This is a genomic window from Clostridium sp. AF12-41, assembly GCF_003461685.1.
GTDB classification, from domain to species: Bacteria; Bacillota; Clostridia; order Lachnospirales; family Lachnospiraceae; genus Otoolea; species Otoolea fessa.
Genome location: NZ_QTXO01000008.1, coordinates 1 through 96,027 on the forward strand (window position 1 = coordinate 1; position 96,027 = coordinate 96,027).

82 protein-coding genes, 3 tRNA genes, 4 pseudogenes and 1 riboswitch are annotated in these 96,027 nt (G+C 47.2%); of the genes and pseudogenes, 68 read left to right on the plus strand and 21 right to left on the minus strand.

Features of this window, described 5'->3' with window-relative positions:
- Positions 1-228 precede the first annotated feature (228 nt).
- Positions 229-316, minus strand: a tRNA-Ser gene (locus DWV73_RS11365).
- Between the two features lie 258 nt (positions 317-574).
- Between DWV73_RS11365 and DWV73_RS11370 the strand changes: the two genes are divergently transcribed.
- Both DWV73_RS11370 and DWV73_RS11375 read left to right on the plus strand, forming a co-directional pair.
- Complete coding sequence (locus DWV73_RS11370; RefSeq protein ID WP_117796764.1) at positions 575-1,507, plus strand: 2-dehydropantoate 2-reductase; 933 nt, start codon at positions 575-577, stop codon at positions 1,505-1,507.
- A complete protein-coding gene (locus DWV73_RS11375) occupies positions 1,489-2,412 on the plus strand; it encodes an AEC family transporter (protein WP_117796765.1) in 924 nt (307 codons plus the stop codon). Before DWV73_RS11370 ends, DWV73_RS11375 begins: the two co-directional genes overlap by 19 nt.
- Before the next feature lie 151 nt (positions 2,413-2,563).
- On the opposite strand, the gene DWV73_RS11380 is transcribed toward DWV73_RS11375, so the two are convergent.
- From DWV73_RS11380 to DWV73_RS11395, 4 genes are all read right to left on the minus strand, one after another.
- Positions 2,564-3,148, minus strand: coding sequence for a Fe-S-containing hydro-lyase (locus DWV73_RS11380; protein ID WP_333491446.1), 585 nt, complete (start codon positions 3,146-3,148; stop codon positions 2,564-2,566).
- 132 nt (positions 3,149-3,280) lie between these two features.
- Entirely contained in the window at positions 3,281-4,123 is an 843-nt protein-coding gene (locus DWV73_RS11385) for a fumarate hydratase (protein WP_117796766.1), read from the minus strand.
- 339 nt (positions 4,124-4,462) lie between these two features.
- Positions 4,463-6,280 carry an aminopeptidase P family N-terminal domain-containing protein gene (locus DWV73_RS11390; protein WP_242995807.1) on the minus strand — a complete coding sequence of 606 codons (1,818 nt, stop codon included), beginning with the start codon at positions 6,278-6,280 and terminating at the stop codon, positions 4,463-4,465.
- A 127-nt stretch (positions 6,281-6,407) separates the two neighbouring features.
- Positions 6,408-7,979, minus strand: a complete 1,572-nt coding sequence (locus tag DWV73_RS11395; RefSeq protein WP_107000965.1) for an AbgT family transporter — start codon at positions 7,977-7,979, stop codon at positions 6,408-6,410.
- 184 nt (positions 7,980-8,163) lie between these two features.
- Here DWV73_RS11395 and DWV73_RS11400 point away from each other — a divergent pair, with 184 nt between their 5' ends.
- Entirely contained in the window at positions 8,164-9,177 is a 1,014-nt protein-coding gene (locus DWV73_RS11400; RefSeq protein ID WP_117796768.1) for a LacI family DNA-binding transcriptional regulator, read from the plus strand.
- A 295-nt stretch (positions 9,178-9,472) separates the two neighbouring features.
- Here the strand turns inward: DWV73_RS11400 and gyrA are convergent, their stop codons facing one another.
- The 6 genes from gyrA to dnaA all read right to left on the minus strand — a co-directional run bounded on the left by gyrA (position 9,473) and on the right by dnaA (position 18,143).
- Positions 9,473-11,998, minus strand: a complete 2,526-nt coding sequence (gyrA, locus tag DWV73_RS11405; RefSeq protein WP_117796769.1) for a DNA gyrase subunit A — start codon at positions 11,996-11,998, stop codon at positions 9,473-9,475.
- A gap of 46 nt (positions 11,999-12,044) precedes the next feature.
- Positions 12,045-13,958 (minus strand): DNA topoisomerase (ATP-hydrolyzing) subunit B, encoded by a 1,914-nt coding sequence (gene gyrB / locus DWV73_RS11410; RefSeq protein WP_117796770.1) that lies wholly within the window; start codon positions 13,956-13,958, stop codon positions 12,045-12,047.
- A gap of 22 nt (positions 13,959-13,980) precedes the next feature.
- Positions 13,981-15,090 (minus strand): DNA replication/repair protein RecF, encoded by a 1,110-nt coding sequence (recF, locus tag DWV73_RS11415; protein WP_117796771.1) that lies wholly within the window; start codon positions 15,088-15,090, stop codon positions 13,981-13,983.
- An 11-nt stretch (positions 15,091-15,101) separates the two neighbouring features.
- The gene (locus DWV73_RS11420) at positions 15,102-15,308 is read right to left on the minus strand and encodes an RNA-binding S4 domain-containing protein (protein ID WP_107000960.1); all 207 of its coding nucleotides are present in this window, start codon (positions 15,306-15,308) and stop codon (positions 15,102-15,104) included.
- A 60-nt stretch (positions 15,309-15,368) separates the two neighbouring features.
- The gene (dnaN, locus tag DWV73_RS11425) at positions 15,369-16,487 is read right to left on the minus strand and encodes a DNA polymerase III subunit beta (protein ID WP_117796772.1); all 1,119 of its coding nucleotides are present in this window, start codon (positions 16,485-16,487) and stop codon (positions 15,369-15,371) included.
- A 285-nt stretch (positions 16,488-16,772) separates the two neighbouring features.
- On the minus strand, positions 16,773-18,143 hold the full coding sequence (gene dnaA, locus DWV73_RS11435; RefSeq protein ID WP_022358493.1) for a chromosomal replication initiator protein DnaA: 1,371 nt from the start codon (positions 18,141-18,143) through the stop codon (positions 16,773-16,775).
- Between the two features lie 599 nt (positions 18,144-18,742).
- Here dnaA and rpmH point away from each other — a divergent pair.
- From rpmH to DWV73_RS12880, 10 genes are all read left to right on the plus strand, one after another.
- Complete coding sequence (gene rpmH, locus DWV73_RS11440) at positions 18,743-18,877, plus strand: 50S ribosomal protein L34 (protein ID WP_087225913.1); 135 nt, start codon at positions 18,743-18,745, stop codon at positions 18,875-18,877.
- A 192-nt stretch (positions 18,878-19,069) separates the two neighbouring features.
- Positions 19,070-19,429 carry a ribonuclease P protein component gene (rnpA, locus tag DWV73_RS11445; RefSeq protein WP_107000958.1) on the plus strand — a complete coding sequence of 120 codons (360 nt, stop codon included), beginning with the start codon at positions 19,070-19,072 and terminating at the stop codon, positions 19,427-19,429.
- A complete protein-coding gene (yidD, locus tag DWV73_RS11450; protein WP_333489800.1) occupies positions 19,425-19,634 on the plus strand; it encodes a membrane protein insertion efficiency factor YidD in 210 nt (69 codons plus the stop codon). Before rnpA ends, yidD begins: the two co-directional genes overlap by 5 nt.
- 19 nt (positions 19,635-19,653) lie before the next feature.
- The gene (locus DWV73_RS11455) at positions 19,654-20,907 is read left to right on the plus strand and encodes a YidC/Oxa1 family membrane protein insertase (protein WP_333489788.1); all 1,254 of its coding nucleotides are present in this window, start codon (positions 19,654-19,656) and stop codon (positions 20,905-20,907) included.
- Positions 20,908-20,921: 14 nt separating this feature from the next.
- Complete coding sequence (jag, locus tag DWV73_RS11460) at positions 20,922-21,590, plus strand: RNA-binding cell elongation regulator Jag/EloR (RefSeq protein ID WP_117796774.1); 669 nt, start codon at positions 20,922-20,924, stop codon at positions 21,588-21,590.
- Between the two features lie 189 nt (positions 21,591-21,779).
- On the plus strand, positions 21,780-23,159 hold the full coding sequence (mnmE, locus tag DWV73_RS11465) for a tRNA uridine-5-carboxymethylaminomethyl(34) synthesis GTPase MnmE (RefSeq protein ID WP_117796775.1): 1,380 nt from the start codon (positions 21,780-21,782) through the stop codon (positions 23,157-23,159).
- 233 nt (positions 23,160-23,392) lie between these two features.
- Positions 23,393-25,300, plus strand: coding sequence for a tRNA uridine-5-carboxymethylaminomethyl(34) synthesis enzyme MnmG (gene mnmG, locus DWV73_RS11470; RefSeq protein WP_117796776.1), 1,908 nt, complete (start codon positions 23,393-23,395; stop codon positions 25,298-25,300).
- Positions 25,301-25,643: 343 nt separating this feature from the next.
- Entirely contained in the window at positions 25,644-26,327 is a 684-nt protein-coding gene (gene rsmG / locus DWV73_RS11475; RefSeq protein ID WP_242995813.1) for a 16S rRNA (guanine(527)-N(7))-methyltransferase RsmG, read from the plus strand.
- Between the two features lie 94 nt (positions 26,328-26,421).
- Positions 26,422-26,607, plus strand: a complete 186-nt coding sequence (locus tag DWV73_RS11480) for a hypothetical protein (protein ID WP_117796778.1) — start codon at positions 26,422-26,424, stop codon at positions 26,605-26,607.
- A 125-nt stretch (positions 26,608-26,732) separates the two neighbouring features.
- Positions 26,733-26,945: a hypothetical protein gene (locus DWV73_RS12880; RefSeq protein WP_118696089.1), complete on the plus strand. Its 213-nt coding sequence runs from the start codon at positions 26,733-26,735 to the stop codon at positions 26,943-26,945.
- A gap of 64 nt (positions 26,946-27,009) precedes the next feature.
- Here the strand turns inward: DWV73_RS12880 and DWV73_RS11490 are convergent, their stop codons facing one another.
- A complete protein-coding gene (locus tag DWV73_RS11490) occupies positions 27,010-27,960 on the minus strand; it encodes an alpha/beta hydrolase (RefSeq protein WP_117796780.1) in 951 nt (316 codons plus the stop codon).
- Between the two features lie 497 nt (positions 27,961-28,457).
- Between DWV73_RS11490 and DWV73_RS11495 the strand changes: the two genes are divergently transcribed.
- From DWV73_RS11495 to DWV73_RS11530, 8 genes and pseudogenes are all read left to right on the plus strand, one after another.
- Positions 28,458-28,958, plus strand: a complete 501-nt coding sequence (locus tag DWV73_RS11495) for an HD domain-containing protein (protein WP_117796813.1) — start codon at positions 28,458-28,460, stop codon at positions 28,956-28,958.
- A gap of 158 nt (positions 28,959-29,116) precedes the next feature.
- A complete protein-coding gene (locus DWV73_RS11500) occupies positions 29,117-29,887 on the plus strand; it encodes an AAA family ATPase (RefSeq protein ID WP_107000951.1) in 771 nt (256 codons plus the stop codon).
- Between the two features lie 76 nt (positions 29,888-29,963).
- Positions 29,964-31,139, plus strand: coding sequence for a ParB/RepB/Spo0J family partition protein (locus DWV73_RS11505; protein WP_242995808.1), 1,176 nt, complete (start codon positions 29,964-29,966; stop codon positions 31,137-31,139).
- Between the two features lie 51 nt (positions 31,140-31,190).
- Positions 31,191-31,694 carry a DUF4446 family protein gene (locus DWV73_RS11510; protein ID WP_117796781.1) on the plus strand — a complete coding sequence of 168 codons (504 nt, stop codon included), beginning with the start codon at positions 31,191-31,193 and terminating at the stop codon, positions 31,692-31,694.
- Positions 31,695-31,768: 74 nt separating this feature from the next.
- A complete protein-coding gene (locus DWV73_RS11515) occupies positions 31,769-32,647 on the plus strand; it encodes a DUF3881 family protein (RefSeq protein WP_022359164.1) in 879 nt (292 codons plus the stop codon).
- A gap of 385 nt (positions 32,648-33,032) precedes the next feature.
- Positions 33,033-33,104: transfer RNA gene (locus DWV73_RS11520), tRNA-Arg, on the plus strand.
- 314 nt (positions 33,105-33,418) lie between these two features.
- Positions 33,419-34,033 carry a ParB/RepB/Spo0J family partition protein gene (locus DWV73_RS11525; protein ID WP_242995809.1) on the plus strand — a complete coding sequence of 205 codons (615 nt, stop codon included), beginning with the start codon at positions 33,419-33,421 and terminating at the stop codon, positions 34,031-34,033.
- Positions 33,951-34,409: pseudogene (locus DWV73_RS11530) on the plus strand (AAA family ATPase); the annotation flags it as partial. The gene DWV73_RS11525 and the pseudogene DWV73_RS11530, both read left to right, overlap by 83 nt.
- Positions 34,410-34,662: 253 nt before the next feature.
- Here DWV73_RS11530 and DWV73_RS13160 read toward each other — a convergent pair.
- Positions 34,663-34,950, minus strand: a complete 288-nt coding sequence (locus DWV73_RS13160; protein WP_347472260.1) for a hypothetical protein — start codon at positions 34,948-34,950, stop codon at positions 34,663-34,665.
- Between DWV73_RS13160 and DWV73_RS13165 the strand changes: the two are divergent.
- The 19 genes and pseudogenes from DWV73_RS13165 to DWV73_RS11640 form a co-directional block, all read left to right on the plus strand.
- Positions 34,948-35,058 (plus strand): annotated as a pseudogene (locus DWV73_RS13165) (DNA-binding protein); the annotation flags it as partial. The gene DWV73_RS13160 and the pseudogene DWV73_RS13165 sit on opposite strands and share 3 nt — an antisense overlap.
- A 264-nt stretch (positions 35,059-35,322) precedes the next feature.
- Positions 35,323-35,532, plus strand: a complete 210-nt coding sequence (locus tag DWV73_RS11545; RefSeq protein ID WP_015516636.1) for a DUF6219 family protein — start codon at positions 35,323-35,325, stop codon at positions 35,530-35,532.
- Positions 35,533-35,535: 3 nt separating this feature from the next.
- Complete coding sequence (gene bcp, locus DWV73_RS11550) at positions 35,536-35,991, plus strand: thioredoxin-dependent thiol peroxidase (protein ID WP_107000940.1); 456 nt, start codon at positions 35,536-35,538, stop codon at positions 35,989-35,991.
- On the plus strand, positions 35,991-36,740 hold the full coding sequence (gene yaaA, locus DWV73_RS11555) for a peroxide stress protein YaaA (protein WP_117796782.1): 750 nt from the start codon (positions 35,991-35,993) through the stop codon (positions 36,738-36,740). Before bcp ends, yaaA begins: the two co-directional genes overlap by 1 nt.
- Before the next feature lie 127 nt (positions 36,741-36,867).
- Positions 36,868-37,275 (plus strand): transcriptional repressor, encoded by a 408-nt coding sequence (locus tag DWV73_RS11560; RefSeq protein ID WP_107000938.1) that lies wholly within the window; start codon positions 36,868-36,870, stop codon positions 37,273-37,275.
- Positions 37,268-38,449 (plus strand): rubrerythrin, encoded by a 1,182-nt coding sequence (gene rbr, locus DWV73_RS13100; RefSeq protein WP_107000937.1) that lies wholly within the window; start codon positions 37,268-37,270, stop codon positions 38,447-38,449. Before DWV73_RS11560 ends, rbr begins: the two co-directional genes overlap by 8 nt.
- A gap of 16 nt (positions 38,450-38,465) precedes the next feature.
- Positions 38,466-38,765, plus strand: a pseudogene (locus DWV73_RS11570) (L-lactate dehydrogenase); the annotation flags it as partial.
- Between the two features lie 27 nt (positions 38,766-38,792).
- Positions 38,793-39,167 (plus strand): desulfoferrodoxin family protein, encoded by a 375-nt coding sequence (locus DWV73_RS11575; RefSeq protein WP_107000936.1) that lies wholly within the window; start codon positions 38,793-38,795, stop codon positions 39,165-39,167.
- A gap of 90 nt (positions 39,168-39,257) precedes the next feature.
- Entirely contained in the window at positions 39,258-39,416 is a 159-nt protein-coding gene (locus tag DWV73_RS11580) for a rubredoxin (RefSeq protein WP_107000935.1), read from the plus strand.
- A 573-nt stretch (positions 39,417-39,989) separates the two neighbouring features.
- Positions 39,990-40,239 (plus strand): annotated as a pseudogene (locus DWV73_RS11590) (antirestriction protein ArdA); the annotation flags it as partial.
- A gap of 116 nt (positions 40,240-40,355) precedes the next feature.
- Positions 40,356-41,789: a phospholipase D family protein gene (locus DWV73_RS11595; RefSeq protein WP_117796783.1), complete on the plus strand. Its 1,434-nt coding sequence runs from the start codon at positions 40,356-40,358 to the stop codon at positions 41,787-41,789.
- Positions 41,790-41,807: 18 nt separating this feature from the next.
- Positions 41,808-42,479 (plus strand): response regulator transcription factor, encoded by a 672-nt coding sequence (locus DWV73_RS11600; RefSeq protein ID WP_117796784.1) that lies wholly within the window; start codon positions 41,808-41,810, stop codon positions 42,477-42,479.
- Positions 42,479-43,522 carry a HAMP domain-containing sensor histidine kinase gene (locus DWV73_RS11605; RefSeq protein WP_117796785.1) on the plus strand — a complete coding sequence of 348 codons (1,044 nt, stop codon included), beginning with the start codon at positions 42,479-42,481 and terminating at the stop codon, positions 43,520-43,522. The genes DWV73_RS11600 and DWV73_RS11605 overlap by 1 nt, the downstream gene beginning before the upstream one ends.
- Positions 43,523-43,553: 31 nt before the next feature.
- On the plus strand, positions 43,554-44,615 hold the full coding sequence (locus tag DWV73_RS11610; RefSeq protein ID WP_117796786.1) for an FUSC family protein: 1,062 nt from the start codon (positions 43,554-43,556) through the stop codon (positions 44,613-44,615).
- A gap of 102 nt (positions 44,616-44,717) precedes the next feature.
- On the plus strand, positions 44,718-44,957 hold the full coding sequence (locus DWV73_RS11615; protein WP_242995810.1) for a hypothetical protein: 240 nt from the start codon (positions 44,718-44,720) through the stop codon (positions 44,955-44,957).
- Positions 44,958-45,108: 151 nt separating this feature from the next.
- The gene (locus DWV73_RS11620; RefSeq protein WP_117796787.1) at positions 45,109-46,341 is read left to right on the plus strand and encodes an ATP-binding protein; all 1,233 of its coding nucleotides are present in this window, start codon (positions 45,109-45,111) and stop codon (positions 46,339-46,341) included.
- A gap of 349 nt (positions 46,342-46,690) precedes the next feature.
- Positions 46,691-48,331, plus strand: a complete 1,641-nt coding sequence (gene hcp, locus DWV73_RS11630; protein ID WP_117796788.1) for a hydroxylamine reductase — start codon at positions 46,691-46,693, stop codon at positions 48,329-48,331.
- 308 nt (positions 48,332-48,639) lie between these two features.
- The gene (locus tag DWV73_RS11635) at positions 48,640-49,116 is read left to right on the plus strand and encodes a YbaK/EbsC family protein (RefSeq protein ID WP_117796789.1); all 477 of its coding nucleotides are present in this window, start codon (positions 48,640-48,642) and stop codon (positions 49,114-49,116) included.
- A 35-nt stretch (positions 49,117-49,151) separates the two neighbouring features.
- Positions 49,152-49,988, plus strand: a complete 837-nt coding sequence (locus tag DWV73_RS11640; protein WP_117796790.1) for a Tim44-like domain-containing protein — start codon at positions 49,152-49,154, stop codon at positions 49,986-49,988.
- A gap of 130 nt (positions 49,989-50,118) precedes the next feature.
- Here the strand turns inward: DWV73_RS11640 and DWV73_RS11645 are convergent, their stop codons facing one another.
- Together DWV73_RS11645 and DWV73_RS11650 are read right to left on the minus strand one after the other, a co-directional pair.
- Positions 50,119-51,063, minus strand: a complete 945-nt coding sequence (locus DWV73_RS11645) for an alpha/beta hydrolase (RefSeq protein WP_117796791.1) — start codon at positions 51,061-51,063, stop codon at positions 50,119-50,121.
- A 68-nt stretch (positions 51,064-51,131) separates the two neighbouring features.
- Entirely contained in the window at positions 51,132-52,940 is a 1,809-nt protein-coding gene (locus DWV73_RS11650) for a phosphatidylglycerol lysyltransferase domain-containing protein (protein ID WP_117796792.1), read from the minus strand.
- A gap of 489 nt (positions 52,941-53,429) precedes the next feature.
- On the opposite strand from DWV73_RS11650, the gene DWV73_RS11655 reads away from it, so the two are divergent.
- Entirely contained in the window at positions 53,430-54,620 is a 1,191-nt protein-coding gene (locus DWV73_RS11655) for an iron-containing alcohol dehydrogenase (RefSeq protein WP_022359140.1), read from the plus strand.
- Positions 54,621-54,811: 191 nt separating this feature from the next.
- Here the strand turns inward: DWV73_RS11655 and DWV73_RS11660 are convergent, their stop codons facing one another.
- Complete coding sequence (locus DWV73_RS11660; protein WP_117796793.1) at positions 54,812-56,101, minus strand: RelA/SpoT domain-containing protein; 1,290 nt, start codon at positions 56,099-56,101, stop codon at positions 54,812-54,814.
- A 413-nt stretch (positions 56,102-56,514) separates the two neighbouring features.
- On the opposite strand from DWV73_RS11660, the gene DWV73_RS11665 reads away from it, so the two are divergent.
- Positions 56,515-57,498, plus strand: coding sequence for a 3'-5' exonuclease (locus tag DWV73_RS11665; RefSeq protein WP_022359138.1), 984 nt, complete (start codon positions 56,515-56,517; stop codon positions 57,496-57,498).
- 158 nt (positions 57,499-57,656) lie between these two features.
- Here the strand turns inward: DWV73_RS11665 and DWV73_RS13170 are convergent, their stop codons facing one another.
- Positions 57,657-60,026 carry a TIGR01906 family membrane protein gene (locus DWV73_RS13170; RefSeq protein WP_333549848.1) on the minus strand — a complete coding sequence of 790 codons (2,370 nt, stop codon included), beginning with the start codon at positions 60,024-60,026 and terminating at the stop codon, positions 57,657-57,659.
- Positions 60,027-60,466: 440 nt separating this feature from the next.
- On the opposite strand from DWV73_RS13170, the gene DWV73_RS11680 reads away from it, so the two are divergent.
- On the plus strand, positions 60,467-61,129 hold the full coding sequence (locus DWV73_RS11680) for an HAD family phosphatase (protein WP_117796794.1): 663 nt from the start codon (positions 60,467-60,469) through the stop codon (positions 61,127-61,129).
- Between the two features lie 140 nt (positions 61,130-61,269).
- On the opposite strand, the gene DWV73_RS11685 is transcribed toward DWV73_RS11680, so the two are convergent.
- Positions 61,270-62,172 carry an SH3 domain-containing protein gene (locus DWV73_RS11685; protein WP_107000921.1) on the minus strand — a complete coding sequence of 301 codons (903 nt, stop codon included), beginning with the start codon at positions 62,170-62,172 and terminating at the stop codon, positions 61,270-61,272.
- A gap of 413 nt (positions 62,173-62,585) precedes the next feature.
- Between DWV73_RS11685 and DWV73_RS11690 the strand changes: the two genes are divergently transcribed.
- From DWV73_RS11690 to trxA, 4 genes are all read left to right on the plus strand, one after another.
- On the plus strand, positions 62,586-63,278 hold the full coding sequence (locus tag DWV73_RS11690; RefSeq protein ID WP_117796795.1) for an HNH endonuclease: 693 nt from the start codon (positions 62,586-62,588) through the stop codon (positions 63,276-63,278).
- A 153-nt stretch (positions 63,279-63,431) separates the two neighbouring features.
- Positions 63,432-64,067: a tRNA (guanosine(46)-N7)-methyltransferase TrmB gene (gene trmB, locus DWV73_RS11695; RefSeq protein ID WP_117796796.1), complete on the plus strand. Its 636-nt coding sequence runs from the start codon at positions 63,432-63,434 to the stop codon at positions 64,065-64,067.
- A gap of 45 nt (positions 64,068-64,112) precedes the next feature.
- Entirely contained in the window at positions 64,113-64,277 is a 165-nt protein-coding gene (locus DWV73_RS12780; protein ID WP_177271941.1) for a hypothetical protein, read from the plus strand.
- A 61-nt stretch (positions 64,278-64,338) separates the two neighbouring features.
- Positions 64,339-64,656 (plus strand): thioredoxin, encoded by a 318-nt coding sequence (gene trxA, locus DWV73_RS11700; protein WP_117796797.1) that lies wholly within the window; start codon positions 64,339-64,341, stop codon positions 64,654-64,656.
- Between the two features lie 260 nt (positions 64,657-64,916).
- Here the strand turns inward: trxA and DWV73_RS11705 are convergent.
- A tRNA-Lys gene (locus DWV73_RS11705) sits at positions 64,917-64,989 on the minus strand.
- A gap of 169 nt (positions 64,990-65,158) precedes the next feature.
- Here DWV73_RS11705 and DWV73_RS12885 point away from each other — a divergent pair.
- The 4 genes from DWV73_RS12885 (at position 65,159) to DWV73_RS11720 (ending at position 69,632) form a co-directional block, all read left to right on the plus strand.
- Complete coding sequence (locus DWV73_RS12885) at positions 65,159-65,299, plus strand: hypothetical protein (RefSeq protein ID WP_182436618.1); 141 nt, start codon at positions 65,159-65,161, stop codon at positions 65,297-65,299.
- Between the two features lie 415 nt (positions 65,300-65,714).
- On the plus strand, positions 65,715-67,904 hold the full coding sequence (nrdD, locus tag DWV73_RS11710; RefSeq protein WP_117796798.1) for an anaerobic ribonucleoside-triphosphate reductase: 2,190 nt from the start codon (positions 65,715-65,717) through the stop codon (positions 67,902-67,904).
- Between the two features lie 47 nt (positions 67,905-67,951).
- Positions 67,952-68,449 carry an anaerobic ribonucleoside-triphosphate reductase activating protein gene (gene nrdG / locus DWV73_RS11715; RefSeq protein WP_117796799.1) on the plus strand — a complete coding sequence of 166 codons (498 nt, stop codon included), beginning with the start codon at positions 67,952-67,954 and terminating at the stop codon, positions 68,447-68,449.
- Between the two features lie 208 nt (positions 68,450-68,657).
- The gene (locus DWV73_RS11720) at positions 68,658-69,632 is read left to right on the plus strand and encodes a hypothetical protein (RefSeq protein ID WP_117796800.1); all 975 of its coding nucleotides are present in this window, start codon (positions 68,658-68,660) and stop codon (positions 69,630-69,632) included.
- Positions 69,633-69,826: 194 nt separating this feature from the next.
- Here DWV73_RS11720 and DWV73_RS11725 read toward each other — a convergent pair whose 3' ends face one another.
- Positions 69,827-70,066 (minus strand): helix-turn-helix transcriptional regulator, encoded by a 240-nt coding sequence (locus tag DWV73_RS11725; protein ID WP_022359127.1) that lies wholly within the window; start codon positions 70,064-70,066, stop codon positions 69,827-69,829.
- A 215-nt stretch (positions 70,067-70,281) separates the two neighbouring features.
- Positions 70,282-71,199, minus strand: coding sequence for an AraC family transcriptional regulator (locus DWV73_RS11730; protein ID WP_117796802.1), 918 nt, complete (start codon positions 71,197-71,199; stop codon positions 70,282-70,284).
- A 449-nt stretch (positions 71,200-71,648) separates the two neighbouring features.
- On the opposite strand from DWV73_RS11730, the gene DWV73_RS11735 reads away from it, so the two are divergent.
- The 17 genes from DWV73_RS11735 to DWV73_RS11815 all read left to right on the plus strand — a co-directional run bounded on the left by DWV73_RS11735 (position 71,649) and on the right by DWV73_RS11815 (position 95,935).
- Positions 71,649-73,592: a beta-L-arabinofuranosidase domain-containing protein gene (locus DWV73_RS11735; protein ID WP_117796803.1), complete on the plus strand. Its 1,944-nt coding sequence runs from the start codon at positions 71,649-71,651 to the stop codon at positions 73,590-73,592.
- A 105-nt stretch (positions 73,593-73,697) separates the two neighbouring features.
- A complete protein-coding gene (locus DWV73_RS11740; RefSeq protein WP_117796804.1) occupies positions 73,698-74,633 on the plus strand; it encodes an ABC transporter permease in 936 nt (311 codons plus the stop codon).
- A gap of 11 nt (positions 74,634-74,644) precedes the next feature.
- Entirely contained in the window at positions 74,645-75,769 is a 1,125-nt protein-coding gene (gene opp3C / locus DWV73_RS11745) for an oligopeptide ABC transporter permease (protein WP_242995811.1), read from the plus strand.
- 11 nt (positions 75,770-75,780) lie between these two features.
- Positions 75,781-76,860 (plus strand): ABC transporter ATP-binding protein, encoded by a 1,080-nt coding sequence (locus tag DWV73_RS11750; protein WP_022359122.1) that lies wholly within the window; start codon positions 75,781-75,783, stop codon positions 76,858-76,860.
- Positions 76,857-77,795: an ATP-binding cassette domain-containing protein gene (locus DWV73_RS11755; RefSeq protein WP_117796805.1), complete on the plus strand. Its 939-nt coding sequence runs from the start codon at positions 76,857-76,859 to the stop codon at positions 77,793-77,795. The genes DWV73_RS11750 and DWV73_RS11755 overlap by 4 nt, the downstream gene beginning before the upstream one ends.
- Before the next feature lie 193 nt (positions 77,796-77,988).
- Positions 77,989-79,677, plus strand: coding sequence for a peptide ABC transporter substrate-binding protein (locus DWV73_RS11760; protein WP_207722859.1), 1,689 nt, complete (start codon positions 77,989-77,991; stop codon positions 79,675-79,677).
- Between the two features lie 257 nt (positions 79,678-79,934).
- The gene (locus tag DWV73_RS11765) at positions 79,935-80,642 is read left to right on the plus strand and encodes an FCD domain-containing protein (protein WP_107000908.1); all 708 of its coding nucleotides are present in this window, start codon (positions 79,935-79,937) and stop codon (positions 80,640-80,642) included.
- Between the two features lie 585 nt (positions 80,643-81,227).
- A riboswitch (molybdenum cofactor riboswitch) is annotated at positions 81,228-81,347 on the plus strand.
- 193 nt (positions 81,348-81,540) lie between these two features.
- A complete protein-coding gene (locus tag DWV73_RS11770) occupies positions 81,541-81,981 on the plus strand; it encodes a C-GCAxxG-C-C family protein (protein WP_117796806.1) in 441 nt (146 codons plus the stop codon).
- Positions 81,982-82,066: 85 nt separating this feature from the next.
- On the plus strand, positions 82,067-84,988 hold the full coding sequence (locus tag DWV73_RS11775) for a molybdopterin cofactor-binding domain-containing protein (protein WP_117796807.1): 2,922 nt from the start codon (positions 82,067-82,069) through the stop codon (positions 84,986-84,988).
- A gap of 513 nt (positions 84,989-85,501) precedes the next feature.
- Positions 85,502-87,796: a pyridine nucleotide-disulfide oxidoreductase/dicluster-binding protein gene (locus tag DWV73_RS11780; RefSeq protein ID WP_181986258.1), complete on the plus strand. Its 2,295-nt coding sequence runs from the start codon at positions 85,502-85,504 to the stop codon at positions 87,794-87,796.
- 5 nt (positions 87,797-87,801) lie between these two features.
- Positions 87,802-88,038 carry a DVU_1557 family redox protein gene (locus DWV73_RS11785; protein ID WP_022360474.1) on the plus strand — a complete coding sequence of 79 codons (237 nt, stop codon included), beginning with the start codon at positions 87,802-87,804 and terminating at the stop codon, positions 88,036-88,038.
- A 169-nt stretch (positions 88,039-88,207) separates the two neighbouring features.
- On the plus strand, positions 88,208-89,599 hold the full coding sequence (gene trsS, locus DWV73_RS11790; RefSeq protein WP_242995812.1) for a radical SAM (seleno)protein TrsS: 1,392 nt from the start codon (positions 88,208-88,210) through the stop codon (positions 89,597-89,599).
- A gap of 29 nt (positions 89,600-89,628) precedes the next feature.
- Complete coding sequence (locus DWV73_RS11795) at positions 89,629-91,518, plus strand: DVU_1553 family AMP-dependent CoA ligase (protein ID WP_117796809.1); 1,890 nt, start codon at positions 89,629-89,631, stop codon at positions 91,516-91,518.
- Between the two features lie 131 nt (positions 91,519-91,649).
- The gene (locus DWV73_RS11800) at positions 91,650-92,051 is read left to right on the plus strand and encodes a NifB/NifX family molybdenum-iron cluster-binding protein (protein ID WP_022360477.1); all 402 of its coding nucleotides are present in this window, start codon (positions 91,650-91,652) and stop codon (positions 92,049-92,051) included.
- A gap of 11 nt (positions 92,052-92,062) precedes the next feature.
- Complete coding sequence (locus tag DWV73_RS11805; protein ID WP_117796810.1) at positions 92,063-93,748, plus strand: DVU_1551 family NTP transferase; 1,686 nt, start codon at positions 92,063-92,065, stop codon at positions 93,746-93,748.
- A 21-nt stretch (positions 93,749-93,769) separates the two neighbouring features.
- The gene (locus tag DWV73_RS11810) at positions 93,770-94,789 is read left to right on the plus strand and encodes a molybdopterin-binding protein (RefSeq protein ID WP_117796811.1); all 1,020 of its coding nucleotides are present in this window, start codon (positions 93,770-93,772) and stop codon (positions 94,787-94,789) included.
- A 69-nt stretch (positions 94,790-94,858) separates the two neighbouring features.
- Positions 94,859-95,935 carry an XdhC/CoxI family protein gene (locus DWV73_RS11815; RefSeq protein ID WP_181986259.1) on the plus strand — a complete coding sequence of 359 codons (1,077 nt, stop codon included), beginning with the start codon at positions 94,859-94,861 and terminating at the stop codon, positions 95,933-95,935.
- The last annotated feature ends 92 nt before the right edge of the window (positions 95,936-96,027 follow it).

The window sequence follows — 96,027 nt, forward strand, 5'->3', positions numbered from 1 at the left end:
ATTTTCAGGGTTTTACATACTGTTCAGTTTTCAAGGTTCTTTGTTGTCTCAGCGACAGCTCATATATTCTATCATAAGCATTCTTGCTTGTCAACAACTTTTTTAATTTATTTTTTGTTTTTCTTTTTCAAAAGCGCCGTTTCTTCAACAGCTCAGCTAGTTTATCACGAAAACTCATCAGTGTCAAGCACTTTTTTTATTTTTTCTAGCCTTTTTTAAAAAAAGAAACGGAGAAAGAGGGATTTGAACCCTCGCGCCGGTTGCCCGACCTACACCCTTAGCAGGGGCGCCTCTTCGGCCTCTTGAGTATTTCTCCGCAGTAATAAAAAAAATATTTAATTGCATCTTAACGCATTTCTTTGTCAGACGCGTATCTCATTGTATCAAAGAAAATTTAAAATGTCAAGCAAATTCATCCAAGTTTTTTCTTTTTTTTTATTTCCTTTAAACCACCATTTTTCAATATATTTTATGATATGATACTATAAGCACTTAGCGAGATGTTTTGGCGGATTGCAGGAGTGCACCGCATCGCACGAAGCAATCCAGATTAGGATTCAGAAAGGAGTTTTTTATGAATTTAAAATATATGATCCTGGGAGCCGGCGGTACTGGTGGAATTCTTGGCTCTGCTCTTACAAAAGCCGGAAAGGATGTTACATTCATTGCCCGTGGTTCCAACCTTGATGCTATGCGTAATAACGGTCTCATCATTCGTCATCTCTGGGATCAGACGGAAGAACATCTGGAGGTTCGTGCATTATCCATGGAAGAATCCTGTGCTCTTTCCCTGGCTCCGGAGGTTATCTTTATATGCGTAAAAGAATATTCCCTTGATTCCGTTCTTCCTTTTATCCGACAGACCGCTGGTCCCCGCACAATTATTATTCCCATCTTAAATATATATGGAACCGGTGCCAGGGTGCAGAAAGAATTACCGGATTGTACCGTTCTGGATGGATGCATCTATGTTTCTGCATCCTTAGAACATCCCGGTGTTCTGGTTCAGCACGGTCCTATCTTAAGGGTTGTCTTCGGTTCCAGGAATCCTTCCTATATTTCTCCGATTTTATCAGCCATTCAATCAGATCTTTGCGAAAGCGGTATCGATGGAGTTTTATCCACCCATATCCAAAGGGATGCTTTGGAGAAATTTTCCTATGTCTCCCCTATCGGAGCTGCCGGAGTCTACCTTCATGCCGTAGCCGGAGATTTTCAAAAGGAAGGAGCTGCCCGTGAATTATTTAAATCCATGATTCGTGAGATCAGTACCCTGGCTGCTGCCATGGGATATCCCTTTGAAAAAGACTATGTAAAAATAAATCTGGAAATTCTTTCTAACTTATCTGCCGATGCCACTACTTCCATGCAGCGTGACATAATGGAAGGAAAACCATCGGAACTGGACGGACTTGTCATGGAGCCCCTCCGACTTGCAAAAAAATATTCTGTCTCTATGCCCTGTTATGAGGAGGTAGCAAACGCATTATGTCCATTGGAATTTTAGTTGGTAAAATTGCGGCATTATTTATCGTCATGTTTTTAGGCTTTGTTTTGGTAAAGACTGGCATTTGCCGCTCAGATGACAGCCGCATTCTCTCACGCCTGTCTGTCTATATCGTAGTCCCCTGTTCGATTTTATCTGCTTTTCAGGTCAGCTGCAGCCCTTCCATCCTAAATGGGCTTCTTTTGGCGGTGGCTGCTGCTGTATTGATCCATCTCATCCTGATTGTTCTTTTTTACTTTATAGGACCTCTTCTTCATCTTAACGGAGTTGAAAAAGCCTCTATCATCTACTCTAATGCAGGAAATCTTGTTATACCACTTGTTTCCTCTATTCTAGGACCAGACTGGGTTATTTATTCCAGCGCCTACGTCTCTGTACAGCTTTTTCTTCTCTGGAGTCATGGAAAAATGATGATCTGTGAAGAAAAGAAGCCTGATTTTAAAAAAATCATAACAAATACAAATATGATTGCCATTTTATTCGGTATTTTTCTATTCTTGGCACAGATTTCACTTCCCGGTCCAGTGGACAGCGCTGTCCGCTCCCTGGGAAGCATGATTGGTCCTTTGGCCATGCTGATCTCAGGAATGCTGATTGCCGGAACCACGCCCCAGGAAATTCTGACTTTTCCCCATATTGGACTTGTCACGATTCTGCGGCTCATCGGTGTACCGCTTTTGACAATTTTACTTCTTAAATTCAGCGACCTTGCTTCTTTTGCTGAGAATGGTTCACAAATTCTGCTTGTCACCCTGTTAGCCACAATCACCCCATCCGCCTCCACAATCACGCAGATGGCTCAGGTATATGGAAAAGATGCCCGCTATGCTGGTGCCATTAACGTAATTACCACTCTATTCTGTATGATAACCATGCCAATCATGGTTTATCTCTATCAATTATAACTTTATTCGTAGCTGTTCACAGTTACCTTTATTCTTCACGACAAAGAGGTTATTTGCCAAACAGCAAATAACCTCTCTTCATAAAACTCTAACATGCATCTGCATTCTTGCTGCGGGATGGGAGTTATCTCACATCTGATATCTTATTGTCCTATCTCTGATATTCCTTTACTGCGGTCTCGTAAAGATTGTTTCCTTCGGAATCAATTACCACGATCATAGGCATATTTTCTACCGTCAATTTTCGGATCGCCTCTGTTCCCAGATCATCGTATGCAATCACTTCCGATTCCTTAATGCACTTTGAAAGAATTGCTCCGGCTCCGCCCACTGCCGCAAAATAAACGGCACCATTGCGAACGATGGCATCGATGACTGCCTGGCTTCTCTTTCCTTTTCCGATCATGGCTCCCATGCCGAGATCCAGAAGTCTCGGAGTATATTTATCCATACGGCTGGCTGTGGTTGGACCTGCAGAACCAATCGGACGGCCCTCTCTGGCCGGTGACGGTCCCATATAATAAATTACATTATCTTTCAGATCAAGTGGAAGTTCTCTTCCTTCATCCAGCGTCTCTATCATGCGCTTATGAGCTGCATCACGTGCCGTATAGATGGTTCCGCTTATATATACATAATCACCTGCATGCAGGCTTTTTAATGTCTCCCTGTCAATTGGAGCTGTGATTGTTCTATCCATATTTTCCTCCAAATCTATCTTATGTACTCTCGGTATCTTTTTGTGCAGGAAAAACTCCGAGAGTACATTCTTTATACTATCAAATGATGTTTGGGTCACAAGAGATTTTTCCCCTTTTGATACCGGATTGCTATGTGCTTCGCACTTCCGCAATCCTAAAAATATTCATCAAATCACTCTGTGCGCATGACGATTTACATGACAGCAGATATTGATGCCTACCGGCAGCCCTGCAATATGGGTCGGGTAGGTTTCAATATTGACAGCCAGGGCGGTTGTCCGTCCGCCTAATCCGCCAGGACCGATCCCAAGGTTATTGATCTTTTCAAGCATTTCTTTTTCCAGATCACGCACATACTCAACCGGTGATTCCTCTTCCAGATTTCTGGTCAGCGCGTGCTTCGCCATCTCTGCACACTTTTCAAAGGTTCCACCGATTCCAACGCCTACTACCATCGGAGGACAGGCATTCGGTCCCGCATCCCGCACCGCTGTCAGAATAGTATCCTTGACTCCTTCAATTCCATCTGCCGGTTTCAGCATGAACACACGGCTCATATTTTCACTTCCAAATCCCTTCGGAGCCACCGTGATCTCTACCTGCTCACCCTCTACGATCTCATAATGAATGATAGCCGGTGTATTATCCTTCGTATTCTCACGGTAAATCGGATCCTTAACCACGGATTTACGGAGATATCCGTCTACATATCCCTGGCGCACGCCCTCATTGATAGCATCAGTCAGAGAACCGCCGATCAGATGTACATCCTGTCCTACCTTGATAAACACAACTGCCATTCCGGTATCCTGGCAGATCGGAATCATCTCCTCACCAGCGATACATAAGTTTTCTTCCAGCTGGCCTAAAATCTGACGTCCCAATGGAGATTCTTCACTCGCTGCCGCCTCATCAAACACCTTTTTCATATCCGGTGACAGAAAATGGTTGGCCTCAATGCACATTTCTTTGATATTCTGTGTAATGGTTTCAACATTGATTCTTCTCATTTGAAAACTACCCTTCTTCCATGAAATTTTTATCTGCCCCTGCTGACAGAACCGCATCTCTTAATCATTAATGACTCTTATATCATCATAATAGAAATTAAATAATCTTGCAATCATTTCTGAATAGATGTAATAAAAATACCCCCTGAATAGATTTTGATCTCATGCGCAGTGATTCTGATAGGAATATGCCAGCTTTGCTGACCAGAATCACGCGCCAAGTCTCACGGACGTTCTACTTATCTATTCAGGAGGTATTATATTGTTACAGTTCAGCCATGACATCTTCTTGTTTCCATATTCATTCAAACCAGCGCATGGCTAAACTGTAACATCATATTATCTTGAAATTTCTCTTGTTACGTGTTTTAACCACTCTTTTTCTTCGTCATTCATATACGGAGAAATGGTTTCGTATACGTCTTTATGGTATGTATTTAAGCGCTCGATATCCGCGTCATCCATGAAACGTGTATCCAGTGCCTCTAAGTCAATCGGCGCCTTGGTCAGGAATTCGAACTTCAGGAACTGTCCGTACTCATTTTTCTCATCCTCGACACATAAGATCAGGTTCTCTGTTCTGGTTCCGAAATCGCCAGCAAAGTACAGACCCGGCTCATCGGAGCAGATCATGCCCGGCTCAATCACAGCACTGTCCTGACGCTCCGGAACAACCTTCCAGCGCAGTCCGTTCGGTCTCTCATGTACGTTAGAAAGATATCCAACACCATGTCCGGTACCATGTGCAAAATCAAGACCACGTTTCCAGAATGCTTCACGGATGGTGTAGTCTAAGTTGATTCCCCGGCAGCCGTGAAGGAACTTCATGGTTGATACCTTCAGCATAGCGGCTGCTACGATTGTGTAGTACTCTTTTTCCTTCTCGGTCAGAGGTCCTAATGCATAGGTTCTTGTGATATCAGTAGTTCCCTCTAAATACTGTCCGCCGGAATCTACCAGCAGAAGACCTTCCGGTTTTAATTTCTTGCATACCTCATCGCTTGGATGATAATGGCACATTGCTGCATTTTCCTTGTAAGCGGCAATGGTTACGAAACTTGGCTCGATATAGTTGCCCTGCTCTGCTCGCAGTTCTTCAATTTTATGAGCCGCTGTCATCTCTGTCATATCGCAGGTTCCGATGGTATGCTTCAGCCAGTACATAAACTTGGTAACAGCAATGCCATCTTTTAAATGGGCCCTACGCATATTTTCGATCTCGGTCGCATTCTTAACAGCCTTCATGGTCGCACAAGGATTCATCTCGTCTATAATACGGCAGGAAGCATCAATGCTCTCGCATACAGCAAAGCTTGCTTTCTTGCGTTCCAGAAGAATCTTCTCATTCTTCAGGGCTGCCACATCCTGTAAGAATTCCGCATACTCTTTTACCTGAACCTTTGCCTCAGCTAAAGCCGCACAAACCTCTTTTCCCATCTTAGTATCTTCTTTGATGGCTTCTTTCTGTACGTATAAATAAGCTTCATCCTGTGTAATAAGTGCATAGGACAGAAATACCGGGTTATTTACAATATCGTTTCCACGGAGATTGAATAACCATGCGATTTCATCCAGGGCCGTCATCAGATGAATCTGTGCTTTATTTTTCTTCATGGCATCACGAAGATCAGAAAGTTTCTCTACGGTACTCTTTCCGGCATATTTTACATCCAGGCTCCAGATAGGCTCGCAGGACATAGCCGGACGGGAAGTCCAGATCTCACCTACCAGATCCTTGCTGCAGTTGATTGTTACATTTTTTTCCTGCAGTAAGTTCTGAAGACCATACCCCAGCTCAGAGTTTACAACACGGCCGTCAAATCCAAGGCATCCATCAACCGGAAGCTCCTCCTCTAAAAACTCGTCCAGAGTCGGAAATTCAGATTCACCCATGCGGTATAATTTGATCTCACTGCCTGAAAGCTGCTCTTCTGCCTGTACAAAGTATCTTCCGTCTGTCCAGAGTCCGGCTTTGTCCATAGTGATAACAGCCGTTCCAGCGGTTCCGTTGAAACCGGTCAGGAAGTGACGGCATTTAAAGAATTCGCCTACATACTCAGATTCATGAAAATCCGCAGTCGGAACCAGGTATGCATCGATTCCCAGTTCTTTCATGCGATCTCTTAATTGTCCAATTTTTATATTTGTCTGGTTCATTATTTCCTCCTTCATGCAATTTTTTTGAAAAAATATGTACTCCTGGAATGTCTATGCATTCCGCATAAAACATTCCCAGAGTACATCTTATTCTAGTTATTTAAATTATCGTAACAATTCAGCCCCATTAGCCAAGAAACATTCCAACGCCCGGTCCTAACGGAAGGTTAAGTACGATCCATAATACTAACAGGATACTCCATCCAATCAGGAAGCAGATACTGTACGGAAGCATGGTGGAAACCAGGGTTCCGATACCAGCCTCTTTATCGTATTTCTTCATGAATACGATAATCATTGCGAAATAGGACATCATCGGAGTGATAACGTTTGTACAGGAGTCACCGATACGGTAAGCAACCTGAGCGAACTCCGGTGTGTAACCTAACAGCATGAACATCGGTACGAATACCGGCGCGATCAGAGCCCATTTTGCAGATGCAGAACCCATGAACAGGTTGATGAATGCTGCAAAAAGAACGAATAAGATCATGGTCGGGATAGTTCCAATACCAGAGTTTCTAAAGAACTCAGCTCCCTTTAATGCAAGGATCGTTCCTAATTTGGTATAACCAAAGAAGTTAATAAACTGTGCTGCCACAAAGGTCAGAGCGATGTAGGAGCTCATGGTTCCCATGGCACGTCCCATTGCGTTGCAGACATCCTTCTCTCCGTGATATACACCAGTCATATGACCATATACAACAGACGGTACGAAGAAAAGTACAGTGATAATTGGGATGATGCCCTCCATGAACGGGGAGTTTCCTAACAGTGTTCCGTCCTCAGCTCTCATAACAGAGTTAGCCGGGAGACAGAAAGCTACCAGAACCAGAATCATAACCAGTAAGGTTAAACCAGCTACTTTCAGAGCTTTTCTTTCCTGGTCGTTTAATTTATACTCAGAGCTTGTTTCATTCTCTTCCCCATTGCCGTGATACTCACCAAAACGCGGTGCAACGACTTTCTCAGTGATGATAGTACCTAAGATTGTGATCAGGAAGGTAGACACCATCATGAAGTACCAGTTTCCGGTCGGCTCAACTACATAAGTCGGGTCTACCATCTTTACAGCCTCGTTGGTAATACCGCAAAGAAGCGGATCCAGAGTACCGATTAATAAGTTTGCAGAGAAACCACCGGATACACCTGCAAATGCTGCAGCCATACCAACTACCGGATGACGATTGTATGCCATGAACATCAGTGCTGCGATCGGAATCAGAACGATGTATCCAACTGCATCGGCCAGGTTGGACATAACGCCTAAGAATACGATCATCGGAGTGATTAACTTAGCCGGAGTAACCTCTACAGCAGACTTTAATGCGCCGCCGATTAAACCACTGTCCTCCAGAAGTCCGATACCAAACATAGCTACCAGGACAACTCCCAAAGGAGCGAATCCTGTAAAGTTAGTGATTGCATGTGTCAGCATGTACACAAGCCCCTCACCATTCAAAAGGCTGACAGCCTGAACCGTCTGAGTCTCTACGACTCCCTTAGAACGGTTAACCAGTTCACCTGTTGCCGAAACTCCAGCCATCTCACAGACAGCAGAAAGAACGATAACAAAGAGAACTAAAATTGCAAAAATAGAAATCGGATGCGGAAGTTTATTTCCGACTTTCTCAATTCCGTTCAGCCAGCGGTTTAATAACGAAGGCTTATCTTTTGCTTGTTCGTTTGCTTTTCCCATTTTTTCCTCCATTCCAAGCTTATACGTATAAGTGAATTTTGTATTGTTAGAATATCACAAAAGGATCGGCATTTCAATTATTTTTTTAGCAATATTAAATTATTGTGTATTTTAGTGAATTTCTATAGACATTTTTAGAGAAATTTAATAAACTGTAAAAGTGTTATAAGGAGTCTACAAAATTATGAAAAAAAATGTTACTGCAAAAGACATCGCAAAACTCTGCGGAGTCTCTCAGGCGACTGTATCTTATGTGATCAATAATCGCCAGAATCAGAAGATCAGTGAGGAAACCAGACGCAAGGTTTTAGATGCCGTTGAAACACTTCACTACTATCCCAATGCTTCCGCCAAAAGCATGCGGACCAAAAACTGCACGTCCATCGGAATTGTATGTGCAAAGGATTACAGCCGCCAGGCTTTCTTAAATGCTTTTACCGGAATCAGCCAGTACCTGTCCCAGATCGACTATACCATCACGATTTTCAATGAAATGGATGATATAGATTCTTCTCCGGATTATGTCAAAAGCTATTATTCCAACGTGATCGATGGACTCATTTTTATTTCCAACGATGATCACGCTGCTTTTACAAAACCGGCCGATGAAAATCATATTCCCTATGTGGTTATCTGTATGGACGGGGTTTTCTCAAAAAAAACGCCGTTCCCCCATGCATTTGAATATGCCCTGCAGGAATGTGCCTCCTTCTGTCTGGAAAAGGAAATCCGCGAAGTGCGGTATTTTTCCATCAGCAATGACGGTCTTTTAGTTAATAATAAATATCCGCTTTTTGAATCCCTGCTTCGCCGGACGGCACCGAACTGCCATCTGGAGCACGTGATCTGCCCTATCAAGGATCGTGATCTGATTCATCTGCAGCAATTTTTAGCTAAATACATGGAAAACCGCAGTTTTGATCTTGCCATTTCTCAAAACTACGACATTGGACTGCTGCTGCAGCGTGAAATATTAAAAACAGGCTTTTCCATCCCTCAGAGAATTCGCCATATCTTCCTGAACGAGGTGAATTTCTATGAAATGGACTATCCTTCTATCAGCGGCATTGATATTCCCTACGATCAAATGGGCGAGTATGCTGCCAAACTTCTTCTTGCTATGATCGAAAACCGTGAATCTGAATTTACCTACCAGGAATTCAGGTGCCGACTCATTCAGAGAGAAACGACGCTGTGACGCTGTTAAAATACTGCGCCTTATAAAGATCAAAAAGAGAACACCCGCTAATTCCAGTTTATGAATTGCCGGATGTTCTCTTTTTTATGATTTTCTTTTCAAGGATCAAGGATATCTGATCTTTTTTACTTTTTATTCGTTACAGTTCAGCCATGACATCTTCTTGTTTCCATATTCATGAAAACAAGAAGCATGGTGGGTCCACCATATGCTGATTTGGATGAAAAAGTGCTTATGCAAGCAAGCTTGCAACACACTTTCTCATTCAAACCAGCGCATGGCTGAACTGTAACTTTTATTCTTCCGTATTCTCAGATTCGGTTTCTTCTCCGTCCTGTTCCTCCAGAAATTCGTCTTCTTCATCCTCATCCTTGTCGCTCTCCCGCACCTTGGCGATGCTTGCAACTGCTATGCCGGATTCAGCATCAATACTCATCAGCTTCACACCGGAGGTATTGCGTCCGATAATCGAGATGTCGCTGACTGCCATCTTGATGATGATGCCTTCATTGGTAATCAGCATGATCTTGCGCTCATTATCTACCAGCTTTGCACCCACCAAATCACCGGTTTTGTCGATGATCTTATAGCAGCGCACGCCCTTGCCGCCTCGGTTCTGGGCTGTAAATTCATCAATCGGAGTGCGTTTTCCATAACCATTTTCCGATACCACCAGCAGGCATTCTCCCTGGCTGGCCATCTGCATACCGATGACTTCATCGCCTTCATCAAACTTCATGCCGATAACCCCCATGGAAACACGGCCTGTTACGCGGACATCGGTCTCATGGAATCGGATACACATACCTTTCTTTGTGATCAGGAAAATATCTTCGGTATTATCGGTAGCCTTAACTTCGATCAATTCATCGTCATCACGAAGTACAATCGCCTGAAGACCGTTCTTGCGGACATTGCTGTATTCCTTCATCGGAGTCTTCTTAACCATACCATTGCGGGTTGCCATGAAGAGATATTTCTCATCATCGATCTCCTTCATAGGAACGATGGATGTGATCTTCTCGCCTGGCATCAGCGGAAGCAGATTCACGATGGCAGTACCTCTGGCAGTGCGTCCTGCCTCCGGAATCTCGTATCCCTTCAGACGGTATACGCGTCCCTTGTTGGTAAAGAACATCACATAATGATGGGTTGTGGTCATCAGCAGATCTTCGATATAATCTTCCTCAATAGTCTGCATGCCCTTGATTCCCTTGCCTCCGCGGTTCTGGCTCTTGAAATTATCGCTGGACATTCTCTTAATATAGCCAAAATTGGTCATGGTCACAACGATATCGTCATCCGGGATCAAATCCTCCGCAGACATATCGTATTCATCATATCCGATGGCGGTACGGCGGTCATCTCCGTATTTATCAGCGATGAGGGAGATCTCCTCCTTGATAACACACAGAAGTTTCTTCTCATCTGCCAGAATCGCTTTCAACTCTGCAATCTTTGCCTCCAGCTCTTTATATTCATTTTCCAGTTTCTCGCGTTCCAGACCGGTCAGAGCACGCAGACGCATATCTACGATGGCCTGTGCCTGTGCATCCGAAAGATCAAAACGCTCCATTAACTGAGCTTTCGCCGCCTGAACATTGGCAGAACCGCGGATGATCTTAATAACCTCATCGATATGATCCAGTGCCTTTAAAAGACCTTCCAAAATATGGGCTCTCTCTTCTGCCTTGTTCAGATCATATTTGGTTCTTCTGGTTACCACATCCTCCTGGTGCTTTAAGTAATATTCCAGGATCTGCTGCAGATTTAAGATACGCGGCTCATTATTAACCAGCGCCAGCATAATCACACCAAAGGTGTCCTGCAGCTGTGTATGCTTCAGCAGACGGTTCATGATGACATTGGCATTCACATCACGGCGCAGTTCAATGCAGATCCGAAGTCCCTCACGGTTGGATTCATCACGCAGATCCGTGATTCCATCAAGCTTTTTATCCTTTACAAGCTCTGCGATCTTTTCGATCAAACGAGCCTTATTCACTGCATAAGGAAGCTCTGTCACGATGATACGGCTCTTGCCATTTGCCATGGCCTCGATATTGTATACAGCCCGTACACGGATCTTGCCGCGTCCGGTTCTGTACGCTTCTTCGATGCCTGCTTTTCCAAGGATGGTTGCTCCTGTCGGGAAATCAGGTCCCTTTACGATCTCCATCAGTTCTTCGATGGTAGTCGGGCGGTCTTCCTCCACCCGGTTGTCTATGATCTTGACAACGGCAGCAATTACCTCACGCAGGTTGTGAGGCGGAATATTCGTTGCCATACCAACGGCGATACCGGTGCCGCCATTTACCAGAATATTGGGAAAACGAGCCGGAAGAACCGTCGGTTCTTTCTCAGTCTCATCAAAGTTCGGCATAAAATCAACGGTATTCTTGCCGATATCTGCCAGCATCTCCATGGAAATACGGCTCAGTCTCGCCTCGGTATATCGCATCGCTGCGGCACCATCACCGTCCATGGAACCGAAGTTTCCATGTCCATCTACAAGCGGGTAACGGGTAGCCCATTTCTGAGCCATATTAACCAATGCGCCGTAAATGGAGCTGTCGCCGTGCGGGTGGTATTTACCCATTGTATCACCGACGATACGGGCTGACTTACGGTGGGGCTTATCCGGCCCGTTATTCAGCTCGACCATGGAATACAGAACACGTCTCTGTACCGGCTTTAAGCCATCCCGCACATCCGGAAGTGCACGGGCAGCAATAACGCTCATCGCATAATCGATGTAAGACGTTTCCATTGTCTTTTTCAGATCAATGTCATGAATTTTGTCAAATATATTTGGTTCCATCTATACTCCTTTCGTCCTCAAAAGGATTTAAGTGACTTAAATTTAATTAAATATCCAGGTTCTTTACGTACTTCGCATTTGCCTCGATAAACTCACGGCGCGGCTCAACCTGATCCCCCATCAGGGTAGCAAATGTCAGATCAACCTCCGAAGCAGTCTCACTGTCGATCTGGACACGGAGAAGAATTCGGCGCTCCGGATCCATAGTCGTCTCCCAAAGCTGTTCCGCGTCCATCTCACCCAGACCTTTATAACGCTGGATCTTATTGTTGTTGTCACGCCCAATCTCAGTCAGAATCGAATTCAGCTCATCATCGCTGTATGCATACCAGACACGCTTATTCTTCTCGATCTTATAAAGCGGCGGCTGTGCCAGATATACATGTCCTTCCCGGATCAAATCCGGCATAAAACGATACAGGAACGTCAGAAGCAGGGTACTGATATGTGCACCATCCACATCGGCATCGGTCATGATAATGATCTTGTTGTAACGAAGTTTTGAAATATCAAAATCTTCATGAATACCGGTACCAAATGCCGTGATCATCGCACGGATCTCCGCATTGCCGTAAATTCGATCAAGTCTTGCTTTTTCTACGTTTAAGATCTTGCCTCGAAGAGGCAGGATAGCCTGATTGGATTTATTTCTCGCCTCTTTGGCGGAACCGCCCGCGGAATCTCCCTCTACGATGTAGATCTCGCAGTTTTCCGGATTCTTATCGGAACAGTCGGCTAACTTTCCTGGAAGCGCCATGCCATCGAGCGCTGATTTACGTCTCGTCATCTCGCGGGCCTTGCGGGCTGCGTCGCGGGCTCTCTTGGCAAGAATCGATTTCTCACAGATGATCTTGGCAACCGCCGGATTCTGCTCTAAGAAATACGTCAGCTGCTCGCTCACGATCGCATCAACCGCCGCGCGGGCCTCGCTGTTGCCGAGTTTCTGCTTCGTCTGTCCCTCAAACTGAGGCTCCTCGATCTTGACGCTGATGATGGCTGTAATGCCCTCGCGGATATCCTCGCCGCTGAGCGCCGGTTCATTTTCCTTGAGAAGCTTATTTTTCTTTGCATAATCGTTAAAAGTCTTCGTCAGCGCGCTCTTGAAACCAGCCAGATGCGTACCGCCCTCCGGGGTATTGATATTGTTGACGAATGTGTAGATATTTTCCGTGTAGGAATCGTTATGCTGCATCGCCACCTCGACAAATACCTTGTCCTTGATGCCCTCGCAGTAAATAACCGGCTCATAGAGCTTCTCATTGCTCCGGTTCAAGTAGGTGACAAATTCCTTGATACCGCCCTCGTAATGGAAAGTCTTCTCATGCTTTACCTCGCGGTCATCACGCAGCGTGATCCGGAGGTTTTTCGTCAGGAATGCCGTCTCACGCAGGCGTACTTTTAACGTATCATAGTCGTAGACCGTTTCCTCGAAAATCTCCTTATCCGGCAGGAATACAACCCGTGTGCCGTGCTTATCCGGAGCACACTCACCGACTACTTTCAGCGGATACATGGTTTTGCCCCGCTCATAGCGCTGCTTATATACCTTTCCATCCCGGCAGATCTCAACCTCCAGCCACTCGGAAAGAGCGTTTACAACCGATGCACCTACACCGTGAAGTCCGCCTGATACCTTATATCCGCCACCGCCGAACTTGCCGCCTGCATGCAGGATCGTAAATACAACCTCAACGGCCGGAAGTCCGGCTTTTTTCTGAATATCAACCGGAATGCCACGACCGTCATCCTGTACCGTGATGGAATTGTCCGCATTGATCTGCACCTCGATGTGACTGCAGAATCCGGCTAATGCCTCATCTACGGAGTTGTCAACTATCTCATACACCAGGTGATGGAGGCCTCTTACAGATGTGCTGCCTATATACATACCAGGACGCTTTCTGACCGCCTCCAATCCCTCCAATATCTGTATTTGATCTGCACTGTATTCTGAACCCATAGTTCCTCCTTCACTTGCTGTTTTATGTCTGACTAGTTGTCTTGTTTGGACGTTCACAGGTGACCGTCCCGCTCACGACCCGAAAGGTCTTATCTATCTGGAAGCTGTGGCTGATAAAATCATCCAAGCCTGTACAGGTAATGATCGTCTGTATATGACGGATGCTGGCGAGCAGATGATCCTGCCGTTTCCCATCTAACTCCGACAAAACATCGTCGAGAAGCAGGATCGGATACTCCTTTTTGATCTTTTTAACCAGCTCAATCTCCGCCAGTTTGAGCGATAATGCCGCCGTCCTCTGCTGTCCCTGTGAACCGAAGCGCCGGATGTCAATTCCGTTGACATAGAAACTTAAGTCATCCCGGTGTGGTCCGACCAGCGTCGTCTTCTGCTTCCGGTCCGCCTCGCGGCTCTTTTTGACTGCCGCTTCCAACTGATCTGCCTCCGTGTTCGGCTCATACTGGATGACGAGTTCTTCCTTTCCACCCGACAATTTCTGATGGATCGGACGGATCAATTCGTTTAATTCACCGATAAATTCCCGCCGGTACTGGCTCACCTCCCGCCCATAGGAAGCAAGCTGCATATCCCATATATCCAGCATCTCCTCGTACTCGGGATGGAAAAACAGCTCCTTTAAGAGCTTATTTCTCTGTATCACCACCCGGTTGTACTGCACCAGCGAATGTACGTAGAGCCGGTTTAACTGGCATAATTCCAGATCAATAAAACGGCGCCGATCCGCCGGTCCGTTCTTAATGAGATTCAGATCTTCCGGCGAAAAAAACACCACGTTAACAATGCCGAAAAGCTCGCTCGCCCGCCGGATCGGGATCCCGTTGACCGCCACGCCCTTCGTCTTATTTTTCTTTAGATGCATGTCAATCCGGTACGGCACATCGTCCTTGCGAAGCTGCATCTTGATGTGGGACTCGTCCTCTCCGAATTCGATGATCTCCCTGTCCTTGCTGCCGCGGTGGGACTTGGTCGTCGCACACACGTAGACCGCTTCAAGAATATTGGTTTTACCCTGCGCGTTGTCCCCGTAGAGAACATTCGTCCCCGGATCAAAATCCATATGTAATTCCCCGTAATTGCGGTAATTTTTGAGTTCGATCGATTCGATAAACATGAAACCATCCTTTATTTGGTGATTGTTACGGTCTCTCCGTCATACTCGACTTTGTCCCCGTCGTAAAGCTTCTTGCCGCGCTGCATCTCCACCGCGCCATTGACCTTCACAAGCCCGTCCTGAATCGCAAATTTAGCATCCACGCCGGACTCTACCAGACCGGCTGCCTTAAGCGCCTGACCCAGTTTTATAAATTCATCTCTCAGTTTTATCTCCATCTTATTTCAGATCCTTTCTGTCACTGTCTGCCTGCACCTGCCATGTCAAAAAATGGCAGGTTAGATCGCTGCCGCATTGAAATTGACCGGCAGGATCAGATAGATGTAAGTCTCCTCCTCGTCCCGGATAAAGCACGGGGATTTCGGATTCATCATGTACAGAGTCACTTCCTCATCATCGATGATTCGCAGCGCATCACCCAAAAACTTCGGGTTGAAGCCGATCATCAGGTCTTTTCCAAACTTGGTAATCGCCAGACGTGCATCCATCGTACCGAAGGCGGAATGCATCTTTAATTCCATTTCTTCATCGGTAAAGTTTAAGATCAAAGGTTTCTTATCATTTTCACGGTCGAGAATGCTCGCACGGTCGATCGCATCCATGAAATCACGGCGGTTCAAGGTAACTTTCGTCTCATAATCGGAGGAAAGCATCTGATTGATCCGGAAATACTCGCCCTCAATCAGGCGGGATAACACGATCGTGTCGTCAAATTCAAACATGATGTGGTTGGTGCTGAAGAAAATCTGTACCTCAGAGTCGTTGTCACCGTTTAAGATCTTGCTGATCTCACCTAAAGTCTTGCCAGGAACGATGACTTTTATATCATCGTACTGTTCTTTTAATGCAACTTTGCGGATCGACATGCGGTGTCCGTCGAGGGAAACGAGCTTAAGTTCATTGCCGGTGACCTCCATCAGCTCACCGGTCATCATCTTGTTGCTGTCGTTCGGCGAGATCGAGAAGATCGTCTGGCGGATGATCTCTTTTAAGGTAAACTGGGAAAGTGTGATGAATTTATCCCGCTCAATGTGGGGAATATAGGAAAATTCATCGCCGTCCTTGCCCTGAATCTGGAAAATAGCCTTGTCACAGGTGATCGTCGTGTTGTATTTTTCATCCGATTCGATCGTGATCGTAGAATTTTCGCCGGAGAGCTTGCGGATAATATCGGAAAAAAGCTTGGCATCAAGAGCGATTTTTCCACGTTCCAGGATCGTTCCTTCGACCTTCGTCTCAATTCCCAGCTCCATATCGTTGCCGGTCAGTTTGATCTCATCCGAAACAGCATCGATCAGGATGCATTCGAGAATCGGCATGGTGGTTTTGGAAGGAACGGCCTTCAGAACAATGTTGATGCCGTTCATTAAATGATCTTTTTCAAATGAAAGCTTCATGTTTGTTGATAACTCCTTTGCTAAAAATAACGTGGAACGGAAAGAAAAGATATATATAAATTCCGTCGCAATCGTAGTAGGGGCTGTGAATATGTGGAATTCTCCGGACAGCCCCGAAAATACAGGGGTTCAGACTCCTTTTGAATGGTTAAAAAGGCTGTGTAAAACTGTCCGGAACCGGCTGGATAACTTTTGAATTATCCACAACCCTGAAATGGAGCAAAATGTGGGAAAAGTTATCCACAGGTTTTCAACCACTTTTCCACGCGAAATTGTGGAAGAAACCTACTGTGGGCTGATCTTTTTCATTAAGATTTCCACTGTATTGCGAAGCGATTCGTTTTTCTCCATATCGGCAGCGATCTTGTCGTGACCGTGGATGATCGTCGTGTGATCCCGACCGCCTAAATATTTGCCGATATTCTGCAGGGAAGTTCCGAGCATCGAACGGCAGATATACATCACGATCTGGCGCGGGAATACGATCTCCTTGTTGCGCTTCTGGGAGGAAATGTCAAGCGGAGTGATACCGAAATGATCAGCAACGACCTGGATGATCAGCTCTGGGGTCACTTCTTTCTCCGCGTTCGGGGAAATGAGATCCTTGAGCGCTTCCTCCGCCAGCTCCGTCGTGATCTCCTTGTTATTTAACTTGGAAAGGGCGACGATCTTGGTGAGGGCGCCCTCGAGTTCGCGGATGTTGGACTTGACGTTGGTGGCGATGTACTTGATCACTTCATTATCTATATTGTAGCCCTCGAGTTCCTCTTTTTTGCGGAGGATCGCCATACGGGTTTCATAATCCGGCGACTGGATATCGACGGTCAAGCCCCATTCGAAACGGGAACGAAGCCGTTCTTCCAGCGTCTCGATCTCTTTCGGCGGTTTATCTGAGGAGATAATGATCTGTTTTTTCGCTTCATAGAGTGCGTTGAAGGTATGGAAAAATTCTTCCTGTGTCGATTCCTTACCGATAATAAACTGGATATCATCGATGAGGAGGACGTCGTTGTTTCTGTATTTTTCACGGAACTCCGTGGTGGAAATATTGTTTTTGTTCCGGATCGCATCGATCAGTTCGTTCGTAAACTTCTCACTTGTAACGTAGAGAACCTTCGCTTTTGGATTGTTTTTTAAGATAAAATGTCCGATCGAGTGCATAAGATGCGTTTTTCCCAGACCTACACCCCCGTAAATGAAGAGAGGGTTGTAGATCTCACCCGGAGATTCTGCCACGGCGAGGGAAGCGGCGTGCGCTAAGTTATTGTTCGCGCCGACGACGAAGGTGTCGAATGTGTAGCGCGGATTTAAGTTCGCATCCTGGATGAGCTGGCGGCTGACCTCGGACGGGCGGTTGATCAGATGGCTTTTGTCCGTCTCTTTTTGCGGCTCATCGACCTGTTCGATGGTGACAAAATCGACCTCACACTCGATTCCGGTTAGTTCTTCGATGGTAATCTGGATCAAAAGTCCGTATTTTTTTTTGATATAGCCGAGAAACTGCACATCCGGAACCAGGATCTGAAGGGTGCCGTCTTTCATGGAATAAGGCTGCGTCGGAAGCAGCCATGTTTTGAAAGAAACGTCCGTCAGTTCGTGTTCTTCTTTAATATGGAGGAGAATTTCATCCCATTTTTCCTTAATTTTCTCTATCATACTGTGTCTCCTAAACGTAAAAAGCAGCCAAAACTGCAAAATAACCCAATCTAAGTTCTATTCTACATGATTTGTCCACATTTTTCAATAAAAACCCGCAATGTGAATAAGTGAAATTCAGTTATCCACGTGGAAAAAACGCCGAAAAATAAGGCTTTTTGGTGAATGGGTGTGAACAATCAGAAGCTTATCCAGATCGTATTCCACGGCTTTTCCACAAGTTATCCCCAAAATGTGGATAAGTGGAGGATAAGCTGTGAATAGGTGGCGGGAATGCTGATAAAATAAGGATTTTTTTATCCACAAAATGGAAACGTCCCGGTGTGTATACTGTATACAATAAGGTGCCTCGACAGCAATCGACGATCGATCTGTGGGGACGCAGGATCGAAATGGTGGAAAAACCACAGAAATTCCTTGTTCTATGGGGATTAAAAAGATCAAAATAGTGGTTGACGAATGCGGAATTCTTCTATATAATGGAGAAGATGTTTAATTACAATAGTCTAACTATGTTGAGAAGAATGCGGATTTCGGCGTGAGCCGGAGGAAGCGTGGATTTCTCTTACTATATTATGGATGAGGAGGTGTATGCAGACATGAAGATGACATTTCAGCCGAAGAAAAGACAGAGAGCAAAAGTTCATGGATTCCGTGCGAGAATGAGCAGCGCAGGTGGAAGAAAAGTTCTGGCTGCCAGAAGAGCAAAAGGTAGAGCAAAATTATCTGCTTAATGAACGAGGCCGCAATCGAGTTATAGATTGTGGCCTTTCTTAATATTCATAGAAAAAGTTCTAAGAATATTAAGAAAAGCTCTGCGATGCACACTCGCTGCAGGGGAAAATGATTGCTAATGCAATCGCACCTCGGTGCGTGAATCCGGCAAGCCGGATTCTATTTTATATTATTTATCATTGGTGATTTTAATGAAGCGTTTTAATTCAATTAAGAAGAACAGCGAATTTCAAAAGGTTTACAAGACAGGGAAATCCTATGCCAATAAGCTTCTGGTTATGTACGTGAAGCGGGTGGATGACGGGAAGGAGCCTCGGATCGGTATCTCCGTCAGCAAAAAGGTTGGAAACAGCGTGGTCCGCCATCACGTGACAAGGTTGGTACGGGAGAGCTATCGGTTAAATAAGGACAGAGTCAGACTCGGATTAGACATCGTAGTCGTTGCCAGACCGGCAGCGAAAGAAGCAGACTTCAAAAAAATTGAGAGTGCATACCTGCACTTATGCGGACTGCATAACATTCTGGAGAATCGAAGTGAGAATATTGATTAAGAAGATCTTGATAAAGATGATTCGGGGATATCAGCTCTATATTTCCCCTATGACAGGACCTCACTGCAAGTACACGCCGACGTGCTCGGAGTACGCCATCCAGGCACTTAAAAAGTACGGCGCTGTAAAAGGTATGATTTTGGCATGTAAGCGGATTCTTCGCTGTAATCCATTTGCAGAAGGCGGTTATGATCCAGTTCCGTAAAGGATGAGGAGGTAGTTCATTGGACGTTAGCGTTTTAGTTGCGACAAAGGCAGGTTCGATCATGGGACCGATCGCCAGCGTGTTTGGTTATATCATGGACTTTTTATTCCGGATTACCAGCAGCATGGGGATCATGAATATCGGTCTGTGTATCATCCTGTTTACCATTATCACAAAGTTACTGTTATTTCCTCTGACGATCAAACAGCAGGAATCGTCAAAACTTATGTCGCTTATGAACCCTGAAATCAAGGCGGTTCAGAATAGGTATAAGGGAAAAACCGATCAGGCATCGATGGCTAAACAACAGGTCGAGATGCAGGCAGTTTATGAGAAATATGGCTCGAATCCGATGGCAGGATGTCTGCCGATGGCGATTCAGCTTCCGATTATCTTCGCTTTGTACCGGGTTATCTACAACATTCCGGCATACGTACCGTCAGTACGTGTCTTTTTTGACAACGTAGCGAACCCGCTGATGGAGCAGCCGGATTACGTCAACAAGATTTCCGAGCTGGCAAGCGGTGTCGGCATGGCGGTGGACAAGGTAGACTACACCGTGGCAAACAAAGTCGTAGATATGTTATATAAGTTGACACCGGCTGGATGGGATACGCTGGAAAGTTTATTCCCGCAGATCTCTTCGACGATCGCAGAAAATGCGGGCAAGATTGAGCAGATGAACTATTTCTTCGGCATCAATCTGGCAACTCCGCCGTTTACCGGTTTTAACCACATCACGATCGCATGGATCATCCCGATCCTCGCAGGTCTGACCCAGTGGCTCTCCACCAAGCTGATTTCCAATTTACAGCAGGTGGATCAGGACGCGCCGGGCGCGAGCATGATGAACAGCATGATGATCACGATGCCGCTGATGTCCGTATTCTTCTGTTTCTCCCTGCCGTCCGCGATCGGTATCTACTGGGTCGTTCAGGGTGCATTCCAGCTCGTTCAGCAGCTGATCGTAAATGCACATATGAACAAGATCGATGTCGATGATCTGATCCGCCGCAACGTGGAGAAGATGAACAAGAAGAGAGCGAGAAAAGGTCTGCCGCCGGCCAATGTCAGCGAGAAGGCAAGCGTGAATTTAAAGGCGCTTCAGGCACGCGAGGATGCGGAAAGCAAGGCGAAAGAGGACAAGATCTCCCGCAATAAAAAGCAGATGGAGGCGTCTGAAGCATTTTACAATTCCGATCCGAAGCCGGGCAGTCTGGCTTCCAAGGCCAAGATGGTGCAGAAGTACAACGATAAGCACGCGAAAAAATAGAAGGAGGGCGCAGGATGGATATGATTACGGTTACCGCTAAGACAGTCGATGAGGCAGTAACAAAGGCACTGATTGAACTGGAAACCACCAGTGATAAATTAGAGTACGAAGTGGTCGAAAAAGGAAGCGCCGGATTTCTGGGGATCGGCGCGAAACCGGCGATCATCCGTGCTAAGAAGAAAGAGACGCTCGAGGATCGTGCGATCGACTTTTTAAGCCAGGTATTTGATGCGATGAACTTAGATGTGAAGATCGCAGCGGCTTTCAATGAGGAAGAGTGCGAGATGAACATCGACCTCTCCGGCGAGGATATGGGTATTTTGATCGGTAAGAGAGGTCAGACCCTGGATTCTCTCCAGTATCTGGTCAGCCTGGTTGTCAACAAGAAGAGCGAGAATTACGTCCGCGTGAAGCTCGATACCGAGAATTACCGCGAGAGACGGAAAGAGACGCTTGAGACACTGGCAAAGAACATTGCTTACAAGGTAAAGAGAACGAAACGTTCCGTATCTTTGGAGCCGATGAACCCGTATGAGAGACGGATCATTCATGCAGCGCTGCAGAATGACAAGTATGTCACCACCCGCAGCGAGGGCGAGGATCCGTTCCGGCATGTGATTATTTCGCTGAAGCGTGAGGGCAGACGCGAGAGAAGTGACGGGTATGTGAGATATGAGAAGTAAATAAGTGTGACGAAGAAGGTCTGGAGGTATCTAGACCTTCTTTTTTGTGGGGGATCGAGCGCGAGAGGTTTATCGTGAAAACATGAAAAAAGAAATAAATATTAGACTAGATTTGTAAATAAAGATGGGAAAATGCTTCCATATGGTATAGAATAAGAAGATAAAAAGCAAGGAAGGATTTATATATATATGGTATATACAGATACAATCGCCGCGATCGCGACGGCGCTTTCGAGTTCGGGGATTGGGATTATCCGGATTAGCGGTTCGGACGCTGTTGCGGTGGCGGAGCGGATGTTTGAACCGGCGGTGGCGGGGAAGAGGCTTTCGGAGCAGAAAACGTATACGATTCATTATGGATATATTCGGGATGGAGAGGAACGGATCGATGAAGTGCTGCTTCTTTTGATGCGCGGTCCGCACAGTTATACGGCGGAGGATACGGTAGAGATTGACTGTCACGGAGGCGTGCTGGTGATGAAGCGGATTCTGGAGCTGGCGGTAAAATGTGGGGCACGGCTGGCGGAACCAGGCGAATTTACGAAGCGGGCGTTTTTAAATGGCAGAATTGATCTTTCGCAGGCGGAAGCCGTGATCGATGTGATCCAGTCGAAAAATGAGTATGCGCTGCAGTCTTCGGTCAGCCAGTTGAGCGGTTCAATGTCGCGGAAAGTGCGGGAACTTCGCGAAAAACTAATCTATGAGATTGCCTTTATTGAGTCCGCACTTGATGATCCGGAGCATATTTCTCTGGACGGATACCCGGAGCGCCTTCGGGAGACGCTGCAGCCGATTGAGATGGAGCTGGAGGCGTCGATCGGGACGTTTGACAACGGGCGTATCATGACGGAGGGGATCAAAACCGTGATCTTAGGTAAGCCGAATGCAGGAAAATCGTCCCTGATGAATGTACTGCTGGGAGAGGAGCGCGCGATTGTGACAGAGATCGCCGGTACGACACGCGATACGCTGGAGGAAAATATCCGTCTGCGCGGGCTTAGTTTAAATTTGATCGATACGGCGGGCATCCGGGAAACGGAGGATATCGTTGAAAAGATTGGCGTGGAACGGGCGAGAAAAATTGCGGATGAGGCAGATTTGATCTTGTATGTGGTCGATGGATCAAGGAAGCTGGATGAAAATGACCGTCAGATCCTCGATTTGATCCGGGGACGGAAGGTGATCGTCCTCTTAAATAAGACAGATCTGGAACCGGTTCTCACAGAAGAAGCGCTTCGCGAAGCGTGCGGGCAGGAAGTGATTCCGGTATCGGCGAAGGAACAGCAGGGAATTGATCGATTGGAGGAAAAAATTCAGACGATGTTCTTGCAGGGAAACCTGAATTTCAACGATCAGGTCATGCTGACAAACGTCCGTCACAAGACGGCGATGGAGCAGGCGCTGAAAAGCCTGCGTCTGGTCGAGACAAGCATCGACAATGCGATGCCGGAGGATTTTTTCTCGATTGATCTGATGGATGCCTATGAACATCTTGGAACGATCCTTGGGGAATCACTGGAAGAGGATCTGGTAAATGAAATTTTCAGCCATTTTTGTATGGGGAAATAGATCAATTTTTTGCAAGGTTTCTTTCCTTGTGGTATGATAGGGTGGATCTGAAAACAAGAAAGAATATAAGGCGTTTGATCGAATTGAAATGTGCAGCTGCAGTAAAATCGGCTGCGGCTCATGCGCGGTGATTCTGTAAAGAATATGTCAGCTTACGCTGACCAGAATCACGCGCCAAGTCTTACGGACGTTCGACTTGAATAGAACGCAGAGATAGAGAGGAAAGAGGAAACATGCCCTGTTTAACAGAAAATTATGATGTAGCGGTCGTCGGGGCGGGACACGCCGGCTGTGAGGCGGCGCTGGCAAGCGCGAGACTGGGACTCGAGACGATCGTGTTTACCGTCAGCGTGGACAGCATCGCCCTGATGCCGTGCAACCCGAATGTCGGCGGAAGCTCGAAGGGCCACTTGGTGCGCGAGCTGGATGCGCTCGGCGGCGAGATGGGAAAAAATATAGATAAAACCTTTATACAGTCCAAGATGCTCAACCAGTCTAAGGGACCGGCGGTGCATTCGCTCCGCGCGCAGGCGGACAAGCAGGAATACACCCGCCAGATGCGCCGTACCATGGAAAATACCGATCACCTGACGATCCGTCAGGGAGAGGTGGCAGAGCTGATCGTGGAAGAAGGTCAGATCAAAGGACTGAAAACGTACTCCGGCGCGACGTATTACTGCAAGGCGGTGGTGCTGGCAACGGGAACGTACCTGAAAGCAAGATGTATCTATGGCGATGTGAGCAATCCGACCGGACCGAATGGTCTGCAGGCGGCAAACCATCTGACAGATTCCCTGAAAAAGCTGGGAATCGAGATGTTCCGTTTCAAGACGGGCACACCGGCGCGTGTCGATAAGCGCAGCATCGATTTTTCTAAGATGGAAGAGCAGTTCGGCGATGAGAGGGTTGTGCCATTTTCTTTTTCCACCGATCCGGAGTCGGTGCAGAAGGAGCAGGTGTCCTGCTGGCTGACCTATACCAATGAGAAAACACATGAGATCATCCGCAACAACCTGGATCGATCGCCCCTCTTTTCGGGCGCGATCGAGGGAACAGGTCCGCGTTACTGTCCATCGATCGAGGATAAGGTGGTAAAATTTCCAGATAAGAACCGTCATCAGGTTTTTGTCGAGCCGGAGGGAATTTATACGAATGAAATGTATCTGGGCGGTATGTCCAGTTCCCTGCCGGAGGATGTGCAGTACGCGATGTACCGTACCGTACCGGGACTTGAAAATGTCAAAATTGTTCGAAATGCATATGCGATTGAGTACGATTGTATCAATGCACGCCAGTTAAAGGCATCGCTGGAATTTAAGGCGATCCGGGGATTGTTCAGCGGCGGTCAGTTTAACGGAAGCTCCGGTTATGAGGAAGCGGCGGTACAGGGCTTTATGGCGGGTGTCAATGCGGCGCGCGAAGTGCTGGGAAAAGAACCGATCATCCTCGACCGTTCCCAGGCATATATCGGTGTCTTGATCGACGATCTGGTTACCAAAGAAAACCATGAACCGTACCGGATGATGACGTCGCGTGCGGAATACCGCCTGCTTTTGCGTCAGGACAATGCGGATCTGCGTCTTTCCCCGATCGGGCATGAGATTGGACTGGTCAGTGATGCGATGTATGAGCGTGTCCTCTGGAAAGAAAAAATGATCGAGGAAGAGGCAAAGCGTCTGGAGAAGATCAACATTGGCGCTGGAAAAGAAGTGCAGGAATTTTTAGAGCGCCACGGAAGCACCCCGCTCAAGACCGCGGCAACGCTGGCAGAGCTGGTACGCCGTCCGGAGTTAAGCTATGAAGCACTGGCAGAGCTGGATCCGAACCGTCCGGAACTTCCGGAAGATGTGATCGAGCAGATCAACATCAACATCAAGTATGACGGCTATATCCGCCGCCAGCTGCAGCAGGTTGCACAGTTCAAGAAGATGGAGGGCCGGAAGCTGGATGAAAACTTCGACTATTCCACGGTCGGAAGCCTGCGCCGTGAGGCAGTACAGAAATTAAATCTCTATAAACCGGCAAATATCGGTCAGGCATCCCGAATCGCGGGCGTGTCACCGGCGGATATTTCGGTGCTGCTGGTACACTTAGAGCAGAGCCGCCATGCGGGACATGGGGAAGAGAAGAAAGAACTGTAAAATAGAAACGAGCGGATTCAGAGTTACTGTACACGGGCAGGCACTTTTGGAACCGAAAGTGCCGTAAAAAAACCTGGTGGCAGGAGGAATTTGCCGTATTTAAATGCGAAGCCACGGCAAATTCCGTTACTGGGCACGTATGCGTGAACAGTAACGAGTCAGAGACTGCATGGAAACAGGTAAACGCATTGCAGCAACTCAAAGTGTAAGATAGATAAGAACCTGAGAAAAAATAAAACATATCATGAAGGATATATTTATGGCAGAAGAAAATAAAGTAGAAAGCGGTGTGGTTCTGCCTCCGGCAGACTTTACCGGGCAGCTTCAGAAAGAAGCGCAGGAGATGGGCGTCGCGTTAAATGAACACCAGATCAAGCAGTTCTACGATTATTATGAACTGTTGATTCATTGGAATACGATGGTGAATCTGACAGCGATCACGGAACAGAAGGAAGTTGTGACCAAACATTTTTCGGATAGTCTGGCACTTGTGAAAGCGGTGCCGGATCTGGCAGAGAAAGAGTATACGTTGATCGATGTTGGAACGGGAGCTGGATTTCCGGGTATCCCGTTAAAGATTGCATTTCCAAATTTAAAGGTCACGCTTCTCGATTCTTTAAATAAGCGGATCAACTTTCTGAACGAGGTAATTCAGGCATTGGAACTGGAAAAAATTCAGGCGGTTCACGGGCGGGCGGAGGATGCGGCACATGATAATGTTTCACGTGAAACATTTGATTTCTGCGTTTCACGCGCGGTGGCAAATCTGTCCACGCTGTCGGAATACTGCCTGCCATTTGTCAAGGTGGGAGGCTGGTTTGTACCGTACAAATCAGGCAAACTGGAGGAAGAGATGAAGACGGGAAAAGGTGCGATCCGCAAGCTGGGCGGCGAGCTGGAGGATGTGATTTCCTTCCACCTTGCCAATGAGGATGAGCGTAACCTGGTCCGGATTCATAAGACAGAGAGGACGGGAAAAAAGTATCCGAGAAAAGCGGGAACGCCGTCGCGGGAGCCGCTGAAATAAAGCAATCAAAAGGTAGATAGAGAAAGACTGTATATGGAACACGTAGGGTATGCAGTCTTTCTTTTTCATATAGGCGGGGTTTAAACAAAAATGTATGACTGAATATTTGTCCTGGAAGATTGTGTTCCAGAAGCCGTATCAGGCATATGACAGAGGAAATCTGGAGAAGCAGGTAGAGGCGATGGCAGAGCTGAAAATAATAGGGAAATTTATAAAATTTGAGTTTTCGTTACAGAATATAGTTTTTTGTGCGAAAGCCGAGGAGATCGAGTGGGAATAATGTAGAATAAAGAGGAGCATTCCGGGGGTTTTGTTTGTATATAGATAGTGCGGCGGGACCTGGATGAAACATTAGGACCGTTCCTATCAAGAAGAAACAAACAAGGCGTACGGAAGGATGATGCTGTGAATATGAAAGATACTGGAAAAATGGTATCTGCATCATGGCATGAGTATGAAAAAGCAATTTTTATGGAGATGTGGGAAAGAGAGAGTAGCTGTTCACGGGTAGGCACTTTTGGAACCGAAAGTGCCGTAAGAAAACGTGGTGGCAGCAGGAATTTGCCGTATTTAAATGCGAAGCCACGGCAAATTCCGTTACTGGGCACGTATGCGTGAACAGTAATAAGCTTCGTCCTATGACGAAAAAACGCTCCGCGGTATGCATACGCATTATCCTTTTTTAAGAAAAAAACATATGGATCGCATCCATCACGGCATCCGGCTGTTCTAACTGCGGCAGATGTTTGGTCTTTGGGATGATAGAGGACTCGATTGCGGAATTATAAATCTTGTAATCCTGAATCGTCGCCTCGATCATCGGTTCCTCGGAACCGCCGATGATGAAGATGCTGTTGTCGATCTTCCTGAGAGCATTGGAAATATTGCACTTGGTATAGCGGCATTCAATACTGGAGAAGATCGCTTTCGGACATTCGCCGAGATGTGCGGCTTCGTGGCTGCGGTCGATCTGAACCGGTTTTACGGTATACGGATTGTAAAAATATTTGGTGCGGAATGCCTCTTCGATCATAGAGCGGCTGCACGCAATGTGGTAAATGAGCGTTCCAGCCAGCGGGAGATCCAGAAGAAGCTTATAAAGCTTGGCATTTTTACCCGGAAGCTGACAACAGTCGGTAAGGCTGCTCGGGTTGATGAGCATGATCTGATCAAACAGTTCTGGAGAGTTGCTGCACGCCATGATAGACAGTGCCGCTGAATCACCGGTGGAGAGAATGTTGGTCCGATGTCCGATCTCAGATTTGATAAAATCACAGATCAGCTGGACAAACAGGTAATTTGTGTAGGTCAGGTTCGGCTTCTCGGAACGTCCGCAGCCGAGAAGGTCGAGCGTGTAGACGGTGTAGGAGTGGCTGAGCTGTTCGCGGATGGATTCCCACTCATAGCCGCTCGATGCAAAGTGCAGATCGTGAATCAACAGAAGCGGTTTGCCGGAACCGCATTTTGTATAGTAGATATTTCCCAGCCGCCATTTGTAGCAGAGAGAATTCTCTTCCCGGGTCAGACCGCGGGAGGTGGCAGAAAATTGAATATATTTATTTAAAAGTGCCAGTGAAACTGCGCCGCCGGCGGACAGCATCAGGCAGGTCATGATCTTGTTTTTTGTGTTCATATAGAAAGCTCCTTTTGAATCGAAAAATTAAACTTGAAAATATCTCATCAAGTAATTCTATTATACCATAAATACTAAATTCAGCTATCGCCTTTGGCTTGGCTTCATTAAGTATTTAGGTATGACTCGCACTAGGATCGAAAACACCTCGCTAAGTGCTCATATTATATCATATTTTCCTGTATTCCAGTTCAGCTATTTCCAGCGTTTTTTCACAGAATATCTGTTCACAGATGTGTGCCCAAGTAACGGGATTTTGCCGATGCTTCGCATTTCAAATCGGAAAAATCTGCAACCAGAATTATAGCGTTCGGAATTTTCAGTTCAGAAAATTTCTACCTGTGAACAGTTATGAATATGCTATTTTATGTAAACAAAATTTCATTGAAAATCGATATTAAATTCATTATAATGTTCACGTATCAAAAAATCAATCGATGGGGAAAGAAATGCGCGATATGATAAAGAAGGAAAATAAGTTATGCTTTCAGCATCGTATGGAACGGAAGACAGAGAAATCTTTTCAGTTGTCGGCGGGCAGGCAGCGGCTGCTGGCGGAAACGATACGCGAACTGAAGCAGGAAGGGTGCTTAGACGAGGAGAAGCTGGCGATGCAGCATGGTACGACATCCATTTACTGCCATAGCCTCAATGTTGCCTACACAAGCCTTTGGATGATGGAACGGTGGCAGATTCGCTTGGAACCAAAATCACTTGTGAGAGGGGCACTGCTGCACGATTATTTTTTGTATGACTGGCATCAGAAGGATTCCTCGCACCGCCTGCACGGCTTCCGTCACCCGAAAACAGCGCTTGGAAATGCACAGAGAGATTACCATTTAAATTGGAAGGAAAAAAATATCATCGCACGTCATATGTTTCCGCTGATACCGGTGCCGCCTCAGTGCCGCGAGGCATGGATTGTGTGTCTGGCAGATAAATGGTGTGCTCTGGGGGAGACGGTGGAGCCGATGTTTCACGTGAAACATTTTAAATGAAATTTTTCTAAAAAAGTAGGAAATGAGTTTTAAGTGTGTTATACTATTAGGCAAGACAAGAACGGGAAAAAGCTGGAAATCGCTGTGCGGATGCCTGCGGGAAGGCTTTTTCCTGTCTTTCATGTGAGATAAAACCGAGGAAATGGAAGGAATACGGTATGGGACGAACGATTGCGATTGCAAATCAGAAGGGCGGCGTAGGTAAAACGACAACGGCGATCAACCTGTCGGCATGCCTGGCAGAGGCGGGACAGAGGGTTCTGACGATCGATTTTGATCCGCAGGGAAATGCAACCACTGGTTTGGGATTGGAAAAAGAACAGATTGAAGATACAGTCTATGAGCTGCTTTTGGGCGATTGCACACTGGAGGACTGTCTGATGCGCGATGTTCAGGAAAATCTGGATGTTCTTCCTTCGGATTCGAATCTGGCAGGAGCTGAGATTGAACTTCTGGATGTGGAAAATAAAGAGTCGGTGTTAAACGGTTATCTGGAGACAATCCGCGATCAGTATGATTTTATTATCATCGACTGCCCGCCGTCGCTGAGTCTTTTGACGATCAATGCGCTGGTAGCGGCAGATACGGTGCTGGTGCCAATCCAGTGCGAATATTATGCGCTGGAAGGACTGAGCCAGGTACTCCGGACGATCGGTCTGGTCCGGAAAAAGATGAATCCGTCGCTGGAACTGGAGGGCGTGGTATTTACCATGTATGATGCGAGAACGAATCTCTCCCTGCAGGTCGTAGAGAATGTAAAACAGAACTTAAATGAGCGGATTTACAAGACGATCATACCGAGAAATGTGCGACTGGCGGAGGCGCCGAGCCACGGAATGCCGATCAACCTGTACGACAGCCGCTCGACCGGTGCAGAGAGCTACCGTCTGCTGGCAGCAGAGGTGATCAGCCGGGGAGAAGAGCTGTAGGCAGGAAAATAACGGTGAAGTGAAATTCAGAAAGGATGCCTGCCGGGGCGTCGGGAGGTTCGTGAGGAGGAAGGAAATGTCAAAGAGAACGGGGCTTGGCAGAGGACTGGGAGCTTTTTTTGGAAATGATTACGAGAATGCAGAAGTGGGAAAAAGCAGCGCAAAGCCATCGGATGAAGCCGGAAAAAAGACTTCCGTTCGTGAGACGGAACAGGAGATAGAGAAAAAGAGCCTGGAAGAGCTGGATATGGTGCTTCCGGGATCTAAAAAACAGAAAAAATCGGCGTCTGCCGGAAAGACAGCTGCGAAAACAGTGGGAAAAGGCAGCCGCGTGGGAGTTGCAAAGGCATCCGGAAAGACGACGACAGAAGGAAAAACCCGCACAGCCGGGGAGACGGCGGCAAAATCGAAGACACAGACGGCAAAAGCGGAGCCGGTCGTAAAGATCGTCGAGGTGGAAAAAGAGAAATTTCTAAATATTTCGGAGATTGAGCCAAATGTCAGCCAGCCGCGTAAGATGTTTGATGAAGAACAGCTCGGAGAGCTGGCAGAATCCATCCGCCGTTACGGCGTGCTGCAGCCGCTTCTGGTTCAGAAAAAGGGCGATCGTTATGAGCTGATTGCCGGAGAGCGCCGGTGGAGAGCTGCCAAACTGGCAGGATTTCGGGAAGTTCCGGTGATCGTGCGCGAGTATACGAGACAGCAGACGATGGAGATCGCCCTGATCGAGAATGTACAGCGTGCAGATTTAAATCCGATTGAGGAGGCGAAAGCCTACCAGATGCTGATTCAGGAGTTTGGGCTGCGTCAGGAGGACGTGGCAGAGCGCGTAGCGAAGAACCGTGCGACGATCACGAACAGCATGCGTCTTTTGAAACTGGATGAGAGAGTGCAGGAGATGTTGATTCAGGACCGGCTTACCGGAGGTCATGCGAGAGCGCTTCTTTCGCTGGAAGATGGTGAAAAACAGTACCAGTTGGCGCTAAAAACAGTAGAAAATCATTTGAGCGTCCGCGAGGTCGAGCGTCTGGTGAAAGAGCTTTTGAAGCCGAAAAAGGCGAAAAAGAAAGAAGATCCGGAACGCGATATGGAGGTCTTTTTCAAGGATGTGGAAGAGAAGCTGAAAGGGGTTATGGGAACGAAGGTTTCGATCAACCGCAAGGATAAGAATAAAGGCAGAATCGAGATCGAATACTATTCATCAGCGGAACTGGAACGTCTGATTGAGCTTTTGGAGTCATTAAGACAGTAATTACACAAAATTCGTCCCAGGGGACGGATGATGGGAAATGAGGAATGAAAGATGGAGAGCAGTATTTTTAGCGGGATTGGCATCGATCCGGGGATTATCGTGATCGTTCTGGCGATCCTGACACTCATATCATTTATTGCATCCGTCATCTGTTTTTCGCAGTATCGGAAGTTGTATCGCAGATATGATATGTTTATGCGGGGAAAAGATGCGGAGACGCTCGAAGACACGATCATGGAACTGGTGGATGAGACCGAGTATCTGCGGGCAAAGGACGGAGATACAAAACGCCTGGTGGATTCGGTTGTCTCCAAGGCGCAGGCTGGATACCAGAAAACCGGTATTGTCAAGTACAATGCATTTAAGGGAATGGGCGGCAATCTGAGTTTTGTCATTGCCATGCTGGATGATAACAACACGGGATTTGTGCTGAATTCTGTTCACAGCCGTGAAGGCTGTTACCTGTATCTGAAGGATGTCGTAGAGGGCAAGACCGAGGTGCTTTTAGGAAGTGAGGAGAAGGAAGCACTGGAGCGTGCGCTTGGGTATAAGTAAGGAAAATAAAGGATAGAAATGAGGCGGCTGTATGTGTTGGCAGCAGCTGCGGATTGTAGTTAGAAGGAGTCAATATGCATCGTTTTTTGCGAGCTGCCGGATTTAGTATGTATCAGAAGAAGAAGGACATCCGTGCCCTGCTTCGCTGTCTGGCGAGAGAGGCGGGAACCTCCAGCTGTCTTCAGCTTGACAGGGAGACCGAATTATATGAGATCAAGACAGAAGTTGCGCCGGGGATCGGCGTGGCGATGTATGGGGAGCTGAATGAGCAGGATGAGATGGAGATAGAGTATTATTATCCCTATATCCTGAACGAGGAGGTAACCTCGCGGGCAGAATGTTCCATTCAGCGTCATACGGAGAAGGAAACCTATGCGGGGCTTCTGGATGAGTATAAGGTAGGGCTTTCGCTGATCTTTTATCTCTTGAATCCGATCGAATACAGGGAGTGTTACCGGAAAGAGCGCGAGCGCTTACAGGTGACTTCGGTCAGCCTGGCAGGATTTGCCAATCGGGGCAAGGTGCTTCTTCCGATCAAAAAGACGGCGCTGCAGATTGAAAAAGCCAAAGTGGCGGCGAAAAACCGGGATGAACTTTTGGAAGCGGCAAAAAATGGCGACGAGGATGCGATGGAGTCCTTAACAATCGAGGATCTGGATCTCTATTCGATGGCATCGCGCCGGGCGACGAGAGAGGATATTTATTCGATCGTCGATACAACTTTTATGCCAAGCGGGATCGAGTGCGATCAATATTCGATTTTAGGCGAGATCAAAGAGGTTATATGTAAGAAAAACCGGTTTACCGGCGAGGAAATCTATGATCTCAAGGTGGAATGCAACGATCTGTATTTCCGCGTGGGTATCAATAAGATGGACCTGCTTGGAGAACCGCTTCCGGGACGTCGGTTTAAAGGAAAAATATGGATGATGGGAACGGCTCATTTTGCGTAAAGGTCTATAAAAAATCATCGGTTCCAAAAGTGCCTACCCGTGAACAGCTACACAGAAATTGCATACGGAGCATGTGAGAAGAGAAAATAGTTGCGGAACACATGAAAATGAATTATAATAAAATGCAGTATGAAAATACGATATATGTTTCACGTGAAACATATAAATCTCTGTAGCTCAGTAGGATAGAGTGTTCGCCTCCTAAGGTAGAACCATGGCGGAACCCTTTTGAAGAAAAAGGGTAGCGTTTGAGGATCACTTAAGGAAGCGAAATCTGAAAAATCAGAAGAGATAAGAAAGAGATAATTCATCACGAAAGTGATTGAGTTCATAAAGTTGGTCGCCGTGACCGAAAAGGCTGAAAAAGCCCGAAAATACGGCATTTGTTCCCATAGTTAAATGGATATAACAAGCGCCTCCTAAGCACTAGTTGAGGGTTCGATTCCCCCTGGGAACGTGCATTTTTTGCAGCAATGATCGTAAAAGTTCATTGCTGCTTTTTCTTTTTTCCGGTGCTCGTGAGCACCGAGAGAACACTTAAACGCAGATATTGAGCACCGAAATTTCTTAACGGGCACCAATGCAATAATTCAATCCTGGTACCGAACGGAGATAACTACAGCGTAGGATAAGGATTGGGGTGTCAATGAATGTAAATATGGTTTTCTTGCCTGAACAAAACAGGCCTGACGGATCTATCCGCTCAGATTAGATTAAGAATCTATTCTGGGCGGATTTTTTCGTTACAGATATTTTAGAGGAGGATAGCTTATGGATAAAAAAACGGATGTAAGAGATCCGGATGAAAAAGTTGTTGAGATTGAAATGGAACGGTTAAGAGCATTTTCAAATCATCCATTTAAAGTGATCGGAGACAGTCAGATGATTGAGCTGCAGGACAGCATAAAAAAGTATGGTGTACTGAATCCATTGATTGTTCGTCCAAAGATTGAAGGCTACTACGAAATTATTTCTGGCCACAGAAGAAAATATGCGGCTGAGAAGCTGGGATATAAGAAAATTCCGGTAATCATTTGTATGTTGCAGGATGATGAAGCAGTAGTGATCATGGTCGATTCCAATTTGCAGAGAGAGCAAATTACACCAAGTGAAAAGGCCTATGCCTATAAGATGAAATATGATGCCATCAAAAAAAAGGCAGGCAGAAAGAATTGTAGTCAAGTTGACCACAATACAGGAAAGAGGAGTATTGACGTAATCGGAGAACTTTGTGGTGACAGTGCGAAGCAGGTGCATAGCAGTATCAAATCAAAAAGGTGGAGTTGGAAAGACGGTATCGTGCGTGAATTTAGGAATCGGATTGGCACAGGAAGGGAAAAAGGATCTTCTGATAGATGCAGATCCGCAGGGCAGTCTCACAATTAGTTTAGGGTATGAGGAACCGGATGAAATGGAGTATTCTCTTGCAACGCTGATGCTAAATATTGTGAATGATGAAAAACTGAACATGGAAAAAACAATCCTTCATCATAAGGAAGGTGTGGATCTGATACCGGCCAATATAGAATTATCAGCGATTGAGGTATCTTTGGTAAACGCAATGAGCAGGGAACTGATTATGAGGTCACTTATTGAGAGATTAAGCGAATTTTATGATTTTATCATTATAGATTGTATGCCATCTCTTGGAATGATGACTATTAACGCTTTGGCTTGTGCAGATTCCGTATTGATCCCTGTGCAGGCAGCATATCTTCCGGTTAAAGGATTGCAACAATTGATTAAAACAATTGGAAGGGTTGGCTTATCCTTCGGGGCACGTACCCGGGCCGGAATGATAGCAGTGTTGTAATGCTGTGCCAGTTCCTCATAGGACTTAATCAGGACAGACTCATATTTGTCACTCTGTTTACGGTTCGTTGCTGTAGGAGCATTGTCTGATACCAGAATCGGCGTAACGCCGCCAAAGAACTCGTACATATGGACATGAGCGGTAGTCCATGACTTTTGTTGTTCATTGATGAACGCTTCGACAAAAGCATACTGGCTGTAGGTCATAACACCAACAAAGATCCATGCTTCGGTAATTTCACCGGTATCCGGATCAATAAGCTTTGCCGGATACCAGCCCAGTCAACCTCGATCTGCTGGCCTGCTTTCCGCGGGATGTGCATGGTAGCACGGCTTTTTTGCTCGTTCTGCTGAATGTAATAACAAAACTGGGAATACATCAAAGCATCATCACCATTCTGACTGCATTCTTCGAGGTATTCTGTCCAAAGGAGCTTCTTGTTGACACCATTTTTGAGCAATTCCTTACGGATGTAGTCGAAGTCAGGCATGATACACTTGATTATAATCCAGATGTTAAGTGTTCTCACCATGAGCACAGCCACGGAGAGGGACATACATGTGGTAAACATGGATGTGGAAACCATAGCTGTCATTAAGAAGAATAGCAAAAAATACAATACGAAAGGATGCGTCAAGGTAATGGGAGAATTATCGTGATACATCCTTTTGTATTATTTGATAAGATGGCAGATTACATTTTCAATAAGGCGGTTAAAAACTGTGAATGCTACATCGATCTCTACATGGATTGAGTATTTTTCTTTTCTTACTTGTAGAAAGTGATGAATGGAAGGTATAATATTGTTAATGATCCAGAGATATTTATTTTGGAAACAGCTTAATCAATTTGGAGGTATAAAATGAAAGCACATAAATATTGGTCAATCGGAGCAATAGTTACAATGGTTGGAACTTTTTATACAGGATATAAAGGGTTAAAAGCAGCACACAAATACTTTGCATTTGGCTCTCTGATATGCATGATTATGGCAGTCTATTCTGGTCATAAAATGATTTCAGGTAATAAAAGAACAAGAAAACAGGTGGAAAATACAAAAGCGGAGGAATAGTAAATGTTAGAGATAGGAACAAAAGCACCGGATTTTGAATTGCCGGCTCAGAACGGAGAAGTGCATAAATTAAGTGATTATTTAGGTAAAAAAATAATTTTATATTTTTATCCAAAGGATAATACACCAGGATGTACGAAGCAGGCATGTGGCTTTTCTGAGCGTTATCCACAATTCACCGAGAAAGGTGCGGTGATCCTTGGAGTCAGTAAGGATTCTGTAGCCTCTCACAAGAAATTTGAGGAAAAATATGGATTGGCATTTACACTTTTGGCAGATCCGGAGCGTAAGGTGATCGAAGCATATGATGTCTGGAAAGAAAAGAAAAACTATGGCAAGGTTTCTATGGGTGTGGTAAGAACCACATATCTTATTGACGAGCAGGGAATCATTAGAAAGGCAAATGATAAAGTCAAGGCGGCAGATGATCCTGAAAATATGCTTAAGGAATTAAATTGATGAAGATTATATTGTCACCTGCAAAAAAGATGATTGTAGATACAGATAACATAGCACCGGTTGAACTGCCTGCCTTTATTGATAAGACAGCAGAGATATTAAGCTGGATGAAAAGCAAATCAAAAGAGGAACTGAAAGCTATCTGGAAATGTAATGACAAGATTGCAGAGCAGAACGTTAACAGATTGGAAAATATGGATCTTTATAACAGACTTACTCCGGCTGTTTTAGCATATGAAGGAATTGCATTTCAATATATGGCACCAGCTGTGTTTGAAATCCAGCAGTTTGAGTATCTGCAAAATCATTTAAGAATCCTGTCTGCGTTTTATGGCATTTTAAAACCACTGGATGGTGTGACTCCTTATCGCCTTGAAATGCAGGCAAAAGCTGAGATTGAAGAAACAACAAATCTATATGATTACTGGGGGGACCGGTTATATCATTCAGTAATTGATGACAGCAGGATTATCATTAATCTTGCATCAAAAGAATACTCGAAATGTATAGAAAAGTATCTGACACCACAGGACAGATATATTACGATTGTATTTTGTGAGTTATCCGGAGATAAATTGGTAACAAAAGGTACCTATGCCAAGATGGCTCGTGGTGAAATGGTCAGATTCATAGCGGAAAATAATATTGAAAATCCGGTGGAGATTCAGAAATTTGACAGACTCGGATATTCGTTTAGGTCTGATTTATCTGCAGATTCAGAATATGTATTTGAACGCAAAATAAAATAGTTATTCAGGTAAAAGATGCTCAGTTTAGCACCTTTTATAATAATGAGAATCATTACTATTTTTATTGACAACAGGATGATAGTGGTATATAATCCTTATTAAGAACTAATCCTAATAAGGAGGACGGATGACAAGTAGGAGAAATACCATTCAAAAAGATCTCGTAAGAAATACCGTATACGAAATGAGAAGACACGTTACGGCAATTGAAGTGTATGAATTTATAAAAGAAGCATATCCATCAATTGGAAAAGGAACTGTATATAGAAATCTTGATATATTGGTAGAGGAAGGTGCATTAAGAAAGGTTGAAGTTCCGAATGGACCGAACCGATTTGATTTTACATTGAAAAATCATTACCATGTAAGATGTATAAAGTGCGGTGAAATTTTTGATGTGGATATGGATCAAATACCGGATTTGCTGGAAAGAATTCATAACACTCATGGAATTGAATTTGTGGATTACGATATTTCATTTAAAGGCATTTGCCCGAAATGCAGGGAGAAGGTAAAGGAGGAACAGCATGGATAGGAAAGCAATGTATAAGTTGAGTTATGGACTGTTTATATTGACCGCTAAAGAAGCAGAAAAAGATAACGGATGCATCATTAATACAGCCATTCAGGCAGCTTCGGAACCAAACCAGTTAAGTATCTGTGTAAATAAGGCAAATTATACGCATGATATGATTCAAAGAACCGGAAAATTTACTGTATCAGTCTTAAGTCAGAAGGCACAATTTGAATTGTTCAAACATTTTGGCTTCCAATCAGGAAGAGATACCAATAAGTTTGAAGCATTTGAGCAGTGTGCCAGGGGCACGAATGGTATTTATTATATTACAGAAGGTACAAATGCATACATTTCTGTGACAGTTACTAAAACAGAGGACTTAGGTTCACATACGATGTTTATCGGTGAGATAACCGATATGGAAGTTTTAAGCAATGTTCCTTCAGTAACATATGATTATTATCAGAATAACATTAAGCCTAAGCCACAGGAGGTTGGAAAAACAGAGGACAGTCAGACAATATGGCGTTGCAGAATTTGCGGATATGAATATGTAGGCGAGGAATTACCGGATGACTTTATATGTCCTTTGTGCAAGCACCCGGCATCAGATTTTGAAAAAGTAGTAAAGAAAACGGAGGTAAAAGAGATGGCAGAAAACAAATATGTAGGAACACAGACAGAGAAGAATTTACAGGAGGCATTTGCGGGGGAATCACAGGCAAGAAATAAGTATACCTATTTTGCTTCTGTAGCGAAAAAGGAAGGTTACGAGCAGATGTCAGCATTGTTTTTAAAGACTGCAGATAATGAGAAAGAACATGCAAAGATGTGGTTCAAGGAATTAGCAGGAATTGGTGATACAAAGGAAAACCTGGCGGCAGCGGCAGAAGGCGAAAATTATGAGTGGACAGATATGTATGACGGCTTTGCTAAAACAGCTGAGGAAGAAGGATTCCCTGAGCTTGCAGCAAAATTCAGGGCAGTAGGTGAGATTGAGAAGCACCATGAGGAAAGATATCGTGCACTTCTTAAGAATATTGAAACTGCACAGGTATTTGAAAAGAGCGAAGTTAAGGTATGGGAATGCCGTAACTGCGGACATATTGTGGTAGGAACAAAGGCTCCTGAGGTATGTCCGGTATGTAACCATCCACAAAGCTATTTTGAAGTACATGAAGAGAATTATTAAGGAGATAAGATTATTAGCAGTCAAGAACAGTGCTTATGAAATAATAAATAAAAAGCACGCTACATATTATGGAATGGCAATGTCTGTAAAAAGAATCTGTGAAGTAATTATGAGAAATGAAAAATCAATACTTCCGGTATCGCACATAATTCATGGCGTATATGATATTGACGGAGTATCGTTAAGTATGCCAGTTATTGTAGGTGTTGATGGTATTGAGTCTAATATACCTATTAATTTAAGTGGTGAGGAAGCATTAAAGCTTAAGAAATCTGCAGATTCTTTGAAAAAGATTATAGAGACGATTGAACTATAAATTATACACATGGAAGGAGATAAAAGCATGGAAGTAAAGTATTATATATGTAAGCATTGTGGAAACATTGTTGAAAAGGTAAAGGATAAAGGTGTTCCTGTAATTTGTTGCGGAGAACCTATGCAGGAATTAAAAGCCGGTGTGACAGATGCGGCTGTTGAGAAGCACGTGCCTGTATATACAGTGGAAGGCAATTATGTTCATGTCGTGGTCGGAGAGACAAAACATCCAATGCTTGAAGAACATTTCATTGAGTGGATTACATTAAATACCAATCAGGGAATATACAGAAAACAGTTAAATCCAGGGCAGGAGCCGATAGCAGATTTTTGTCTTTGCGATGGTGAACAGGTAGAAGAAGTATATGCATATTGTAACCTGCATGGATTATGGAAATGCTAAAAGCATTTATACATATTAAGATTTAAGAACAACACAAATATAACCGTAATATAGGCTGTGTATTAATGTATTTACAAGGAGGAACAACAAATGAAATATGTATGTGATGTTTGCGGATGGGAATACGATGAGGAGAAGGGATATCCAGAAGGTGGTATTGCACCTGGTACAAAGTGGGAGGATATTCCGGAAGATTTTGAATGTCCGTTATGTTTTGTAGGCAAAGACCAGTTTTCAAAGGCTGAATAAAAATGAAAGCAGGACTAATGGATGTATGAAATGAAACCAGAATATTATAATGGAATAAATATGATAGAATTGACATAATATTGGAAAATCTTCGTGATTATACAGTAAAACACTTTACTGATGAAGAGCAGTATATGGAATCTATTAATTATAAGAAGTTATTTACACAGAAAGTTCAACATCTGAAATTTATACACAAACTTGATGAATTTATAGAACATCATAATGATGAGATAGAAGATCAAGATGAACAGATTATGGTTATATGTGTAGAGTCTGCGGATAGAGGATAGGGGAATGTGCAGCATGTTTCCGTATTACTCCCATGTTGTTACCAATTGCTATCCTTTTGCTACCATTTTACCTCTTTTTTTCAGAATTGACCTGTGCTAATATTATCATAGACAAATGAGACATGAGCTACAAACTTACATTTCATTTGTTTCTCTTTTGCAAAAGAATACGGACAAAATATAAAGCGTCTGCTCATTGCCGGAATGGTGATGAGTATGGCGCTTTTTTTGATGCCGAAAACCGGGTGATGACCTGAAAAATGAAACAGGAGGAAATAGCATGGCATATGAATATGGCCACGATTGCCCATTTGAAGCTTACATCACGAATCTCGGAAAATATAACGAAGGGGAGTTGGTAGGCGAATGGGTAAAGTTTCCTACCACATCAGAAGATCTGAAAAAAGTATTTGAACGAATTGGAATCGGTTCAAAAGAAATGGTTCATAAGAGATTATGACTGTTATGTCGATGGGCTGTATGAAATGCTGGGAGAATACGAAAGTCTGGATGAACTCAATTATCTGGCTTTCTTTAAAAAGAAGCCGGTCATATTTTTTTATGAAAAATAAATTTTGTTGAGGTTAAATTGAGATTGACTTTGTATTGTATAAGTATGAAATAAAAAGGAATCAGGTGCTGTACAATGAAAAAGCATAAAATATGTAAAATCCTTCTTGTTATACTGGCAATTTTTTTATGTGTGGCTTTTTATGAATTGCTCGGAATCTGCGTTGCATATAAAAAGCAGCCGGAAGTGTCCAATACAACCAAAAAAGAAACAAAAAATGGGTCATGGAACGAATGCAGTGAAAATACAGAACGGGCAGTAATCATAGAAAAGAATCCAGAAGCGCTTTTACAAAGAGTGCGTTTGATCAAGAATGCAAAAGAAGACATTATTCTTTCTACTTTTGCATTTCAATCCGATGAAAGTGGAAAATTGATCTTAGGAGCACTGCATGATGCGGCAGACAGAGGTGTGCATATTCGTCTGTTAGTAGATGGAATGGAGAGCTGGATTGATATGGAAGGAAATCCGTATTTCTATGGATTATCTTCCCATGAGAATGTTGAAATTAAACTGTATAATAAGGCCAATCCGTTGAAACCATGGAAGATGATGGGGAGAATGCATGATAAATATTTGATTGCAGATGGTAAGACATATATTCTTGGTGGAAGAAATACATACAATTATTTCCTGGGTGATTTTCTGGGACATAAGAACTATGACAGAGATGTGTTAGTGGTTTGCAATGAACCTGAGAAAGAAAATTCAGTTAACCAGTTGTTAGAGTATTTTGAAACGATATGGGAACAAGAAGACAGTGGTTATTTTCATGACAATAAAAAACTGGCAAATAGAAAATCTGTAAAGAACGCAGTTTTAGAGCTGCAGAACGGCTATCAGAAATATTTTGAAGAGAATAAGGAAAGAATCTGCGATACCGATTACACGGACGAAACTTTTGAGACAGAAAAGATTGCATTAGTGTCAAATCCTATCCACACAGGTCCCAAGGAACCAGTAGTCTGGTATCAACTGGGAGAACTAATGAAAAATGCAAAAGAGCGCGTGAAAATTCATACACCATATATTATCTGCAATGATATGATGTATAATACATGGAAAGAGATTGCGGAGAGAGTTCCGGATTTTTCTATCATGACCAATTCGGTTGCCAACAATGGAAATCCGTTTGGTTCTGCTGATTATGCGAGAAACAGAAACAGAATTTTAAATACAGGAATTGATATCTGGGAGTATGAAGGCGGCTATTCTTACCACGGAAAAAGCATCCTGATCGATGATGATCTATCCGTAATCGGTTCCTTTAACATGGATATGAGAAGCACGTATCTGGATACGGAACTGATGCTTGTAATACGTAGCAAAGAGATTAATAAACAGTTGGAAGAAGACATGATGGAATATGAAAGAGTGTCCCGACAGGTATTGGAAGATGGAACCTATCGTGATCCATATCATGTAGAGCCAATTGAATTGACAAAGAAGCGTCAGAGAAACGTACTTTTGGTACAGCATCTGCTTGGATGGGCAAGATATCTGTTCTGATAAAGGAGGAAGAAGATCGTGTTTCAAATATTAATTGTAGAAGATGATAAAGAATTAAGCCAGCTATTCCAAAAAGTGCTTGAGAAGAATGGATATCAGGTCAAAAGTGCATCGGATGGAGCACGGGCATTAGAAATATTGGATAAAGAGTATATTGATCTGATCATTTCCGATATTATGATGCCGGTTATGGATGGTTATGAACTGGTGTCGAAACTCCGTTCAGCAGGATATCAGATACCGGTACTTATGATCACTGCGAAAGGTTCCTTTGATGATATGCGCCAGGGATTTCTTTCGGGAAGTGACGATTATATGGTAAAACCGGTAAATGTGAATGAAATGGTTTTAAGAGTCGGAGCACTGCTTCGCCGTGCACAGATACTGAATGAACACAAAATTGTGATCGGTTCAACAGAGTTTGATTATGATGCAATGACGGTTACAACTGATAAGGAAAGTCTTGTTTTGCCTAAAAAAGAATTCCTGCTTTTATATAAGCTTGCAGCTTCGCCAGGCAGAACATTTACAAAACAACAGTTGATGGATGAAGTATGGGGATACGAGACGGAGGCAGACCCACATACGATAGAGGTACATATAGGAAGAATCAGGGAGCGTTTGAAAGATAACCCTGATTTTGAAATCGTAACAATGCGTGGAATTGGATACAAGGTGGTGAAAAAATAATGGAACAAAAGAAAGAAAAAGGATTGCGGATCCGATCCTGTCTGACTGGTGCAATCTGGCTGGCACTTGTATTTTCAACAGTCATATCTGCGTTATTAGTTGTTTTTTTGAATCATTTTTTTAATCTGCCTGGTAGCATACCTGTGCTTGGCTGGCTTTTGATTTTTAATACATTGATTGCAGGGCTGATTACTTCCTTTATCAATGCAAGGTTGCTGGAACCAATTACCAGACTCAGTAAAGCAATGAAGGAAGTTTCGCAGGGAGATTTTGAACAGCACTTGGAAACGAACAGCCGTATCGCAGAAGTTGGAGAATCTTACCAGAGTTTTAATGTGATGACAAAAGAGCTTCGTGCAACAGAAGTACTGCAGATGGATTTTGTCTCCAATGTTTCTCATGAGTTTAAGACCCCGATCAATGCCATTGAAGGATATACAATGCTGCTTCAGGGAGAAGAACTGTCTCCGGATCAAGAGGAATATGTAGAAAAAATCTTATTTAACACCCAAAGACTTTCTGGATTGGTTGGTAATATTTTGCTGTTATCCAAGTTAGAGAATCAGAACATACCAATGAAAAAAACAGAATATCGTTTGGATGAACAGATCCGTCAGGCATTTCTTTCCCTGGAGACAAAATGGACAGAAAAAGAAATTGGTTTTCAGGTAGAATTGGAGGAAGTTAAATATACTGGGAATGAAGGACTTTTTATGCATATCTGGATAAATCTTTTGGATAATGCGATTAAGTTCAGCCCTTCAAAGGGGACAATTACGATGTTTCTGAAACAAGAACAGGATTCTGTTAAGTTCATTCTGGAAGATGAAGGACCAGGAATAGAGGATGATGTAAAATCCAGAATATTTGACAAGTTCTATCAGGTAGATGGATCTCATAAAGCAGAAGGAAATGGCCTAGGTCTTGCACTTGTAAAACGGATTGTAGATAGTGCCGGAGGAACAATCAAAGCAGAAAACCGTGAATATGGTGGATGCAGATTTGTTGTAGAGCTTCCAATACAGAAAAATGAGGCCATATAAGTTTAAGAAAAACAGATAGAGGAGGAATTACATGACATTTTATCAGGAGTTGCAGTTAAATCAGGCAGGTTCTAAAAACCTGTTGAAAAAGAGTGAAACACTAAAAGAAAAATTATATCATATGTGGGTATATCTGGTGAAGATAGCTGTTACAATGGCATTTTGTTTTTTATTTGTTACTATTTTCAGTATCTTATTTGGAAATGAGAATAGTATTGTGGGTGTAGTAGTTTTATTATGCCTTATGGTATTTCGGAATGCGGATCTGGGGATCCACACCGGACAATCTACGATGCTTTTGGCTTTGTTCTTTGTAATTATGACTGTATGTCCGCATTTAGCAAATCAGTTTTCACCGGTATTGGGAATGCTGTTAAATATTGCGGCACTGGCTGTGTTGATTCTGTTCGGATGCCATAATCCATTCATGTTTAATCAATCTACATTGGTTCTTGGGTATCTGCTGCTATATGGTTATGATGTTACGGGAAAAAGCTATCAGATGCGATTAGTTGGAATGGCTTTAGGTGCAGCACTTACCTGCTTCGTATTTTATCGAAATCATAAAAACAGAACTTATAAAAGAAATCTGAAAGATCTGATACAAGAATTTGATATCACTTCTTCCAGAACAAAATGGCAGATATGTCAGATTTTATGCGTACCGATTGTCCTTTGCATTGCAGAACTTTGTAATATGCCACGTGCAATGTGGGCTGGTATTGCGGCCATGTCCGCGATTTTGCCGTTTATGGAAGATATGCACTACAGAGTCCGTAAAAGGATTGTCGGAAATATTGCAGGTGTTATATGTTTTACAGTATTATATTTTCTGCTTCCTTCGTCAATCTATGCATATATAGGAATTCTTGGTGGAATCGGTGTAGGACTTTCTGCAAAATATGGCTGGCAGGCAGTATTTAACACATTTGGTGCTTTGGCCATTGCTACAGAGAGTTATGGACTAAAAGGAGCAGTTGGTCTTAGAGTGATTCAGAATGTTTTTGGCGTTGTATTTGCATTAATATTTTGTGCTGTGTTTTATTGGCTTATGTCAAAAAAAGGAAACGTGGTAATCGTAGATGCAGAATAACGTGGGATGGAAAGAAAAAGGGTTAATCCGGAAATGGCAGCTTTGCTGACGAGTCTGGCGAAGAGTATGAAGATGTAAGGGAAAATTTAAGATCTGTTGGCTTTGGGATTCTTCCCAAAGCCAACAGATCTTTTTTTATACCTGCCTATCTTCCTTCATTTTAACACAAAGGTATTCTTCGTATTTAAAAAAGTCCAGGAAAAGAAGAAGGAACAGGAAGCGGCAAAGCCTGATCCGGATGCTGATTATGTGGACGATGACGAGGACTATGGGTACGATCCGGAGTTTGAGAACGATGATGCAGATAGCTCTGTCGATGAAGATGATAATGAACCTGTGTAAACAGGATAGGCTTGATGCCTGGGGCAGCCTTCGGGTTGCCTTTACATAATTTCCGCTTTCAAAAAATAAAAAATTTTATGTTTTTGAAAGCGACATCTTGCATATACTATTAGCAGACAGTATAATAAGTACAGTGAAGCGGTTTCGAGAAATGAAAAAATTTCAATTTTTGAAAGCGGGTGACGATATGAAAACAATTACGAGAGCAAAATATCTCAATAGAATCATTGAACTGAATGACACTCCTGACATCAAGATCATCACGGGCATTCGTCGATCCGGTAAGTCCAAGCTGATGCAGGCGTATATTGAGTATCTGAAAAGCCATTTTGAAAACATCAATATCATATTCATTGACTTCATGGATTTGGCGTATGAAGAAATCAAGGAATACCATGCCTTACACGCCTATGTGGAAGAACATTATCAGGAAGGTAAAACGAACTACCTGTTTGTAGACGAGGTTCAGATGTGTCCCAAGTTTGAGTTGGCAATCAACAGCCTGTACTCTAAGGGAAAATACGACATCTATGTAACCGGCTCCAATGCTTTCCTGTTGAGTGCGGATCTGGCAACTCTGTTTACCGGACGCTATATTGAAATTCATGTGTTTCCTTTCAGCTTCCAAGAATATTGTCAGTATTATGATGATGTTAGTGATAAAGATAAGCTCTTTGATGATTACGCTATCAAGGGCGGTTTAGCAGGTTCTTACGCTTACAGAACCGAAAAAGACAGAACAAACTATATCAAAGAGGTCTACGAAACGATTGTAACAAGGGATTTGGTGCAGAAATATGCGCTCCCGGACACTTTGGTTTTACAGCGTCTGAGCGAGTTCCTTATGGATAATATCAGCAACCTGACTTCTCCTAATAAGGTCAGTCAGCTACTGACAGCAAATGAGACTCCGACCAATCATGTAACCGTCGGCAAGTACATTAAGTATTTGTGCAATGCTTTTGTATTTTATGATATTAAGAGATACGACATCCGAGGCAAGAAATACCTTGAAAGCTCTGAAAAGTTCTATTTGTGTGACAGCGGTATTCGATATGCAATACTGGGAAGCAGAAATATGGATTATGGCAGAGTATATGAAAACATCGTTTGCATCGAACTTCTTCGCCGTGGATACGATGTCTATGTCGGCAAGCTCTATCAAAAGGAGATCGACTTTGTTGCTCAGAGAGGCAGCGAGAAGATTTATATTCAGGTCAGTGACAACATTTCCGGGCAGGAAACATTTGAGAGAGAATGCTCTTCTCTGCTTCAGATCCGAGATGCTTATCCGAAAATGATTATTGCCAGAACCAAACATCCAAAATATAGTTATGAAGGAATCGAAATCCATGATATAGCCGATTGGTTGCTACAAGAATAAGCAGGGCGAAATATCTCCGTCATTCTCTTTTGAAATGATGGAGATATTTTTATGTTGATGGAGATTCAGGGACAGAAAACTGTGTCCGGTTGCAAAATTCTTTCTGAACTTTTTACATAGCAGTCATGCATTACGGTGTGTGGCTGCTTATTTTTTTGCGAAAGGAGCAGATGCAAATGAAATTAGTTTTGGCTGAAAAGCCTTCGGTTGCACAGAGCATTGCCAAGGTGCTGGGTGCAAACAAACGTGAGGAGCGGTAAACTTTTGGCTCTATCCCTATCAAGAATATAAATCACGCGAAATGCAGATTATATCTAAGACACGATAGATGCGATAGGAGGAGTGAACAATGGAACAGAAAATGTTTTGTTATCAATGTCAGGAAACGGCCGGATGCAAGGGCTGTACGGTGGTCGGTGTCTGCGGTAAGCAGCAGGATGTGGCGGCAATGCAGGATTTGCTTGTGTGGGTGACGAAGGGTATCTGCGCGGTGACGACACGGCTTCGAGAGGAGGGACGTGCGGTGGCAGATGAGGTCAACCATCTGGTTACCGAAAATCTGTTTACGACGATCACGAATGCCAATTTTGATAAGGCGGCGATTGAAAAAAGAATTGAAAAGACGCTGGAAATGAAGACGGCACTGTGGGAGCAGCTGGAACGTCGGGACAATCTGCCGGAGGCGGCTGGCTGGACAGGTGAGCCGTCTGAATTTATAAAAAAAGCGTCGGAAGCGGGCGTTCTGATCGGGCAGAACGAGGATATTATTTCCCTTCGCAGCTTGATTACGTATGGCTTGAAAGGTTTGTCTGCCTATACCCGGCATGCGAACGTCCTGCTGCAGGAGGACCGGGAGGCGGATGCATTTTTACAGCGGGCGCTTGCGGCGACGCTGGATGACGGTCTGAGTGTGGATGATTTGATTCACCTGACGCTGGAAACCGGCGAATATGGTGTCCGGGGAATGGCGCTTTTGGATCGAGCAAACACCGAGACTTATGGAAATCCGGAGATTACTACGGTTGATATCGGTGTCGGAAGTAATCCGGGCATTCTTGTTTCAGGACATGATCTGCGCGATATGGAAATGCTTCTGGAGCAAACGCAGGGAACCGGCGTCGATGTATATACACACTCAGAGATGCTTCCGGCGCAGTATTATCCGGCATTTAAGAAATATCCGAATTTTAAGGGTAATTACGGCAATGCATGGTGGCGTCAGAAGGAGGAATTTGAGACGTTCAACGGACCGATCCTGATGACGACGAACTGCATCGTGCCGCCGAAGGATAGCTACAAGGATCGTCTCTACACAACCGGTGCGGCGGGATATCCGGGCTGCACGTATATCAACGGTGGAATCGGAGGAAAGAAGGATTTTTCAGTGATCATCCAGCATGCGAAGCGCTGTGAGCCGCCGACCGGGATTGAGCAGGGGCAGATTGTCGGAGGCTTCGCCCATGCACAGGTGCTGGCGCTGGCAGATAAGGTAGTGGATGCGGTCAAATCGGGAAAAATCCGAAAGTTTGTCGTCATGGCGGGGTGTGATGGGCGTGCTAAGAGCCGCATTTACTACACCGATTTTGCAAAGGCGCTGCCGGAGGACACGGTAATTCTGACGGCTGGCTGTGCGAAATACCGCTACAATAAGCTGAATCTGGGCGATATTGAAGGAATTCCGCGTGTCCTGGATGCGGGGCAGTGCAATGATTCATATTCCCTGGCGGTCATTGCGATGAAGCTGCAGGAGATTTTTGGGCTGGATGACATCAACGACCTGCCGATTATTTACAACATTGCCTGGTATGAGCAGAAGGCGGTCATTGTTCTTCTGGCGCTACTCTCACTCGGTATCAAGAATATCCATCTTGGACCGACGCTTCCGGCATTTTTAAGTCCGAACGTGGTAAATGTATTGGTGGAAAAGTTTGGAATCGCGGGAATTGACAGCGTGGAGAGCGATGTGGAATTATTTTTCGGGGAGAAGTGATAAATACAGGACGGAACTGGATAAGAGGGAATCGAACAAAGTCGGAATTTGGATCTGAAATCTGGAGATAGATTTGCAAAAAATCTGTGTTGGTTTTACAAAAAGCGGTCGGAACGATCTTGAAAATAGGAATTAATGAAATAGGGGGCGGTTCTCTGGCAAATGCAGGGAACCGTCTTTTTTCGTCTATAGAAATATTGATATGGAAAATGAAAGTGTGATATGATGGGAAAGATGAATGAGTTCTAAAATATAAAAGAAATTGATACGGCAGATCAATTGATAGAGGATACGGGAGGAAAACAACCATGTCACTGGAAAAAGCAGAAAGTTACTTAAAGGAAGCCGGATTTTTGGATCATGTTATTGAGTTAAAAGAGTCCACAGCGACGGTTGCGCTGGCAGCGGAGGCATTAGGCGTGGAGCCGGGGATGATTGCGAAAACGATGTCTTTTTTGCAGGGAGAACAGCCGGTATTGATTTTGACAGAAGGTACTGCGAAAGTGGATAACCGGAAATATAAAGATACGTTTCACGTGAAAGCAAAGATGATCCCGTTTGAGCAGGTGGAGGAGGTTACCGGTCATGCGCCGGGTGGGGTCTGCCCGTTTGGTATCAAGGATGGAATTGAAGTGTATCTGGATGAGAGCCTGAAGCGTTTTGAGACGGTTTATCCGGCAGCAGGAGACGACCACAGTGCGGTACGTCTCACGATCCCGGAGTTGGAAGAAGTGTCCGGAGCGAAAGGCTGGGTGGATGTCTGCAGGGAGCCGGAGGATCAGTAGCACGAGTAGGTGTGGGAGATTTTAGGAGAATTCATATGAGAGATGTGAAAGCAACGGGGAGAAGCAGGGGAGAAAATGAAAACGGCGGAATCAGGGTGGGCTCCAGATTGGGAAAGAAAGGTCGCCTGTGCCGGAAAATGTTCGTCCGTCTGCTTTGCCTGACAGCAGCCATGGTGGTTCTTGGATCTTTTACTGCCTTTGCCAGAGCGGGAGGTGCTTCCGGCGGCGGAGGCGGCGGAGGTGGCGGAGGTGGTTCTTCCCATCATCATACAAGCAGCAGCCGGGGACAAGGCGGACGGGCGGGTGCGTTTCAGGCGCTTTTGCTTACGGGAACCTTTGTGATTCTGGGAAGTGCCGGAACTATTACATACCTGCACCGGGCAAAAAAGAAACAGGCGGCAGCCCGTGAAAAATTGAAAGAATTTTCCATCGGAGAAGATCATTGGGATCGGAGTGAGATACAGGAGCGGGTGCGGGAATCATATTACCGGATTCAGGAATGCTGGCGGGATCGAGATCTGGAAAAAGGGCATCCTTACCTGAGCCAGAAGATGCAGCAGGAGTTTCAGACGAAATTTGAGTGGAGCAGGATGCGCCATGAGGTGTTTGTCATGGAAGGGATCCAGCTTCTGGATGCGATTTTGGTGGAAGCGGAGAATGAGGACGGCGACGACCGCGACTATATCTGGTATTTGATCCATGGAAAGATGATCGACTATGTGTATCACGAAGAAACCGGAGAACTTTTGAAGGGATCCCGGAAAATGGAAGATTTCTTCGAATATTGGAGGTTTGTTCTGGAAGATGGAAACTGGGTGCTGGATGAGATCTGCCAGAAGGAAGAAGTGGATAATGGGCGGAAGTTGTGCTGAGAGGTGCTTTGAGTGCTCGAAACACGGCAGCTGCGGATGCTGTCCGGTAGATATGCTTGAAGAGGAAAAGTATAGAACCTAAAAGTGAATGGAGCAAGGAAAGCGGAGCAGCAGGAAGAGTGAGGAGACTTTAGCTGCGGCGCAGAAATGCCAGAATTGCGCGCAGATAAGGCGCCGGTGTCCGGAATATGGAAGTATGCCGTCCCCCGGTCATTAAAAGAAGCTGACTGGTTGGAATCTGCCTTGCTAACCAGCGGGAGTGCGAGGGCTTAATGAGATCCCGGGTTCCGGCGATCAGCAGCACAGGAACGGAGATGGTTTGCAATTTCCGGGCACTTAAACGGGGCGAGTGAAGTAAAAGAGAAGTCAGATTTCGGCGGCGGAGGACGCGGTGCGTCAGCCGGGTAAGAAAGTCAGGCTTCTTTTTTTGTTCTGCCGGAATCCGGGGGAAATTTGACACGAAATGACGTTGCCTTTCTTTGTTGGCACAAACTGCGGATGTGGCGGAAACAGAGAAATTCTTCTGAAATGGCAGGGAAACTTTCGGGGTGGACAGTGCAGAGACCGCAGAGGACCCGGAGGATGCAGAGGCAGAAGAGAAGCTGCATTTTAAAACAGGCAGCAGGAGATTTAAAATGCTGTGCAGCATTTGGGCGGCAAGGTATAGCGGCGTGAGCAGCCCGTCCGGTGAGGCGTTGGCGCTGATACAGATGAGCTTTTTCAGCCGCTCCGGGTATTTGCATGCGATCTCCAGCCCGATATTGGCACCATCGCTGAATCCCAGCAGGTGGACGGAGGAAAGATGTAAGTGGTTAAGCAGGGCGATAACGTCGTCTGCCATATCCTCTGTAGAGAACCCGCGGAGCGCTGTGTGGACAGACAGCCGGGAACGCCCATGTCCCCGGCTGTCCATCAGAATCACCTGAAAATCGGGCAGAAACGTGCGCAGAAATGGATAAAAAACGGCAAGGGACTGGCTGTTTCCATGCAGGATAAGGAGCGGTGTGCCGCTGCCGTACTGTTCATAGTAGATTTCTGCGCCGGAGGTGGTGAGATAACCGGAATGTTTCATCATAAGAGCGCCTCTTTTCTGGTAAAAAAATGAAATTTATCAGGCTGCATCCAGCATGATAAAAGCTAAGTTTAGTCTGCCTTTTTATCTGCATCTGTCTGCTTTCTTGTGTCGGGCTGCTTCGTGCTGGAAGAAGCAGCCCAACTTACCTGGCGAGATGGTTTACTCTGATGTGTCGGGGAAGTCCTCTTGTTTTTCAGTCGCTGCGCCCATCCTTTTACCAGATCCTCCGCTGCCTCGCGGATCTGATGCGGATTCTGAATCGTCACAAGGGCATAAAACATGTCTGGTGTTGGAATCTTCGGCAGGTAAATATAATAGGAAGGAACCCATTCGGTCGGGCTGTATTTTTCCTTGGCACGGTAGAGATCGCGGAATCCATAACAGTCATTCAGGTGATTGTAAGCGAAGCAGAGCAGCTTTTCGACCGGATTAGAGCTGTCATTTTCCAAGCCAGCGAGCGGGGCAACACCGAGGCTGCCATACTCAATGCCCTCGTCTTTGAAAACCTGAAATGCGTCGTAAAGAATCGTCTCCATCACGCCGCTCGGTGCGCCGGTTCCGTGGCGGGTGACGTCCGCCATGTAGCCTCTTTTGCCGAGAAATGGGACAAACACGATGAATGCCACGATTTTTCCGTCGGCGTCGGTGGCGTAGAAATATCGCTTGTCCATCGGATTTTCCAGCCCGACAGTTCCCATAACGAAAGTCAGCATCGAACTTTTTTTCTGCTGCAGCCATTCGTTCGTGATGCGGTTCAGATCTGCCTCAATCTGTGCATCCCGCTGCTTCAGCGGGCAGTATTCATGGACGACGACCCCGGCTTTCCGGGCGTGGTTGATGTTCATCCGCATCTTGGCGCCTTTCTTGCCAGAGATTTCATAGTCCGCAAGGTGGAAACGGGCTTCCTCCCCGTTTTTGACCCATCCAAAGCCCTGCTTCTTATATTCTTCCAGAAAATGGTCAGTGACGCTGATAAAAAACAGGTTGTGAGCGCTGCGCTGGCAAAATTCTTTAAATTCTGCCAGGAGAACCGGAAAATCGCTGTCCGCGCAGATGGGATCGCCGTTGATAACGATGGTGCTGCCGACGACTCCGTAGGGGATGACGCCGTCCACCTTGTGACCGAAATATAGGAGCTTGTCATCCTCCAGCGTTAGGTAGGCGCTGGGATTCTGGCTGTACAGGTTGACGAGGGTGCGGGCATGCATCAAATCCGAAGCATGGCTGACTGGACGCAGCAGCCATGGGCGGACCGCATACAGAATGGAGGCGAGGATGCAGCCCCAGCTGAACCAGAATGTAACCAGTTCGACTACATGTGTTTCACGTGAAACATTGCTCGGATTTCCCATGCCGAAAATCATGGCAGTTCCCTGAATGAGACTATCCATCAGCGAGTCAAGTGAGGTTTCTCCCAGCGGTTTTACCGAAAAATGATAGCTGATACCGGCATTGACGATGATGCCTGCCAGTGCCAGCAGCAGAAACAGGAGAGAGCGTCCGAGGCTGCGCCGGTCAGACGGGCAGCAGAAGTCCTTCCGAAAACACAGGAGAAGCAGAAATAATACGGCTTCTGCCAGGTGAAACGGAAGATACAAAGGCGAAGAAAGTGCTGTCAGCCCGCGTAAAAAGCTTAAAAACAGCAGGAGAACAGCAATGTTCCAGGCGGCGCGCTTCCGTTTCCAAAGCTGGAAGGTCAGGATGAAGAGCACGACAGAAAAGGCACGCTGTACCATGTGCCCCATTTCCAGAAGGATACCGACGCGGTTTGCCAGTCCCAGCCCTGGCAGGAAGCTGAGAATAAAAAGTACAAGGGAAAGAACGCCAAGTGCGCCGATCAAGGTGTTTTCCAGTTGGATTCGTGAGTTCTGTTTCATATTATAATGTCCTCCGTGTCAGTCTTGTACAGATATAATCTGTAAGGTGCTATGAAACGGGCATAAGCGCATAGGCGGCTTATGCTTGCCCTTGTTATAGTACGGAAAAACAGGGATGTCAAGATAAGATTTTGCATGGAAATAGGCGTGGAGAAATTCCGTTACTGTTTACGGGTAGGCACTTTTGGAACCGAAGGTGCCGTAAGAAAACATGGTGGCAGCAGGAATTCTTTATGATAGAGGCAAAGGCACAGGGGTATTATGCAGACAGAAAAGGAACGGTTCAAAATGGAGAAAAGAAGCAGTTTGTTGGATGATTGACAAGCGAAGAACGCAGTTTCTATGGAAATCAAAGTAATAAAATGTAAAATTTTTGAAAAATACACAAATATATCAAAAGTGAATAGTTAAAACAGTTGAAATCCACCAGAATGCGTGCTATAATCTGGACATAGGGTGGTTAAAAAATTAACAGGAGGTAGTATCAATATGGCTAGATTTACATTACCGAGGGATCTCTATCATGGAGAAGGATCTTTAGCGGAACTGAAAAATCTGAAAGGCAAAAAGGCAGTCGTTGTCGTTGGCGGTGGTTCCATGAAACGCTTCGGTTTCCTTCAGAAAGTAGAAGATTATCTGAAAGAAGCTGGCATGGAAGTGGCTCTGTTTGAGGGAGTAGAGCCAGATCCGAGCGTTGAGACCGTTATGAAGGGCGCAAAGCTTATGCAGGAATTTGGTCCGGACTGGATCGTAGCGATCGGCGGTGGTTCTCCAATTGATGCAGCGAAAGCGATGTGGGCATTCTACGAGTATCCAGATACCAAGTTTGAGGATCTGATCACTCCGTTCAATTTCCCGACACTGCGTACAAAAGCAAAATTCTGCGCGATTCCGTCTACTTCTGGTACAGCAACTGAGGTTACGGCATTCAGCGTTATTACCGATTATCATAAGGGTATCAAATATCCGTTAGCAGATTTCAATATCACACCAGATGTAGCGATCGTGGATCCGGAGCTGGCTGAGACCATGCCGCAGAAGCTGACCGCAAACACCGGTATGGATGCGATGACCCATGCGATCGAGGCGTATGTATCCACACTTCATTGTGATTACACCGACCCGCTGGCACTTCACGCAATCAAGATGATTCATACCTATCTGGTTAAATCTTACAATGGCGACAAAGAAGCGAGAGCACGTATGCACAACGCACAATGCCTGGCAGGTATGGCATTCTCCAATGCACTGCTTGGTATCGTCCATTCCATGGCACACAAGACAGGTGCAGCTTACTCCGGCGGACATATCGTTCACGGTGCAGCGAATGCGATGTATCTTCCGAAGGTTATTAAATTTAACTCCAAGGAACCGGAGGCAGCTTCCCGTTATGCAGATATCGCGAAGTTCATCGGTTTACAGGGAGACAGCGACGAGGCTCTGGTTGACGCTCTGATCGCCGAGATCAAAGAGATGAACAAGCAGTTAAATATCGCTCCGAGCATTAAGCTCTATGAGGGCGGAATCATTGACGAGAAAGAATTCAATGACAAACTGGCAACCGTGGCAGAGCTGGCAGTCGGCGATGCATGTACCGGTTCCAACCCGCGTTCGATCAATCCGGAGCAGATGGCGAAACTTCTGACCTGCTGCTTCTATGATACAGAGGTTGATTTCTAATTTAAGAAGCTTCTGAATTTAGAATGCAAAATTAGAATGTAAAACATCGTGTTTCGATGTTGGAAGCGGTTCTGAAAAGAATCAAATATGTAAAATAAAGAAGCCATCCGGCTAAAAACTGGATGGCTTTTATCGTTGTGTTTTTTTGCTATCTGGTGTTTTGCATTTTTGGTGATTGGCGCGTTTGTGTTCTATGTGTTTTCTGCGAGGCTGTTTTTCTCACCGTTTTCTCCGTCTGCCATTGCGTCATGCTGTCCGGTCAGCTGTGCCAGAAGTGCTTTCGCTTCCTCCGTACAGCGGAGAATCTGTGCCTGGTCCGGCAGCTCGATGTCGTGGATCAGGACATTCCGCAGCTTGCGGAGCTGGACAATCTGGTTGATCATTTCTTTGTCAAAGAGATCCATCCGCTTGAGTGTATTGATATTGAAGGCACCGCGGGAACGCGTCGAGGTGCGCCGTGCAGTTTTGTTGAGCAGGCGCTCTAATGGTACCCACTCCTCGAGGAACTGGTTGACTGCCTGCAGGGTTTCCGGTGAGGCGGTCTCCGGTTCCGTCCGCAGCTCCTGATAGCACTGGTAGCGCTTTTCATTGCCGGAGATAATCTGATCGATGATCTGCTGGGAAATGGTGCGCCGATCCTTTTCAAATTTGACAGACCGCAGAATCGGGGTAATATCTTTGAGACCAGTGAGCTGTAAACGCTGCAAAAGCCGGTAGAGCAGGGCAATATTTCCCATTCGAAGCTCGATGTCCTCGGTTTTGAGATGGCTGCTCAGGAAATTATAGAGATAGGACGCCAGCTCGTACTGGCTTCCAAACGCGGCATTGCGGCTGCGGAGCCGCTCATTTCCGGCTGCCTGTAGGCGTTCCAGCGCGATCTCGCCGGCAAGGACCAGACCATTTAACTCATCTAAGATCGACAGCTCTTCCTCGGATAAAGTTCCCTGCATTGGCTTGTAAATCAGATCATGTTCAACCTCGGACCAGGCGTGCATGATCAGGGACGCCACCTGGATCTCGATGCGCGCCGATCCGTATTTTTTCTGTGATTCATTCAAAATTTCATCGCGCATCCGCGCGCGGTAATGGTTCGCCCAATAGCCAGAAAACCGTTTGTGGTAAGTCGGGGGTTTCGACTGTTCCGGGAACTGTTTAAATTCCAGGATGTTGAAAAGCTCCGAGATGATCGCATCTACTTTGCCGCGGTCACCGGGGAAATACAGGGAGACGCGTACACCGGACAGATCGGCAATGTCGTCGTAGATTTCCTCGAGTGTCTGGTATGGTTCTTCACGTCTGGAATTGCGCCGCTGCACTTTTGTGCGGAGTCTGGCGGGATTCTTGGCGCGAGAGGTCACGATCGCCCGGATACCGGCATTTTGCAGGGCGAGCTGGAGTTTCTCTGCCGCGAGCCGCCCGGCTGCGTCGTAGAATGTCCATTTCATCTTGTATGTATCGATAAATTGTTGTATTAAATCCATAAGCAGCCCCTCCCAAGGTGCATAATAAAGCTTAGAAGAAAGCATTCTGATAAAAGAAATGCTTCTTCGTTCTATCATGAAGTATAGCAAAGATGGAGGCACTCTGCCAGTGGTTCTATGTAAAAAATATGTTACTGTACACGCATACGTGTCCAGTAACGGAATTTGCCGTGGCTTCGCATTTAAATACGGCAAATTCCTGCTACCACCACGTTTTCTTACGGCACTTTCGGTTCCAAAAGTGCCTACCCGTGTATAGTAACAAAAATATTACTGTCCCCGCATGTGTGCCCGGTAACCTAATATGGACTTATACACAGATTTGTGGTAAAGTTATGGACAGTGACAACGTGAAGAAAGAAAAGTAAGAGGTAACGCGGAGAAAACGGAACCGTTACAAAGAGACGAGAATTATGGGACAGTTTATAGTATTGGATCTGGAATGGAACCAGAGTCCGGCGGGCAAGGAAGGCTCGATGAACCGGCTTCCATTTGAGATTATTGAGATAGGCGCGGTAAAATTAAATAAAAATCTTCAAATCATTTCGGAATTTCGCCGTCTGATCCGCCCGCGGGTGTACCGGCAGATGCATTATAAGATATCAGAAGTGACGCATATGTCGATCGAGCAGCTTGACACAGAAGGCGAGGATTTTGTGCGTGCGATGACCGAATTTTTAGAATGGTGCGGGGATGATTACCGGTTCTGTACGTGGGGCTCGATGGATCTGACCGAATTGCAGCGGAATATGGTATATCACGGGATGGAGCTGCAGTTTCCATCGCCGCTTCTCTATTATGATTTGCAGAAAATCTATGCCCTGATCCACGGCACCAAGCAAAAGGAGTCGTTAGATACCGTGGTAGAGGAATTGCACCTCACGGAAGACCGCCCGTTCCACCGGGCGCTGGATGATGCGTACTACACGGGGCGTGTCATGAGTGAGATGGACTTTTACAGCATGATGGAGTATGTTTCAGTGGATTATTACCAGCCGCCGCTGACGGAGGAGGAAGAGATCTACCTGGAATTTCCAGAATATGCGAAATTTGTGTCGCGTGAGCATGAGACGAAGGAAGAGATTTTGGAGGAACGGCGTGTGGCGGAGATGGTTTGTTACAAATGCCGCCGGACCTTGCGGAAAAAGATCCGCTGGTTTTCCTCAAACCAGAAATTTTACTTCTGTCTGGCGGTCTGCCCGGAGCACGGTTATATGAAGGGAAAGATCCGGATGAAGAAGTCGGAGGACGGCTCGTTCTTTGCTGTTAAGACGACGAAGCTGGTCGGTGAAGAGGGAGCGGCCTACGTGGAGCAGAAGAAGGAGGAAACGAAGAAGAAGCGCGCGGAACGCAACAAGGCGAAGAAGTCTGGAAAGGCGGCAGAAGCAGCCGAGTAGGGTAAAGGCAGCCGGGCGGATGGAGCGTATGAAATAGGAATTAGAGAAAAGAAAAAATTCATAGAAAAGAGTTACTGGATATGGAAATGTTTCTCCTGCCTGTTTAGAGTAAGGTAAAAGAAGAGAATTTCCACATCTGGTAACTCTTTTTGTGTCAGTTATGGGATTTTATGCGAACGTTTCTTCCTTTTTTTCGCCAGCGCCGTTCGGCGGTCCTGCATCATCAGGTCGAAATCTGCTTCGGACATTCCGCTGTCGCGCAGACGTTCTGCGCGCCGTCTGCGGCGTTCTGCGAGGGCGTCCTCCTCCTGGCGGCGCTGCATCTGGAGAAAACGGATGCCGGCGGTGACCGCGCCGATCACGACAAGAATGGCGGTCAGTGCAGCGATGAATGCCGGTGGAACGCGGACGGAAATATGAAACAGCTGTCCAAAGGATTTACCGGTGGAACTATTTTCCTGATTAGCAGCCGATTCGGGCGGATTGGATAGCGGCAAGGCCTCCGAGGAGCCGTTTGAGAGGGCAGTGTCGGAGCTGTCCTGCGCGGTAGCTGTTGCCGCCTGGGATACAAGCTTTTCGGGAATATCTGCCGCTGTCTGGCTGCTGTCGGTGAGGGTCAGATATGCCTGGCCAACCTTGTGATCCCCGAGCGAATAAGTGACACAGGCGATCGTGCCGTCCGGTGCGCCAGCCGGGATCTCATAGTCGAAGGAGGTCGTTGTCTCCGAGAAATCCGCTGTTTTTGGAAGTACCACGCGGCTATCTGGGTCGATGGACAGGGATTCGCCCCCGGCGGTAGACACATCTGCAATTTTTAAATCTTTTCCGATATTTGAAAAAGTTTGATCATAATCTGCAATTTTGACCGACTGGAAATTGTTAAATCCAAAGTCGAGCAGCCGGCTGGTATCCTCATACTGCGTGTTGTTGCTGTGCAGGATGACGGTAATCAGTGTCGTATCGCCCTGTCTGGCACCATTGACCAGTGTGTTGAGGGCGATGGAGGTATAACCGGTTTTGCCGCCGAGGACGTCCGGACGGTAGTACTGCGGCCAGTTCTTTTTGACCAGCTTATTGCCCGGGGAGATGCCCTGTCCCTCGGGATTTTTCTGGTTCGGCGGCAGTTTATAGTAGGTTGTCTCGACGATCTTGGCAAACGTAGGATTTTCAAATGCCGCCCGCGTGATGAGCGCCATGTCGTAGGCGCTGACATAGTGTTCCTCGTTATTCAGACCGCTCGGATTTGCAAAATGCGAATCCTGGCACCCAAGCTCGGCGGCTTTTTCATTCATCAAAACAGCAAATGCATCAGCGGAGCCAGCAACGTGCTCGGCGAGGGCGTTGGCAGCCTCATTGGCTGATTTTAAAAGCAGGGCGTAGAGGCAGTCCTTGACGCTGGCAGTATCGCCTGTATCGTATCCGGCGCTGCTGCTGTTGGACTCCACGTTGTAGACCGCGCTCTCGGAAAAGGTGACTGTCTCATCGAGGGAACAGTGCTCCAGAACGATGAGGGAGGTCAGAACCTTCGTGATACTGGCGGGAGAGTAGGTTTCATGGATGTTTTTTCCATATAAAACGACTCCGGTGTTGGCGTCCATGACGATCCCGGCATCGGAGTCAATGGAAATGTCCGCTGGCCAGTCGGTGGAGGCAAGCGCCTGCATCGGGGCGGCGAGCAGGGACAGCAAAAGTGTACCAATTAAAAACAAGGACAACTTGCTGCCTGTGCTGCCAGCTATTTTCGTCTTCAAATCCGGAGCAGCCGGGTGGCTGGAACTACCTGGAGAGCTGCCGCCTCCGGAATTTCCGGAATTTTCTGCCCCTGATTTGCCCCTGCGGTGTTCCCGCAGGATACATGCAAGGCAGAGAAAAAACAGGGCGCCGGTCATCAGGCAGAAGGTGATGCCGATCCGGGCGGCGGTGTCCATGAAAAATGGTTCCGGCACGATGTTGATCAGAAGATCGGTCCGCGGATCGAGCTGCCAGAGATCATTGGTAAAGAAGATTTTGTGGAAAATAATAAAATATTTCGTAAAATCAGTGGAAATGATCCCGGCAAGCAGGGCGGTCACGCCCAGAAATAAAACCGTCCCGGCGCAGAGCATCCGTGGCAGCAGGTGTTTTAACGGAACCTTGAAAAGTGCCAGCAGTGCAACCGATGCCGCTGCCAGAAACAGGCAGAGGCGGCGCAGCGCCAGTCCTCCGAGAAAGAGGTTGCGGACATCCGCCATGTGCGCCTTCTCCCTGGCGTTGAAAAATTCGCGCGGCGTCCCGTCTACGACGGTGTCAATGTTCAGATCGTCGCGGCTGCCGCGCAGATATGCCATCATCTCGTCCGTCACGTAAAGCAGGTCGTCCATCTCCATATGGACATCATCGGCAACCTGGTAGCGGGTATATTCATTTTCATAATAATGCGGCGTCCAGTAGGCGACGGCTTCCACCGAGGTAATCAGAAACACGATCATCAGACTGAAAGCACAGATAAGCCCCAGAAGCCAGCTTAAATATGTTTTTTTCTGTGTCATATAAAACCTTTCGCGGCTGTCAGGTTGTGGTACAGCTGCAGCCTTTCATTTTATGTGATAAATTTGTAAAGAGGTCGTTTGTTCTATTTTCCTTGAAACGGCTCTGTATGTTAAAGTTTCCGTTTCGTTATCCAGTATAACAGTTTCGGGGAAGCATGAAAAGGCGCGAAATGGAAAAATATGTGAAATTTTTGTTACTGTTTACGGGTAGGCACTTTTGGAAGCGAAAGTGCCGTAAGAAAACATGGTGGCAGCAGGAGTTTGCCGTATTTGAATGCGAAGCCACGGCAAATTCCGTTACTGGGCACGATGCGTGAACAGTAATAAATTTTTCGAAAGAATGGCGGGAGGGTGGAATAGGGGCTTGTCAGCTGGCGGGGGATTCCTGTATACTGGGGGAAGATGTTATAATCTGGAGCAGAAAGAGAGAGGATACGAATATGATAAAGGCAGTCATTTTTGATATGGATGGGGTCATCATTGACAGTGAAGGAATTTATCTGAATTATCTGTATGAATATGCAAAAACGAAAAATCCGGAGGTGACTCTGGAGAGTCTGCACGGGACGGTGGGGACGACGAAGCAGGACTGCTGGATGGTTGTGGAGAAGGCGATCCACAATGGTCAGACCTGGCAGGAGCTGCATGACGAGTATCTGGGGCGCTGGACGGACATTTTTAATTCGATTGATTATCTCTCGATCTTCCGCTCGGAGATTCTGGATGTGATGGATCGCCTGAAAACAGAGGGCTTCCGGCTGGCGGTCGCATCCGCGACGAATATTGAGCAGGTGGAGCGCATTTTAAAGGAAAATGGCGTGGCGTCCCGTCTGGAGCGGATGATCAGTGCGAGTACGTTCAAGCGCAGCAAGCCGGATCCGGCGGTTTACCTCTATACGGCGGAGCAGATGGGCCTGCAGCCGGAGGAGTGCCTTGTGATTGAGGATTCGACGGTCGGCATCACGGCGGGGCACTGCGCGGGAATGACAGTGGCGGCGCTCATCGATAACCGTTTTTCCTTTGACCGGAGTCTGGCGGACTATGAGTTAAATTCGCTGGAGGAGATTGTGCCGCTGGCGGAGAAAATTCGGGATTTGAAGTAAAATTTGAGTTGAGTAAATTCAGGGATTCATTGCGGAAAGTATAATTGCGAAAGTGATGAACCATTGTACAAAGAAAATGAAAAGGAACCATGTATGTCAGGGAGAAGAATCACTGCATGTATGGTTCCTTTTTTGGCTGATTACTGCGAAACCTGCCGGATAAAGTCTCTGGAAACGTAGGCTTCCTGTCCGTTGTAGCTGATTACTGCCCATTTTTCGTCGTAATCACGGAGATATTCCACATCGGTATCTGGTGCTAGAACGCCAATCCTGTCGGTGTCGGTGGATGGTTCCGGACGGACATTGACTGTGTCGGTGGTCCGGTAAACGGTCGATTCTGCGGCAACGGTCTCTGCCTCGGTTTCTGGAGCCAGCGATTCGGTGCTGACGGCTGCAGTAGAATCCGGTTTGGCATCCGTCGCAGGGCGTATCATCTTGATGATCAAAAGCAGCAGGATGATAATAATAATCAGAAGCACTGGTTTAATAATGCTTCGAAATTCAAAAGACGGACCGCCTGCATAGGCGCGCGGACGGCGTCCCTCGGAGCTGCCGGAACGTGTGCCGGCAGGTTTTCCGTTTCCAGAGCTGGCAGAGGAATGTCGGCTGTTCCCGCGAAGGCGGGAAGAAGCGGGGGTTGGAGCTGCACTTCGGGAAGCCCGGGTGGATTTTTTTGTGTCATTGTAGTCATTTGCGAAGGTGTAGACCTCCTGCGACAGAAGGTGATGCGCCTGATTGGCGTTGTAGGCGCTGTTGTCTCCCTCATGGATCGCCTTGTTGCCGATCGTGCGGATCTTGTGGTAATGTTCGCAGGTGGTCTTGCTGATTTTTCCGGCGCTGTAGAGGGCGTCGATCATCTCCAGAAGACCGGTTTCCAGAATGCCATACCGCTCGCAGAGGCATTTGACCATGTATTCAAGGGTCTGGCGGGCTTTCACCATCGCCAGGTTATAATTCTTCTGTCCGATCAGGCGCTCGGTCTCGCGGACCCCGCCGTGGATCTGTTCCCAGGTGCTCTGACCTGTGTTAGCTGTTGTTCCCATAGGCATATCCTCCTGTGTATATGATGCAGGTCCGAAACCGGCGTGCCGGCGGCTGTTCCCGGACGGATACTGACTTTTGGATGTCCGGCGAACGGGTGAAAAGACGGCAGTCATTTCGTGACCGTATGTTTGGTTTTGTTCTAAAATTATTATAATATAATCGCTTGAATTATTCATCTATAAAATGATAAAAATTGGAAAAGTTATGAAATTCGTAAGAAAAGGACACAAAGTCGGACGGATGGGAGCTTTATGGTATGGGTAAGGGGCAAAAGATGCGAAAATAAGTATAATAAAAGTCATACGAAAGAGTATTTTGTGTGGTATCATAGAAATATAGTATTTATTTAAACACGAATGTTTTTTGAGGATTTTGTCAAGAAAGTGTTATTTAGAAAAGGTTGAAAGGAATTATGGGAGAGCTGTTAATTTTAATATTATTGATTGGTTTGGTGTTTTACATAATATCTAAGGTTAGGGAATCTCCATTTCGCTATCCGTATTTTGAATATTGCTTTGATGTTTCGGGTAAAAGAAAACCCAATATTGAAGATTTTATAGATGCATATATAAATAATAATGGAATAGGAGCTTTTGAAACACATTATCGAAAGGTTCAGCAATGGAAGGATAGTAGTCAACAAATAGTAGATAGGGCAATATTTAAAGATTTGCGACAAAAACAGTTTTTTGAATGCATTGACGATGAGCATATGTTTTGTTTTACGTTTATTCGTCAACAGACACGATATAAACAGGTTAATTACCAAAAATTTTCATATAAATTAAATGTGCAAGATAAAGAGTATAGTTGCGATTATCAGTCGTTAATAGACAGGTATATAATGCTACAAAAAATCGATTTTCAATGTACCTTAAATGAGTATCATTGTAAAAATCAAAGAAAACTTATGACAAAAGCATTGCGAAAGGAAATTATGCTTCGAGATAATTATACATGTCAAATATGCGGAAAATATATGCCTGATGAGGTTGGTTTGCATATAGATCATATTATTCCTGTTTCTAAAGGCGGAAAGACAATAGTATCTAATTTACAGGTCCTTTGTTCAAAATGTAATGGAAAAAAATCAAATAGGTGTTAATTTTATAGATGTGAGAATAGGAGGATTTATCTTGCGAAAACAACATATGAATGCTAAGATTAGATATTAGAGAAAAGCTAAAAAATATAGGATATTTCATTTAGATAATAGATGAAAAAAATTAATTTATACAGATAACTAGGAGGAACGAAGATGAGATTACGCCATATACCGGGCGCAGAGCAGATGATAGAAGAAAACCCGCACGTGGTTCACGAGGCGAAGGAGAAGAAGGGAACCTGGCAGCAGATTTTTGGAAATGACCATCCGATCCGTATCGAGGTGGGAATGGGAAAAGGTCAGTTTATTTTGGAGCAGGCGTCCCGCAACCCGGATGTGAATTTTGTGGGTATTGAGAAATATTCGACGGTTCTTTTAAAGGCGATCCGCAAGAGAGAACAGATGGAACTGTCCAATGTCTATTTCTTATGTGAGGATGCCAGAGAACTGGCAGAGATTTTTGGACCGGGGGAAGTAGAGCGGATTTATTTGAATTTTTCGGATCCGTGGCCGAAAGACCGCCATGCGAGACGGAGACTGACCTCGCCGCCATTTATGGCAGTGTACGATCAGATTCTCCAGAAGGATGGAAGAGTCGAGTTCAAGACAGACAACCAGGATTTATTTTCCTATTCCCTGGAGGCGATTCCGGAGGCGGGCTGGCGCATCACAGAATATACTCGTGACCTGCACCACAGCAAGATGGCAGAGGGCAATGTCATGACCGAGTACGAGGCAAAGTTCTCGGCGCAGGGCAAGCCGATCTGCAAGCTGGTGGCGGTGCGGTAGGGAAAAGAGTGCTGCAAAGGCATTTCGCTGTATATATTAGTTATAATGAAAAAATTGGATAGCGGAATGGATATTAAAAAGCAGATTACACGGAAACTCATTCAGGCGACCAGCGATAAAGTGGAATTGAATAAACAGGCATTAAAATGGAAAAAATCGATGGAAGAGGCAGCAAAGGCACTGGGAGGCGGTAAAAAGAAGCCGTCGTAAAGAGAAACAGGGCATTTCTGTTGACTGCCTATATGGATAGAACGAAAGGAGGAAATGAGTGATGGAGATGAAGTTTACGACCGCGAATTTTGAGGAGGAGGTACTGAAATCGGAGATTCCGGTACTGGTTGATTTTTACGCAGACTGGTGCGGTCCGTGCCAGATGATGGCGCCGGTGATCGGGCAGCTGGCGAGCGAGTATGAGGGAAGAGTGAAGATCGGAAAGCTGAATGTCGATGAGAACCCGGAGGTTATGGCTGAATATAAAATCATGTCGATCCCGACGATGATTATTTTCCGGAATGGGGAAGTGTTCAGCAAGGAAGTCGGCGCTAGTTCAAAGAAGGAAGTGGAGAAGGCGATTGGGCGGGCACTGTAAAAGCTGCGTCTTTGGAGTCCGGCGTGGGGCGGGGTAAAAAAGGTTGCGTCTTTGAGTCCCGGCGTGCGCAGCTCGAAAAAGCTGGCGCTTTTCCTCGCTGTCGGGCATTCGCCCTATAAAGAAAAAAAGAGATAACGGATGCTGCTTATGTGCAAGCACAACGCGTCATCCGCCATCTCTTTTTTTCTTTGTACGCCTCATTGCTAACGCACAAAGTGCCTGCCCCACAGCTCTCGGTCTGCGAAACAAGCACTTGATAGTGCGCCTTCAGGGACTCGAACCCTGGACAAATAGATTAAGAGTCTACTGCTCTACCAACTGAGCTAAAGGCGCTTATTTTGTTTTCTTGCGGATGCCTCATCCGTAAGACATGAGTTATTCTACTCCATCCAGAATAAAATGTCAACAGTTTTTTAAATATTTTTAAAAATATTTTAAAAAGCATTATTTTCGGTATTTTTAAAACAGATAAGGGTATGGGCGAAGGAGACTCAGAGGGTATATGGGATACAGCCATGGGAGAAATGACGAGGTGGGTTTTGCACATGGGACGGTGGATAAGTCTGGAAAGAACGTCGTGGAAAGGGGATCACAGATTTGGGTGTTTGTAAAGGGAGAAAATGATTTTTGTGCAAAATTCTGATTCGAAAAAATATAGGGGAATCCTCTTCCATTTTTAATCTAATTGGTGTATGCTTAAATACGTCACGACGAACACACTATATATTGTGTTATGAAAGAAAACGAGTTCAATATTTTGTGTGTAATTCTAAAAATTACCTAAATACAAATCAAAAATAAAGCCAATCGTAAGACAAGTCGGAACGGAAAAGAATCCTGTCAGTGAAGGCATCCGGACATGAAAAATAGCCTGTCAGAAGAAGGCGCTGCTCTCATGAATGAGTAAGCTGGGGGACGGGAAATGGATACAGATGGATGTTCGATGTATGCCATAAAAGTAGAAAGAGAAATCACAGAAACAGGAACCGGCGAGTCAATTTATAGATTATAGAAGACAAGTCATAAAACGGGCTTAAGGGTAAGGAGAGGGAACAGGGATGGAAGACACAGTAACAACCAATGTAATCAAACGAAATGGAGAAGAAGTACATTTTGACCGGGCGAAGATCGTAAATGCGATCACGAAAGCGAACGGCAATGTGGAGCGTATTCACCAGATGAACCCGTACCAGATTGAAGCGATTGCAGATACGATCGCCGAGCAGGTGCAGGAGATGCCGCACGCGGTGAATGTGGAAGATATCCAGGATATGGTAGAGACCAGCATTATGGAGATGCGTGGTTATGAGGTTGCACAGAAATATGTGCGCTACCGCTACCGCAGGGAGTTAAAACGCAAGTCCAACACGACCGATAACGGCATCCTGGCACTTTTGGACCATATTAATGAAGAAGTGAATCAGGAAAACTCCAACAAGAACCCGGTCATCAACTCGACCCAGCGTGACTACATGGCGGGCGAGGTCAGCAAGGACTTATCCAAGCGTGTGCTGCTGCCGGAGGAGATCGTCCGCGCGCATGAGGAAGGCATCATCCATTTCCATGATACCGACTATTTTGCACAGAAGGAGCACAACTGCGACCTGATCAATCTGGAGGATATGCTGCAGAATGGCACTGTGATCAGTGAGACGATGATCGAGAAGCCGCACAGTTTCTTTACGGCCTGCAACGTGACCACCCAGATCGTGGCGCAGGTAGCCAGCAACCAGTATGGCGGACAGTCCTTTACTCTGGCGCATCTGGCACCGTTTGTGGACATCAGCCGTCAGAAGCTGCGCAAGAACGTGATTGCAGAGCGCACCGAGTGCGGCGAGGCACTGGATGAGGATATCATCAACCGCGTGACCGAACGCCGTCTGCGCGAGGAGGTTAAGAGCGGCATCCAGACGATCCAGTACCAGCTTATCACCCTGATGACCTGTAACGGACAGGCTCCGTTTGTCACGGTATTTATGTATCTGGACGAGGTTCCGGAGGGACGGACCAGAGATGACCTTGCGATGATCATCGAGGAAGTGATGCTGCAGAGAATGCAGGGCGTCAAGAATGAAAAGGGCGTCTGGATCACACCGGCGTTCCCGAAGCTTATCTATGTGCTGGATGAGGACAATATTACGGAAGGTTCGAAATATTGGCACCTGACTGAGCTGGCAGCGAAATGTACCGCGAAACGGATGGTTCCGGACTACATTTCTGCTAAGATTATGAAAGAATTAAAGAAGGGCGAGGTTTACCCGTGCATGGGCTGCCGTTCTTTCCTGACGGTAGAGGATTCCCAGATGCTGCCGAACGGCAAGCATAAATTCTATGGACGTTTCAACCAGGGTGTTGTCACGATTAACCTGGTCGATGTGGCTTGTTCTTCGGAGGGAGATATGGACCGTTTCTGGCAGATTCTCGATGAGAGACTGGAACTGTGCCATCGTGCGCTCCGCTGCCGTCATGAGAGGCTGCTCGGCACGATCTCCGATGTGGCGCCGATTCTGTGGCAGAATGGTGCGCTTGCCCGCCTGAAAAAGGGTGAGACGATCGACAAACTCCTGTACAACGGCTATTCTACGATTTCTCTGGGATATGCAGGTCTGTATGAGATGTGTATGCGGATGTTAGGAAAATCCCACACCGATCCGGAGGCGAAGCCATTTGCACTGAAAGTTATGCAGCGTCTGAATGATAAATGCAAAGAGTGGAGAGAGGCGGAGAACATCAGCTATTCTGTATACGGCACGCCGATGGAGTCTACGACTTATAAATTTGCAAAATGCCTGCAGAAGCGCTTCGGTATCATTCCGGGCGTTACGGATAAGAACTATATCACGAACAGCTACCATGTACACGTATCCGAGAAGATTGACGCGTTCAGTAAGCTGAAATTTGAGGCAGAGTTTCAGAAGCTCTCCCCGGGCGGTGCGATCAGCTACATCGAGGTGCCGAATATGCAGACTAATATTCCGGCAGTTCTCTCTGTGATGCAGTTTATCTACAATAATATTATGTATGCGGAGCTGAACACCAAGAGTGATTTCTGTGAGAAGTGTGGCTATGACGGCGAGATCAAGATTGTTGAGGATGAGGCTGGCAAGCTGGTGTGGGAGTGCCCGAACTGCGGCAACCGCGACCAGAACAAGCTCTTTGTCGCACGCCGTACCTGCGGCTACATCGGAACCCAGTTCTGGAACCAGGGACGTACCCAGGAGATCCGCGATCGGGTGCTGCATCTGTAGGATGTGGTGAAAGCCTCCGAGAGTACATTGGTCTAGGGGAGGAAGATATGTATTACGGAACCATCAAAAAGTATGATATTGCCAACGGTCCTGGCGTGCGCGTCAGCTTGTTTGTGTCGGGCTGCCGCCATCACTGCAAGGGCTGTTTCAATGCGGAGACGTGGGATTTCCGATATGGACAGTTATATACAGAAGAGACGGAGAAAGAGATTTTAGCGGCATTGGAGCCGGGATATATACAGGGCTTTACGCTGCTCGGCGGAGAACCGTTTGAGCCGGAAAACCAGGTGGAGCTGGTACATTTACTTCAGAAGGTGCGCGAGACGTATCCGGAGAAGGATATCTGGTGCTACAGCGGCTATCTGTGGGATCGGGATCTGGCAGCCGGCGGCGTGGTCCATACAGAGGTGACAGACGAGATGCTGTCCTATGTGGATGTGCTGGTGGACGGAGAGTTCGTGGAAGCGGAGAAGGATCTGACCCTGCAGTTTCGCGGAAGCCGGAACCAGAGGATTCTGGAGCTTAAGAGAATAGGAAGAAAATAATAAGAATGAGATAAAAAGCTGCTGCAGATCGGAAAAAACTTTCTGATCTGCGGCAGCTTTTTGCATTACAAGGGAGATACAGCAAGCATATACGTGCCTTTGTAATCCGGGGCAGGCTATCATAAGTGGATATTTTCTTCAAGGGGCATAAATAACCCACCTAAGCATCCGCATTTGTGGTAAGATGGACTTAATAGGGGGTATAGCTATGGAGTCTGGAATTCTGATGATTGTGATAGTGGTTATTGGTGTCTTTTATCCGGTATATACAGCCTGGATTTCTCTGGTGGCGGCACCGGTGTATCTAAAGATAGGTTTCCTGTTTGCGATGGCAGGAGCACTTCTCGTCATGAGAATCCTGCGGAAAGAAAAGCAGATAAAATGGATAGTTCTGATCGGCATTCTGGGGGCATATGCCTGGAGTCTGTATAGTTGGTATGACGAAGAGTGCCATTACCAGTATGCGAGAAGCGTGCATGGAGATTCGGGCAATGCTTTGATGCTGTTTGTTGGCACCTTTACATGTCTGATACCGTTGTTTTTGCTGGATGCCGAACTGACCTGGTGGATGGAGTCCCGGAAGAAAAAGAAAGAAGAGAGTCCTGAATCTGAGAAGGAAACAGAGAAAAAAGAAAACCGTCTGGCAGCAGGAATGAAAAACTGGTTTGGAAAGCATCGCCAGACTCTCTGTACGCTGCTTATCTGTGCGATGGGCTGTGGACTTCTCGTGGTTCTGCTATATCCGTATAAGTGCTGGGAGGAAGGATGTTACAATCTGGCCTTTGATGGCATATACTGTGAACAGCACAGGGCAGAGAAGATAGAAGAAAGTAAACGGGAAGAAGAGGAACGTAAAAAAAGAGAACGGGCTGAGCTGATAGAATTACAGAAGAAAAAAGAAGAAGAGGAATCCAGAAGCCATGAGGAATATCTTAAACGGATAGAAGAGGATCCCTTGTGGGAACTGAAACAACGGAGTCGTAAAAACACACCTGCGCAGAGGGGAATACCACCGGTGCAAAAGAATCTCCAGAATCCCTATGCAGCGTATGATGCAGGATATGATGATGTTATGGAAGGTGATGATTATGACTGGGATCGCTACCGCCGGGATTCAGAATATGCCGATGGCGTAGATGATGCCCTGGATGAACGGGAAGAGTGTGGACGGGATGACTGGTAAGGTATCTTGCTGGTGGACACTTATATATAATATTCGGATAGGTTAAGCGGTACTGTCTTTTCAGAGGCGGTACCGCTTCTGTTTTTAAAAATAGGATCACCAAAAAGAGCTGTCACAAAAGCCGGTGCAAACCGTCGGTTGACAGCTCTTTTTTGGCGTGCGATCCGCACATGAAATCACTTGTTTCCGAATGTTTAATACATTCCATCGTAAGGATCTTCTTCCTCATGAACTTCAAATAGATCGCCGGGCGTACAGTCCAGTGCGGAGCAGATGCGGGCGATGGTGCTGAAGCGGATGGATTCAGTTTCATTGTCCAGAATCCGGCTGGCATTTTTATAGCCAAGCCCGGTCATGGCGATAAAACGGTATTTCGTCAGACGCTTTTCAGCCAAAAGTTTATGAATGCGAAGTTTAATCGTGACAGTTTTCAATTCGGAATTTCCTCCTTTGTATACACACAGTGTCACATTAAATATAAAGGATTTTCAATGTGCGGATAACTGGCTTAAACAATAGCTGATGTAGAGGAACTGATAGATACATTAAAAAACTGTTCACTGGTTTGTGTATAAAAAAGAACTGCCACGCTCATGACAGTTCTTACGAAAACAAATAGATAGTAAAAAACACCAGCTGTGAATCGCCTCTAAGGCGCCTCACTCCCCCCATTCTCTTCTGCGTAAAACATCCGGTACTGCGCCGGGGTGATGCCGATCTCCTGCTTAAATACGCGGATAAAATAGGATGGGATCCGCAGTCCTACCATCTCACCGACCGACTGGATCGTGGCGTCGGAGTGGAGGAGAAGCTGGGAGGCGTGTTCGATGCGTAGTTTTTTCAGGTACTGCATCGGGCTGGCACCGTATGCCTGGTGGAAGCTGCGGATTAAGTGGGACGGGCTGTAGGAATACTGGCGCGCCAGATCGTTTAAGGAGATCTCCTCCGTGTAGTGGGCATCCAGATAGTCGCGCAGCGTCCGGGCGATGCTTTCCTTCTCGCGGCTGTAGCAGTACGGCGCATAGAGAACCTGGAGAAATTCAATGAAATCATTCTGGAGCTCAAACGGCGTCCGCACGGAGGACGGAAAGCTCTTTTTCTGTGTGTATTTGCTGAAAGAAACCAGGTTCATCCGCTGCAGATACTTTTCCAGCTTCTCCCGGTTGGCTTCCGGCACGGTGCCGGTGCGCGGCAGGGAGAGAATGAAATTCTGCGGCGAATAGTAAAATTTCGGCGCGGCGCGCCGGGTTACGTTGTCCGGGTAAAATTCATCGGACAGGCTGTATTTGCCGTTGGTATAGAAATGCACCCAGCTCGTCGTGGTCTTTTCCTGGCAGACGCGGCTGCCGCGGTGCGGGGTATCGGGGGTAATGATAAAAAACTGCCCGGCATTCAGTTCAACGCGGAACGGATCCTGTTCGAGATATAAAGTTCCGCTGTGAACATAGATAAGATCAAAGACATTTCGGATCGTCCGGCGCTCATGGATATCGCCGGGGCGGTAAACACATCCGCCTCCGACGATAAAATAAGGAAGGGGTGGACAGTTTAAATTAATAAAATTCATGATGTATGTACTCCCGTTTAAATAAAAACAGCCACGTAACAGGAATCCTGTCTGAACCGCAGAGAAGCAAACGAAAAACAGGACAACTTTGTCAGGTTGTTAAACAAATTTAAAATATCAATTTTATTATATCAAATAGAAAGAAAAACAGCAAGAATCTGTTTGGGAAATCCCTTATATTTGCTGAAATAAAACACTCTACTTGGGAAAATAAGAGGGGATGAATGAAAAATGAAGAAAAATCAGAGAAAAAGAAAGAATGAAATCAGGCTGATTTTGTTCTATAAAAATACGCGTATTCTTTTCTATAATATGCAAAATGTGTTAGATCGCTTTTCCGCTATTTGAATGGTATACTTATAAGAAAACATACAAAAAAAGAAGTCTTTTTCAGATTATTGATAGGCGCTTACGGATAAGTGAATAATAAATCAGGAGGTTTTCTGTGAATGGTAAAAAAGGAGACAAGTTTCATTGATTTGAAACAGGTAAAGATAGACGACCCGTTCTTTTCGCGGGTACAGAATGTGGTAATTCACACGATGCTTCCGTATCAGGAACGGGTGCTTCACGATGAGGTGTCCGGAATCCGAAAGAGCCATGTGATTAAAAACTTCCGCATTGCAGCGGGAGATGAGAAAGGAACGTATTACGGGCGTGTATTTCAGGACAGCGACCTGGCGAAATGGCTGGAGGCGGTGGCGTACTCACTGACCGTCGAGGCAAATCCAGAGCTGGAGGCGCGTGCCGATGCGATCATCGACCTGATCGGGCGGGCGCAGCAGCCGGACGGCTACCTGGATACCTATTTCATTGCGGCGGAGCCGGAACATAAGTGGCAGAACCTGACGGACTGCCATGAGATGTACTGTGCCGGACATATGACGGAGGCAGGCGTCGCGTACTATCAGGCGACGGGAAAGACGAAGCTTTTAGATATCTGCTGCAAGCTGTGCGATCATATCGATCGGCGGTTCGGACGGGAAGCAGGCAAAGTAACCGGCATTCCGGGACATGAGGAGATCGAGCTGGCGCTGATGCGGCTTTATCAGGCAACCGGGGAAGAGAGATACCGGAAGCTGGCGGCATATTTTATCGATGAGCGCGGACGGGATCCGGAGTTCTTCCATAAAGAAGCGGCGGCTAGAAGCTGGAGCCGCACCGATTACATGGACAAGCAGCCGCCGTCCTACATGCAGAACCACAAGCCGGTGCGTGAGCAGGATACGGTGGAAGGACATGCGGTCCGCTGTATGTATCTTCTGACGGCGGCGGCAAACCTGGCAGCGCAGAATCATGATGAGGCGCTGATGGCGGCCTGCCGGAAGATGTGGGACAACATGGTAGACCGGCGGATGTACATAACGGGTGGAATCGGTTCCACCTATTACGGCGAGGCATTTACCGTGGATTATGATTTGCCGAATGATACCGCTTACGCGGAAACGTGTGCGGCGGTGGGGGTCTGCTTCTTCGCGAAACAGATGCTGGAGGCGGATCCGGACGCGCGGTATGCAGATATTCTGGAGCGGGAGATTTACAACGGAACCATCAGCGGCATGCAGTTAGACGGAACGAAATTCTTTTATATCAATCAGCTTGAAGCCAATCCGGGCATGCCGACCAACGCATATGGCGAAGAAGAATACACACCGGAGCGGATCGGCTGGTATGACTGTGCATGCTGTCCTCCGAACCTGGCGCGTCTGATGACCTCACTTGGTTCCTATGTATGGTCTTCAAGTGAAGATACGATCTATTCCCACCTGTTTGTCGGGGGAACGGCTTCCTTTGAAACAGCGGGCGGCGTGAAGATAGCGCTTACATCGAAATATCCGTGGAACGGCTCCGTTACCTACACGGTAGAACCGGAGCAGGCGGGAGCAGAATTTACTTTGGCAGTCCGTTATCCGGGCTGGTGCCATCAGATGCAGGTGAAGGTCAATGGCATACCGGTTTCCGGGGCAGTCAAGACAGACAAGGGCTACTGGATGCTCCAGAGAAGCTGGCAGCCTGGTGATACTGTTTCCTGCGAGATGGAGATGGAGCCGGAGCGGGTCTATGCACACCCGATGGTGCGGGCGGATGCCGGATGCGTGGCACTCAGACGCGGACCAATCATCTACACCTTTGAGGGCGTGGATAACGGAGAGGATCTTCAGACACTGCGGATTCCGCGGGAGGCAAAGATTGAAGCGCTTCCGTATCAGGCGGATCTGCTGGAAGGTATCGTGGCGCTGCGTGTGACGGGCTGCCGGAAGAAAGCGGCGGTTAATCCGGCGCTTTATGCAGAAGATGCGGCACCGGAAGAGGTGGTAACCCTGCAGGCAATTCCGTACTATGCATGGTGCAACCGCGGCATGACGCATATGCGCGTGTGGATGCAGGAATAGAGAGATAAAACCGTTTGTCTTATTTTATACTTCGGAGTTGAAAGAATATCCGGGCTATAAGAGAAGGAGAGAGACGTATTATATAAGAAAGAAGGGAGTACGGACATGAAGAAATATATCGGAAAACGTATCATGATTTCTCTTGTCACGCTTCTGATCATCATCCTGGTACTTTTTATGCTGCTGCAGCTGATGCCGGGATCTCCGTTCAACGATGAAAAGCTGACCGCGGATCAGATTGCGATGATGTCGAAGAAATATGGACTGGACAAACCGTTGATCGTACAGTTTTTCACGTATGTGAAGAATCTGCTGCAGGGCGATTTTGGTGTATCGTATGTTATCTCCAAGGATACCTCCATCTCGGTTCTGTTAAAGAACCGTGTGCCGGTCAGCTTTGGAATCGGACTGGAGGCAGTTTCCTTCGGTGCGGTAGTCGGACTGATTTTAGGTATTCTGGCAGCGCTCAAGAAAAATAGCTGGCTTGATACCATCGGTACTGTGATTTCAGTTCTGGGCGTCAGCCTTCCGTCCTATGTTTTTGCATTGGTTATGGCATATTTCATCGGCTACAAGGCACAGTGGCTGCCGCTTCTGTTTGACGGCAAGAAGTTCTTCGCATCGTCGATCATGCCGATGCTGGCGCTGTCGATGTTTACGGTAGCGACGGTGGCTCGATTTACGAGAACCTCCCTTCTGGAGGTGCTGGACAGCGACTACATGCTGCTTGCGGAGAGCAAGGGAATCACGGGACGCCCGCTTCTGGTGCGCCATGCACTTCGAAACGCGCTGATCCCGATCATTACGGTACTGGCGCCGCTGGTTGTTGATCTGATGATTGGTTCTCTGGTTATCGAGAAGATCTTCTCGATTCCGGGCATCGGAAGCTTAATGATTGCAGCGATTCAGTCCAACGATTACAACGTGACGATTTCGCTGGCATTTATCTACAGTGTCATGTACATTGTCCTGATGCTGGTGGTTGACGTCCTGTACGGAATTATCGACCCGAGAATCCGTCTGGCGAAGAAATCGGATTGAGAGGTGATGGCATGAAAAAACGGAGTGACGAAAAGACAGATGAGAAAATGACAGGCGGGGATGTGGCTTCCGTTCGGGAGCATGTGTTATCACCCGAAGAATATTTAAGCCAGATCGAATTTCTGGACGATGATTTTGAATTCCAGCACAAAGACGGCTTTGAACATGTCGATACAAACTTTGCAAGCCAGAGCTACTGGAAAGAGGCAATTGCACGGTTTAAGAAAAATAAGGGCGCAATGTTCAGCTTTGTCTGTATTCTGTTTCTGATTGTGATGGCGCTTGTCGGACCTCACATGAACCAGTTTACCTACGATCAGCAGATTATTACCAACCAGAACATGGCGCCGAGAGTGCCGGGACTGGAAAATATGGGTATCTTAGATGGTTCTGAGACGATCCGTACATCCACCGGAAGTAAAGAAATCAACTATTATGAGAGCAACGATCTGACCGATACCTACTACTGGTTTGGTTCCGATTCGCTGGGACGCGACCTCTGGACCAGGACCTGGAGCGGAACGCGGATCAGCCTCTATGTAGCGGTTCTGGCGGTATTCATCGACCTTGCGTTTGGTCTGACGTATGGACTTGTATCCGGATATTTCGGCGGAAAAGTCGATATGATCATGCAGCGTATCGTCGAGATACTAAACAGTATTCCGTACCTGATCACGGTTACCCTGCTTTTGTTAGTCATGAAACCGGGGCTTATGTCCATCACATTCGCCCTGATGTTTTCCGGGTGGCTGGGCATGAGCCGAATCGCCCGCGCGGAGGTCTTAAAGCTGAAAGAGCAGGAATATGTGCTTGCTTCCCGGACGCTGGGAGCAAAGAGTTTCCGCATTATTTTCAAAGAGATTTTACCAAATATTTTTGGTCCTCTGATTACACAGACGATGTTCTCGATCCCGCATGCGATCTTTACCGAGGCATTCTTAGCCTTTATTGGCCTGGGTGTGCCGGAGCCGATGGCTTCGCTGGGTTCCCTGATTTCGAGTGGATATCAGAACTTTACAAGCCATCCGTACATGATCGTGTTCCCGTTAATTGTCATGGGACTTCTGATGCTGTGCTTTAACATGCTGGCGGATGGTCTGCGTGATGCATTGGATCCGAAGATGAAGGATATGTAGGAGGAAATGGCATGGAGAAAAAAGAAGAAATTTTACGAGTGCGGAATCTGGACATTTCCTTCGAGACGACAGCCGGAGTGGTCAATGCCGTCCGGGGCGTCAACCTGACGGTAAACCGGGGCGAGACGGTTGCAATCGTTGGGGAATCCGGTTCCGGTAAATCGGTTTCTGCGAAGGCGATCATGGGAATCCTGGCAAAGAACGGAACGATCGACCGCGGACAGATCACATTTTCATATTACCGTAACCCGGAGGAACGGGTCACCAGAGAAATTCTGCAGATGAAAAAAGAGGAAATCCGCCGCCATATCAACGGAAAACGGATCGCGATGGTCTTCCAGGATCCGATGACCTCCTTAAACCCGCTGATGCCGGTTGGGAAACAGATCATGGAAGGCATGATCTGGCATTACCATACACCGAAGGAAGAGGCATATAAGAAGGCGCTGGAGCTGATGAAGCTGGTCGGCATCACCGACGCGGAGAAGCGAATCAAAAACTATCCGCACCAGCTCTCCGGTGGTATGCGCCAGAGAATCGTCATTGCGATCGCACTGGCGTGCGATCCGGAGCTTTTAATCTGCGACGAGCCGACGACGGCGCTGGACGTTACGATTCAGTCGAAGATTCTGGAACTGATTCAGGAGATTCAGAAAAAACGGCAGCTGTCGGTTATCTATATCACGCACGATCTGGGCGTCGTTGCGAAGGTTGCCGATTATGTCAACGTCATGTATGCAGGCAAGATCGTCGAGAGCGGCACGGTCGAGGATGTATTCTACGATCCGCGCCACCCGTACACATGGGGACTTCTCTCCGCGATGCCAGATCTGGGAACGGACGACGAACGTCTTTACACAATCCCGGGCAGCCCGCCAAACCTGCTTCACAAGGTAACGGGTGATGCGTTTGCACCGCGGAATAAATATGCGTTAAACATTGACAGTCGTCTGGAGCCGCCGATGTTCAAGATATCGGAGACACACAGCGCCGCGACATGGCTGCTGCATCCGAAGGCGCCGAAGGTCGATATGCCGCCGGAGCTTCGGGATCGAATTGAGAGAATGAAGAAAGAGGGGGGAATCGCATGAGTACAGTGACAGAGACAAACAAAAAGCCCCTTCTGGAAGTAAAAGGACTCAAGCAATACTTTCCGGTCAGCCGGAAATTTACCGTAAAAGCGGTTGAGGATGTCAGTTTTTATATCAATCCGGGCGAGACCTATGGTCTTGTGGGGGAATCCGGATCGGGAAAGACGACGATCGGGCGGGCGCTGATCCGCCTCTACGATCCGACCGCAGGACAAATTACCTTTGACGGGATGGATATTTCCGGAAAAATGAGCCGCCAGACAGAGGCGAGACTCAGAAGTGATATGCAGATGATTTTCCAGGATCCGATGGCATGTTTAAATCCGCGCCGGAAAGTAGCGGATATCATTGCACAGGGGCTGGATATCCATCACCGGTACCATTCCCAGAAAGAGCGGACCGAGATGGTGGCAGACATCCTCCACAAGGTAGGTCTGGCGCCGGAACATGCAAACCGGTACCCGCATCAGTTTTCCGGTGGTCAGCGGCAGCGTGTCGGCATCGCCCGGGCGCTTGTCATGAACCCGAAGCTGATCATTGCCGATGAGTGTATCTCGGCGCTCGATATGTCCATTCAGGCGCAGGTTGTCAACCTGATGAAGGACATCCAGGACGAGACGGGGCTTGCATACCTCTTCATCGCCCACGACCTCTCGATGGTTAAATATATTTCCGACCGCATCGGCGTTCTTCATCTGGGCTACCTTCTGGAGACGGGCACGACGGAGGAGATTTTCTCCCATCCGGTACATCCGTACACCCGAAGCCTGATTTCGGCGATCCCGAACCCGAACCCGGTGGTAGAGCGCAGTCGGATTGCACTGCACTATGATTATAAGACGAGCGGCCTGGATTACGGCGCAGGTACGATGCATCAGATTGAGGGCACACATTTTGTGCGCGGAACCGATGCAGATTTGGAAAAATGGGTGTAGATTTAAAAGAAAGCCGATGCATTCCGGCACAAAATCAACCATAATAAATGTGATAAAATGACCTGTTTAGCGGGTGATTTTATAGATGAGCCGAACCAGCAGACAACTGAGGATAGACAGCCGGGACCAGGAAATGCAGCATGAAACGGGAATGGTTTGGTTTTATTAAAAAAACAAAAAAGGAGGAAGTATTATGAAGCTAAAAAAAGTAATGGCGTGGACGCTGGCTTCTGCTATGTTTGCTGGACTTTTAGCAGGCTGCGGCGGATCGACCCAGACAACAGAGACAGCAGCGGCTGAATCTGGAAGCGCAGAGGGCGGCAGCTCGGCTGAGGGCGGCAAGGTGCTTCGCTATCAGGCAAGCACTCTGGTAGACTCCCTGGATCCGGCACTTTCCAACGACTACACATCCAGTGGTGTTATCTCCCAGTTTATGATGGGTCTGATGACTAAGGATGAGTCAGGTGCTCCGGTTTACGGCGTGGCGGAGAGTGAGGAGAAGTCCGAGGATGGTCTGACCCTGACCTTCAAGATCCGTGACGACGCAAAATGGTCCAACGGCGATCCGGTAACGGCAAACGATTTCGTTTACGCATGGAGACGAGTAGCCGATCCGGCAACTGCAAGTGATTACCAGTTCTTTATCACAACCGCCTGCATCGCAAATGCAGAAGAGGTAACAACAGGTGAAAAACCGGTTGAGGAACTGGGTGTAGAGGCAGCGGACGATAAGACATTAGTCGTAACTTTAAGCTCCCCGTGTGCTATCTTTGATTACCTGATGGCATCCGGCGCATGCTTCCTGCCGTTAAATCAGAAATTTGTAGAGAGCTGCGGCGGCAACTTTGCAACTTCCGCAGATACCCTGTTAGCAGATGGTCCGTTCAAGGTATCTTCCTATGAGCCGTCTGCCATGAAGGTAGAATTAGTAAAGAATGATCAGTTCTTCGGTGCATCCGATGTCAAACTGGACGGTGTTGAGTTCTCGATCATTACCGACAGCCAGACAGCAGCCCTTTCTTTTGAAAATGGCGATCTGGACGTTGTAACCTTAAGCGGTAACCTGGTAGAGCAGTATGAGGATGATCCGAGATTCTCCACCAGAAGTGACGGTTACAACTGGTATCTGACCCCGAACATGAAGAAAGAGGGGCTTGACAATGTAAATATCCGTAAGGCACTGGCAAAATCGTATGACAAAGAAGCGATCACAACCCGTGTTCTGAAAGATGGTTCCACACCGATGGATTACTTCGTACCGCAGGGCCTTGCAACCAATGAAAAGGGCGAAGATTTCCGTGAGGCAGCAGGCAGCGCATACGACAGCTGGACCTACGATGTAGAGGCAGCAAAAGAGCTGTGGAAGACAGGTCTTGGCGAGCTTGGAAAAGATTCCTTATCTTTTACCTTAATGTGTGAAGATACCGATTCTGCACAGGCTGTTGCACAGTTCCTGCAGAGCGAGTGGCAGAACAATCTGCCGGGTCTGACCATCGAACTTCAGGTACTTCCGAAGAAAGCCCGTCTGGAATACATGCAGAAAGGTGAATATGATATCGGTCTTACCCGCTGGGGTCCGGACTACGCAGATCCGATGACTGATCTGGATATGTGGATAACCGGCAGCTCCACCAACTACTCCCAGTTCTCCGATGCAGACTACGATGCAACCATCCAGTCCGCAAAGAAGGGCGATCTGGCACTCGACCAGGATGCTCGTTGGGAAGCTTTAGTTGGCTGTGAGAAGACGCTGGCAGATCAGTGTGTTCTGTTCCCGATTTACGGACAGTCTGTAGCCGTTATGACCAATCCGGATGTAAGCGGTATCCAGTACTACTCCGTAGGGCTTCCTTATCTGTTCATCAATGTAGATAAAAAGTAATAAATAAAAACAGATGGATCAAAATCTGAAATGATTTTAGATTCAAAGCGGACCGCAGAGTGAGAAAATGTACCCTGCGGTTCGTTTTTTTTGTTATTTTATGGCATTTTCGCTGTCAAACTGCAGCCTGCTTGTAACGGTTCACAGGTGGGAATTTTCTGAACTGAAAATTCCGTACGATACAGTAAGGGATGATTTACACGAATCGGAAATGATGATACAATCATAGAAATAGTACAGAGTATTGAGGTGGAAAGATGGCAGGGAAAAAACGAAACAGCAGCTTTGAAATACTGACAGCCATGCAGGACTTAAACACCCCGGCGGGAGCACTCCAGCTGGCGCAGATCCTGCATCTTCCGTCCGCCAGCATTGGGCGGGAGCTTCTGGATCTGGAGAAAGCAGGGCTGCTTGTCAAGGTGCAGAACAAGGGGCGGATCCTGACGCCGCAGGGCGAACGCTTTTTGGAAGAAGAACGGTCACGCCGGGAGAAGATGAAGGCGGCGAATGAGCTTATCGAGGCGGCGTCGATGGAGACAGAAAGCGGGCTGGAGGATATTCTTTTGGTGCGGAAACTCCTGGAGGGATATGCGGCGGAGGCATGTGCAGAGCGGATTGAGCCGAAGGAACTTCAGAAATTAAAAGATCTGCAGGCAGACTATCTCTATGCAATCCGCCATGGAAGGGCGGGAAGCGAGGAAGATCTGGCGTTCCATCTGAAAATCGCGCATCTCTCAGGCAGCCCGTCTATCTTGCGGATGTTAAAGCTCATCCTGACCGACCAGGACGCTTATGCGCGCTTCAACCAGGCAGCAGTCCGCTCTGACGAAGTCCGGGAAAATGAACACGAAAGCCTTCTGGCAGCGATTGAAGCCGGAGACGGGGCACTGGCGCGCCGGGAGATGGAGCGGCATCTGGAGCATGTAGGGGAGAACCTGCAGGCGTATTTTGCGGGGAGAAAGTAGGATTTGTACGGATTATAAATAAGAAAAAATTTATGCAAATCACATCTTCGATGCGGAATTTGTATGTGCAAGAATTCTGTTCTTAAATATGCTTGCGTTATCTGAAATAAAAAATAATGGTTTGCAGAATAAAATTTAAAACAGAAAAAGAAAATGAAAAAAGGATACTTAAAAATGTGAGGATTTATAGCGGATAAATAACAGATATTCATGTTTGATTATGAATCAAAAAGATATAAATTTCATATAAGTGAAATCAAAGTGAACAAAATTCACGTTTAAACAAATGAAAATGAAAAATTATGAAAGCGTGTGAACCGTTATTTTTTTAAAAAATACTCGATCAAATAGTAGAAAGGAAGAATACAAATCTTCAAATAATACAACATTTGAACGGAAGTTATGCTGAAATTCTGTAAGTAAACAGATATTACAAGGGTAAAATAGCATGTTGAAAATCCCGTATTGAGGTAAAATAAGGGGCGAACAAGTATCCTGTCGATGTAAAAAATTTCAAAATTATGAAAAATGAGATTGACTTTCGATGAAAAGCAGAGTACCATAGAGGTATCAAAACCAAAATAGAAACAATCTGTTTTTCGAGCCGAAATTGCTAAGCGGGAAACCGTATGCAGTCAGGCCAATGGGTACATCTGGAAATGGAAGTGCCTTCCGCATTTGAAAAGAAAGAGAGATTCGCTTTACATCGATGGATACGAGAAGCTGTCAGGCTTCTTGTATAGATAGGGTATATATGTGCTGACAGATAGGTATAGATATAGGTGTATCCATATCTATAGGTGCAGATGTATATACAAACTCGGATACGTTAAGCGGTACTGTCTTTTCAGAGGCGGTGCCGCTTTTCTTTTTGTGTTTCTAAGAACAGGAGGTGCGGATGGAGCCGGATATTAAAAAACTGAACCAGCTGCTTTTATCGGGAAGCTGCTGCAGTCAGGCATTTGTTTCGCTGGGACTTACCCTTAAGGGCGAGGAGAACCCGAGCCTTCTGAAGGCATCTGCAGCACTCTGTCTGGGAGTCAGAAGCGGGCTGACCTGCGGAGCTTTGACCGGTGCGGCGATGATGATGGCGCTCTTTGAGCCGGAAGCGGCATACAGCGAGATGATACCGGAACTGGCAGACTGGTTTCAGGAAAACTATGGTGAAATCTATGGAGGAAGTGATTGTCATTCGATTTTAGGAGATAACATGGCCAACAAGGCACTTCGGTGTCCCCAGGTGGTAGAGAATACCTACCGCAAGGCCAGAGAACTTCTGGAGGACTATGGCGTGGATCTGACGGATCTGGCAGAGATGCTGGAAAACGCGGATGACTAAGGAATCGTAAGTATTGGGTATGATGCGGAAGGATAGTCGGAAGCATCAGGGCTCTATTTATTTTAAAGAAGGAGGACGAAACAGCATGAAATTAAGAAAAATGATGTTGAACATCAACGGTGTTGATCGTATGTTTATGTGCGATCCGGAAAACGATAAACTGTCAGATGTTCTGCGCCGGATCGGTCTGACCGGTGTTAAGGTTGGATGTGGAACCGGTGTCTGCGGTTCATGTTCCATCATTCTGAACGGACAGGTAATCCGTTCCTGTACCAAGAAAATCAGCCAGGTAGAAGAGTATTCCAAGATTACCACCATCGAGGGTATCGGTACTCCGCAGCATCTGCATCCGTTACAGGTTGCATGGATGAACTGCGGTGCTGTACAGTGTGGTTTCTGTGTACCAGGCTTCATCGTTTCCGCATATGCTCTGTTAGAGCAGAACCCGGATCCGACCCGTGAAGAGGTTCGTGACTGGTTCCAGAAGACAAGAAACGTATGCCGTTGTACCGGATACAAACAGATTGTAGATGCAGTTATGGCTGCAGCTAAGGTTATGCGTGGCGAGTGCAGCATCGAGGATATCAAGTTCCACAATCCGGGAGATGGCAACTACTACGGAAAACCGGTTGTTCGTCAGGATGCACTTGGTAAGGTTTGTGGTCTGACCGACTACGGCGATGATCAGGCTCTTAAGATGCCGCAGGGCGTTTTATATGCAGCTATCGTTCAGCCGAAGGTTACCCATCATGCAAAGATTCTGGCTATCCATACTGAGGAAGCTGAGAAGATGCCGGGCGTTGTTAAGGTTATCACAGCAAAAGACCTCATCGCAGCAGGCGGAACTAACATCATGGCTGAGGGTCAGTTCCATGAGAGAAGTACTGTTATGACACCATCCCGTAAAGTTCTTCAGGATGAGAAGATCTATCGTTACGGTGATGTTATCGCTATGGTAGTAGCTCATACACATCGTCAGGCTCGTGCAGCAGCCGCTAAGGTTACGATGGAATACGAACAGCTGCCAGAGTATCTGACATATCTGGATGCAGTTATGCCGGATGCTATCCGTATCCATGAGGATACCCCGAACATCTTCTGCGAGCAGCCGGTATTAAAGGGAGCAGGTCTGGAAGATGCAGAAGAAGTAAGAGACTTAATCGACAAAGCACCGCACGTAGTAGAAGGAAGCTTCTCCTCCTCCCGTGAGCCGCATCTTTCCATCGAAGGTTGTGTACTTCAGTCTTACTGGGGCGATGATGGTCTGCTGACCATTCAGTGTAAATCCCAGTGTGTATACTCCTCTATCGGACGTCTGGGTAACTGCCTTGGTGTACCGAAGGATAAATACCGTATCATCATGAACCCGACCGGCGCAAGCTTTGGATGGTCTACCAACGCAGGCGATATCGCACTGTGTGCAGCTTGTACCGTAGTTACCGGCGAGCCGGTATCCCTGTCCATGTCCTATGAAGAGCATCAGCACTTCAGCGGCAAACGCTGCCCGGCATACTCCAATGGCCGTCTGGCATGTGATAACGAAGGCAAGATCCTGGCTGCTGAGTTTGATATCGGTATGGATCACGGCGCTTACTCCTGGGGCGGTGACGACGTTATGACCAAACCGGCACGTTTCACCTTCTTCCCGTACAATGTACCGAACGTAGCAGGTCTGGTTCGTGTAGCCAACGTAAACCATGCATTTGGTACTGCTTACAGAAGCTATGGTTCTCCGCAGGCATATACACTCAGTGAGCCGCTGATGGATATGATGGCAGAAGAGCTGGGCATGGATCCGTTCGAGTTCCGTTATAAGAATATCTGCCGTGAAGGCGATAAGAATATCAACAGCTATGTATATCCGCAGTATCCGATGGAGAAGATCATGGATACTATGCGTCCAATCTATGAGAAAGCAGTGGCTGATGCGAAAGCAGCTGACACACCGGAGAAGAGAAGAGGCGTTGGTATCGCATGGGGCGGCTTCAACGTTACTGAGGGCGGCGGCGATAGTGCTGAGGTTGCTCTTGAGCTTATGCCGGGCAACAAGATCCGCAAATACGACACATGGCATGCAATGGGTCAGGGTGCTACAACCGGTTCTCTGGTAGTAACACTGGAAGCTCTGAAAGAGATGCATCTGACACCGGAAGATATCCAGCTGATTCAGAATGATACCAAGACCTGTCCGGATACCGGTATGGCTGGTGCCAGCCGTTCCCTGTACATGGATGGTAATGCAACCATCATCGCAGCGAACAAGCTTCTGGCAGCTATGAGAAAAGAAGATGGTACACTTCGTACCTATGATGAGATGAAGGCAGAAGGCATCGAGACCAAGTATCTTGGCCGTTATGAGACCAACACAACTCCGGGTCTGTGCCGTCTGGATCCGAATACCGGTATCGGCGACCCGACTCCGGCATTCACATACTGCCTGAACCTGGCAGAGGTTGAGGTTGATACCAAGACCGGTAAGACTACCGTTCTGAAATTCACCTGTGTTGACTTCGTTGGACGTATCGGTAATATCGATGCTGTTAACGGTCAGGCATACAGCGGTATCATGCATGGTATCGGCTTCGCCCTGAAAGAGGACTACGCAGACGTTAAGAAACATGCGAACATGTTTGGCGCTGGTACTTCCTACATCAAGGATGTTCCGGATGATATCAACCTGATTCATATTGATGGCGCTATCTCTGATGGTCCGTTCGGTTCTTCAGGTGCTTCTGAGGCATTCCAGGCATCTGGCCACTGTGCAGTTCTGAATGGTATCTACAATGCCTGCGGCGTACGTATCCATGAGATCCCGGCACTTCCGGAGAAGGTAAAAGCTGGTCTGGATGCAATTGCAAAGGGCGAGAAACCATACGAGCCGAAGAAATACTTCCTTGGTTCCGATATGTATGAGGAACTGGAGAATATCAAAGAGAATCCAGTACAGGTAGGAACCCAGAGCTTCTACGTATCCCTGGATGATCCGACAGCTGAGCGTCCGTTCTAATCCGATTAGGAAGAGGAATGCGTGGCTGCACATAAAGCGGGCAGCTGCGGCAAGGCGTATCGCGTGATTGTAAATAAGAATTAAATAAAAGCTGCTGCGAACCTGCAGAATCTATGTTTAGAGAGGTAGGTTTTGCAGCGGCTTTTTTGTAATAGGAAATTCCTTGGAGCAATGATGCGTACTCATGTGAAGATGCAGGTTGCCGCAAGCGGCCGCGCGAGACGCCCGAATGTGCCAAGACACATTCTTTCGTTATGGTGTATAATAAAAAATATTAAAATGGGTTTCTGGAATTTTTACTTATCGATTGAGGACGGGATAAATGATTCTGGGAGAGGATAAATGGTTACTGTTCACGGGTAGGCACTTTTGGAACCGAAAGTGCCGTAAGAAAACGTGGTGGTAGCAGGAATTTGCCGTATTTAAATGCGAAGCCACGGCAAATTCCGTTACTGGGCACGTATGCGTGAACAGTAACGATAAATGCAGGAGAAAAGAAGGGAGGTCCGCCCTGTGAGCTATTTGGAAGATTTTGAGAAGACGCTGGCGGAGAAATGCCATCAGAACGAGCCGCCGTTCTGCCAGGCAGCCTGTCCGTTCCGGCTGGATATCAAGGGGCTGGAAGAAAAGTGGAAAAAGGGACGTTTCAACGCGGCGTACCGGACCTATCAGAATACGGTGGGATTTCCGGATATTGTGTCGAAGCTGTGCAGCCATCCGTGCGAGAAGGCATGTCTGCGTGCGAAGCTGGACGGGGGGATCGCGATCGGGCTTTTAGAGCGGGCGACTGTCGAGTACGCGAAGCGGAAAGCACCGAATGCGTATAACCTGCCGTCGAAAGGAAAAAAGATCGCGATCGTCGGAGGCGGTCTTTCGGGGCTTGGCTGTGCACTGCGTCTCTGCAATAAAAAGTACGAGGTAACGGTTTATGAGCGGGAAATGGTTCTGGGCGGTCAGGCGAGAAACCAGATGGATCCGGCGGAATTTGATGCGGAGATCGAGGCACAGTTCCAGTTTGAGGAATTTTCACGCCATCTCGGTGAAACGGTAACGGATCTGGAGGCACTCCGGGCGGACTATGATGCCGTGTATGTGGCAACTGGGGCAGATGGCGCGGACTTTGGTCTGGAAATGGACCCGGACGGCGCATTTGCAACCCGGACACCGGGCGTTTTCATTGGAGGTTCCCTGACAGGCGGCGACAGCATGAAGGCGCTGGCAGATGGGCTGGCGGTTTCGCTTGCGATCGAACGGTATCTGAAAACGGGCGGTATGAATGAGCCATTTCGAAAGGAAGGGACACTTTTAAATCTTCAAACGAATGGGATCGAGCGTGCCGATCGGGTGGTTCCGGCAAACGGGGAATCGTATACGGAGGAAGAGGCGATACAGGAGATCACGCGCTGCCAGAAGTGTTCGTGTGATGCTTGTATGCGTGCCTGTGATCTGATGCGCCTGCATGAGAAAACACCGCGCCGTTTGTATGAAGAAGTTTACATAACAATCCATCCCGGTACGTTATCGCGCGATGGTACGTGGGCGACCAGACTGATCAGCACCTGCGACCACTGCGGGCTTTGCAAGGAAGTCTGTCCGCAGCATATCGATTTCAGCCAGTTTCTGCTTGACAGTATGCGGGCAATGCAAAAAAAAGGCGCGATGCCGTGGCCATTCCACGATTTCTGGCTGCGCGACATGGCGTATGCCTCCGGAAAAGCGGGGCTTACGCGGAAACCGGAGAATGTTAAGAAGAGTTCCTATGCATTCTTTCCGGGATGCCAGCTCGCCGGTTCGGATCCGCGCTATGTGACGCGGACGTATGAGTGGCTGCGTTCCAAAAAGCCGGATGCGGCGATCTGGATGACCTGCTGCGGTGCGCCTGCCGAGTGGGCAGGCGAAGTGGACATCCACGCGGCACATCTGGAGGAAATGCGGCGGCAGTGGAGAGAGCTTGGCGAACCGACAGTGGTTTTAGCATGCCCTAACTGCCGGAAGATGTTTGAAGAATACCTGCCGGAGCTTCCGGTTGTCTTTCTGGCGGAAGTGATGGAAGAGTGGGGCGTGGAGAAAGATGCTGCTTTGGAACCGGACAATGCTGAAAAGGCTGAAATGGAAGCAGGAAGTACCCAGCAAGCGCAGTCGTATGCCTTGTTTGATCCCTGCGCCAGCCGCTATTACCCGGAATTGCAGGAGAGTGTACGCCATCTGGCGGATGCGGCGGGGATTACGTGGGAAAATCTGCCGTATGACGGGAAAAAGGCGCGCTGCTGCGGATACGGCGGACATATCGGGATTGCTTCTCCGAGCCACACAAGCTATATGACAACTTCCCGTGCAAAAGAGGAGGAACTGCCGTATGTGACCTACTGCGTCAACTGCCGGGAGTCCTTTGCCGGACAGGGCAAGGAGGCGGTTCATATCCTCGATCTGTTGTTTGGGTTAAATGGCGCGGGGCGCCCGGCGGCGACGGTGACGGAGCGCTGGCACAACCGCCTGGCGGCGAAACGGGAACTGCTTAAGACGTACTGGAATGAGACGATCGAAGAGGAAACACATATGAAATTAGAAGTTGAGAAGGAGCTGGAACGCAAATTGTCAGCGGGTCAGATTTTGATCGAAGATATGGAGCAGGTCATTGAACACTGTGAGCGGGAAGACCGCGGTATTATCGACCCGGAGACGGGACATCGGATCGGGCATCTGAAGATCCAGCATATGACCTACTGGGCAGAGTACGAGGTGCTGCCGGACGGCGGTTATAAGCTCTGGAATGGCTACAGCCACCGCATGAATCTGGAAGGAGAGTGATGAGTATGCCGACGATTGATGGAGGCGGAAGAGATCAGCGGATCAAAGAGGCGTTGGAGAAAAAAGTCATCTGCCGCCGGTGTCAGGTGGAGATGGTGCCGAAATCCACATTTTTTGACTATCTGGGGCACAATTTCCACACCGAGATCCTGTGCTGCCCGAAGTGCGGCGAGGTATATCTGCCGGAAGCGCTGGTAAAAGGGCGTATGGCGGATGTGGAGAGAGAGCTGGAAGATAAGTAGATAGTAGATATAAGTATGATCCATGAGAGATGCTTTTGGATCTGAAAAGGATAGGTGAGACAGGCTGGCTGCGGGGATTTGCCATGTGTGAACATGAGAACACAGCCCATCTGCGGCTGGCTTCATCATGGGAGAATTGTAATGAATTGAGATAAGGGGATGAAGGACGATGGTAATGAACTTACAGGACAGAGCCCTCCTGCCAGAAGAAATGCGCCATACATACAGTGTCTGTCCGGTCTGTTTAAAACGCATTCCGGCAAAGCGGGAAGAGCGGGACGGGCAGATATATCTGGTAAAAACCTGCCCAGATCACGGGACATTTTCCAGTGTAATCTGGAGAAATAAGCGTAAGTTTGCCGACTGGCGCGGGGAACGTCCGGCGGTGGGAGAAAATGAAAATCTAAATTGCCCGGCGGGCTGCGGTCTGTGTGCGGAGCACAGACGCGCCACCTGCTGTACCTTGCTGGAGATCACAGCGCGGTGCAATATGAACTGTACCTTCTGTTTTGCGGAGCCGGACGGGGCCAAGGATCCGTCCTTAGACACGGTAAAACGCTGGATCGACGATCTGACGGAGCCGGGAAAGACACTTTTGCAGCTTTCCGGCGGGGAACCGACAGTGCGGGACGATCTGCCGGAGATCGTGGCGTATGCGAAGCAGGTTGGCTGTAAATATGTGCAGTTAAACAGCAACGGTCTGCGCCTGGCGGAGGACGAGGCGTTTGTAAAGCGTCTGGCAGATGCGGGACTTTCGTTTGTATTTATGCAGTTTGACGGCGTGGACGATGCCGTATATGAAAAACTGCGCCGCCGCCTGATGCTGGAAGTGAAAAAACGGGCGATCGAGCAGTGCGGTCGGTATGGAATCGGCGTGACGCTTGTTCCGGTCATTGTTCCGGGGGTCAATACGGAGCAGATCGGGGACATCCTCCGGTTTGCCATTCAGCGGTCGCCGTATGTGCGCGGCGTGCATTTCCAGCCGGTCAGTTATTTTGGACGTATCCCGGAGCTTCCGGCGGATGATGACCGCTATACGCTGGATGAGCTTCTGGAGGCGGTTGTCAGCCAGAGCGGCGGGCTTATCAAAGAGGAACAGATCGCGCCATCCTGCTGCGATCACCCGATGTGTGGGTTCCACGGGGATTTCATCGTGATGCCTGGGGATAAATTGATGCCGCTGACAAATTATAGTGGAAAAACCGAGACAGAACCGGAGGGCGAAGGCTGCTGCTGTGGTCCGGATCCGGCGGAGAAGAACCGTGAATTTGTCGGACGCCGCTGGGAACGGCGCGATTTGGAAGAGACCTGCTGCTGCGGGGAAAAAGAGCCAGAGAGTGAGGCTTGCTGCTGTGGAGAAGAGTCGGTTGACATAACAAATATGGAGGACTTCTTAAAGCGTGCCAAAAGCCACGGCTTCACGATCACATCCATGGCGTTTCAGGATGCCGGCAATCTCGATATTGAGCGCCTGCGCCAGTGCAGCCTGCATGTGTATAAAGACGGGAAGAAGATTCCGTTCTGTGCATACTACTTGTCTCCGATGGAAAGAGGCAGATAATAGAAGCGCAGAAAGGAGAGGTGCAAAAAATGGATACAAATGAGTGCAGTCTCTGCCGCCCCGGTGGATTTGCGTTGACGAGGCAGATGTTCCAGTTTGCGGGAATTGAGATACCGGAGGCGGGAGCGGCAGAGACGGAGTCTACAGACCCTGCAGTGCCGCTTCGCGTCATCGACATCGGCTGCGGAACCGGCGGCACGATGCGATGGCTTTCTGAGCATTGCCCGGGCTGGCAGATTTCCGGCTTGGATAAGAATCCGGATGTGCATGAACCTGGCTGGATAGAGACTGGATGTGCGGAGAAACTGCCATATCCAGATCAGACGGCAGATATCATTCTGATGGAATGCAGTTGTTCCAAGGCTGCGGAACCGGTGGCGGCGCTCCGGGAGGTGTACCGGGTGTTAAAACCGGAAGGATGGCTTTTGATGAGCGATATGTATGCCCGGAAGAAAGAGCTTTTCTTAGACGGGATGCTGGGACGGCTTGAGTCTGCTAAAACAATCCGTGACCGGCTGGCGGAGGCGGGATTTGTGCTTGCAAAGATGCAGGACGCGTCGGGAACATTGGCGGAGTGGATCGGGCAGCAGATCTTCGATGGAAATCTGGAATCCGTCTGCGCGGCGCTGGGGGCGGAACGGAAGATTTTAAAAGAAGCGGGCTGCGGTTATTTTATTGCAGCGGCGCAGCCGTCCGGGTTATGGCGGACACTTTCGTATGTAAAGGAGAAAAGTCCATTTTATCAGAAGAAATTTACATCCGTCTGGGGACAGCTTGGGGAAATGGCAGGTTCCGATGTACGGCTCGCGCCGGATTCGTTTTCATGGGCGGATTTCCGGACACTTCCCCTCACAACCCCGGAGGAACTGAAAGCGGAGCCGGAAACATTTTTATGTGTTCCAGCCAAGGAGATCGCGCGGATCATCACGCTGAAGACCTCCGGCAGTACAGGGGCACCGAAGCGCCTGTTTTTTACCGAAGACGATCTGATGCAGACGGCGGATTTCTTTGAAACAGGGATGCAGTACATGGTAAAGCCAGGCGATCGGGTCACGGTTTATATGGAAGGACCGGGATTTTTTTCGATTGGAGGACTTTTAAAAGAAGGATTGGGGCGCATTCAGGTGGAGACGAAGGTTCACGGGCTGATTCACGATATGGAAGCGGCAGCGCGGGACGGCGAGGGGGCAGACTGCCTGATCGGTGTCCCAAGCCAGATGTATGCGCTGGCAGCCCATGCGCCGGGACTTGGCCCGAAAACAGTGCTTTTAAGTGCTGATTATGTGCCGGTCAGCGTGCAGCGTTTTTTGGAAAAAACATGGAACTGCCGGGTCTTTACACACTGGGGGATGACGGAAACTGGTTACGGCGGCGGCGTACAGTGTGGGGCGCGTGTGGGTTACCATCTGCGGGACCGGGACCTTTTGATTGAGATTCTGGATCCGGATACGGGACAGCCGGTTCCGGAAGGGCAATACGGCGAGCTGGTTCTGACAACGCTTCGGCGGCGGGGAATGCCGCTTGTGCGCTATCGGACCGGCGATCTGGGGCGGATGATTGCAGAACCGTGTGCCTGCGGATGTTTAAAGCCCAGACTTGATAAGGTTGAGGGACGGCTGGATGACAGCGTCCGGCTGTCCGGCGGAAAAGTACTTTCCATGCACATATTAGATGAGCTTTTATTTGCCCTGGATGAGGTGGAAGATTTTCAGGCATCTTACAATGCGGCGCAGAAGCATCTGACGGTGGCTGTTATGAAGAAAGCGGGTTATGCAGATGCGGTAGGAAGCAGAGTGAAAAATGTCAAAGCAGCATTAACGGAATACTTTGGGAACTGCCTGACCGTCGCAGTGATAGAAAAAGAAATTTCCCCCTATATCGGTTCGGGAAAAAGGCGGCTGATCATCGAGGAAAAATGAAAAATGAGTGGTAAAATTCAATATCATGAAAAACTTGACGATAAGTTTTAATTGCAGTATCATAAAATTAAAAATAATCGAGAAATGTTGAAAAAAAATCAGTAAAATTTGACAAGAACAAGGAGAAAAAAATGAACATAGCGATTGCATCAGAGACAGAGGAGATCGACGGACTGGTGCCGGCGACTTTTAAGGAGAGTCCGTTTTTGATGATTATTGACGCGGACAAGAACCAGATTTTCCATGTCTATGGAAAACAGGATCCGGACAATCTGGTATTTGCGAAGAAGGTGGTAGAACATGACTGTGAGGCAGTCATCTGCGGACCGATCGAGAAAGAACCGTTTGAGATACTGGTAAAGGCGGGCGTGACCCGTTATCTGGGAAGCGGGCATACGGTTCAGAAGGCATATAGCTATATGAACCGTTATAAACTGGAGCTGATCCGCGATTACATTGGCGGACCGGGACCATTTGGACACAGCCATGATTTCAGCTGCGAGTGTGGGGAAGAAGAGGAACACGAGCACTAGGAAAGGATAGAATGCGGACGATTTATTTGATCCGGCATGGGAAGCCGGAATTTCCAGATGAACGGAAATATTGCATCGGGCGGACGGATCTGCCGCTTTCAGAGGAAGGGCGGACACAGATTCGGGCGCTGGGGGAGACATTTGCGGGACGCAGAATTGAAAAGATTTATACCAGCCCGTTAAAGCGCTGCCGGGAGTCAGCCGCGATCCTGCAGGAAGTGATTGACAGAAGTATTCCGATTGAGGTCGTAGATGGTCTGGCGGAGATTGACATGGGGGAATGGGATGGTCATTCCTTCGATGAAATCCGGGAACAGTTTCCAGCGGAGTATGTGGCACGAGGGGCAGATATGTACGATTTCCGACCGCCGCAGGGAGAGAGTTTTGCAGATTGTGCAGGGCGCGCCAGGACAACCTGGAATGAACTCCGGATGAAGAGCCGGGGCGATATTCTGGTAATCGGACACGCGGGTTGGTTTCGGACACTGATCAGTGGCTGGGAGAAGCGGAAAAAGACAGAACTTCTGCAGATTCCCTTTGGCTACGGACAGGTGTATGAAAGAAAGGATTATGTATTTGACGCCTTGATCTCGGCGGCGGGGCGATCCTCGCGGATGGGGGATTTCAAACCGCTCATGAAGCTCGGCGCCCAGACGGTCCTGGAACGTGAGATACAGACGCTGCGGGCGTGCGGCGTACATGAAATCACGATCATTACCGGACGCCGGGCGGAAGATATACGCGCGGCGGCTGCGGGACCGGGAATCCATTTCATCCACAATCCGGCGTATGCGGAGACGAAAATGTTTGATTCCGTCTGCCTGGGGCTTTCCTATTATAAGGAAAAGCGGAAAACGGCAGGAAAAGAGACGCTGGATGGCATTTTCTTTTTCCCGGTGGATGTGCCACTGTTTACGCCATTTACGCTGGAATATGAAAAATACCGGTTCGCGGAGGGCGATGGGGATGTCTATCTCCCGGAATATGAGAAAACACCGGGGCATCCGCTTCTGATCCGTGCAGATGTGATCGAAAAACTGCTGCAGCATGACGGAACGATGGGGCTTAAAGGCGCCTGTGAACAGCCGGGAATCCGCCGGATTTTCCTGGATGTGCCGGATCCGGGCTGTGCGTTTGATGCGGATACACAGGAAGAGTTTCAGAAATTGCGTGATTGGGAGAGAAAACGTCCTATCCCGGACAGAGAGGAGTGTGAACGTCTGCTTGCATGGTTTCACACGCCGGAGGCGACGGTGCGCCATAGCCGGGCGGTTGCGGAGCTGGCCGTGGAATTGGCAGATAGAGTTCTAAAGCATAGGTCGGAAACGTGTGTGGAGATGACATACAAAAGTCCTCCAATCGATAAACACAAAATCTACGCGGCGGCGCTTCTTCATGACATCGCCAAAGCATACCCCGAACATCCAGAGACAGGGGCGGGATGGCTGCGGCTTCTGGGACATACCGGGATCGCGGATATTGTTGCGGATCATATGGATCTGCCGGAAGAAAAGCTGGGATATCTGAACGAAAGCCTGATCGTGTACCTGGCGGACAAGCAGGTACAGGGAGAACGGCGTGTAACGATCGAAGAACGGTTTGCGGCAAAACGGGAGAAATTTAAGGATAATCCGGAGGCGCTGGCGGGTGTGGAACGGCGGTATCAGCTGGCAAAGCGTGCGGAGGCATTACTGTAAAAAGGAAAAGAGGAAAATCATATGAAATTAATGAAAACAACCGAGGCAGTCGGACAGGTACTCTGCCATGACATGACGCAGATTATTCCGGACGTGACGAAGGACGCCGTATTCCGCAAGGGACATATCGTGCGTGAGGAGGACATCCCGGTACTGCTTTCGATTGGAAAAGATCATATTTATGTCTGGGAAAAGGACGATACAAAATATCATGAGGATGAGGCGGCGGACATTCTGCGCGGCATCTGCCAGAATGAGTATATGCGTGCAACCGATCCGAAGGAAGGCAAGATTGAGCTGATTGCGGAGTCGGACGGTCTGTTTCAGGTCGATGAAGAACGCCTCTTAAAGGTCAACAGCCTGCCGGAGATGATGATCGCGACCCGCCGGACGAATTTCCCGGTAAAAAAAGGTGATAAGTTAGCCGGAACCCGTGTGATCCCGCTGGTAATTGAAAAAGAAAAAATGAAAGAGGCGAAGAAGGTAGCGGGTTCAGAGCCGCTGTTAAAGCTGCTTCCGTATAAAAATAAGAAAGCAGGCATTGTGACGACCGGAAATGAAGTGTTCTATGGACGGATTGAGGATAAATTTGGCCCGGTCATCCGGGAAAAGCTTCAGGAATTTGGTGTGGAAGTTCTGGGACAGAAGATTATAGGGGACAATCCGGATAAAATCACGGAGGCAATCCAGGAATGGCTGGATCAGGGCGCCGATTTTGTTGTCTGTACCGGCGGCATGAGCGTCGATCCGGATGATACGACACCGAGCGCGATCAAGCAGACCGGAGCGGAGGTTGTCTCCTACGGCGCGCCGGTACTTCCGGGAGCGATGTTCTTGTTGGCATATACGAAGGACGGAAAGCCGATCATGGGACTTCCGGGCTGCGTGATGTATGCGAAGAGGACCATCTTTGATCTGGTGCTGCCGCGTGTGATGGCAGATGTGCCAGTGACAAAAGCGGATCTGGCGAAAATGGGCGCAGGTGGTCTGTGCTTAAATTGTCCAACCTGTATTTTCCCGAACTGCGGTTTTGGTAAATAATCGAGCCAGAGAGAGGCGATGAGGAAGCAACCGCGATGGCACAACTGCGAAATGAGAAATGGATGGCTCATGCAGTATAAAAGAGAGGAAGTGCGTGATATGAATCTGTATGGGGAGATTCTGAAAAAACTGGAAGGGACGCCGTGTCTGGCGCTCGAGAGAAGCTTTGTGGGAGAAGAGGGAAATCTAGCAGATATGCGCTGTGAACTGAAAGAAGGTGCAGAGGCGTCGGAGATTGGAAAAGAAGCCCTGACACAGGGGCAGCCGGTCTGTGGGCGCGCCGGAAGCAGTTGGAATGTGGCGGAACCATTTTTCCCGAAAGAGCGCCTGATTATTCTCGGAGGCGGCCATGTGGCTCTTCCAGTGGCAGAATTTGGCGCGCGCGTCGGATTCCTGGTAACTGTGGTGGACGACCGCCTTTCCTTCGCGAATCCGGGACGATTCCCGATGGCAGAGAAGGTGATTTGTGATGACTTTGGGCATGCGATCAAAGAACTCAAGATTCAGGAGAGCGACTATATCTGTATCGTTACGCGCGGACACCGCCACGATGCGGACTGCCTGCGGATGATTGGAAAAGGAAAAGAACCGGCGTATCTCGGCATGATTGGTTCGAGACGCCGCGTCGGTATCGTGAAACAGGAGCTTCTGGAAGAAGGTTACGATCCAGAGCGGATGAGCCGTTTAAAGAGCCCGATCGGTTTAAAGATCGGCGGTGTGACACCGGAGGAGATCGCGATCTCGATTCTGGCGGAGATCATACAGGTAAAGCGCATGGATCGGGAAGACAAACGTGTGAAAAACCGTTCCGATCTGGATTTTGATGTGCTGAAACGCCTGGCAGAGGAGCCGGATGAGCCGAAAGCAGTGGTCACGGTGATTGAATCAAAGGGTTCCTCCCCGCGCGGGGCAGGCGCGAAGATGATTGTCTACCGGGACGGACGGATTCTCGGCAGCATCGGCGGCGGCTGCAGCGAGGCGGCCGTGCTGGGCGAGGCACGTTCTCTGATCGGAAGCGGCAGGTACAAAGTAGTTCATGTAGATCTGACCGGCGAGGCGGCGGAAGATGAAGGAATGGTCTGCGGCGGCATTATGGATGTGCTGGTGGAAGACTTTGCCACGGATCGGGAACCGTGTGACCGGTAAGGAAACCGAAGCACCGGTGTATTTGGATACAAAATTTCAAATAAATGAAAAATAAAAAGATAAAAATAAAATATATGAAAAATCATCATAAT

Bases quoted from the DNA above. Each gene is read 5' to 3' on its own strand.
- trxA (WP_117796797.1), top strand. From the start codon at position 64,339: ATGGAGATGAAGTTTACGACCGCGAATTTTGAGGAGGAGGTACTGAAA.
- DWV73_RS11690 (WP_117796795.1), top strand. From the start codon at position 62,586: ATGGGAGAGCTGTTAATTTTAATATTATTGATTGGTTTGGTGTTTTAC.
- hcp (WP_117796788.1), top strand. From the start codon at position 46,691: ATGGAACAGAAAATGTTTTGTTATCAATGTCAGGAAACGGCCGGATGC.
- DWV73_RS11730 (WP_117796802.1), bottom strand. From the start codon at position 71,199: ATGAATTTTATTAATTTAAACTGTCCACCCCTTCCTTATTTTATCGTC.
- DWV73_RS11755 (WP_117796805.1), top strand. From the start codon at position 76,857: ATGAGTACAGTGACAGAGACAAACAAAAAGCCCCTTCTGGAAGTAAAA.
- DWV73_RS11765 (WP_107000908.1), top strand. From the start codon at position 79,935: ATGGCAGGGAAAAAACGAAACAGCAGCTTTGAAATACTGACAGCCATG.
- rbr (WP_107000937.1), top strand. From the start codon at position 37,268: ATGGATAGGAAAGCAATGTATAAGTTGAGTTATGGACTGTTTATATTG.
- DWV73_RS11385 (WP_117796766.1), bottom strand. From the start codon at position 4,123: ATGAGAAGAATCAATGTTGAAACCATTACACAGAATATCAAAGAAATG.
- DWV73_RS11505 (WP_242995808.1), top strand. From the start codon at position 29,964: ATGTCAAAGAGAACGGGGCTTGGCAGAGGACTGGGAGCTTTTTTTGGA.
- DWV73_RS12780 (WP_177271941.1), top strand. From the start codon at position 64,113: ATGAAAAAATTGGATAGCGGAATGGATATTAAAAAGCAGATTACACGG.
- DWV73_RS11655 (WP_022359140.1), top strand. From the start codon at position 53,430: ATGGCTAGATTTACATTACCGAGGGATCTCTATCATGGAGAAGGATCT.
- DWV73_RS11795 (WP_117796809.1), top strand. From the start codon at position 89,629: ATGGATACAAATGAGTGCAGTCTCTGCCGCCCCGGTGGATTTGCGTTG.
- DWV73_RS11665 (WP_022359138.1), top strand. From the start codon at position 56,515: ATGGGACAGTTTATAGTATTGGATCTGGAATGGAACCAGAGTCCGGCG.
- DWV73_RS11815 (WP_181986259.1), top strand. From the start codon at position 94,859: ATGCAGTATAAAAGAGAGGAAGTGCGTGATATGAATCTGTATGGGGAG.
- DWV73_RS11760 (WP_207722859.1), top strand. From the start codon at position 77,989: ATGAAGCTAAAAAAAGTAATGGCGTGGACGCTGGCTTCTGCTATGTTT.
- DWV73_RS11400 (WP_117796768.1), top strand. From the start codon at position 8,164: ATGAAAAAAAATGTTACTGCAAAAGACATCGCAAAACTCTGCGGAGTC.
- bcp (WP_107000940.1), top strand. From the start codon at position 35,536: ATGTTAGAGATAGGAACAAAAGCACCGGATTTTGAATTGCCGGCTCAG.
- DWV73_RS11395 (WP_107000965.1), bottom strand. From the start codon at position 7,979: ATGGGAAAAGCAAACGAACAAGCAAAAGATAAGCCTTCGTTATTAAAC.
- dnaA (WP_022358493.1), bottom strand. From the start codon at position 18,143: ATGATAGAGAAAATTAAGGAAAAATGGGATGAAATTCTCCTCCATATT.
- nrdD (WP_117796798.1), top strand. From the start codon at position 65,715: ATGGAAGACACAGTAACAACCAATGTAATCAAACGAAATGGAGAAGAA.
- dnaN (WP_117796772.1), bottom strand. From the start codon at position 16,487: ATGAAGCTTTCATTTGAAAAAGATCATTTAATGAACGGCATCAACATT.
- DWV73_RS11775 (WP_117796807.1), top strand. From the start codon at position 82,067: ATGAAATTAAGAAAAATGATGTTGAACATCAACGGTGTTGATCGTATG.
- nrdG (WP_117796799.1), top strand. From the start codon at position 67,952: ATGTATTACGGAACCATCAAAAAGTATGATATTGCCAACGGTCCTGGC.
- DWV73_RS11515 (WP_022359164.1), top strand. From the start codon at position 31,769: ATGCATCGTTTTTTGCGAGCTGCCGGATTTAGTATGTATCAGAAGAAG.
- DWV73_RS11545 (WP_015516636.1), top strand. From the start codon at position 35,323: ATGAAAGCACATAAATATTGGTCAATCGGAGCAATAGTTACAATGGTT.
- DWV73_RS11375 (WP_117796765.1), top strand. From the start codon at position 1,489: ATGTCCATTGGAATTTTAGTTGGTAAAATTGCGGCATTATTTATCGTC.
- DWV73_RS11370 (WP_117796764.1), top strand. From the start codon at position 575: ATGAATTTAAAATATATGATCCTGGGAGCCGGCGGTACTGGTGGAATT.
- rnpA (WP_107000958.1), top strand. From the start codon at position 19,070: ATGAAGCGTTTTAATTCAATTAAGAAGAACAGCGAATTTCAAAAGGTT.
- mnmE (WP_117796775.1), top strand. From the start codon at position 21,780: ATGGTATATACAGATACAATCGCCGCGATCGCGACGGCGCTTTCGAGT.
- trmB (WP_117796796.1), top strand. From the start codon at position 63,432: ATGAGATTACGCCATATACCGGGCGCAGAGCAGATGATAGAAGAAAAC.
- DWV73_RS11720 (WP_117796800.1), top strand. From the start codon at position 68,658: ATGGAGTCTGGAATTCTGATGATTGTGATAGTGGTTATTGGTGTCTTT.
- DWV73_RS11650 (WP_117796792.1), bottom strand. From the start codon at position 52,940: ATGAAACAGAACTCACGAATCCAACTGGAAAACACCTTGATCGGCGCA.
- DWV73_RS11420 (WP_107000960.1), bottom strand. From the start codon at position 15,308: ATGGAGATAAAACTGAGAGATGAATTTATAAAACTGGGTCAGGCGCTT.
- DWV73_RS11490 (WP_117796780.1), bottom strand. From the start codon at position 27,960: ATGAACACAAAAAACAAGATCATGACCTGCCTGATGCTGTCCGCCGGC.
- DWV73_RS11525 (WP_242995809.1), top strand. From the start codon at position 33,419: ATGGATAAAAAAACGGATGTAAGAGATCCGGATGAAAAAGTTGTTGAG.
- DWV73_RS11605 (WP_117796785.1), top strand. From the start codon at position 42,479: ATGGAACAAAAGAAAGAAAAAGGATTGCGGATCCGATCCTGTCTGACT.
- DWV73_RS11595 (WP_117796783.1), top strand. From the start codon at position 40,356: ATGAAAAAGCATAAAATATGTAAAATCCTTCTTGTTATACTGGCAATT.
- DWV73_RS11740 (WP_117796804.1), top strand. From the start codon at position 73,698: ATGAAGAAATATATCGGAAAACGTATCATGATTTCTCTTGTCACGCTT.
- rsmG (WP_242995813.1), top strand. From the start codon at position 25,644: ATGGGCGTCGCGTTAAATGAACACCAGATCAAGCAGTTCTACGATTAT.
- DWV73_RS11660 (WP_117796793.1), bottom strand. From the start codon at position 56,101: ATGGATTTAATACAACAATTTATCGATACATACAAGATGAAATGGACA.
- DWV73_RS11680 (WP_117796794.1), top strand. From the start codon at position 60,467: ATGATAAAGGCAGTCATTTTTGATATGGATGGGGTCATCATTGACAGT.
- opp3C (WP_242995811.1), top strand. From the start codon at position 74,645: ATGAAAAAACGGAGTGACGAAAAGACAGATGAGAAAATGACAGGCGGG.
- DWV73_RS11610 (WP_117796786.1), top strand. From the start codon at position 43,554: ATGACATTTTATCAGGAGTTGCAGTTAAATCAGGCAGGTTCTAAAAAC.
- DWV73_RS11635 (WP_117796789.1), top strand. From the start codon at position 48,640: ATGTCACTGGAAAAAGCAGAAAGTTACTTAAAGGAAGCCGGATTTTTG.
- DWV73_RS11500 (WP_107000951.1), top strand. From the start codon at position 29,117: ATGGGACGAACGATTGCGATTGCAAATCAGAAGGGCGGCGTAGGTAAA.
- mnmG (WP_117796776.1), top strand. From the start codon at position 23,393: ATGCCCTGTTTAACAGAAAATTATGATGTAGCGGTCGTCGGGGCGGGA.
- DWV73_RS12885 (WP_182436618.1), top strand. From the start codon at position 65,159: ATGGGATACAGCCATGGGAGAAATGACGAGGTGGGTTTTGCACATGGG.
- gyrA (WP_117796769.1), bottom strand. From the start codon at position 11,998: ATGGAACCAAATATATTTGACAAAATTCATGACATTGATCTGAAAAAG.
- DWV73_RS11510 (WP_117796781.1), top strand. From the start codon at position 31,191: ATGGAGAGCAGTATTTTTAGCGGGATTGGCATCGATCCGGGGATTATC.
- DWV73_RS11560 (WP_107000938.1), top strand. From the start codon at position 36,868: ATGACAAGTAGGAGAAATACCATTCAAAAAGATCTCGTAAGAAATACC.
- trsS (WP_242995812.1), top strand. From the start codon at position 88,208: ATGGTAATGAACTTACAGGACAGAGCCCTCCTGCCAGAAGAAATGCGC.
- DWV73_RS11575 (WP_107000936.1), top strand. From the start codon at position 38,793: ATGGAAGTAAAGTATTATATATGTAAGCATTGTGGAAACATTGTTGAA.
- rpmH (WP_087225913.1), top strand. From the start codon at position 18,743: ATGAAGATGACATTTCAGCCGAAGAAAAGACAGAGAGCAAAAGTTCAT.
- DWV73_RS11770 (WP_117796806.1), top strand. From the start codon at position 81,541: ATGGAGCCGGATATTAAAAAACTGAACCAGCTGCTTTTATCGGGAAGC.
- DWV73_RS11750 (WP_022359122.1), top strand. From the start codon at position 75,781: ATGGAGAAAAAAGAAGAAATTTTACGAGTGCGGAATCTGGACATTTCC.
- DWV73_RS11580 (WP_107000935.1), top strand. From the start codon at position 39,258: ATGAAATATGTATGTGATGTTTGCGGATGGGAATACGATGAGGAGAAG.
- DWV73_RS11685 (WP_107000921.1), bottom strand. From the start codon at position 62,172: ATGGGAACAACAGCTAACACAGGTCAGAGCACCTGGGAACAGATCCAC.
- DWV73_RS11735 (WP_117796803.1), top strand. From the start codon at position 71,649: ATGGTAAAAAAGGAGACAAGTTTCATTGATTTGAAACAGGTAAAGATA.
- gyrB (WP_117796770.1), bottom strand. From the start codon at position 13,958: ATGGGTTCAGAATACAGTGCAGATCAAATACAGATATTGGAGGGATTG.
- DWV73_RS11640 (WP_117796790.1), top strand. From the start codon at position 49,152: ATGAGAGATGTGAAAGCAACGGGGAGAAGCAGGGGAGAAAATGAAAAC.
- DWV73_RS11785 (WP_022360474.1), top strand. From the start codon at position 87,802: ATGCCGACGATTGATGGAGGCGGAAGAGATCAGCGGATCAAAGAGGCG.
- yaaA (WP_117796782.1), top strand. From the start codon at position 35,991: ATGAAGATTATATTGTCACCTGCAAAAAAGATGATTGTAGATACAGAT.
- jag (WP_117796774.1), top strand. From the start codon at position 20,922: ATGGATATGATTACGGTTACCGCTAAGACAGTCGATGAGGCAGTAACA.
- DWV73_RS11620 (WP_117796787.1), top strand. From the start codon at position 45,109: ATGAAAAAATTTCAATTTTTGAAAGCGGGTGACGATATGAAAACAATT.
- DWV73_RS11645 (WP_117796791.1), bottom strand. From the start codon at position 51,063: ATGATGAAACATTCCGGTTATCTCACCACCTCCGGCGCAGAAATCTAC.
- DWV73_RS11810 (WP_117796811.1), top strand. From the start codon at position 93,770: ATGAAATTAATGAAAACAACCGAGGCAGTCGGACAGGTACTCTGCCAT.
- DWV73_RS11390 (WP_242995807.1), bottom strand. From the start codon at position 6,280: ATGAACCAGACAAATATAAAAATTGGACAATTAAGAGATCGCATGAAA.
- DWV73_RS11800 (WP_022360477.1), top strand. From the start codon at position 91,650: ATGAACATAGCGATTGCATCAGAGACAGAGGAGATCGACGGACTGGTG.
- recF (WP_117796771.1), bottom strand. From the start codon at position 15,090: ATGTTTATCGAATCGATCGAACTCAAAAATTACCGCAATTACGGGGAA.
- DWV73_RS13170 (WP_333549848.1), bottom strand. From the start codon at position 60,026: ATGACACAGAAAAAAACATATTTAAGCTGGCTTCTGGGGCTTATCTGT.
- DWV73_RS11495 (WP_117796813.1), top strand. From the start codon at position 28,458: ATGGAACGGAAGACAGAGAAATCTTTTCAGTTGTCGGCGGGCAGGCAG.
- DWV73_RS11480 (WP_117796778.1), top strand. From the start codon at position 26,422: ATGACTGAATATTTGTCCTGGAAGATTGTGTTCCAGAAGCCGTATCAG.
- DWV73_RS13160 (WP_347472260.1), bottom strand. From the start codon at position 34,950: ATGCCTGACTTCGACTACATCCGTAAGGAATTGCTCAAAAATGGTGTC.
- DWV73_RS11805 (WP_117796810.1), top strand. From the start codon at position 92,063: ATGCGGACGATTTATTTGATCCGGCATGGGAAGCCGGAATTTCCAGAT.